Below are 115,343 nucleotides of genomic sequence, written 5' to 3'. Positions count from 1 at the left end.
AGCGAAAGCATGGGTATGGTTGTTCAGCCTAACAAGGCAATTGTGGGCGACAACGCATTCGCTCACTCCAGTGGTATCCACCAGGACGGAGTGATTAAGCGACGCGACACCTACGAGATCATTGATCCGGCGGAAGTTGGTGTAGATGAATCCCGGATTGTACTGACGGCCCGGAGTGGCCGTGCGGCCCTGGCTTATCGGTTCAAGAACCTGGGCCACAATGTCACCAAGGTGCAACTCGACAACCTTTACCAGGAGTTCCTGCAGGTAGCGGATCGGAAAAAGGAAGTAGAGGATGCGGATCTGGAGGAGATGATTTCGGCCAGCGCGGCTTAGACGCTCTCCCGGCAGACGCCAGGCTTTTAATCAGGCAGGCAGACGAATTAATCCGGTTTTGGATTTTTGTCTGCCTGCCTGTTTACGTTTACGGCCTACTTATATACTTCGTTCAGCAATGCGGCGGCCCGGTAACCCGCTGCTGCCAGACGATCTTCCACCACCGGCAAAAAATCATGCTGATAATTCCAGGAGAAATCGGGCAGGCCCGTCTCCCGGTCCGTCCTGTCATAAAGGGTATCATACAGCCGCTCACGGAGTTCAATCGACTCGTTGATCCAGTCATTAAGCGGCGCTTTTTCCCAACGGGCCTTGCGGGCGCGGGTATGGATGGTGGCAAAAGCAGCAAACTCGGTATAGCTTAACTTTTCGTGCTCAATGATGCCCGAATCCCAAATGGAGTGCAGATTCATCCGTTCGCCGAAATAGAGCACCGTAATTTTATTTCCGCCCAAATCACGGTTCTTACCCACGTGCATGGGTTGGTGAACGTCTCCGATAAAGTGAATGAGAAAGGCCAGCGCCGTGGCATCGAGAGAGCCAGCCAGCGGCTCAACCTTATTATCTTTCATGATCGCCATCAGGCGGTCACGGGCATCGGACTCCCCTTGCAGGATGGCAGTCATCAGTTCGATGCCTTCCCGTACATCGTCGATGTCAGCGTGTTCGTGGTTGGCGTTGGCCACCTCCTGAGTGGTCTGATCAGCGTGCACGGTCATATAATGCCAGGGTTTGGCAAAATCCCACCCTTTCTCTGCCTTTATGTAATCGGGCCAATTTGCTACCTGAGCGAGGTAGTTATCGCCCAGCGCTTTATCTACCCGGGCACGGGTGTCCGGGTTCAGATTATCATAGCAGATCTGAGCTACAATGCGGTGACCATTAGCCCCCCAGGCAGCCAGAAGCTGAGGGATAAAAATGAGGATAATGACAAAGAATCGGGTTAGCATGAGCCGGTGGATATTGGTTCGGGAGCAAAGGTAGTTTTTCGGGCGCGGACGCAGGTGCAGACGGAAGCCCGAACAGCAAGCACAGAGGACGGCAGGCAGAACCACTGCCACTTTAACCATCCCCTTGCACCTGCGTCCGCGCCCTCTTTTGCCGGAATATTGGGTGAATATGTGGTCTTGAGGCGAGTAAGCTGTGGTCCTGTGTTTTTTGAACTCAATACAACTTATCAAATCACCAGAGGCCTGTAATCCTCTCACTACACCTGCGCATATTCCTTTGCCATTCTTGTTGTCCGCACCGTAAAAACCTTCAATTCAACCCCGCCTATCCTCTATTCGTTGTCTACTTTTGTCCGAACAATAGATTTAGAGCTCCATCATGGCAAAGACCTTATTTGATAAAGTGTGGGATGCCCACGTCGTTACGGAAGTCGAAGGCGGTAATCAGGTACTATACATAGATCGTCATCTGATCCATGAAGTGACCAGCCCGCAGGCCTTTAACGGTCTGCGCAAACGCGGCATTCCTCTGCTGCGTAAAGACCGCATCGTCGCCACAGCTGACCACAACGTGCCCACCATCAACCAGCACAAGCCCATCAGCGAACCACTAAGCGCCAAGCAGGTTAAAATGCTGACCGACAACTGCGCCGAGTTTGGCGTAGAACTCTATGGTTTGGGCCATCCCTATCAGGGTATTGTCCACGTCATCGGGCCGGAACTGGGGATTACCCGACCGGGCATTACAATGGTGTGTGGCGACAGCCACACCAGTACGCACGGCGCCTTCGGAGCCGTAGCTTTTGGTATCGGCACCAGCCAGGTAGAGCAAGTGATGGCCACCCAGTGCCTGCTGCTCACCAAGCCCAAAAGTATGCGGATTAACGTAGAGGGCGACCTGGCTCCCGGCGTTACCGCTAAAGACATCATTCTCTACGTGATCAGCCAGATTGGTACGGGTGGCGGCACGGGATACTTCGTGGAATATGCTGGCTCTGCCATCCGTAGCCTCAGCATGGAAGGCCGGATGACGGTCTGCAACATGAGCATCGAGATGGGCGCCCGTGGTGGCCTGATTGCGCCAGACCAGACCACCTTCGACTACCTCGAAGGGCGGGAGTTCAGCCCCAAAGGAAAAGACTGGGAGGAAGCCGTTGCCTACTGGAAAACGCTGCCCTCCGAAAGTGATGCCACCTTTGACGCTGAGCTGCACTTCAAAGCGTCAGACATCACTCCCATGGTGACCTACGGCACCAATCCCGGCATGGGGATGGGCGTCAAGGAACATATTCCCGTTCACAGTGACATTCACGGGGATGCAGGACTGGCCAAAGCCATGAATTATATGGGCCTAGAGAAAGGGCAGCAGCTCGATCAGATGCCCATTGACTACGTCTTCATCGGCTCTTGTACCAACAGTCGGATCGAAGACTTGCGCGCCGTTGTTGAATTAGTCGGCGACCGCAAAGTAGCGGATACCGTCACGGCCATCGTCGTGCCTGGCTCCCAGCAAGTTTCCCGGCAGGCAATTGCTGAAGGACTGGACAAGAAGCTCATCGCCGCCGGCTTTGAGTTTCGCGAAGCCGGCTGCTCGGCTTGCCTGGGCATGAACGAAGACAAAGTGCCGGCCGGCAAATACTGTGTCTCCACCTCCAACCGCAACTTCGAAGGTCGGCAAGGACAAGGCGCACGGACGATTCTGGCTTCGCCGCTGACGGCGGCTGCGGCGGCGGTTACCGGGAAAGTGGTAGATGTGAGGGAACTAATTTAACATGTTTGATTTAACATTCAACATTTTAAATTGCCGTCTTACATGCTACCGCACGAGACAGGAAATTGAGCCTGGTTGAATTAACAGTCAACATTTTTGATTGCCGTCTTACATGCTGCCGCACGAGACAGAAAATTGAGCCTGGTTGATTTAACAGTCAACATTTTTTGATTGCCGTCTTACATGCTACCGCACGAGACAGGAAATTGAGCATGGTTGATTTAACAGTCAACATTTTGATTGCCATCTTACATGCTGCCGCACGAGACAGGAAATTGAGCATGGTTGATTTAACAGTCAACATTTTTTGATTGCCGTCTTACATGCTACCGCACGAGACAGGAAATTGAGCCTGGTTGATTTAACAGTCAACATTTTTGATTGCAACAGGACAGCGTGTTCTACAACTCACTAATAGTTGAATTTTACACAAAATTATCCTTAATGAACGCTAATGAACTGGAGGAAAGGCTGCTTGATTTTGGCGTTCGTTGTACACTGCTATGCAGAGAGCTACATAAGCTTGGTTATTTTGATTCCAAGCACGTAGCAGGTCAACTTTTGCGGGCTGGAACACATGCTGGTTTTCATTATCCGGAAGCCAGAGCCGCTGAATCAACTAAAGATTTCGTTCACAAGCTAAAAGTGATGCTCAAAGAGCTTCGTGAATCAAAAGCAGAACTCAAATACATCATCAAAATGAAATACTTCTCCGATGAAAAGGTTATACCCCTCAAAGAGGAAGCTTCCGAACTAGTGGCAATTATCACGGCCACCGTCAAAAGGCTTGACGAGAAAAACAAAAAATAAAAGCACCTCTAAAGTGCGGTAGCCTGTAACATCAGCCATGTTAAATGCTGAATGTTAAATCAAAAATGCTAAATCCTCATGACCCCCTTCAAAAAACTAACCTCCTCCGCCGTCCCACTTCCCATTGAGGACGTTGATACCGACCAGATCATTCCCGCCCGCTTCCTGAAGGCAGTGACCAGGGATGGCTTTGGTGAAAACCTCTTCCGCGACTGGCGCTACGACAAGCTCAATCAGCCAAAGGAAGACTTTGTGCTCAATAACCCGATGTACTCCGGAGACATCCTCGTAGCCGGTGCTAATTTCGGTTGTGGCTCCAGCCGCGAGCATGCGGCCTGGGCACTAGGTGATTACGGTTTTCGGGTAGTGGTTTCCAGCTACTTTGCGGACATCTTCCGGGGCAACGCGCTTAACAACGGTATCCTGCCGCTGGTCGTCTCCCCCGCTCTGCTCGACGAGGTTTTCCAGACCATCGAGAAAGACCCTGCGGCAGCCTTTACGGTAGATCTGGAAGCCCAGACCTTCAAAAATGAAGTAACGGGAACGGTAACTACTTTTGACATCGACGCCTACAAAAAGACCTGCCTGATCAACGGCTATGACGACATCGATTATCTGCTGAGCCAGCGGGAGAAGATTGATGCTTTTGAAGCGAAGCGGGTAGACTTTTCACTACGGTAGGTTTTCGGGGCGCAGCCGCAGGTGCAAGGTTAAGGACGAAGAGCAGGGCCAGACAGGGCTACAGCAGGTTTTCGTTTTCTGCAAAAACGACGTTTTCGTAAAAGACGGATACCGGCAACTCAATTCCCAGCGAGTGGATTTTCACCCGTTGGTCCGGTAAAGTATAGGAGCGAAAGTGCCAGTATTCGGAAGACTCCCGGTAAAAGACGTCAATCAGGTAGCTACGGCTGTCAATAAGGATATACTCCTTGAAAGATTCAAGCTGTCGGTAGGCGCGGAACTTTTCGGTACGGTCGCGGTCGGAAGATGTTTCGGAAACGACTTCTACCAGTAGGCAGGGGTTGAGGAGTTGAGCGATTTTTGTCTCCGGATTGAATTTGCTCTTATCGCCACAAACAACCGATACATCTGGAAAGTAATAACGATTCAGTGAGTTAATCGATACGCCCGCTTCACTAGACCATGCACGACATTCTCCCTGATTTGAGCGCAGCGTGAAGTAAGCGTTGTCCACAATAGCCGTATGGTTTTTACTTCCATCCGTCATCATCACCACCTCTCCGTTCACAAATTCCAGTTTATGGTCAGACTCGGCGAGCATCTTGAAGTACTCCTCCTTCGTAACTTTTTGCTCCGGTGCTAAGGCCATGGAATTTAGAACGTTTTACTGAATTGTTTCGTTACGTACGGATGAATACATACAGGCCGAAAAGCTTACCTTCGCGCCTTCCTTCAACATAGCTAAAGATATGTCAAATTTCAACATCGCCACCCTCGACGGAGACGGCATCGGCCCGGAAGTCATTAAGCAGGGTATCAAAGTATTAAACCAGGTAGGCCTGAAATTCGGGCATACTTTTCGTTTTGACTTCGCGCCGGTAGGCGCGGTAGCCATTGACGAGACCGGCAGCCCGTTACCGGATGACACCCTGGATCTTTGTAAGCGGTCGGACGCCATTTTCTTCGGCTCCATCGGTCATCCCCGCTTCGACAATGACCCTTCGGCGAAGGTCCGGCCCGAGCAAGGGCTCTTGAAACTCCGCAAGGAACTTGGCCTGTATGCTAACCTGCGCCCCGTAGCCGGCTACGATGAACTGACCCACCTGAGCCCCCTGCGCCCCGAGCGGATGAAGGGCGTGGACATGCTCATCGTCCGGGAACTCACCGGTGGTATTTACTTTGGAGAAAAGGGCCGCCGCGACGGTGGAGACACGGCCTACGACACCTGTCTGTACACCCGGCCGGAGATCGAGCGCATCGTGAAGATGGGCTTTGAAGCGGCGGGGAACCGCCGGAGTAAGCTGACGCTGGTGGACAAAGCCAACGTCATGGAAAGTTCCCGCCTCTGGCGGGAAGTTACCCGGGAGATGGCCGGCCAATACCCCGACATTGAGCTCAACTTTATGTTTGTGGACAATGCCGCCATGCAGCTGATCCTGAACCCGGCGCAGTTCGACGTTATCGTCACCAGTAATATGTTCGGCGATATTCTCTCTGATGCGTCCAGCGTGCTGGCCGGATCACTGGGATTGTTACCCTCCAGCAGCATCGGCTCGCAGGTGGGAATGTTTGAGCCTATCCACGGCTCCTGGCCGGAGGGTGCGGGGCAGGATCGGGCCAACCCGATCGCCACCATTCTCTCTGCAGCTATGATGCTTGACCATCTGGGCCTCGTTAAGGAGGGCGACGCCATCCGCGTCGCCGTCAATGCCACCCTCGCCTCCGGCACGGGAACCGAAGACCTGAACCCGAAGAAGAAAGTGGGTACGGAGGAGATGGGAGATTTGATTGCAGCGGCCCTGAAGTAATCTGGCAAAAGAGGGTACTGGCTTTAGCCCCCCACATCAAGGAGGTATTACCGGGTCACAAGTCTCTGACCATGTAAATATCGCAGCCACTGTGCCCGGTGTTTCCCAATGGCCATGCCAGCGGTTCAAACCCGTATTTCTTGTAGACTGCGGCGGCATCCGTCATGGCTGCTACCGTTTCCAGGTACATCCTGCGGTAACCGGCGGCTCGTGCCCCCGCCAGGCAGGCATCCATTAGGAGGCGCCCACCGCCGCTGCCGCGGCCTTCTTTGAGGATGTACATCTTGCGGAGTTCGCATACCGTTCCATCACCACCGGCAAGCGGAGCAAAACCTGCTCCGCCAACAATCACTGCCCCCGAAAAACCTTCCCCTGCACCTGCGGGCCCGCCCACTTCATGTTCAATAACAAAAAAAGCAGCTCCCTCCCCGGCATAAGCTCCAGCCATGTCCTCCACTTCAGGGTCATTGATGGAAAAACCTTCCCCTACGCAACTGAATTCAGGCATTACCGTACGAATCACGTGAGCAACCGCTGCGTTGTCAGCGGGGGTTATATTTCGGATAGTCATGGTCAGAAGTCTTGTGCGAGTTGATAAATAGCCGGTAGCTGACGACCAAGGCCGTTATAATCCAGCCCGTAGCCCACCACAAAGTGCGGCGGAATAACAAAACCCACCAGGTCAATATTGACCGGTACCACCTGTGACTCCGGCTTATGCAGCAGCGTGACCAGGGTAATGGATTTCGGGTTCAGCGCCTCCAGCTCGGGTAAAAACGCCTGCATAGTGTAGCCACTATCGACAATATCCTCGATCAGAACGACGTCTCTCCCGGCCACCAATTCGGGAGAAGGGGCCAGGTGCATCCGGATTTTGCCTTCGGTCTCCGTTCCGTGGTAACTGCTCGTTCTGACGAAGTCCACCTCCCCGTTCAAACGGGAATGACGGATGAGGTCTGCTGCGAAAACGAAAGCTCCCTTCAACATGACCAGGTAAGTAGGCTGGCTACCCGCCAGCCGGTGGTGCAGCTCCTGCCCCAACTGCTTCACCCGTTCGTGGATATCTTCATGGGTCAAAAAGGGGACGAACTCTTTATCGTGCAATTGCACACGTTTCAATGGATCAGCGGAGGCCATATTTATCAATTAGGTATACGAGCGAAGTTATGGAAGCTGCGCCCAATTCCAGTTCTCTTTTGTTGACTACTTCAAAAACATCGGCAGCGGTATGGTGAAAATCGAAGTAGCGCTGGGAGTCTGGGATAAAGCCAAGCAGTAACCCGCCCTGTGATTTCAGGCCGCTTATATCTGCTCCGGAGCCTCCGGTGGTGAACATAAGGCCGTAAGGTTCCAGGATGGGCAACCATTCATTGACCCGACTGAAGTAGTCCGTAAAGACATCTTCTCTCCCCTGCGCGCTGAAGCCTCTGGGCGTAAAGCCGCCGCGGTCACTTTCAATGGCCGCCAGGTGAAACTCTTTGGCGGCATTACTGGCTTCCCAGTAGGCACGGCCACCGGCCAGACCATTTTCTTCGTTCATAAACAGCACACAACGGAAGGTTCGTTGCGGGCGATAGCCCAGCTGTTTCAGCAAAGGGAAAACCTGTAAAGAATGTACGACGCCAGCACCGTCGTCATGGGCGCCTTCCCCGATGTCCCAACTATCCAGATGTCCTCCTACGAGAATGATTTCCTCCGGGTGGCTTGTGCCCCGAATTTCACCGATGACGTTATAGCTCGGTACCGGAGGCAGGATTCGTCCGTTAGACTGCAGATGTACCCGCACTTCTCCGTTACCCAACAGGCTGCTGAGCAAGTTGGCATCGTTAGTGCTTACGGACAGTGCGGGGATTTTCGGCACGGTGTCAATCAGCGCAACACCTCCCGTATGGGGCACATCATCGTTGCCCGTGGTCATGCTTCTGACCAGCACGGCTTTTGCCCCGTAGCGGGCGGCAACGATCAGGCCAAAGCCGCGTTGATCCACCGCTCCTCCGTAGGCAGCAAAGGTGTTGAGCCGGGTGGGGTCCATAGGTCGGTTGAAAAAGACGATTCGCCCGGCTACGCCGGGCCGGCCCAGCTCTTCTACTTCTTCCAGGCTCTGCACCTCCACAATGGGAGCCGTTATCCCCTCGGGGCCCGTCCCGATGGTATTGCCCAATGAAACCACCGCAAGTGGCCGGGTTCCGATCATGGCATTGTTAACAATCCGGCCGGAGGCCGGAGCGCCGCGATCCCAGCGGGGAACGGTGCAGGGCTGTAAATAAACGGTATCAAAACCGAGCGTATCCATAAGCCGCCGCATGCTGTGAACGGCAGCATCTGCACCCGGGCTTCCTGCCAGACGAGGACCAACATCTTTGGTCAAATGGCGAAGCCACTCATAACAATCTCCTTCCGTAAGCGCCTGGTCAAAAATACGTTTTACGAACTTTGCATCCTCCTGCTGGGCCGATAACGATACTAAAAAGCTCAATAGGATTGCTATCAAAAAGATTCTTTTTACGATTCCATAGTCACTATAAAAGGTAGATGTCTTTTCCATAAGCTTATCTTAGTCTAATTTTTAAGCATTCTAAAACAGAATAAAGAACACAACAAAGTTGCCCATAAGAAATAAAATTCCGCCACAAGGACCAGCTGCGCTTTATCCGTTCTGAATAACAAATGGACAATTTTTAAATCGATGTCGAATTCGAATTATAATTGCATTAAAATCCAGCTTGACCATTAAATATTCTACAACTCCGACTTAGGCAAATTTAATGTTCTGCCAAATTTTCCACTTATTCCTTGCGAAATAACTCTCTTTTAGTGCTTATCTTTGAATCAACCGCAGGGTAACAGCCCGTTACACCTGCATTTAATTTGGTTTTATTTGGTTAGGGCTGAGGTGGTGCTGTGGTGGCGCTGCCTCTTTTTTATTTTAAAACCTCCAATCCACCACGATTCGGGCATCCACATCTTCTCCGAAGCGGTTTTTCTGCCTGGTTGTCATCGAATACCCAGTAGCCGGGACGTATTCCAGCCAGTGGTTACCATTAGAAAGTACCGTTCCGGTTTTCCGCTGAATGGTGATACGGGTGACTTCCCCCAGATCTTCCTCCACCAGTAATTGACGAGTGACGAGGTTACTATCCAATGCTTCGTAGGTAGTAATCTGATGGCTGCCGGAGAGCGCCTTGCGCTTCGTTTCATATTTTTCCAGCCAGGCCGGCTTGTTGATATCTGCCTCCCGGAAAACACGAAGGTCATTAGCGAAGTTAAGATCGTCCAGCTCTTTGGTTTCCGTCTTACCGTTTAAAGTAATCGTTTTAGTGACCTTTGTTTTACGGCTCGTCAATCGGTCTACTTCTTCATTCACGTAGCTTCTGAGGTCAAAGAAGGCGGCCTTATCGGAGCTGACTTCGGCAGAATCCGGCGTACAGGCGAAGAATAGTGGCAGCAGGAACAAAAGGATCCAACATTTTCTCATACCGGGTAAAGGTTTTAAGGGGTGGCAGGGTTTAGCAGTGCCTCCCTTTTTGGCGCGTACGCGGGTGCGAGAGGGGTCTAAGAGAGCAAAGTAAGGGCGGGGTTCTTGATTGAAATCGGAAGGGGCATGAACCTTCGGTGAATAGAGTTGCGAATACACAGTTTAAAAAAAACTGCTCCAATGATTTTCATCATCGAAAAATCCTTGCCAGCCCCCTACTTTGGCCATACCGCAAAACAAAGAAGGTCATCGATAGCTCCATTACCCATATTCGTCCCCGCTTTAAATTCGGTGTCAGAAACACACCGGAGGAGGTAATGACTATTGTAAAGGCACTACTCGCAGAAGTCCCCGAAAACGTGCGCGCAGGGGTAACCGGTAACCACATCACTCTTGACATTGTGGGGGAAGACGTGCATTTCTGGTCTCCGCAACTCAACTTTCGGATTGAGCCAAACGAAGAAGTGCCGGAAGAAACCACTATAGCCGGCCTCATCGGCCCCAGGCCGAATGTCTGGACACTATTTATGTTCGTTTACTTCTCCGTTGGCATCGCTGGCTTATTCATCAGTACCTACGGCGCATCCCGGTATCTGATGGGTGAGTTTTCTTACGCCATTTGGGCCCTGCCACTTGCCGGCCTGTTCATGCTTACGGCATATCAAGCGGGAAAATTCGGGGAACGGCTTGGGGCCGATCAGGTAGAGCTCCTCAAGCAATTTGTCAGAGACACTATAAGGGAGGCGGAGAAAGGAAAATAGCCAGGCAGTACGCAACTACCTGGCTATTTGACTCTCTGACGACCTGACTCCTACTCCGAATAAGCCTCCATCGGCGGGCAGGTACAAACGAAGTTACGGTCTCCATAGCCATCATCCACCCGACCAACTGACGGCCAGAACTTAAGCCCCTGCCGCAGGTAAGCGAGTGGGTAAGCAGCTTGCTCCCGGCTGTAAGCGTGTGTCCACTCATCCGCCGTAACCTCAGCGATGGTGTGAGGAGCATTTTTCAGGACATTGTCTTCCGCATCGGCTTCCCCGCGGGCGATAGCATCAGCTTCAGCACGGATGGCAATGAGCGCATCACAAAACCGGTCCAGTTCTTCTTTCCCTTCTGACTCCGTAGGCTCGATCATCACCGTGCCGGCTACCGGCCAGCTTAGCGTAGGTGCATGAAAACCGTAGTCGATCAGGCGCTTAGCCAGGTCGCCGGCGCTCATCACTGATTTGAAGGGGCGGAGGTCGATAATCAATTCATGAGCCGAGCGGCCCTGCTCTCCCTGAAAGAGAACGTCGTAGTGGTTCTCGATGCGTTTGGCGATGTAGTTGGCGTTCAGGATAGCGTATTCGCTGGCTGCTTTGAGCCCTTTAGCGCCCAGCATCTTGATGTAGGCGTAGCTAATCAACAGAATGGAAGCAGAGCCCCAGGGAGCGGCGGATACGGCTTTCGTCGCCTTGAGACCACCGGTTTCCTGCAAAGGGTGCCCCGGCAAGAAGGGAGCAAGTGCTTCGTTACAACAGATTGGCCCCATGCCCGGGCCACCACCGCCGTGTGGGATGGCAAAGGTTTTGTGTAGGTTGAGGTGGCAGACGTCCGCACCAATGCGTCCGGGACTGGTCAAACCAACCTGCGCATTCATATTTGCCCCATCCATGTACACCATCCCGCCGGCGGCATGAACGGTTTCACAAATCTCCACCACACCCGTTTCGAATACACCGTAGGTACTCGGGTAAGTAATCATCAGGGCGGCGAGCTTATCCTTGTGCTCTGCCACCTTTTCTTTGAGGTCTTCGATGTCAATGTTTCCCGCTTCATCAGATTTCACGACAACGACCCGCATACCGGCCATTACTGCGCTGGCGGGGTTCGTTCCGTGAGCAGATTCCGGGATGATAGCCACGTCACGATGCTCATCACCGCGATCGCGGTGGTAAGCCCGGATCACCATCAGGCCGGCATACTCCCCACTGGCTCCGCTATTTGGCTGCAGGCTGCAGGCCGTGAAACCACAGATCTCCGCCAGGTCTTTCTCCAGCTCGCTAAAGATCAGTTTATAGCCCTGAGCCTGCTCAATGGGAGCAAAGGGGTGAATATCCGCAAACTCGGACCAGCTGACGGGTATCAGCTGGGTGGCGGCGTTGAGTTTCATGGTACAGCTCCCCAGCGGAATCATACTGTGCACCAGGCTGAGGTCTTTGTTTTCCAGCCGCTTGAGGTAGCGCATCATCTTGGTTTCCGTCCGGTGATCCTTAAAGTTGGGATGCGTCAGAAAGTCTGAAGTCCGGATCAATGAGGTCGGCAGTTGATCATTTACCCCCTGGATGCCGCCAAGGGAATCCAGCTCTGCCCCCTGGTAGTCGAGCTCAACACCAAAAATGCGGCAAACGGCAAAAAGATCAGAGGTTGCTACGGATTCATCAAAGCTTAATCTGATACCTCCCTCCTCAGGGTAGAAGAAATTGTATCCCTCCGTTTCAGCCCGGCTACGAACCTCAGCGACTTTCTCCGGGCTGGCTTCTACGTGCAGGGTATCGAAGTAGTGATCGGCGCCCAGCGTAAAACCTCCCTGGGTGAGCGCATTGGCCAGCATCACCGTAAAGTGATGGGTTCTTTTGGCAATAGCGATCAGCCCTTCCGCACCGTGGTAGGCGGCATAAAAGCCGGCCATATTCGCCAGCAGTGCCTGGGCAGTACAGATGTTTGAGGTCGCTTTTTCGCGGCGGATGTGCTGTTCTCTGGTCTGTAGCGCCATGCGCAGAGCATAGTCTCCGTGGCGGTCCTGGCTTACGCCAATGATTCGCCCGGGAATCTGTCGTTTGTATTTATCGGTAGTCGCAAAGTAGGCAGCGTGCGGGCCACCGAAGCCCATAGGAACGCCAAAACGCTGGGTATTACCCACTACGGCACTTGCCCCCCATTCTCCGGGAGGGGTCAGCAGGGTCAGAGCCAGCAGATCAGCGGCGACAATGGTAAAGACCTCTGCTTTTTCCGCTTCGGCTACGAGCTCCCGGTAATCTTCTACTTGTCCGTTGGCACCTGGATACTGCAGTAACATGCCGAAGACGCGGCCTCCGGAAAAATCAAATTCACTAACGGGTCCGACTTCTATCTTGATCCCAAGAGGTTCTGCACGGGTCTCCAGAACGGCAATGGTTTGCGGTAATACGAGATCAGAAACCAGGAACACACTAACGGGCTCGCCTTTCACTCTTTTATTACGCACGCTAAAGAACATACTCATCGCTTCAGCAGCGGCGGTTCCTTCGTCCAGCAGGCTGGCGTTAGCAACGGGCATAGCCGTCAGGTCAGACACCATCGTCTGATAGTTCAGCAGGCTTTCCAGGCGTCCCTGGGCAATCTCCGCCTGGTAAGGCGTGTACTGCGTATACCAGCCCGGGTTACAGAAAACGTTACGCAAAATAACGGAGGGCGTCACGGTGTTGTAGTAGCCCATACCGATGAAGGAGCGCATCACTTTGTTGCGCTTCGCAATCCCTTTCAGGTGCTGCAGGTAGTAGTATTCACTAATGGCAGGAGCAACATCGAGATCTTTGTGATCACGAATATTGGCCGGTACCGTTTGGTCCATTAATTCCGCCATAGAGGAGGCATTGATGGTCGCCAACATATCGGCGGTTTCGCCCGCATCCGGGCCAAGGTGGCGATCCTGAAACTGGTCAAAACGAGGGGTAAGCGCGGGCATGGTCAAAGCTGGTTAGGGGAGGAGAATAGTTGTCAGCGCAAAGGTAACCAGCCTTATCGATTTAGGTTGTCGAAAAGAGGAGGGTTTTAGTGGGCGATTACCGCAGGTGCAGGGAAGAACCTTTAAAAGCAGGGTGTTAAAGTCAGGTAGTTCTGCCATAAAAAAGGCCCTCCCACCAAAGGTGAAAGGGCAAATAATGTGGTATGTCAGAAAGCTTTATCATTAGCCCGCTCATGTGTTCCGGGGAACGCATAAGGGGTATATTTTTCAGTAGAGAGAGGGAAGACCGTCCGTTGGCTTAACCGACGACACTATAAAAGTATTCAATTCGGAGGACGCCACCAAAGTATTCGGCTTTTTTTTTGGATTGCACAACCCCATGGATGTGGGGGATAAAGGGTCAGTGCCGGATTAATCATCTCTCCGCCGTCTTGTTATCTTGGGGCCAAACCAACCATCATTGATGAGAACCGTATTCACCCTGCTCTTTTCAGCCCTCCTTTGCACCAGCGTCCGCGCCCAACAGGAGTTGCTACAATCCGGCCCCATGCTGGGCTACTGCGAACAAATGGAAGTACTCATCTGGGTACAGACCAAAGCCCCGGCCAACGTCCGGGTAGAGTATACTGACGACAAGGGCGTCACCTTCACCACCAACGAAGTAGCCACCCGTGCCGGCAATGCCTTCACGGCGGAGCTGATCGCTGACCGCGTACAGCCCGGGGCACACTACAACTATAAGGTGCTGATCAACGACAAAGCCCTCTCTCTGCCCTACCCCACCGAGTTTACCGCCCAGCCGATCTGGCGCTGGCGCACTGATCCGCCGGATTTCCGCGTAGCCCTCGGCAGCTGTACTTACATCAACGAGCCGGCTTACGACCGCCCCGGAGACGGCTACGGCTCTGAATACGAGATCTTCACCAGCATCAATCAGGCTAAGCCCGAACTGATGATCTGGCTCGGCGATAATATGTACCTCCGCGAGCCCGACTGGTACACCAAAACCGGTTATCACCACCGCTTCACCCACACCCGCAGTCTGCCCGAAATGCAGCCCCTGCTGGCCCGCACCCACCATTATGCTACCTGGGACGACCACGACTACGGCCCCAACAACTCCGACCGTACCTGGGTACAGCGCGAGCTCGCCAAAGAAACCTTCGATGCTTTCTGGGGCAACCTCACCAGTGGGCTGCCCGCCAGCAAACAGGCCACCGGCTTTGCGGGTATCACCTCAACTTTCCGCTACAACGACACCGATTTTTTCCTGCTCGACAACCGCAGCTTCCGCACCCCGAACGACCAAAAACGGGCGGACAACAAAACCCTGCTGGGCAAAGCCCAGCTGGAATGGCTCATCGAAAGCCTCATTTTCAGCGACTCGCCCTGGAAGATGGTCTGCGTCGGCGGGCAGGTACTTAGTGACTCCGGCCGCGGCGAAAGCTACCAAAACCTGGCCCCTGACGAACTCGACTACCTTCTCCGCCGCATCACGGAAGAAAACATCAGCGGCGTCGTCTTTCTCACCGGAGACCGACACCACACCGAAATGTCTTCCCTGAAGCTTGACAACGGAAAAATGATCTACGACATTACGATCTCCAGCCTGACGGCCGGTACGGGCTCCTCCCGAAACGAAGTCAACTCCCGCCGGATGGAGGGCACCCTCGCCGTAGAACACAACTTCGGGATACTCTCTTTCTCCGGCCCGCTGAAAGAGCGAAAGCTGGAGATTGAGACTTTCGATACAGAAGGGAAATCAATCTGGAAGCGGACCTTGACGCGAAAGTGATCGCTCAAATAGACGGTCTGTGCACTTTTAGAAACCTCTCCCCCCAAACGCACTTCGCCCCCGGTAATTCAATACCGGAGGCGAAGCCCTAAAAGGCCGAAGGCCGTCTGAAAAGAAAAGACGCGAAGCGCTCTTTTCTGTCTACAAGCGCGAAGCGCGTCTACCAATGATTAAAAAGCCACAGGCTTTTTAATCATTGAACACCTCCACGTCCCGGTTCTTCACCACCAGGTCCGTGAACTTACCCTTAAAGCGGGTAGCCTTCACGATGTGGTTATCGATCCAATGGTAGTTGCCGCCACGGGGCTTACCCATGAGCATGGAGTGCCATTTGAAGTCGTGCTTCCGCAACCAGTACTCGGTGATTTCGCGGTGCTCTTCCGTACGGGAAGTAAAGAAGGTAATGATGTGGCCTTCGTCGTACCACTTATTCACGATGCGCAGGGCATCGGGGTAAGGCAGACAGGTACCCATCCGCTCGGGTTCTTCGTTGGGGATATCGTCACAGATCGTTCCGTCGATATCGATCAGGAAATTTTTTACGCCCTGGGGCAAAACGGGGCTGATAAGCTCACCTTTCTCGTTGAAGGTGGTTTCCAGACTCTTGTCAGAAGGTTCCATTTATCTTAGTTTCTGTAGGAGGTTATTCGGGGAGATAACTTAAATGCTTTACAAAGGTAAGGTTTAGAACTAAGCTTTGCCGCAGCCAGCCGTCGGGAATTCCTTTTCTTTACGGCGTCCAAAGAAGAAAAAACATGCAGGAAGTCGTTTTAGTTACCGGAGCCAGTTCAGGCGTTGGGGAGGCGCTCGCCCCGATGTTAGCCCAGCGAGGCTACCGTGTTTACGGCATGAGCCGCCGGAGTGTGGAGCTGGCGGGCGTTACTGCTCTGCCCGCCGATGTGTCCGATGCCGAAGGGCTCCAGGCAGCCATTGAACAGCTGATACAGGAGGCCGGCCGGCTGGATGCGGTGCTGCACTGCGCCGGCATTGGCGGCGCCGGCCCGGTAGAGCAAATGCCCACTGAGCGTGCCCGCCGTATCATGGACACCAACTTCTGGGGAAGCTGGAACCTGGCGCAGGCTACCCTGCCGTACCTGCGAAAAAGTCCGAGGGGCAGACTCCTCTTCGTCGGGAGCATTGCCGGCTTTATGGGCATTCCCTTCCGGGCGGCTTACTGCGCGAGCAAAGCCGCCGTAAAGACGATGTCGGACAGCCTGCGGATGGAAGTTCAGGGCTCCAACCTGCAGGTCACCACCGTTGCACCAGGAGACATCGCCACCAACTCCATCGCCACCCAGTACCGGCAGCCGACTGAAGAAATCGACCCGCTTTACCGCGACCGCTACCGGAAGTTCGATGATGGTATGGCCAACAACGTTGAACACGGCATGACGGCAGAGTATGTTGCAGAAAGCATCTATACCATCATGAACAAAGACACGCTGAAACCTTATTATGCCATCGGAGAATTCGTACAAAAGGCGAGTGTGAAGGCCAGTCGGATTCTACCGGGCTCGCTTTGGGAGAAGGTGTTGGGGAAGTATTATAGTTAGGGGGGGGGGACTGTAACGCCGACTTCAGTCGGCGGCTAAACCTAACGCCGACTGAAGCCGGCGCTACAAAACCTACTGAAATACGCTATGAGATATAGTTACCTCTACCTTCTTTTCATGCTGGTTGCCTGTGCAGAAGAATCCCCATCGGATGATTTGCCCCTCACCCTGCCCCTCACCACCCAATCCGACTCCACCCGCCACTACTACCATCAGGGCTGGAAAGAGATCATGGACGAGGGCCACTACGGCCCCTCCGAAACGACCTACCGCCAGGCGATGAGCTTCGACCCCGACTTCCTGCTCGGCAAAGCCACCCTCGGCCGGCTGACGCTGGATACGACGGAGCGCCGCCGCATCGAACGCGAACTGGATGGAGCGGGTAAAGAGCTGCCCAAAGACGAGCGCGACCTGCTCGGCCTCTACACCGATTTTGTCCGCTTTACGAATATGCGCGATCACAGCCCCGCCGCGGCCTACGATATGCTGAGTAAGGTGCTGCCCGGCGGGCAGGACCTCCTCGGTCAGCTGGTGCATAAATACCCCGATGAGGTTTACCTGAAGTGCGAATATGTGGAGCTCATCAATTCCAACCACGGCCCCGAGATCGCCCTCGATTCGCTGGCCGTGCTGACGCGGGAGCGGCACGCTGACAATCCCTTCCTGATGGGCTTTAAAGCAAGCCTGCTGGCCGAAACCGGCCAGCATGAAGACGCCCTGGCTACCGCCAACGAACTCGCGACGATGCTGGATCGTGATGATTGGCCCAAACCCCACGCCGTTTACGCCGATGTTTATTTTGCGATGGATAGCCTTCAGCTAGCAAAAACACACGCAGACAAAGCCGTGGAACTGGATTATCGGAATCTGGACGCCTCAAGGCTGCAGACGCGGATAGACAGGGAGATCGAGCGGAGGTTAAAGGAATAAGGCCTCGCGCTCTTTGGGCGGAGGACCTCCAGGTCCGACCGGGCAAGGGAGTACAGCGACTTTGACCATCCAGCACCCGCACTAATACGCTGCCGAAAGTACCCGCTCCGGAAGCTTGCGGCCCCGTTCGCGATTCGACGCAGGAGCGTCTCAACCAGAAACTCTGCCTTTATAATCCCCTCCCCTTGCACCTGCGTATGCGCCCGCAAAACCAACCGACTAAAAAACCAAAGAACCAAAAGACTAATCTTATCTTCGCGCCATGACCACAACAGCCTACCTCAACGACCACCGCGACCGCTTCATGGATGAGCTTTTCACTCTGCTACGCATTCCCAGCGTCAGTACGGACAAGAAGCATAATGATGACACCCACGCCTGCGCCGTACAGGTGCAGGAGTATTTGGTACGCGCCGGTCTTGACAAAGCCACCCTCTACCCCACCGATGGTCATCCCATCGTGTTTGCCGAGAAGATCATCGATCCTTCACTGCCCACTATTTTGGTGTACGGCCACTACGATGTGCAGCCTGCCGCTCCACTGGATGAGTGGAACAGCGAGCCCTTCGAACCGGTAATCAAGAAAACGAAAATTCACCCCGAAGGTGCCATCTTTGGCCGGGGCACGACGGACGATAAAGGACAGATGTTCATCCACGTCAAAGCCGTGGAGACGATGATCAAGACGGACAAGCTGCCCTGCAACGTCAAATTCATGATCGAAGGTGAGGAGGAGATCGGCAGTCCCAACCTATTGCCTTTCATCAAGCAGTATAAAGAGATGCTGAAGTCGGATGTCATCCTGATCTCCGACACCAGCCTGTTGAGCAAGAAGCACCCGAGCATCACCGTTGGTCTGCGTGGGCTGACTTACCTCGACGTGAAGGTAACCAGTGCCCGGGCCGATATGCACTCCGGCCTCTTCGGTGGTGCCGTGGCCAACCCGATCAACACCCTCTGCGAGATGATCGCCTCGCTGAAGGATGAGAAGAAACACATCACCATCCCCGGCTTTTACGACGACGTCGTTTTCCCTTCCGACCGCGATCGGGACATGATGCGCAACGCACCTTTCGACGAGCAGGAATACATGGATAGCCCCGGCGTTTTCGGCCTCGAAGGCGAAGAAGGCTACCACACTTATGAGCGGACGGGCATCCTGCCGACGCTTGACTGCAACGGCATTTGGGGCGGCTTCACGGAGGAAGGCTCCAAGACGATCATCCCCGCCGTAGCGAACGCCAAGATCAGTATGCGACTGGTGAGCCAGCAGGACCACGAGAAGATCACGGAACTGTTCAGTAAGCACTTCAAGTCCATCGCCCCGTCCAGCGTGAAGGTGGAAGTACACCCTCACCACGGTGGCAACCCCTACGTAACGCCCACCGATACGGTGGAATACCGCGCTGCCGCTGCGGCCATGGTCGAGACCTTCGGCGTAGAACCGGTACCGATGTACGAAGGTGGCTCCATCCCCATCGTTGCTGCCTTCAAGGAAGTACTCGAAGTGGAAACCATCCTGATGGGCTTCGGCTTTGACACGGACGGACTGCACAGCCCCAACGAACACTTCGGTGTCTGGAACTTTTATAAGGGTATTGAAACGGTGCCGGTGTTCTTCAAGAAGTATGCGGAAATGAAGACGACGGTGGCATAAGTACCGGGATGCTCGAAGACCCCACAATACTGCGGGATGCTTCGAGCCCCCTCAGATCATTGATACTTGCCCAACAAACGTCAGAGACAAGCTAAATTTCTTAGAAAGACCCGCAAGCTGCACCGCCTGTCGGGCATCAGCCTCTTCGTGTTCTTTTTCATCATGGCCGTAACGGGCATTCTCCTCGGCTGGAAGAAGAATAGCGCGGAGATCATTATGCCAGACACCTACAAGGGGGAGAGCACCGACCAGGCGGATTGGTTAACGATGGACAGCCTCTCTTTCCTGGCTACTCAAGCCTTGTTTGAGGCGGAGGGCCAGCTTTCTGAGATCGACCGCATCGACGTGCGCCCCTCCAAGGGCAGCATGAAGTTCCTCTTCCAGGACCGGCAGCTGGAGGTCCAGCTCGATGCGACTACCGGTGAGCCCCTCTCCGTTGGCCGGCGCCACAACGACTGGATCGAGGCCGTACACGACGGCTCTATCGTTGATGACACGCTGGGAGTTCCACACGGGATCTTTAAGGTATTCTACAACTCAGTAATGGGCATTGCTCTGATCATCTTTACCGTAACGGGCTTTTGGCTTTGGTATGGCCCGCGGAGGATGAGGAGGTAGGTTGGTTCTTTGGGTTGCCGAATTGGGAAGGCTTGGGAGAGCTGCCGCGCGGTATTGGCTGCCGCATTGGGGAGGTGTGGGACCTACCAGACCCAACCGCTGCCAGCTAAAGCCGGTGCTGCGCTACAAAGCTCTCCGAGCTGCCAAATATAAAACGCAAGCTTACCTCTAACGCCTACAATACGCGGTAGCCCAAAAGACTAAAGAACCGCCTTTTTAATCAACTCATCCACCGTTGCTTTGCGGACTTCGAGAATGGCTCCGGAGAAAAAGAGGGTTTTCCCGGCCAGCGCGTGGTTGGCGTCCAGGGTGACGATCTTGTCGTCCCATTTCAGGATTTTAGCGTTAACGGCTTTGCCGTTGCTATCGGTAAGGGCAACGAACTGTCCTTCAATGAGTAGCGCCGGGTCGATCTGCTCCCGCTCATTATAAAAATGATGGATGGGCATTTGCAGAATGTGCTCTTTAGACGGCACACCGTAGGCGTCTTCGGGGGCGAGCTGGAAGCTGAAGCCCATATTGGCCTTCAGGCCGAAGAGGCGACGCTCCCAGGCGGGCAGCATTTTGCCGACGCCGAACATGAATTTAAAGGGGTGGTTTACGTCCATCCGTTCGAGGAGGGGGCCCTGAGGGCCGCCGTCGCGGACTTCGTAGGTGAGGGTTACAATGGTGTGATCGTCGATAGTCATAAGGATGCTTTTGGAGACTGGTTTTGATAGTAGAGGACTAAACTCCATTTAATGGCTGCTGCTCCGAAGGAGGTAACGGACCAAATGCTCCCCATGCCTGTTTTGCCCATTGACCAAGCTACCATAAAGCATATCATGTTTAATGTAGCTAGCCCAAAGAAAACGCGTAGCCATTGAGGTAAAAAGGACATGTTTTTCATAAGCCGTTAGGTACAGGTAAACAGGGGTAAACTTTAGGAATTATGCGATCTGCTTTTGGGCTTGTCGGTGATAATAATAGATAAGGACATTAGTCGCTCCGCTCACTATGTAACTAAGAATCACCCAAGGACTTCCTGTATCAATTTTGTCCATTAAGGTTAGGGTAACAATGAATAGTACATAGATCACCGCACACACTATAAAAACCGTCAGCCATTTAGGATAATGGGTTTTCTCATTCATAACAAAGCAACGAACAAAGACAAGGATAGTTTGGGCGCTCACCGCAGGTACAGAGAGAAGCTACCAAGGCAATTGGATGGTATTATTCTCCCATTTTTTCATTCTCCCATTCAATACTTCCGCTCCAGATAAGGCGCCTCCACCCCTGGGCCTGCATCATTTTTGCGGATGGCATCGAGCCGGTCGCGGCAGGCCTCACAGCGGCCGAGGTGGTCACTGATGCGGCGGAAGGCTTTGCGGTCTTGTTTGGGCAGTTTCCCGCGCCAGAAGGCGAGGAGGTCTTCGTCAGAGACATGGGCGAAGGACGACAGTACCTCCCGGCCGATATAATAAATGATGGCCGCAGCTACGACGGCAACTAAGAGGATCTTCATGAAGGCGAAGGTACGGCCTTCTGCTTTGCTTAATTTTCCGACCGTACATACATCAAATTGTAGGGCAGTGATTGGTTGAGACGCTATGCGTCGATCCGGGCAAGGGAACGAAGTGACTTTGACCGTGTCATCAATACTAACGAGAATTGCCTGTACAGGCTACGGGAGCCTTCGGCACCATCTGCGGTTCGACGCACAGCGTCTCAACCAAAATTTCACCATTCAGCGTTCAGGGTTCGAGCATTACCGTCTGAATGTTTCCCTAGCTAATGGCCCCAAACTGGAGTTGGCGAACCATTGCTTTTTGCAATCCTCCCCTTGCACCCGCGTCCGCGCCTGCTCATCCCCTTAGCCCCGTCATTTGTCGAAAGGCTTTCCACATTCCGTTCTCTCTTCGTACTTTGGCAACATGTCGATACTGGCCAGCGAAAACAAGACGGAAGAAATCGGGGGATTCCTCGATCGCCTGGGAAAAACCCTCACCCAACGGCCGTTCTATCACGCCGGTGGCTGGCTGGCCTTTCTGGCCCTGCTGGTAGCCATGCAGTGGCGAACGGGAGAATTCACCTTCGGGGTCTCCCTGGCCAACGAGCTCATCAATGTCGTTTTTTACATCATCGTTGTTTACATCAACCTGCTGTACATTTTCCCCACCTACCTGAAAAAGGGAAAATTCGGCACCTATATCTTTCTCCTGATTGGTGTAGCCCTGGTGTTTACGCCGCTGAAGCTGGCGCTCAAGTACATCCTTTTCTCCAAAGCCGGCGGCGTACAGCAAGACATTCTGGAAAATCTCTCCGCCTATTTCTTCAGCACCTTCCTGGTCGCCGGCCTGAGCACAGTAGGCAAAATTATGGTCGACTGGATCACCCAGAACCGGATTAAAGACAAAGCGGAAACGGAGACCATGCAGTCGGAGCTGCGCTTCCTGAAAAGTCAGATCAATCCGCACTTCCTCTTTAATACCCTGAACAGCCTCTACGCGCTGACGCTGAAAAAAGATGACAAAGCACCGGACATCGTCATCAAGTTGTCCGAGATGATGCGCTATATGCTCTATGAGTGCAACGAGCCCAAGGTGCCGCTGCGAAAGGAGATAAATTACCTACAGAACTACCTAGACCTGGAGCGCCTGCGCCAACGGAAAGGCATTGATATCCAACTGGAGGTTTCCGGGAATGTGTCCGATCAAATGGTGGCCCCGCTGTTACTCATTCCATTTCTGGAAAACAGTTTTAAACACGGCGTGAATGCCAACATTAAAGACGGTTTTGTGAAGGCGACCCTCCGCGTCGAGCCCCGCTCCATTCACTTTATTCTGGAGAACAGTAAAGGCTCCATTATGCCGACCCAGGTTCACGGCAACCGGCCCAGTGGCGGCATCGGACTGGTGAACGTTCGCCGGCGGCTACAACTCCTATACCCCGACAAATACGAACTAGACGTAAAAGAGACACCGGGCACCTACGCCGTTCACCTCGACTTACAACTCTTGTGAACACTCACCGAGAATTCTCCTTGGTTAGTCGACGAAATTTGCCCTACCTCCATTACATCCCTAATATCGCAGTATGATACACGCCATTATAGTAGACGATGAGCCCCTGGCTCAGGACATCCTCGAGACTTACCTCAAAAAAATTCCCCAGATTGAATTGGTGGCTAAATGCGACAATGCATTTGAAGCCAACGAAGTATTGCAAAAGCACGATATCGACCTGATGTTTCTGGACATCAACATGCCGCAGCTTACCGGCACGGACTTTCTGCGTGGGCTTAAAGACCCTCCGGTAACCATCTTCACGACGGCCTACCCGAACTATGCGCTTGACGGTTTCGAGCTCAACGCCCTCGATTATCTGGTGAAGCCCATTAGCTCCGACCGCTTCCTGACGGCCTGCAACCGGGCTATTGAGCAAGCAGAGCTTAAGCAGAAAGCTAAAGCCGGCAAGGTGGAAGACGGCGGGCCAGATTTCTTCTTCGTGAAGGCGGACAAAAAACTCGTCCGGGTCAATCTGTCTGACATCGTATACATCGAAGGGCTCAAAGATTACGTCATCATCCGAATGCCGGACGATCGCGTCATCACCCTGCAAACGATGAAGTCTTTGGACGAGCGTTTACCAAACGCCAACTTCCAAAGAATTCACCGGAGCTACATCGTCAATCTTGACCGTATTGAAGCCGTTCACGGTAACATGGTGGAAGTCAAAGAGAAAGGTAAAACCACCTCTTTGCCCATTGGTAAGTCTTATCGGGAGATTCTCGCCAAACGAATTGAAGAATATAAGCTCTGATCCATTCAGAACTTCGTCAACGCTTTAAAGCGGTTAAGCACCTTGATTGTTGCTTAACCGCTTTCTTTTTGTCGTCAAAATTTTATACTGAAAAACAACTCAATGTTAAGTTTTTCACCCGCATTTACACTGTGCGCGTATTTATTATTAGGTTTGAGGTAAACTAATTAGCTTGAGTTATGAAAAAATACATTGCAGAATTCATCGGCACCTCCTGGCTCGTGCTGGGTGGTTGTGGTAGCGCCGTATTGGCTGCAGCTTTCCCGGAACTTGGCATTGGCTTCGTTGGTGTTGCCCTTGCTTTTGGTCTTACCGTTATTTCTATGGCTTACGCCATTGGCCATATTTCTGGCTGTCACCTCAATCCGGCTGTCTCCATCGGCTTATGGGCTGGTGGGCGTTTTGATGGTAAAGACCTCCCCGGCTACATCATCGCCCAGGTACTGGGTGGCATCCTGGGCGCCGGTCTGCTTTACCTCATCGCCAGCGGCAAAGCAGGCTTTGAAGTGGGCGGCTTCGCTTCCAACGGATTCGGTGAGCACTCTCCCGGAGGGTACTCCATGACGGCTGCCCTCGTCTGCGAAGCGGTCCTTACCTTCTTCTTCTTGTTCGTCATTCTGGGCTCTACCTACTCCAAGGCACCCCGTGGGCTGGCCGGCTTGGCCATTGGTCTGTGTCTTACGCTGATCCACCTGATCAGTATTCCAGTAACGAACACTTCCGTCAACCCCGCACGTAGTACCAGCCAGGCACTTTTTGCCGGTGGCTGGGCCATTGAGCAACTGTGGTTGTTCTGGGTCGCCCCCATCGTGGGTGCGCTGATTGCTGGCTTTGTCTACAATATGCTTTCTCCGGAGATCGAAGACTAAGCACTCCTCCACAACCGCCGATTCTTTAATCAAAAATGGCGCTTTCCTGGCTTGGGAGGGTGCCGTTTTTGATGTAAAGAGGGCTGTTGTGGAGCTGGCTCACGCAGAGGAAGGGGGCTGATGCGCAGCTTCTTTGAACCACGGATTTTCACAGATTCGCTTCGTGACTGCCGCGGTGAGACACCGATAGAATCTACTACTACGTACCATATATTGGCACAATTGATCAATTCAAGGCCAGCCTTCAGCAACAAGCGCTCTCGCAAGGCATAACTCAATCAGACTACGATGAGCTATTCCGGGCTTATGGACATTAGGGACTCACAGATTTACACGGATTAAAGCACAGATTGATACGACTTCTTCGCACTGGCGTTGCTTGCTTAACATCTCAGAATTAACGATGATTCCTGTAAGGCTAAAAGGAATTACTTCTACAATTCTCACTAAATAATCCGTGCAAATCTGTGGTCCCAAAAAGCTGCGAAGCAGCCCCTACTCCACCAAAATCCGGGCTCCCCCCGTATTCCCCCCAAACTCCGGCGCATACATACACTGTACCCGGCCGAGGCCGTTACTGAAGCTACCTGAGTAAGTCGCGAACAGATCGTACTCCAGCGTAAAGGTGCCACGCGGCAGGTGATCGATGAAGAAGTTCGTCGCCAGATCGCCGGGGGCCTGGTAGTAGCCAAGACCGTTCTGATACTGATACTTTGACAGCTGTTCGATGGGTTCGAAGGTAGCAGCGCGACGATCCTTGAGGTGCACGAAGTCCATCTCCCGGTCACTCTTCAGGATGAGACGGACGGTGACGCGGTCGCCGGCGGCGAGCGGCTTGTCGGCCGTGATGGGCTCCAGGCGCATGCCATCGTCGGTGGGTACGCGGCGGTAGAGCTCGCGGCTCAGGGTCAGCGGGCCATCGTTGCTGGCCGCTACCTTCTCGGCCAGTTCGGTATACTGCCAGTAGACGCCGCCCCAGACGAGGCGATTGTCTTTGTTTTTCACCTTTACACTGGCTAGTCCGTTGTCGATTTCGCCAGCGGCAGCGCTTACGGAGAAGGCTCCGGTGGCAGCTTCCGGGCTGCTTTGTGCGGCGCGGACGCGGGATGCAAGGGAACTCTTGAGAGCAGTGTTCGGCCACTCCACCTGTAAGGGTTTGCCCGGAGCGTCCGTCCAGTTCGTACCGGTGTTCAGCAGGGCAAAGACGGCGGCGGCGGTGCTCTTGGTCGTTGGCCAGCGGTTGGTCCGCTTATTGGTCAGCAGCCAGAGGCGCATCTCATCCAGTTCGTCCGTCGTGCCACCGGCCAGCTGGAAGGCCTCCAGGATGCGACAGTGCGTCTCGATGGGCAGGTTCTGCCAGCGGAAGCCCTGTCCGTACTTCCAGTACATCCCAAACTCGTCCTTGCGGATGGCGCGCTCGCGGAGAGACTCCACGATGAGCTTCGCCGTAGCGTCCTGCTGGGTTTTCACTGAGGTAGAGGCGATCAACGCCTGCTCGTAAAGGCCGTAACTCAGCCATTTAGCTGCAATGCGTTCGCTGTAAAAAGCCAGTGCTTCGCTGACCTGCTCGCTGGGGTCCACCTTCACCCCTTCGCTCATGGCGCGGGCGTAGAGGTAGTGTACCATCGAGCTGGAGGGCATATAATCCTCCCGCTGCTCGGGCTTGTCTTTCGTCTGCTTCAGGTAGCGGTCGTAGTCGCGGCGCATCTCCTGGTCGAGCCAGTTGATGGCGCTCTGGCTGATGCCGTTGACGCGGGCCGTTTGGTCCGGCGTCACCACGCCCAGTTGCTGCATCCGGCCCATCGTTTCCACGACGTACTGCGTCATGTAGCGATTTTCCCGGCCGCCGGGGAACCAGCTGAAGTAGCCAGCCCCATCCTGGCGGTTAGCCAGTTTTTCGAGGGCGGCCACCTGCTCGTCGGCCAGTTTCTTCAGATCGAAGAGGTTGGCGATGCGGGCGCGTTGCTCGGCCTCCGACTGCGCAGCGCGCAGCCAGGGGGTCTCCGTTAGCAGCGCGTTCTTGAGCTGGGGGTTACGCTCCAGCTCACTCTTCAGCGCATTCGGGTCGGCCTGCCACTGGCGGAAGACCTCTTCGAGAATCGGCTTACGGCTCACGGTGGCAAAGGCCAGCTGGTTGGCGAAGTAACGGTTGGCCAGCTGCTCCGTACAGTCGTAGGGGTACTCCATCAGGTAGGGCAGCGACTTCAGCGCGATCCAGGCCGGATTGGTCGTCGCCTCGAAGGTATAGCCTACGTGCTGCAGGCTGGCACTCTTGCTGCTGGCCAGTAGCGGCAGCGTGATGGTCTTCTTCTCCTTGCGCTTGAGGTAGAAGGGCTGGGAGACGGTGATGAGCGTCCGGTCCGTCAGCACGGGGATCACGTTCTCTTCGCCGTCGGAGAAATCTCCGCCGCGGACAATAACGCGATAGCCGATGGGGCCGTCGCTGCTCAGCCCGTCCGGGATATTGAGCGGGAAGCAGAAGCTTGCGCCCGACCCAGCCTCAATCCTTTGCTCGCTTTGGCAATACTTGGCACCTGCGCTGGCGCCCCCAAGAAGCGCTGCTTGCCGCTCAGGCAAATACGCCTCCCCCGTTGCCGGGTCAAAGAGCTCCAGCGTGGCTTTCACCACCATGCCCAGTTCCGTCATGTTGTTGACGCGGGCGGTCAGCTCCATCGCGTCGCCCTCCCGCACGAAACGCGGGACGTTGGGCAAGACCATCAGCTCTTTTTGCGTCACTATTTTTTGCTCAGATACCGCCGAGGCCAAGTCCGGGTCGTGCGCAAAAACGCGCAGCTTCCAGCTCGTCAGCGCTTCCGGGCTATCGAATTCGATGACCAGGTTACCGTCTGCATCCGCTCGCAGGTCAGGGAGCCAGAAGGCCGTCTCCTGCAGGTTCTTGCGGATTTGGACGGGGGCGTCTCCGCCGCCTGCTTCATCGTCTGCCGGGGCGGGTGGTGGTGGTGGTGGTGGTGCGCTCGCCGGAGCGGACATCTTACGCTGAACGCTTCCATCAGCGTCACTCATCGCCATGCCTTCCGCCTCCATCGCCGGCGCAGCCGCCGAGTAAGCAACCGGAGGCCCTGAATCTCGCAGCATCCGGCGGCCTCCACCCGCCATACCATAGCCCCACTGCAGCGGCCCCAGGTCCAGCCCCGGCAAGCCAGGCAGTGAAGGCAAGTCGGAGAGTACCCGGCGGGAGATACCATAGTGCCAGCTTGTGCCACCATTTAGCTGGCTGGCCATTTGCCCGTAGTAGCCGAAGGTTGGCCAGGGATTGAAGGCCCAGCCACTGCCGGCGTAAATCTGATCCAGGCTGGCGTCGTACATCGTCGCCAGGGCGGCAGCCGGCACGGGGCTACCGTCGGCGTTTTTCACCGTCAGCGTCCATCGTTCAGGAGTGCCCGGACGGAGTTTATCGCGGAAGGTAGCGTAGTCAATCTGTAGTTTTTTGTTCTCCCAGCCGGGGCCAAAGCGGACCTGTTCCTGCTTCACCTCTCCGAAGCGGTAAAAAGCCATACCGAAGCCGATGCCGCCCCGGTCGTCTTCCGTTGGCGTGTAGGTGAAGGTCGTCCGGCGGGTTGCGGCCGAGATGCCGTCTTCGCGGAGGTTTCGGCTGCGCCAGCCGAAGTCGATGTGCGGAATGTCCACGGCCGAAATCAGGGTCAGCGTTATGGCTTGCCCGACTTTTCCCACCTGGTCTTTGCCCAGCAGCGCGTAGAGCTGGCCTTCGGGCAGTTCGCCCCGTTCGGCGTTCATAAGGGTGAAGGCGGAAGCCTCTCCTTTGGTACCATCGGGGTAGTTCCACTCCAGGCGGTAGTGACCGGCGGGCCAGCCGGTAGCGTCCAGCGCCAGACGGGCTTTGCCTTCCGTTATTTCCAGCTGACCGTCGTAGACGGGCAGGCTTTTGGCGGGCCAGTCGGCGGGGTCCGCCGGGGTTTCCTCGGCTGGCAGGCCGGGGAAGAGCTTTTGGTAGTCGGCGGGGCTGAGTACCGGCCGGTCGGGGAAGCCCCAGGCGCGGGTGAGCAAGCCCACCCCGGGCTTGGTCACGGGCACGATGCGGGCACTGACCGTCAACGTCTCGTCGGTGCCGGCGGCCACAATGATCAGGCTGTCCGTCACGTCTATATCAGCGTCTTCGACGCTGAGGCCCACGACGGGCTTCTCGCCCCGCAGGGAGACGGACGTGCTGGCTTCGTGGGTTTCTCCGGTGTCATCCGTGACGTCCGTTTCGATGACGTAGCGATAGCGGCGGCGGCCCTGGCTCAGACCTTCTTCGGGCGTAAAGCTCAGGCTGAAGGCACCATAGCCGTCAGTACTCGTCTCCCCGCTGGCCACCAGCTCCCGGTCGTTCGAGCTCCCACCGCCCCGGTAAAACCAGTAGTAGCGGATTTCTTCGACAAAGACGCGGTAATTCACTTTAGCATCGTTGAGCCCCGGACCGGCGTAGAGTTTCGCCGAACCCGTCACTTCTGCTTCCTCGCCAGCAACAACGAAGTCAGGGGCTTCCAGCTCCACCTGGAAGCGGGGGCGTTTGTATTCCTCTACGCGGAAGTTGAGGGAGCCGCCTTCGGTTCTGATGCTGAAATTCCCCGTCAGCCCGCCCGTCGGCAACTTGAAGCTTAGATCGAAACGCCCCAGACGGTCGCTGGTGACCTCTACGGATTCCACTTCCTGGTAGTTAGCGTCCAGCAGGGTTACCTTCCGGTCTGCGCCCGTTAGCTGCCGGGGCATATTGTCCTGGTTCTTCTCCATCGTCAGACCGTAGACCCGGACGGTTTGCCCGGGACGGTAGATGGCCCGATCGGTAAATAAGGTCGTAACGGGATAAACGCGGTTTCGGGGCTCCTGCCGGCTTCCGGAGGAGTAAGTCGTTTCGCTCACGAAGCGGTCTTTGCCCTCGGCATCTTCGAGTTGCAGGCGCAGTTGACCGCGCTCATTACGTGGTACGGCTACACGGCCGTCACTGCCGGTGGTTTTCGTCCGGAGGCGCGACCATTTGGTATCCCGATATCCCTTTTTCTGTTCGATGACGACGCGCACGCCGGCCTTCGGCTCTCCCGTCGTACGATCCACGATCTGGAAGTAGTTATCCTCGGCTGTTTCCAGCCGCACGATAGCCAGATCACTGACCTGAAAGTCGCTGATCACCACGGTACCTTCTTCCAGGCTGAAATCTTTGTTGTCGCTGGCGATGAGGTAATACCGGCCGGAGGGCAGTTCCTCCAGGCTGATTTCCGTCGTATGCGCGCTGTAATCATCGTTGGCGGGTAGCGTAACGCTTTTTTCCTGCAGACGAGGGAGCTTGAGCAGACGAGGGAGTAATTCTTCGGGTTCGCGGTTGTAGCGATTATCTTCGGGCGTTTCCTTTCCAGTCATCGCGACGACCCGGTAGAATACTTTCTCGACGTTGCGGTAGTTCTGCGCTACCAGAAGATTACGGTTGCGGGTGTATACCTCCCGCAGGTTGAGGCTCAGGTCTACCGATAAAACGGACCGGCGAAGGCTTTCTGCCGCCGCCACTACTTCAGGGCTGGTTTCTGTAATCTGATCGAGTAGCTTCAGTGCATGGGCGCGGGGGAGTTCCTGCCAGTCGCTTTCGGCGCGGTCATGAAGTCTTGCCTGTGTCAGCAGGAACAGGTCAAAGCCGGCCGTCCCTTTATATTGCTGGTGCATCCGCTCCAGTACCGAAGCGTAGGTGCTGTCGGCCAGCCCGTAGGAGCTTATGAGTTCGATACGTTGGAGGTCGGCCCGGAGCAGAGCCTCACCGCCTGATTCCAGGTGATAATCGAGCAGGTCCTGATAGAGCGCCAGGCGACGCTGGTTGCCACTACCCTCCTCCAGATCTTCAAGGGAAAGCTTTACGAAATCGCGGGCGCTGACGGCGTATTTTTCGGGATTAGCCGGCACGGGGTTGGTGACGTTGAGCAGGGGGCTGGCCAGTAGCGGCATGCTTTGCAGGATGAGCAGGTCGTAAAGCGTGGGCCGTTCGTTAACCCGTGAATTGAGGTTGCTTACGATGGCGGGGATTTCCGCCAGACGGGTGCGGTTAGCGCGGGCGCCCTCGAGCCCGGCCAGCAGGTGTTCTTCGGCGGTGGAGGCGAGCTGGAGCATCGTCCAGTCGGCCAGCGGAGCATCCGCTGCGGGGGTACCGTCGTCGGTAGCCGCCGTAGCGTTGCGGAGGCGGTAACTGTTTTGCCGGGCGTAATTGTAGTAGCCCTGCCCCAGCATGTAGTGGAGTACGGGGGTAACGACCGGGCGATTTTTATTCGTGGCTAATTCTGCCTGAAGCAGCTTGATGGCGGCGTCCGTACCATCCTCTTCCAGCCGGGCGGTGTAGGCGGCGCGGTGGGCGATGGCCTTGAGCATTTCGTCTTCGTCACCTGCTTCGGCGGCCATGTCATACACTTCGCTGATGGCCTCCAGGGCACTGCGAAATTTACCCTCCTCAGATAGGTTGTCAACTTTTTTATAGGCGGCTTTATAGTCTTGTCCCATCATCGCAGCGGTAACGGCCAGTAATAAGGCCAATAGTAGGTAACGCATAGTATCAGTTTTCCTTCGGTAAGATAACGGTATTGGTACCGATCATCATTGTGTCTTAGGATAGATGCGGCAGATCAGGTGTTTACACATGGCGGAGGTGTTAAGATGGGGTTAAGAAGAGAAAAGGGAGAAGGGGCTAAAGGAGTAAAGGGCGCGGACGCGGGTGCAGGGGAAGGTTTTAGGTGCAGGGTGTTCCGTCTCATCATTACGATTCCGAAGGAATCGGGGCCACAAAACGGTCGAATTGTAGCGACAAGGCCTGCCTTGTCGCTACAATTATCGCCATTTTCAACCTTGATTCCTGCGGAGTCCATGGCGGAACACCCTGGTTTCAGGGGGTAGCAGTGCACTTCGGATCGCTGCGAGCGTTCGGACCGACCTTTTGGCGGCCTCCGCTTTGCTCATTGAAGTTCTCCGCCCTGCACCTGCGGCCGCGCCCAACACTTTCCCCTCCGGAATTGAGGCTACCGCAAGCACACGCTCCGGGAGCCTTCGGCCCCGTTCGCGCCCACTGCTTTTTCTCATCGCAATCGAGGCTGCCGCAAGTACACGCTCCGGGAGCCTTCGGCCCCGTTCGCGTTCGGACCGGAGGTCCTCAACCGGGGACTATCCTTTCTGGCCAAATTCTTCCTCCGCCACCCGGCGTACTTCATCAGCGACCCGCCAGGCGACCTGCTCGTCGAGGGTGGGCGGGATGACGCCGTCAACCGTTGGGTTACGGATGTGCTCGGCGATGGCGCGGGCGGCGGCCAGTTTCATGTTCGGGGTGATGCGGGGTGCGCGCGCATCCAGCGCGCCCCGGAAGATGCCGGGGAAGCCGAGTACGTTATTGATCTGGTTGGGCAGGTCGCTGCGGCCGGTACCGACGATGGCTGCGCCACCGGCTTTGGCCTCGTCGGGCATGATCTCCGGCGTGGGGTTGGCCATGGCGAAGATGATGCTGTCGCGGGCCATCGTCTGGATGTCTTCGCGGGTCAGCAGGTTAGCGATGCTGACACCGATGAACACGTCAGCACCCACCAGTGCGTCCTGCAAACTGCCGGTCTTGTTTTCGGGGTTGGTGAACTCGAGCGCTTCTTTTTTGGCGTAGTTCAGGTTGTCCCGGTCTTTGTGGATGATGCCTTTGGAGTCACAGATGATAATCTCCTTTACGGGGGTGGCCAGCGGGGAGTCCGGATTGTCGACCGCCTTCAGCAGACGGGCGATGGCGATGCCCGCCGCGCCCGCACCGTTGATGACGACGCGCAGGTCTTCCATCTTTTTGCCCACCAGCTTGCTGCCGTTGAGCAGCCCCGCCAGGGTTACGATGGCCGTACCGTGCTGATCGTCGTGAAAGACGGGGATGCCCAGATCCTGCAGTCGCCGCTCAATTTCAAAGCTGCGGGGCGCCGAAATATCTTCCAGGTTGACGCCGCCGAAGACCGGCGCGATGAGGCGGACCGTCTCGATGATCTTGTCCGTGTCCTGGGTGTCCAGGCAAATGGGGAAAGCGTCAATGTTGGCAAATCGCTTGAAGAGCATGGCCTTGCCCTCCATGACGGGGATGGACGCCAGGGCACCGATGTCTCCCAGGCCAAGTACGGCCGATCCGTCGGTCACAATGGCGACGGTATTACTCTTGATGGTGTATTTGTAGACATCCTCCGGGTTGGCATGAATGGCCTTGCAGGGCTCGGCTACGCCGGGGCTGTAGACCAACGACAGGTCGTCTTTTGAGCGAACATCCATTTTAGAGGACACCCGAATCTTCCCCTTGAGGGAGCGGTGGAGATTGAGGCTTTCTTCGAAGTAGTTCATGCTTATGCTTTGATCTTTTTCTTGGTAAGGGGGCGAAAGGTACGAGGATTTTGGGCTTAAGAATCCTCCTCTTCATCATCATCGGTCTCCAGGCTGGCGTCCCGTATCAATTCCAGGCCTTCGATGGCCAGCAGCTTGTCCCGCATCAGCAGGAACTTATCTGCCCGTTCATCTTCCGTACCGGAAAAAAAGTAGGCATAAACAAGGAGCTGATATTCCCGATGATCACTTTCTGCCAACCCGAAGCCAGGCACGAAGTTCTCCCGAACGGAGAATTTATCCGCCAGAGGCCCTTCATAATGGTAATAATCGCCTAAGTACATACTTGAGCGGGGTTCGAAGGTGATGCCTAATTGTGCGCGTAATTCGTCGGACAATGATTCGGCATCCCCGTTTTTTGCTCCGAAAAGGAGTGTGAAGCTTTGGGGCATCTGCGCGATGGATTTGAGGTAAAACGTCTGATGTGCCTTGGGGTTGAAACCATAGGGCAATCGCCAACTCGGAAAAGAGCAAACGCTCGAAGGTCCCGCAATACTGCGGGACGCTTCGAGGTTTGCCAGGTACGATCCATTGAACTTTGAAGCGTCCAGGTGGGAGCTTACCATTGCCCTAGTTGCCACCAAGGCAGGACACACCTAATAGCAATTGTTGTTTATTTTAAATATTTACTCATTTTTTGTTTTACAATATCCTGCTCACTATCTTCACCCCGCAAAACACATCCCGCCATCCGTCGCAACCCACAGCGACATGCGCGAAGACTTTATCCACTTTTTATGGCGGCAGGCACGGTTTGACCTGCGTGACCTGACCACCACCACCGGTCAAACGATCAGTATTCAGAATTTTGGTCGGCATAATGTAGATGCCGGCCCCGATTTCAGTAGCGGGCAGTTACGCATTGACGGCATGCAGTGGGCGGGCAACATTGAGATGCACGTAAAGTCCAGTGAGTGGTACGCCCACCAACACGACAGTGACCCGGCTTACGACAACGTTATCCTGCACGTAGTTCTGGAAGAGGATCGCCCCGTCTACCGGGCCAACGGTGATCGGATTCCTTGTCTGGAGCTACGCAACCGAATCCCGGCGGGCATTCTCAACTCCTACTGGCGGCTTATGCACAATGAGCACTGGATCCCTTGCCAGGGGCAGCTGCAGTTAGTCGCTGACCCCGAGCGGCAGCAGTGGCTCGAACAAGTGTTGACGGAACGGATAGAAGCCCGGGCGCACCGCTTCGCGGAGCGGGTGCAGGCGACGAACTTGGACTGGGAGGAAGCCTTTTACCAATCGCTGGCCCGCGCTCTGGGAGGCCGGGTTAACGGGGAAGCAATGGATATGCTCGCCCGTTCCGTTCCCCTGCGGGTACTCCTCAAGCATAAGCACAGTCTGTTACAGTTAGAGGCGCTGCTTTTCGGGCAGTCCGGTCTCCTACCTGAAGCCAGGGATGAGGAAGAAGCCTACCTGCCGCTCTTGCGAAGAGAATACAAGCTGCTACAGATCAAGCACGGTTTATGCCCCATTCCAGCTACCGCCTGGCGGTACCTTCGGTTGCGGCCCAATAATTTCCCGACCGTCCGAATCGCGCAGCTGGCCGCCATGCTGCACCGTACCGGGCAGCTCTTCGGCAAGTCACTGGCCGCGGCCGATGGCCGCGAGATGAAGAATATGTTCTCCATCAGCCTGAGCAATTACTGGAGAAACCACTACCGCTTCGGTAAAGAAGCCGCCTACGGAGAACGCCGGCTGGGAGCCTCGGCCATTCACTCGCTGCTCATCAACACCATTGCACCTGCGCTGGTCGCCTACGCCCATTACCGCCTGGATGATCGGTTCCGCGACCGGGCATTGGCCTTGCTTCGGGACTTACCCGCCGAAGACAACAAGGTGCTGCGTAAGTGGAACGGGCTGGGCTTTCCGGCAAAAAACGCCGGAGAGAGTCAGGCTTTGCTCCAGCTGAAAACGGAGTTCTGTGATAAAAGTCGTTGCCTGGAGTGTGCCATTGGCCGGGCGCTGCTGAATCAACCCTACGGCCAAAGTGATGGTCCCCTACTGACCATGAACGAGGAAGCCGCTTTGTATGAACTGGCGGGTGGCGGGCTTTGAATCAAAGATACTCCCCCAACAGCTCCACCAGCCGCTCCTCGGTAATTCCCCGCTCGAGGTTCCCTTCTTTTGCGAAGGAGATTTTGCCGTTTTCTTCGGAGACGATGAAGCAGACCGCGTCGATTTTTTCCGTCACCCCCACGGCAGCCCGGTGTCGAAGCCCTACGCTCTTGGGTAAGTCCATGCTTTCGGAAACGGGGAGAATGGCACTTGCCCGGGTGATGCGGCGATTCTGGATCACGACGGCCCCGTCGTGAAGCGGGCTTTCTTTGTGAAAAATACTGACCACCAGGCCGTAGCTGATGTCTGCGTTCAGTGGTGTTCCTCCGGAGATGATGGTTTCCGGGTCGGCATCCTGCGCACAGACGAGCAGGGCCCCGGTTCGGCTACCGGCCATTCTTAGAAAGGCCCGTCGAACGTCCTCCTGTTCGGGTACGCCCCCTTCGGCGTCCGCTACTTCCCGGCCCAAGAGCCGGCTCCAGGCGGAGTCGCGCTGTTTAAGGGTGTTGGTCCCCAACAGCAGCAAAAACCGCCTTACCTCAGGCTGGAAAATAATGATCAGACTTACGAAGCCGATGTTGATAAACTGGAAGAGAATACTGCTGAGCAGGTCCATCCCCAGCGCCTTGAAGGCCTGGTAGCTCAGGAAGAGCAGCATCATTCCCACAAAAATGTTCAGCGCGATACTTCCCCTCAGCAGCCGGTACAACTGATAAAGCAACACCCCCACGATGAAGATGTCGAACAAATCCCAGATGTCTATTTCCAGGAAACCGATGCTGAAGAGGACGGTTGGCATTAGGACAAAGATAGGGCAAACCCAAGCTTGGAGATCACGGACGCTCGAAGGTCCTTTCAGGACGCTTCGAGGACCGCTTAGTCTTGTTAACGGACCTTGTAGCGTCGCGGAGCGACCTGCAAGCGTCCCAGCGGAGAGCTTACGATTACCCCAGGGAAGTATCGGGCATTTACCGTCGCATTAGTCCTTAAAGAGGTCTAAATTGGGATAGGTCCATTGAAGTGAAATGCTACCTGTCTATAGTGTTTCAAATTTAGCAGCTTTTGGACGGTTGTGCATCGGGGGGATTGGCCTGTAGGCCTTGGAAGAAAGCTATTGTGAAACACTTTAACTAATAGTGTTTCACATGAAAATCACGCTTTTTAAAATGCGGCAGTGTAAAAACGTCATATGTTAAAATATCAGAACAATCTCAGCATAAGTTGTAATTCAAAATTATCCAATTTATCTTTGCAGAACCTAAATTGGTAGACGTTTTGTCTACTATCACCTTATTAATAATTTATTATGCAGTTCAACCTTTCGAGGTTTAGCTCGTATGCTGTGTTTACAGTAATACTTGCGTTTTCCTTCTCGTCTTGTAATCAAGATGACCAACTTGAAGTAATTCCAAACTCAGATAATAGTTTAAGCTATACTGGAGTTTCACCTGAAACGACTCTAACGGGACAGTTTGCGGTACAACTCGCTGAAGCTATGAAACTTCCAGAAGTTCGTACTTTTGTAAAGTCAAAAGTCATGCTCCAATTGGTTTGGCCGCTCTGATGATTTGAGAACATGTACCTGGTTTCACTGCGACATTGACCATTTTAACGGAGAATTCAAAGATGTTATCACTTGGCTACCAGAAATTCAAGGCAGTCTAATGAATTATACATGGGAAGAAGTTGATGGTGGCCCTGAAATAACTCTAGGATTTAAGTTTAAGCCTACGATTAAGGTTTTCGGTGTCGAAGTTTCAATCCAAGAAGTTAGCGCATCAATCAAAATTAAAAATAATTCTGATCGGTTAGGAGAAAACTTAGTTGAGTACTGCCATAGAACAATCCCTCCAACTGAGTATAACTCAGACTGGGTTTTCTTTCAAGTTAGACAGACACTCAATTAAAAGAAACGATATGAAATATCCATCCTCAATGTTGATTCTTTTCTGTCTGCTTACTCCTATATGCGTATGGGGTCAGCTTAACGGAGCAAGTCTCTTAGTTGGCGGTGAAATTACCATCCATCGATTAGTCTCTCCTGTAGATGCATCCGATTTAGAGTTTGAGTTTGGGTTTGGCAAAACGAAAGCGGAACCAGAACAGTCATTCTTTATAGGGGCTAAAGCTGACTGGACATTAAAAGATCAATTTGGTATACAAACTCAAATTGATTACGGTCGAACTGCTTACAGCGTTTTCTTTAGGGACCCTACTGAGAATAATGGGATGTTTGGGCCGCAAACAAGAAGTTTGTTTTATGCCCCAGATAGAGTCGATATTTCAGTGTTGCCATCTTACAAGATTGAGTTAGGAAGTCTAGAAGTAATTCCTAAGATTGGCATTACCTACTCATTTCCTGTAAATGAAACTGATTACGTTGATAAAATCGCTAATAGACCTGGACAAGTAAGAGCAATTAACATCCAGAATGCTCTAAATCGTTCTTTCGGCGGCTCTGTTTTAAAAATCAATGCAGGAATTGATTTAGGCTATGGTCGCTTTCTTTTACACCTTAATTTGCGTCAGCAAATAAGTTCTGCATCAGATGGACCAGTTGAAGTTGAGGATGTTCCAACGCCCATTTCTTTTGACAATCGTATAACTGCAATTCAATTTGGATTGGGCTACAGGTTTTTGCAGTTTTAATAAGACTTCTCTAGCTTTACGTAGGCCATCTTTCTAATGAGAGATGGCCTATTTCGTGTTTATAGTGGCCTTGGCCACTATAGCATACTCTTTCACTGAAACAGCTATAAAGGTGAGCCATCTGGCTTCCCCTTCACTTTTCTAAAAGCTTCAGCTAACAGTGCTCCATGCCTCGATGGATCAAGATTTGCTCAATCGAACAAATCCTGACCTTATTATTAACTAATGTTCGGGAACTTTTCATCCAGCAGTTTAACTAGTTCTTCGGGCAAATAATCTCTTGGCTCATCATACCCTAAGTCAAACTCAGAATTTACTCCAGGAAGTAGTTCTTCACCTTCCAATCTTGTAGAACTGATAACCGTATTATGCACACTAGCTATGAGCGGCGAAATTTTGCCTCTTCTGGCCGTATGAAACACACTGATAGCATTCTGTTTCACTAAAAACTTGGAACAGGCGTCCCCATGATGCAAAACCTTCTAATATTACAGGCAAGTCAGAAGGCATCTCTCCCCTAACATGGCTCCTATTTAATAGAACATCATAAAGGCCTATGTTCCTGTAAGCCTTATCTTTGCCTTATGTTACCCACACGGCAAATAATTTGGTATTCTCTCCTGATAATTATCGGGGCGCTAACGCAGGTGCCGTGTTGGGGGCAGGAGCTGAGGACGAACGCCGACGGAGAAAAGATCATCGTTTATGCCGATGGTAGCGCGCGCTACTTCAACGATCTGAGCCTGATTGATGCCCAGCAAAAGGACAGCGCTGGCGCGGCCTACCCCATCGTCTCGGTTAGTATTGAACCCCTCAGTGGTGGGGTGGACCCCACCGTAGCCGACCTGAAGCGTATTGCCGAGCGCAAGCTGCAGATTGCCCGGGAAGCCGAAACCCTGGCCCGTACCCGCGCCACGGCAGCCATTAACAACCGCATCAAACTGGAGCGGGACCTGGCCAACGCCCGGGCCGCTCAACGCACCAACGAGGCCCAAACGCTGCAACGCCGGCTGCAGTTGGCCCGACAGGTAGAGAACAATTCGCTGATTGAACGAACCGCCGCAGAGCAACGCGCGGCAGCCGCCAACATCATCGTCACCGAAGGCCGCTACGTAGACGCTTACAACGAAGCCCGACGGGAGGAACGTCTCGGCCCGGAAATAACGAAGCCCGGTAACCGGACGGAGCGCAGTCTGGGTATTCTACTGCCCGCAGAACCCGTTTTCTCCGGCTACGGCCCGGCGGCAGGTCGCTTGCCGATTGAGGAAGCCCCCCCTTGCGGCCTTCAACCAGCTCCAAGCCCCAATGCCCCAACGCCGGTCAGTTATCCCAGCCTGTTTTTTACCTACACGGACGAAAACCTGCGCCCCTTCCTGGACGGCAAAGAATATCTCCGCTGTACGGCATGGACGAGCCGCGACCAACGAGGCGACCGCTTTCTCGAACTCAAACTGACCTTCGCGAACCCTAATGCCATCACCTCCTACGGCTACCTGGCACAAAACTCCAGTCTGAGCCTCCACCTGCTAAACGGAAGGCATATTTCACTACAGGCCGTCCGTGAAACCGTTGGCATCATTGATCATGCCCGCCGCGAGGTCAATTACACCGTGCGCTACCGCCTGCCCCGTGGCGGCGCTCAGGAGCTTCGGAATCAAGCCATTGACTATGTCCGGATTTTTTGGTCCAGCGGCTATGAAGAATATCAGGTTTTCCAGGTAGACGCTTTACGACAACTTATGCGTTGTTTATAATTGAACTATCCTACGCTATTTACTTTACAATTTTCACGAACAGACTTATCCTTTATATGCCTCGCCTCCCTTTATTGCTTTCTTTCCTGCTGTTATCGATAGTCCTTACCGCGCAGAAGAACAGCCCGCAGTCCCTGCCTACCTCTGACGAGGAAGCCAGAGAGCTGGCGGCAACGATCACCGTTGAGGACCTGACCCGCCACCTCACCATTATCTCGGCTGACGATATGGAAGGCCGGGAGACCGGGCAGGCCGGGCAGAAAAAAGCCATGGCTTACCTGAAGGGGGAGTTCCAGCGGATGGGCCTGCCGGCCATCGGAGACCATGACGATTACTATCAGCGCATCGTCTTCAGTCGCCAGAAGTGGGAAAAGGTAGATCTGAAGTTTGAGGGAGAATCTCTCCGCCATTTGTGGGAATACGCCTCTCCGCCCTCGGGGAATGACAGCCGGGAGGAGATCAGCATCAACGAACTCACTTTCCTGGGCTACGGTATTGATGACCCCGCCTACAGTGACTACAAGGATAACGACGTAAAGGGTAAACACTTACTCATCTTAGCCGGAGAGCCAAAAGCCAAATCCGGTAATTATCTCGTTTCCGGAAGCCCGGAAAAATCCGACTGGAGCAACTCCACCGAACGCAAGCTCGAAGTGGCCAAAGAGAAGGGTGCAGCGACGGTATTTGTGATCGATCCGGAATTCAAGACCAACGTTCGAGACATTCGCAAGGAGACCCTTGACGGGCGGATGAAGATGGCGGAAAGTACGGAAGCCGACCGGACGACGGCCAACGTGGTCTACATCACCCCTCAGCTAGCCAAAAAGATCATGGGAAAGGCAGGCAAAAAGATCATCAAAGCCCGAAAGAAGTTGGAAAAATCCGGCAAGCTACGCCCCGTTACCATTCCGACCGACCTGAAGCTAACGCAGAAAAAAGCCGTCAGGGAATTGATTGGGGAGAACGTACTGGGCTTCGTGGAAGGGTCTGACCCTGTCCTGAAGGACGAGGTACTGGTCGTTAGCGCTCACTATGACCACATCGGCCGCCGTGGAGACGCCATCTTCAACGGTGCGGATGACAACGGCTCCGGAACCAGTACCGTACTGGAAGTAGCCGAAGCCTTCGTCACCGCCCAAAAGCAGGGCAAAGGGCCACGCCGTAGTGTCTTATTCTTATTGGTGAGCGGCGAAGAAAAAGGGCTGTTGGGTTCGGAGTATTACGCCAGCCATCCTGTTTTCCCCATTGCCAATACCATTGCGGACATCAACGTAGACATGGTTGGCCGGGTGGATGACAAGCATCAGGACAATCCGGAGTACATCTACGTCATCGGCAGTGACCGCCTCAGCAGCGAGCTCCACGACATTAACGAGCGGATGAACCAGACCTTCACGAAGCTCGAACTGGACTACACCTACAACGCCGAGGATGACCCCAACCGCTACTACTACCGTTCGGATCATTACAACTTCGCCGAAAAAGGCATTCCCAGTATTTTCTTCTTTAACGGCACCCATGATGATTACCACATGGATACAGATACTATTGAAAAGATCAATTTTGAAAAAATGGCCAAAATTGGCCAATTGGTCTTTCACACTGCCTGGCAGCTGGCTAACCAGGACCGGCGGATAGTGGTGGATGTGAAGTAGCAACAATAGTGCTGCCCCTGCCTGCGGTGAAAGACTAATTGCCAGCACTGCTCTTCAAAAGAACTTTCTCTGCACCTGCGGCAGCGCCCAAATAACGACCACTATTGGTTCAGCATCGGATTCGTAGAGTTATGGTAAACGATGGCCACCAGGAAGGCCACCACGGCCACGATAATTCCGAACAGGAATATGTTGTAGCAGATGCGTAAAAAGGCATACTTTTTGGCCAGTACCACACCAAGGTAGTAGAGGTCTCGCGTCATGGATGAGTAGAGGAAGTCTTCATCGCGGATCATTTCCATCATGCCGTAATGAAAATCATCGATCGGCATGTTATAGAAATTACCGAAAAAGAGCAGGTTACTGCGCCGGGCTTTGATGTCTTCCATACTGCTTTTCCCTTCCGTCACCTTGGGCCGCGTGGCCTGAATGGCGTAAAAAAGAGACCCCAGACATACCGCCACGAGAATGATGGTGGGTATAACCAGATGGGGGTTAGAATCCAGCTTGGTGGCCAGATTAGCCACCACCACACTCAACACGATAGCGTTGACGGACAGCATGATGTTGGCCTTATTATCAGCGATACTACTCAGGTTAACGTGGGTCCGATAGGTGGCGCGGTACATCGTCTCCACCCCTCGACCAGGTTTGAAATCAGGGTCTCCCTTTTTCTCCGACTTCTCAATCAGTTTTTTCAGCTTTTTCAGCTTCTTTTTCTTCTTTTTGGAGTCTTCCAGTTCTTCCAGATTAGTCGGCGTCTGATCCGGGAACAGCGCTTTCTTGCGTTTGTAGAGCTGCTTGACGTGCTTGCTCTTCCGGTCACCAAACATGTCCCTGGCAGCCTCGGTGTGGTATTCATGGTTGAGCATAAAGGCCAGCTCAAAATCGATCCACTCCTGATCGGACATGATCATGTCCCGGGTCAGCGTAAATTCCTGCCGGACGCGGCCACAGCGGTCCCAGTAACTGAGGTCTCCCAGATGGCTGAGGTCAGCGTCCGCCACAATTTCTTCGAGAAAATTTTGTGGCTGCTGCGGCATTTTTGTTGCCCGGATGCCTCCGCTGACATTAGCGATGAGCTCCTCATCATCCACGCCCTGAGCGCGCAGCCAGTTCGTTGCGTTGATGACACTTCGCTCTTCATGATCCTCCCAGCCACCGCTGTATCCGGTATCATGAAACCAGGCAGCCAGGATGATGGCCAGCCGGTCATCTTCGCTCACTTCGTAATGGTCCGCCAGCTCCGTTGCGGCTTCCGCCACCGCACAAGTATGCTGAAAATTGTGAAAGACGAAGGCAGCGTCAATTTCTTCCTGAATGAATTGTTCAACGTGTGCCTCAACGGCAGCTAATAACACTTTAGAATCAATGACTAGGCTCATGGGCAAAATATAAGGGGGCGCATCCGCAGGTGCAGGCAAACGCTTTTAAAAGCAATGAAAAGGGGTATTCTACAGCTTTTTATCTACTTCCAACAGGACTTCCTCCTCTACGTCCGGGAACCAGTTCGTTAGCTTCTCTCTGGCCTGCGTGCGAACGTCGTCATTAACGTAAGCTGCTATCGTAACCAATGCGAAACTGAGTACGCCCAGGTCATCCGTATAACCGATTAAGAACCCCAGATCAGGGATCGCGTCAATCGGCATAATGAGGTAACCCAACACTCCTACAACGAGTCGTTTAGCCCATCCCGGAGTATCCGAACGCTTGTAGGCGAAGAAAAGTAAGAGCGCAGAATAGACCGTTTTCACGCCAGCGGCAGCGGCAAACTTTTTGAGCTTCTCCCAAAAGCGGAAGTCACTGAAATAACGCCGGTATTTATCCATCTTTTTCATGGTGGATGTTTTTGATGACGACAAGATAACGCCCAAAGGGTGCTTTTAGCTTAAATCCCACCGAGGATACTCTACAAAACAAGACAACTCCTGGATGAATCATTACCTTGGGGCCGGAAGTTCAGCTTCCCTACTACCAATTTCACACCATGCGCTTTTTCGTCATTGCTTTGTTCTCCTGCCTGTGTTTCCTGCTTCTTACTCCCTCCTGCGTGCCTCCGGGGGAGGAGCAGCAAACCGGTGTTGTTGTTGATCTCAATGACGCAACGAGTAAGCATATTTACAATTTGCAGAATGAGCGTCAGGCAGATAGCCTGCTGGCCTTTCTTACCAGCCCCACCCCAAGTTACCGGTATTTAGCCGCTCGTTCTTTTGGCAGCTTTCCGGAAGTATCCTCCGTGGTAACGGACAGCCTCGTCGCGCTGCTAAAAGACCCCGACGAGCTGGTACGCGCCGCTGCAGCCTATGCGCTCGGCCAAACCGGCGGAGAGGGTGTTGCTGACAAACTCGCCATGGCCTTTGACACCCTGGGCCAGCTCCGGGAATACAATGCAGCATTACTCGCTGCCGTAGGGAAAACCGGCACGGAGAAGAACCTCGGGCAGATTACCGCTATTTCCACCTACCGGAATACGGACACACTATTGATGAGCGGGCAGGCCTGGAGCATTTTTTACTTCGCCCGCCAGGGCTTACGGTCAGAGGAGGGAGACGCCCGTATGCTTCAGCTCCTGCTCAGTGAAAGTCTGCCCGCCGAAGTTCGCCTGCCCGCAGCAGCCTTCCTGCGGCGCTTCCCGGTTAGCCTGGACAGCAGTAGCGAGAAAGCCGTCCGTCAGTTACTCCGGAACAATCTCGACCCGAATACGACTCTGGCGGCCGCGAAGTTACTTGGCAAGGCCAAGACAGCAGCGGGCAGAGTGGCCCTCCTTCGCTCTTTGCGAGACGCAGAGGACTGGCGCATCAGAGCTGAAATCATCAATGCTTTGGCGGGCTACGCCTACGCCAGTGTCCGGGAGCCCATCATTGAGCGCCTGAAGGACAAGCATCCGCTCGTCCGCCAGACCGCCGCCAACTTTCTCCTCAATCACGGCAGCGCTGCGGATGCCACCTTCTACCGCCAACAGGCACGGGATTCTTCCCGCACGGACATCCGGTACACCCTCTACGCTGCGGCTAACCGATACCTGCCGCTTTACTTTACCGATTACCGTGGCCGCATCAACTATGACCTTCAACAAGCCTACGCTGCTACAAGTGATCCTTACCAGAAAGCTGACATCATGGCCGCGCTGGGGGAATTCCCCTGGAATTACCGGACGATCTATGAGCTTTATCAGCAAAGCAATCAGACTGTTGTACAGACCGCTGCAGCCAATGCGCTGCGCAGCATCAGTCAGCAAGACAATTTCGATACATTCTTTCGCGGTAGCGCCCGGCGGGTACGGCTGGACCTGGCGGCCAGCTTCCGGGAGATGATTCTCTCCGGCCGCATCGGCCCGGCGGCGGCTGCCGGCGAGGCACTGACTAAAAATGCGGACGTTTACCGCCTCTATCTTCCTGACCTGGGGTGGATGGACCTGGCCCTCCGGGCTTTCCGTTTACCGAAGGATATCGAGGCTTACCGCTCCGTAGAAATTGCCCGGGCCGCACTGGCCGGGTACCCTGAGCCGGAGCCCAAAAAACTCACTAATGAAGCACAGGCCATCGATTGGAACATCCTGGGAAGTGACGGAAGCGAAGAAATTGTTTTCCGTACCGATGCCGGCCGCTTTACCGTTCGCCTGCTGCCGGACATTGCGCCGGCCACCTCCTCTAGCTTCCTGCGCTTATTGCGGGACAATTACTACGACGGGAAGGTCTTCCATCGGGTAGTACCCAATTTTGTCGCTCAGGGAGGTGGCCCCCTCGGCGATGGCTATGGCTCCGAAGAGTTCACCCTACGAACAGAAAGCCCCGGCATCCGCTGGGATCGCCCTGGGCTAATGGGTATGGCCAGTGCCGGAAAGGACACCGAGGGCGTTCAGTTCTTCTTCACTCACCTGCCAACACCCCATCTCGATGGCAATTATACCATCTTCGGAGAAGTCGTAAGCGGGCAGGATGTGGTAGACCAAATAACCGTTGGGACTAAGATTGAGAGTGTGCAGCTACGGTAGTGCAAAGTGCCAGCTGAAAGCCAGACAACCAACTTTTCAGTACATGACGCAAACGTACGAGCAAGGTTTCCCGTCTAAAGCAAGTACAACTCCTACCCAATGAAATATCTGATTTACCTCCTGTTATTAATCCCGGCAACTGGTCAGGCCTGTAGCTGTTTTTACATAGAGCACTTCTGCGATTATGCTGCCTCCTACTACGAGTGGTCGGGAGAAGACGTTACCATTGTACGGGCCCAATTTGTAGAATACCGTCTGGCGGGAGGAGGTTATGCTCCATTGTATGACGTTAAGGTCAGAGAAGTAATTTCCGGCACGGCTGAAGTTGGCCGCACTTACAGCTTGCTGGGCCAGGATGGTGGCAACTGCAACGGCCCGATCAACTCACTAAACGAAGGAGCTGAATACATCATCATTTTTGTAAACCGGGATGGCTTTTTTTCCTCCTACTCAAATATTGACCTTAGCGCCAATCCATACCCAGTACGGGACTTCCCCGGTTGCGGCCCCAGCGCCCTTCACGTAACGGGCCGTATCGTAAACGGTAAAATTGCGGAAGGCACCAGTCGGGCACCTTTCTCCGCCTTCAAAAATCAGTTAGCGCAATGTATCGGTCCTGATGTCATTATTTCTGACGCAGAGCCCAATTACCCTAAATTCATTGACGCCACCATCGCCCCCAACCCAACCAGTGAAAGCTTCCGGGTACTTTTTGAGCCGACGCCCATTGGCATCGTCGACTTGTACGACATCAACGGTCGCCTCATCAGTCGGGAGGATCTTGGCAACCGTGAAATCAGCGAGCATACCGTCAACGTCAGCCAGCTGCCCGCCGGCGTTTACCTCCTGGTGATGGAAACGGACGGAATACGGATCAAGAAGCGGGTGGTCGTCCGATAATTACGGGTCAGCTATCTTCGCCGCTGATGGGTCATCAGCGATATTCTAACAGTTTCCTCTTATGCTTCGGGCTGCTCATAGCTATCGGGCTCGGCTGTAACTCAGAACCTTCCTCCCGGGAAGGCATCACCATTGCCGCGGCGGCGAGTATGCAATTTGCGGCGGAAGCCCTTCGGCAGGACTTCACCCAACGAACGGGGAATCCCGTAAGCCTCATCACCGGCTCCAGTGGCAAACTGACCGCTCAGATTCGGGAAGGGGCGCCCTACGATCTGTTTCTCTCCGCAGACCAGAACTACCCAAATGCATTGAGCGAACAACACCTTACGCTTGGTTCCCCAGAAGTTTTTGCTTCCGGAAGCCTGGTTTTCTGGATGGTGAAAGCTGACTCATCAACCTCGTTTCAGGAGCTATCAAAAGCCTCCGTTCGCCACCTGGCCATCGCTAATCCGGAAACGGCTCCCTACGGGCGGGCGGCCTGGGAGCTGCTGCAAAAGATCGATTCTTCGGGCAGCCTGCAGGACAGGCTGGTCTACGGAGAAAGCATTGCTCAGGTCAATCAATTCATCTCTTCGGGTGCCGCAGAGGTTGGGTTCACGGCCCTCTCCGTCGTCACTGCGCCCCAGCTAAAAGACGTTGGCCGATACGAGATTATTCCCGACAGCCTCTACGCGAAAATCTGGCAGGTCGCTGCCGTAATCCGTAGTAAAGACGAAGAAAAGATGGCCGCTGCCACTGCTTTTCAGCAATATCTGCACTCCGCAGCAGCCAGGGATATTCTGCGAAAATTTGGCTACCGTGTGCCTGTGGAGTAGCTTACCCCCATGTCCTGGTCTCCCCTGATCCTCACACTGCAGCTCGCCACCGTCACCACGGCGGTACTTTTTGTGGTCGGCCTGCCGCTGGCCTGGTGGCTGGCGCGCAGTACCTCCCGCTTTAAGTCTGTTGCGGAGACCCTGATCAGTATGCCGCTGGTTCTACCGCCAACGGTGCTGGGCTTCTATTTTTTAATCGCCTTTAGCCCGGGCAATGCCTTTGGCAGCTGGTTGGAAGAGACATTAGGGCTCCGATTGGTGTTTTCCTTCGGGGGGCTGGTGCTGGCCTCCGTGATTTACAGCTTACCGTTTATGGTCCACCCGCTGCAATCCGGGCTTACAGCATTGCCTGATTCTCTCATCGATGCCGCCCGCCTGATGGGAAAGTCCCGGTGGGAGATTCTCCGCCGGGTACAACTTCCCAACATCCGGCCGGCGATGCTGACCGGGCTGGTTTTGTCCTTCGCCCATACCGTAGGAGAGTTCGGGGTGGTACTCATGATTGGTGGCAACATCCCGGGTCAAACGAGGGTTGCTTCCATCGCGATCTACGATGAGGTGGAGGCCATGAACTATGAGGCGGCAAATGCCTATTCCCTTATCCTGTTTGCCGTTAGCTTCTTAGTATTACTGGGGGTGTATTGGGTGAATGGACGCAATGGAAACCCCCTCCCCACAGGGAAGAGGCTATTGAAACGCTGAGCGTTTTGCCTTCCTGAACGCTACTGTCATCTTGCTACACTTACGATTTCCTGATAATGATTTCCCTACAAGTTCGCAAAAGTCTGAACGCCGCCGGAGGAGAGATGCTGCTGCAACTCGACCTAAGGGTTGAACGGGGAGAGTTGGTGACGCTTTACGGGCCCTCCGGTGCGGGAAAAACTTCCACCCTGCGGATGCTGGCGGGCTTGCTTAGTCCGCAGTCGGGCCAGATCAGGGTTAACGGTAAGGCCTGGTTCGATGCTGAAGCAGGGATTAATCTGCCTCCCGGGCAGCGGAACATTGGTTATGTATTTCAGGATTACGCCCTGTTTCCCAACATGACGGTACGGGAAAATCTCCGCTTTGCCTTACGGAAAGGAGAGGCTGACAGCAAGGTCGATGAACAGCTGGACGTAATGGAGCTCGGCGCACTGGCCGGGCAAAAACCGGCGACGCTTTCCGGAGGACAGCAGCAGCGGGTGGCGCTGGCCAGGGCCTTAGTTCAACAACCGGATATTCTTCTGCTGGATGAGCCGCTATCTGCCCTCGACCCATCCTTGCGGCGGCGATTAAGTGACCACCTGCAGCAATGGCACCGGAGCCTGGGGCTAACGACGATCCTGGTTAGCCATGACAGCCGGGAGATCCTCCAACTGGCCGACCGGGTTCTGGAGATGCGGGAAGGGAAGATAGTTCGAACGGGTAGCCCGCAGGAAATTCTTTTCCCTGACCTTAAGGCAGCAACACTACAGATGGTGGCGACACTTTTGTCGGTTATCATCCGGGATGACACGGCGACTCTTGAAGTGGCCGTGAGCTACCCCGTCTGGCCGCAGGCGCAGCTGCGCCTGACGGCAGCAGCGGATACCGTTGCCGGATGGCAGGTGGGGGATGAATTAATCATTGAGCTTACCGACGCGGGATACAAAATAGGCCAGCGCCGGTAAACACGGCTATTTTCAACCATTGTTTGCACCTGCGTCCGCGCCAGATAGTTACCTGATATGAGGCGGCGCGGACGCGGGTGCAAAGGCTGCTTTTGGGAATAGGAGCCTGGTGTTTGCTCCGGGAACCTTCGGCCCCCTTCGCGGTCGGAGCTGGAGCCTCTGCCCACTACTTATCTAGCACTGGCAGTTCCCCACCACGCGAACGATGGTTTTCTCCTCCGTTTCCAGGTTGGTGATCTTTACGCGACCGGACTGCTCCGTTCCTCCTTCATCAGTCAATGAAGTCTGGATCCGGTAACGATCGTTCTGGTGCAGGTAGCTTTCATTACCGCTGCCGGAGCTCAGGCTAGCCCCTCGTTGTACGACCTGCCGCTCTCCGTTGAGGCTGATAATTCCGGGGCCGTCCTTCAGGTTAAAGGCGAAAAAGAGATCATCCTCTCCTTCGGCAGAGTCCAGCCGAAGCCTGCAGCTGCAAGCCTCACTGACCTGAGAAAAATCGGCCAGCTCACCCGGCTGCATTGATTCACTCCCCGTGATGGCAGGAATGGGATTTACTCCCGGAGCCGGAGCAGAAGTTTCGGGCGCCGTCAGCTCACCGTCGGGCGCGTCGCTTTTGCAGGAAAAAAGAATAAACACAAGAGATAAAACGAAGAGGTAACGCATAAAACAAGTAGTTTGAGCGCACAAGATAGGCGCTTTCCAAGCTCAAATTGCCAGAAACAGGATTACGATCAAAAAAGCTACCTTTCGTTCCTCAACACCCATCATGCATGTCTACACCATTTCACTTTACCCTTCTTTTTCTAATCGCCGGGCTATTATCAGCCTGCCAGCCCGAAGTGCCGCCAACGACAGCCAAAAATGCCGATTTGGTCACCCCAAAATGGCAAAACGTCAATATTCAGTTTACGGGCCCGCAAAGCAGTGAAGACGCCGCTGAGAACCCGTTTCGGGATTATCGGCTCGACGTAAATTTTTTCCTCAACGATTCTGTCTTCACCGTCCCCGGTTACTACGCCGCTGACGGCGATGCGGCCAACAGCAGCGCCGAGGGTGGCAATGTCTGGGCCGTAAACTTTCGCCCCGCCCACGAAGGCGCCTGGCGCTGGGAAGCCGTGATGCGAAAGGGAGAAGACATCGTGTACAACGACCAGCAAACCAGCGGTGAACGCATAGAAGTAGGCAACCAAACGGGCACGCTCTTCGTAGGGCCACCCGCCGCTGGGGAAAGAGGGCGTCTCGTTCGTACTCACCCGCGCTATCTACAGTGGGCCGAGACGGGAAAATACTTCCTGAAGGGCGGAGCTGACAGCCCCGAAAACCTGCTCGGCTACGCCGACTTTGATGGCACCTACCGGCACAGCAATACGTTTCGGGACGGCGAAAACAAAACCGAGGGCCTGCATCACTTCACCTCTCACGAAGCAGACTTTACCTCCGGAAGCCCAACCTGGGGCGACGGTAAAGGCAAGGGAATTCTCGGCGCCATCAGCTATCTGGCAGCCAGGGGCATCAACAGCATCTACTTCCTGACGCTAAACATCAATGGCGACGGTAAGGACGTCTGGCCCTTTGTGGACCATAAGACTTTTGACCGCTACGACGTGAGCAAACTCGCCCAATGGGAACGGGTATTTCAGCATGCGGATGACCTGGGCATGAACCTCCACTTCGTGCTGCAGGAGACCGAAAACGAGACCTTGCTCGATAATGGAGACACCGGCCCGATGCGGAAGCTCTACTTCCGCGAGCTCATCGCCCGCTTTGGCCATCACCGCGCAGTGACCTGGAACCTGGGCGAAGAGAATGGCCCCAACGACTGGTCAAAAACCCATCAGAATAACGCCCAGCAGAAAGCTGAGATCGCCTGGCTGGCCAATAATGACCCCTATCAGGGCTATATCGTTTTACATACCCACCCTCATGAGGCCGCTTTTGCGGAAATTTATGAACCTCTGCTGGGGAATAAGCAGCTCAACGGCTTGTCCATCCAAATTGGAAACCCCTACTCTGCCTATGAAGTAACCAAAAAGTGGATCCAACGCAGTGAGGCTGCTCAATCTCCCTGGATTATGAGCCTTGACGAAGTCGGCCCCTGGTGGCGGGGCCTGGACCCCGACGCGGGCTTCAGTCCTAACCCGGCGCTGAACAACCAGGATAGCCTCCGGGCTCTCACGCTCTGGGGCAACCTGATGGCTGGCGGCGCAGGGGTGGAGTGGTACTTCGGTGCCTACAACGAAAATAACGACCTCAACACGGAAGACTGGCGCAGCCGAGACCGCGCCTGGGGCTGGACGAGCCGGACGATCGACTTCTTCACGGAGCATGTACCTTTCCACGAGATGAGCCCGATGGAAGAACTCGTTAGTGCGCCCGTGCGCTGCCTGGCGAAAAGTGGAGAGACTTACCTCGTTCACCTGCCCTACGGCGGAACCGCCAGTCTCGACCTCAGCGCTGTGAGTGGCAATTTCTCTGTCCACTGGTTTGACCCCGCAGCAGCTGACGGTAGCCGGCTCATGGAGCAGGAGCCCCAGGCAGCTGGTGGCCAGCTGAAACTGACCGCTCCGGGCAAAGGAGACTGGGCCTGCTTGTTGCGGAAGATCTAATGAAACAGATTCACAACCTCGTCGTCGCCACTCGTGTTACTTCTCTGATCTAACCGTCCCTCCAATCATGCTCTTAAAAACCCGTGGCCTCATACTACGTGCCATCAAATACGGCGACTCGAGCCTGATTCTGGAAGTATACACCGAGGAGCGGGGAATACGTAAGTATATTGTTGGGGGCGTACGCAAGGCCCGTAGCCAAACACCGGCCAGTCTGGTACAGCCACTGAATCTGGTGGATCTGGTGGCCTACGAACGCGAGGGAAAAGACATGACGCGGCTGAAGGAAGTTCGCCCGGCCTACGTTTACACCCGAATTCCCTTCGACGTGATGCGTGGCACGGTAGGCCTCTTCATGCTGGAGGTCGCCCGGAATACCATCCGGGAACAGGAAGACAATCCGGCCTTGTTTCAATTCCTCTACGACAGCTTCGTCTTTCTGGATACGACCGAAGGGCCGATCGCCACCATCCACCTGCACTTTCTGCTGGAGCTCTCCGCTCACCTGGGTTTTCTGCCTTCGGGGCAATACTCGGCCGAGACACCGCTCTTCGACCTGAAAGAAGGGCAATTCATCGCCGGATTCCCCGGCCACACGGAATACCTCGACAACCAAAAAGCCGAGCTGATGTTCCGGCTTCTCCACGCCCACCGGGAAGAGCTGGCAGCCATTTCCTCCACCCGGGAGAACCGACAGAGCCTGCTAACGGACCTCGTTCGCTTTTACCGTCACCACGTGGAGGGGATGCGGGAGATTAATTCGCTGGAGGTGCTGCGGGCAGTGATGGGGTAAGCTACTTTGATGTTTTGATGGTCGCTACGTTTGGCAAAACGTTCTTCCGTTGATTAAACGCCCTACTTCAGCTCCTTTATTTACACTGACTCCTGCCGTAAGCAGTAGTCCACTTGAGCCGAAAACCAGCGTATACTGATGAAAAGATTAGTGCCCCAACCATCAGATAATCGATTAAAAGTGATTCGTCTGCCGAAATTGCTGCGGGCTCATCCCGGTATGTTTCTTAAAAAACCGGCACAGATAGGAAACGTCGTTAAACGCCAGGCGGGAAGCGATTTGGTTGATGGTATCTTCTGTCTGCACTAACTCTCCCTTGATTTCCTCGATCAATCGGTCGTAGATCAAGGCACTGGCCGGTCGGCCGGTGACACGCTTGACGGTATCGCTGAGGTAGGTAGTGGACAGGTAAAGCTTATCCGCGTAGTCGCTGACCCCACGGAGGGTCAGAAAATTATCGTCTACCAATTGTTTGAACTTGGCCGTGATAGCATGTCTTCGGGAAATCGGTGCCTCGTCCGTGAGCTTATTGGCAGTGTAGATTCTTTCAATTTCGATCAGTAAGATGTTCAGCTGCAATCGGCACAACAGGTCGTCATTTAACGATTTCCGGTTACGATACTCAAAAGCAATTTTCTCCCTGATTGCGCTCAGACTTTTCCATTCTACGGTGGTGAGTTTAAGAACGGGGTAGCTACTGAACTGAAAAAAAGGATAAAAACAGAGTTTAATCTGATTCTTAAGGCAGAGTAAAAAGTAATCGGTATCGAAAGTGAGCACGATGCCATTCGTCCCGTCGGAATAATCGTTGATGGCAAAGTGCTGACCAGGGGCCAGAAACGACAGGGTCCTCCCCTTCAGGAGATACTTTTTTTCACTGAGCGTCAAAGAAACCTTACCAGAGTGTAAGAAAATGAGTTGGTATTCGTCTCTGGGTTGTACTACCCCCTGGCCAGCGGCAATTTCCGCAAGCTCCCGGAGTGTACTAATCTTCAGGTAGTTGCTGGTGGGCATTAGACAAGGGCTTAGTGAGCATTGATAAGTTCGTGGTTCATCATTGCTCCGGCCACTGTTCCCTGAGCAGTGGCGAGGCTCACCGCGCGAAAGGGCGAAGCCATGTCTCCGGCGGCATAGACACCAGGCACAGAGGTTTGTTGAAACTGATTAACTTCGATGTGACCAGTATCCGTGATTACACATCCCATTTCTTCGGGTGCCTTACAGTGCTGTTCTAAGGCTGCGCGGTAATAGAGTGCGTCCAGCTCAAATTTACTTCCGTCAGAGAAGTTCAGATGGTTAATGTAGCCTTCGGCATGGTCTATGTCGGAAATAACTTTCGTTACCACGTCTACTCCGAGAGCTGTCACTTCCTCCACCGGAAAGTCTGCCGGGCCATTCGTAAAGAGGGTAAGTTGATCCGTCCAGTTAAGAATCATCTTTACGAATTCCTTTACCGCCGGACTATTTGCCAGAATGCCTGTCCGTTTTGACCGCACCTCATAACCATGGCAATACGGACAGTGGATGACGCTGATGCCCCAGGATTCAGCCAGACCGGGGATAGCGGGCATAATGTCTTTCACGCCGGTAGCAAAGAGGATTTTTTGCGCCAGATACACATTGCCATCAGTCGTTGTGAGTTCAAATGCCCCGTCACTACCCTTTACCTTTGTTACCAGGCTGTTTACGAAGCTTACAGTAGGATACTTGAGTACATCCCGCTTCGCATCAGCAGCAACGGCGTGGGGTCTGTCACCGTCATGGGTAATGAAGTTGTGTGTATGCGGCGTTTGCCGGTTACAGGGCTTTCCACCATCAATGATCAGTGTTTTCCGTATGGATCGGCCCATGGCCAGTCCGGCCGAAAGCCCGGCATAGCTACCACCGATGATAATGACCTCATAGTTGTGGTCTTCGTTTGTATGCTCTGTAGTCATATTTTCTTCTGTTTGATGTAGCGCCGAGAGGTCGGTTGCCAGTAAAACACCGATGAGTCCTAACCCGTTACGCTTCAGGAAAGTCCTGCGGCAAGTAGGACTATTATCCGCTTGTCTATGTCGTCCGGGTTTGCTCATGAGTGGGTTAAAACCTTTGAGGATAAAACAAAGGTAGTTTCCTTCCGGTCTCGGCCCAGCGTACAAATCACCTGATTTGTGGCACAAATCACGTTTCTTGATCATACGCTGCCAATGAGATAAACTTTTACGCCGGCTATTAGTGAAGTAGATTTGTCAAAATGCCTTAAAAAGCACCGTTACAATCAAAATCAAGCCCAGTCATCTGATCAAAGACTATTGTTCTTTTGTGTGGGGGAATCCAAAATGACAGCTGTCAAACGCGGAGCCCTCAAGACTATCAAACTACAAGCCTACCTTTGCCCCATGTCCCACGCCGCCCGTCGCTACATTGCTTTTGCACTGCTCCTTATTTCCGCGCTCATCGGAGGAAGTATGTACCTGCGGTTTACCGAAGAAAAGCTCTGGGGGTTTGCTCCGCTGTTTTTATTCCTCACCCTTTATGGCGGAGTTACCCTGCTGGCCACCTTCCGTCGGAAGGGTGTTTACCGGCCGAACAATCTGTACAGCACATTGACGGGTTTATTGCTGGGCTTCGGCTTCCCGGGCCTGCTGCCCTTTCCGTTTTTACTACTGATCGGGTTCGTTCCCATGTTTGTGTTGCACGGTAAGCTAACGGAGGAAAAAGCGGGCTACGGCCGGGTATTCTGGCACGGCTTCAGTGCCTTTCTGTTATTTAACATCCTGGCGACTTACTGGGTAACGAATACTGGTCTGGCGGCAGGTTTGTTTGCCATTATCGCCAACAGTTTGCTGATGACGCTGCCCTGGCTGGCGTTTCACTGGACGAGCCGAAAATCACCCCGCATTGCCTTTCTGGCCTTCGCCGTCTGCTGGTTATCCTTTGAATACCTGCACTATAATTGGTCGCTGAACTGGCCCTGGCTGACGCTTGGTAACGGTTTTGCGCAGTTACCCTCGCTCGTGCAGTGGTATGAAGTAACGGGTGCACTGGGCGGTTCCGCCTGGGTCCTGGGCTGCAATTACCTTGCCTTTAAATGGTACACGGCACCGGCGTCAGCGCCCAAAAAAGCCTTGCTCCCACTGGCCATCGCATTGTTCCCCATAGTTGGTTCCCTGCTTCGCTATGCGACCTACTCTGCTCCGGCGGGCGACACGATCAAGGTGGCCTCGATCCAGCCGAATTTTGAGCCGCACTTCGAAAAATTTTCCAACGACGTCAACTCCCAGCTTGACACCTTTCTCCGCCTAAGCCTGGCGGCACTGGAGGAAGGGCCGGTAGATTACCTGGTCTACCCCGAAACCAGTTTTGACAATATTGAGGTGAATGATCTGGCGAGCCAATCCACCCTCCGACGGCTGCAGGCAGGCCTGGACGGCAAGGGGGCGCACTACCTGATGACCGGCATCAGTGGCTATTACATTTTCGCTGAAGGAGAAGCCGTCACTCCGGCCGTTCGCTACATCCCCCGACGTGATGGCAGCCTCGTCGCACTGGAAGCGCTGAACGCTGCCGTACAGCTGGATCTCCAGGGCGACAGCGAACCCCAGCTCTACAAAAAAGGGGTATTCGTGCCTGGAGCGGAGAGCTTCCCCTTCCGCAAAATTTTCTGGTTTCTCGAAGACTGGGTCAACCAGCTGGGGGGTACCGTGGCCGGGCGCGGCACCCAGGACCGACGACTACCGATGACCTCACCGACGGCTAAAATTGCCCCCGTTATCTGCTACGAATCCGTCTTTGGGGAGTACTTTACCGATTACATCCGTGAAGGTGCTCAGGCCATTTTCGTCGTTACGAACGATGGTTGGTGGGACAACACCGCCGGGCACCGGCAGCACCTTTGGTTTAGCAGTTTGCGGGCCATTGAGACGCGCCGGTCGGTGGTCCGCTCCGCCAATACGGGCATCTGCGCGTTTATCGATCAGCGGGGTAAGATCATTAGTAAAACCCGGTATGACGAAGCTGTTTACTTACGTGGAGAGATGCAGCTCAACGATGCCATCACGCCATTTGTGCGCTTTGGAGACCTGGTGGCGCGGGTGGCACTTTTGCTGACAGGGATGATTTTGCTGAGTAATGTGGCGCGGAGTTTGCGGCGGGAGTAGGGGGCGATTTGCGACATTTTTTCGTGCGGACAAGGTCGCTGCGCGACTAGGTTCACGCAGACGTACGCGGAAGGAGGAGAGGGACGCAGAGGGAGTATTCTAAAATCCCAAATATCCAGCTCCCATGGCCGCACCTTGCAACCTGGAACCTTGCAACCTGCAACTTACAACCTGTAACCTGCAACCTAACAACAGCCACCCCTCCCCAACCGTTACCCTACCGATGATCCGATTCCTACTCCTTTTTTGGGCGCTGACGCAGGTGCAGGGGATGGCCAGTGGCCAGAGAAACTCCCCTACCCTTCTGCTGAGCAGGCCTGAAGAAGGTTGGTCGGATGCCCCACGGGAGTTTCCGGACAGCAGTGAAATGGCTGTTTACCTCGCTGAGTGGGTCGCCCGGCAGCGCGCCAAAGCGCACTGGGAAGCCTCCATTGATAGTCTTCACAAGGGTGAAGGGGATACGCTGCTCGCCATCGCCCACCGTGGCCCTGCTTACAGCTGGGCGGAGCTGCGGCCACCGGCCAATGCCCAAAGCCTTGCCTGGGCCAGAAAGGCGGGGTACCGGGAGCGGCGCTTCCGCGCCGGCCGGCCACTTGCCCCCGAGTTGTGGACGGCCCTGCGCGACAGTCTGGTTGTACAAGCCGCTGACGATGGCTACCCCTTCGCCTCGGTGGCACTGGACAGCATTTCCTGGCTTGCCCCCGGGCAGCTATCCGCCAGCATCAACGTGAGCCCGGGCCCGAGGGTCGTCGTCGGGGAAATACGCGTGGCCGAAGGCGCACGCGTTAAGCCTGAGTTTCTGGCCCGCTACCTGGGCTTACGCCCCGGAGACCCCTTCAACCAGAAACGGGTAAAACGTATAGGACGCTCGCTGCAGCAACTGCCCTATGTCAACGTAAAGGGGGCACCAACGATCAGTTTTCTGGACAGCCTGGCCTACTTCGATCTTCAGCTCACGCGCAAACCCGCCAGCCGCTTTGACTTCGTCATTGGTGTACTCCCCGGTAGCGGCGCCGATGATGGCCTGCTCATTACCGGAGAATTGAACGGAGAACTTTACAACGGGCTGGGACAGGGCGAACGCATTGCCGTTCGCTTTGAGCAACTACGACCACAAACACAGGAACTGGCCGTAGCCCTGGAATATCCCTTTCTGCTTAACCTTCCTTTCGGCTTCGAAGGGGAGCTTGACCTTTACCGCCGGGACTCTTCCTTCCTGAACCTCAATTGGCGCCTGGCCGCAAATTATCTGCGGGAGGGCAACGACAAGCTGTCCGCCTTTTGGGAAAACCGGCGGACGATCGTCCCTGGCGAAACGGGAGAAAGCACTCCCATAACAGGCGAGCTGCCGGACACCCTGGGCGTGAGTCGCTCTTTTTTCGGGCTGCAGGCCCGACGTAACCGGACGGACCGGCGCTTCAGCCCCCGCTCCGGCTACGCAGCGGATGTTAGTGTGGCGGCGGGCTTCCGCCGCTTACTGGATGTGGTGGAATCCGACAGCCTCAACGTCCGCAGCACCCAACTTAAAATAGAGGGCAGTCTGGAGGCCTACTTCGATCCGTTGGCGGGAACGGTCATTTATCTGGGCTTAAGGGGAGCGGGGCTTTTTACTGCGGAAGACGTACTGCCCAATGAACAGTTCCGGATCGGTGGTGCCCGACTGCTACGTGGTTTTGACGAACAATCGGTCTTTGCCCGAGACTACCTCCTGGCTACGGCCGAATTCCGCCTGCTGCTTGGCGGGAATGCTTTTCTCTACGGCTTTGTTGATGCCGGCCGGGTAAACTCCAGAGATAAAGCCCGACCGGACCTGAAAATTGATTACCCGCTCGGCTTTGGTGCCGGGGTCAATTTTGAAACCCGTGCAGGCGTATTCGGGCTGAGCCTTGCCCTGGGCAAAAGCAATGGTATTCCGCTCGACCTTGGCGCGCCGAAGGTGCACCTGGGCTATGTGAGTGTGTTCTAGCGTTTGGGCCGCTGGTTGATAACAGGGTCAGCCCCTAGTGTGTGCCGGTTCTCGAAGTATCGGGAGCGAAACTGGCGTGCCCCTGTCCTTCATCCGCTTCATCGGAGTCTTCCTGCGAGGCGGAACGCACGGCAGCAGCAAGTTCTGGAAGCCAGCCACTATCTTTTTCCAGCGCATTACCGACTACGATCATATCAGCGCCTGCATCGAGCGCCTGCACAGCCCGCTCCGGCGTGCGGATACCTCCACCAACAACGATGGGCAGGTCGACCTCTTTGCGGACACCGTGAATAATGGCCTCCGAGACGGGTTTTTGCGCTCCGCTGCCAGCATCCATATAGATAAGCTTCATGCCTAGCTGTTCACCCGCCAGGGCGGTGGCTGCAGCAATAGCGGGTTTATCAGCTGGAATCGGCGTCGTACCACTCATGTAAGAAACAGAGGTAGGACGTCCACCATCAATGAGGATATAGCCTGTTGCGATGGCCTCCAGATTCATTCTTTTGATGCGACCAGCCACAAGAACCTGGCGGCCAATCAACAGATCCGGATTACGGCCAGAGATAAGCGACAGAAGTAATAAAGCGTCCGCCTGTTCATCCAGCTGGTATACCGAACCAGGAAAGAGTACAACGGGAGTCGTGTTTGCGCTTGCCCGCAAAAGCTTCAAATAATATTCTGACTGCGGAGCATTGACCAGACTGCCTCCCCAAAGGAATACATCAATCAGACCATCATTAGCATAATCCGCTAACTGTTGCAGATTATCCCGTCTGGCTTTGTCCGGATCAATCAGGACAGCCAGTAGCTTTTTGCCGGAGGCGCGGGCTTGTTTAAGGATGGGATAAACCATAGGTCGTGGTGGGTGGCAGAAAGTAGGAGTTGCAAGGTACGGACAAAATCGGCTTACGACCGGATGGAACTTACCAAAACAAGAAAGACTCCGCACTGAATGAGTACGGAGTCTTTAAAAAGTGCCCAGAACAGGAGTCGAACCTGCACGTCCGCAATGGACACCAGCCCCTCAAGCTGGCGTGTCTACCAATTCCACCATCTGGGCAGTGGATGAAAGAATATGACTTTTGATGGCCACCATTCTTCCGGAGCGAGCGCAAAAGTAATGCGCGGTACACTTTTGAACAAGCTTCCGGGAGAAAATAGTTTCAATGAGCCAAAAAATCAGGCCGCCGGCCAGGGTAACCGCCCACAAAACGAGCCATTAAGCTCAGAAAATAAAACATCTCCTTTACCATCGCGTAGTAACGAAAACGCTTAGAACTTTATAAACTCTAACGCATTTAATGTACGTACATTAAATTTCATACAAATGAAAACTGTTCTTCATAAAGCGGATAGTCGCGGGCTCGCAGACCATGGATGGTTGAGGTCTTACCATACTTTCAGTTTCGCCAACTATTATAACCCTGAGCGTATGCACTTCGGCACGCTAAGGGTTTTGAATGATGACGAGGTAGCAGCAGGGCGTGGATTCGGACGACATCCGCACGAGAATATGGAGATCATCTCGATTCCGCTTTCCGGTGATTTACAACATGAAGACTCGATGGGTAACGTGGCCGTAATCCGTCAGGGTGACATTCAGGCGATGAGTGCCGGAACCGGGATTACGCACAGTGAAATGAACGCCAGCAAACAGGAATCCGTGAGCTTTCTGCAGATCTGGGTTTTCCCGAAAACGAAAAACATCACCCCGAATTACAGTCAGATTACACTGGAAAAGTCCTCTCTGCAGAACCAGCTTTACCAGATTGTTTCCCCTTTTGCTGAAGACGAGGGCGTACAGATAAATCAAGATGCCTGGTTTCACCTCGGTGAACTAACAACAGGGAAAAAGATCGACTATAATTTAAAAAAGAAAGGAAACGGGGTCTACGTCTTCCTGCTGGAAGGCAGCCTGACAATTGGAGATCAAGAACTCAGCAGACGAGACGGAATGGGTGTCTGGGACACGGATAGTCTGCACATTACTGCCACCAATGACGCGAAGGTCTTACTGATGGAAATCCCCATGGAGCGGACCCAGGCCTAAAACTTCCACTGCTATTAAAAAGGGACTTTCACTGCACCTGCGGCCCCGCGCCGCAAAACGTTAACTCAAAAGAAAAACAATAATTTATGTCTCACCATTTCATTGAATCCCTCAAGTGGCGCTACGCTACTAAAAGCTTTGACACCGACAAAAAAGTCAGCGCAGAGGACATTGCAAGCCTGAAGGAATCCATTAACCTGACGGCTACCTCTTTCGGTTTACAGCCCTTCCGGGTGATGGTAATCGACGACCCGGCGCTAAAAACGAAGCTCCGGGCCGCCAGCTGGGATCAGCCCCAGCTCGAAGAGAGCAGTCATGTTTTTGTCTTCGCCAGCAAACTGGATATGACAGCTGAATACATCGATGACTACGTGCGTCGTACAGCTGCCATCCGTGGCCTCCCCTACGAGGCACTCTCCGGCTACGGTGACTTTATGAAAAACAGCATTGCGGACAAGGATCCCGAATTTATTCAAGGCTGGAACCGCCGACAGGCCTACATTGCCTTGGGCACATTAATGGCGGCTGCTGCCGAACTCCGCATTGACGCCTGCCCGATGGAAGGTTTCGACCCGGCGCAGTACGATGAGTTGCTTGGCCTTAAGGAAAAGGGGCTCACCGCTGCGGTCATCGCGCCCGTTGGTTACCGCTCCGCTGAAGACCCAACCCAGCACGCCGCTAAAGTCCGGCTGCCCCTGGAGGAAATGTTTCTTTAAAAACAAGCGTTAACCGGCTTTGAGGGTCCGGACCGACATTTTGGACGTGGGAATCTTCATTTTTGTCTGATTCTCACGTCCACAATGATCGAATCGACCATCTTCACTGGAGGTTAGTTGGCTATTTCATGTACTCCCAGGCTGTCTGATAGAGGCCATGGTCTTCTACGTACTTCAGAAACCTGGCGAAGAATGGGTCATGCCCAACTGTAGCACTGTCCCCGATAACAACGAGGTATTTCCGGGCACGCGTCAGGGCAACGTTCATGCGGCGATAGTCGGAGAGAAAGCCAATTTCTCCTTTTTCGTTGGAGCGTACCAGGGAGAGGTAGACGACGTCTCTTTCACGCCCCTGAAAGCCGTCAACGGTGTTAATTGTCAGGGGGAAATCCGCCAACCGGCCTTCGGTTTCCAGCCGATCTTCGGCCTGCACTACCTGTTGCCGGTAGGGCGTGATGACGGCAACGGAGGGAAGTTCGTCCTCCGGCGGAACGGCACTCCGCAAATCCAGCATATGCTCGATTAGAATATCCGTCTCTCCGTCATTATACCGGCTTTTAAAACGGGGGTGTAATTTTTCCTCAAAACCGGTTCCTGCAGTATCGATAAACACTACAGATTCCCCAAGCGGGACACTGGGCAGTGTCCGGTTAGCTACCAACTCGGCCGCTACCAGCTGCCCGTCGTAGAAATAGTCATTGCTGAAGCCCATGATGGGCGTATTCATACGGTATTGAGTAGTGAGTAGCGCCCCTTCGTCGGGTCTTTTCTCCAGGCACTTCTCCAACAAGGTCACACTAAAGCCCTTCTTTTCTGCTTCCCGGTTCTTCACCGTAGGAGGCAACTGAAAGGGGTCTCCGGCCAAAACAACCCGGTTCGCCTTAAGGATGGGAATCCAGGTTGCAGGCTCCAGCGCCTGCGCGGCCTCATCGATGATGCAGGTCTTGAAGGTATGCTTGCTAAGCAGGGAAGCTGCTGCGCCAACGAGCGTACAGACAACAACTTGTGCCGTATCGAGTACGTGGTCAAGGGTTCGATCTTCGAGCTGCCGCGCCCAGCCGCTCAGTCGGCCGGCATCCCGGTAAAGGAGACCTTTATCACGGCCTTTCTTTTTACCCGCTTTTTTGCGGAGATCAGCAGCCTCTTTGCGGAGCTTTTTAACCTGAGCGGTATCGGGATGGTCGGCGATCTGCAAATCGAGCGTATGGCGCATGACGTCTTCTTCCACACGGCTGATGTTTCCGGTTCGGACGACCTTCAGGCCCATTTCCGCCAGCCGGAGGGTCACCAGATCGGCGGCGGAGTTGGAAGGCGTGCAGAAGAGGATACGGTCTTCAGTCTTGACCAGTTCGCCGACGGCGGCGACGAGGGTGGTCGTTTTACCCGTTCCCGGCGGGCCGTGAATTAAGGCCAGATGATCAGCTCCGACGACACGGGCAACGGCGCTGCGTTGGCTGTCATTGAGGTGGGCCAGGTGAGCGACGGCCTCGTCTTTTACCGGTCGGTGTTCGGCGGGGCGGACGCCCATGATTACGTCGCGAAGTTCTTTGACCCGGCCCCCTTCCACGGTTTCCAGCGTCTGCAGGGCGCGGTCCATTTCCACGTAGGTCCGCTCGTCAAACATCAGGTCAACCCCTACCCCGCCGGACTGCAGCCAGTCGGGCAGGTCTTCGCCCCCCAGGACGATCTTCATCTTATTCTTCTTCACGTAGTGGATGACCCCGGAACGTTGCGGGCCATTCGCCATCGGTTGGGTGGTGAATAAATTGATCGAGGTTCCGGAACGAAATTGGTGACTCTCCTCTCCTTCCCGGACTACCGTAACCGTAGGCCGTCCGCCAATTCCGTAGCCAGTTTCGGTCACCTGCAGGGGGTACCAGCTGTAGCCCTTCGCCACCCGTTTAACCAGGGGCATAGCCTGAATGACTTCAAGGTGTAGCTTCCGCTCTTCGTCCCGTTCCAGTTGAACGAGGTGACGGAGGTGAGTAAGTTCAGTTTTTTGGGTATCGGTCAAAGCAGGTCAGTTGGTTTGTTGGTAACCAACACTGGCCCCAAAGGGTTGCGTCTGTACCAGTCTCGTTTACCACAAAGCGCTGACCACTACCCTCCTTTGCACCTGCGGTGAGCGCCCGTCATCGAGTATGCGTTTGCCCTGCCCCCGCTTACTCCCTGCTCTCAAAGGGGTCACTCCAGCGTTCATCCGTATATACAGCAGTTCCGCCCAGCGTTTTCAGGAAAGCGACCAGAGCAGCACGCTCATCTGCCGTGATGTTTAGTCGCTGCGGGTTGCCACCGGAAGAAAGCCGACGGTCCAGTCCTCGGTTCACCGCAGGAATACTGTTGTAATGGTCGATAACGTCGTTAATGGTTGCCAAAGAACCGTCATGCATAAAGGGTCCGTTTTCTGCTCCATCAGGCCGGTAAAGGTCCCGCAAGGTCGGAGAACGGGTGATGTCCAACTCCGGTCCTTCCGCCAGAATAGAAGTTATGACCCCATTGTTCCCCGACCCCGGCAGAATGGAAAACTCTGGTGCCTGATGACAATCTCCACAACCTAAGCCTCCTCCGACACGGGTGCCGGTTCGGTCTAGTTGTGCATCTGCTAAGAAGAGCTGTTTACCCCGATTCTCTTCCTCCGTAAAATTGGGAAAATTCGCTCCGTTGTTTCCAACGGCCGCTCGTCCGGCATCGAACTTACTGTCAAAAGACTGGATACTGCGGATAAACTGAGCCAATGCATCCTGCATCCGGTCTTCCGTAATCTCACTACTGCCAAAGGCATTGGCGAATAACTCGTTGTAGTACTCAAGTCCACTCATGCGTTCGATAAGCTCTCCGAAGGTGGGGTCACCGTCTTCACCACTAAAGCCCATTTCGACATGGTCCCGAATGGGCATAGTGGCCTGAGTTTCCAGGCTATTGGCCCGTTCATCCCAAAAAAAGCGCTCCTCATTTCCAAAACGGGCATTAATTAAGCGCATGCTGTGCCGGGCAGTTGTGCCCGAAACACCGACGGAAGCAACAGCGTCATCTCCAAAGGCTAATTCCTGCACATGACAGCTGGCGCAGGAAATCGTGTTGTTGGCCGAGAGGGCCTGGTCATAAAAAAGCACACGACCCAGAGTGGCTCCTTCGTCGGTAATCTCATTACCGTCGGTATTATCCCGATTGATATAGCCGGGTATTGACTGACTGCCATAATTAAATGGGTCGCTCAGGTCCAGTGTACCATCAAAAATGGTTTCCACGCCTTCTTCTCCCGTTACGGGGTTGAGGTCAGTCATGTCCAGCGGATCATCTTCCTGACAACTACAAAAAAGTAGCAGGCACAGCAAGGAGGGCAACACAAACGAAAAAGGAATACGAAACATTCACCAGATATTTACCAATCAGTCCTCGCGATGGTTTTCGAACAATGAGGAACTGACTAAAATGTAGAAAAGGTAAACTTCCGGCTATATGTGATGGTGGTTTTGACGGTTAGACCCCGCTTTGGATTAAATCCTTCGGTAAGGGAGAAAAAATATATTGGGAGAGAGCATACATGATGTAGTTCCCCTCCCAGGGCGAGAGCGTTCCGTGCAAACAGGAAGTACGATCTGGCTCTAAGTAAAGGCATCGTCAAACCGGATCGGAGCACCAGCCCTTCTATCAACGAAAAACGACCGGCCATCAGTCATGAGGCATTGCACCTCATGACTGATGGCCGGTCGTCATCCTTCCGGTAACTGCTTATATTTAAAGTGCAAAAGCTACTCCGGCACCGAAATTCAGCCCTTTAAAGCCCGTTTTAGCGGCAATGACGGGTACATCATAAGGTTCCGTCAGGCTCTGCTCGAAGCGGCCTTCCACGAAGGCGGAGAAATTAGGCGCCAGCTGGGCCCGGGCGCCGAGGCCGCCAACGGCAGCCACGTGGAAGCGTTCGTAATTAATGGCATCGAGGTCAATGGAGGTGGTCATCAGGTTAAACTCGATGATCGCTTTGGCCGTCGTGCGGATGTTACCACCGGTAGCCAGGCCGAAGGAAGCACCACCAAAAACGTAGGGCTTGATGATTCCTTCCGTGGGAAGGTGTACCTGTACCTGTAAGGGCACATCAATGTAAGAGAAACGGGTTTTGGCCGAGGCGCCAAAGGGGAGAGAGGCACCAAACACCTCGAGATCTTCCGAAAGATTGAGGGTAGTTCCCCGCCGGCTAAGTTCCAGGCCGGAGCGCAGGCTAACCACTTCACTAAAGGCATATTCTAAATAAAGACCGGTAGAAAGGGAAGATGCATTCTCAAATTGATCCGCTACAATGTCTAATTCGCTGTCAGCACGCAGGTCAGAAAAGCCATATCCGGCGCGGAAGCCAATCTGAAACTGAGCAAAAGCCGCAGTACTAAAAGCTGCCAGCAGTAAAAAGGTGAAAAGGCTACGCATAGTGTAGTTCATTTTGTTGGTTTGACGGCTATAACGCAATAAACCGTCCGGAATTCGTCATGGAGGTGTTAAGACGGGTTAAGGCTTGTTAAGACACTTACTTTTCCGCCAAAAAGTTCCGGTAAATGAGCCTCCTTGCCTTTCAGGCCTTTTTCGCACCTGCGTCTGCGCCGAACAGGAAAGCAGGGCAAACACAAGCTCGAAGCTGAACGCTTACCGCACAGTAGCCCCGAATAGGAAGGTAGAAGACTCTCAACCAATCCCATTAATCCGTATCTTATCCCCTCAACCCAATTCACGATCTTGCGCGCTCTGTTTATTTTTTTGCTTTGTCATACACTGCTTTACGGGCAATCCGTTGATTCGGTCAACATCCCGGGCAGTGAGGTCACCTTCACGATGGTGCATCTCCCCGGTGGTGATTTTAAGATGGGTCCCCGGGGCCAGCTTGTCACGCTTTCTGCCTTTGCCATCGGCAGCCATGAAGTAACCCATGACGCTTTTCGCCTTTTCCAACGGCGGGACAACGACAACAACGAAGCCACAACAGACGACTACGACGCTGATGCCATCACTCGTCCTTCCCCACCCTATCTGGATTTTACTTACGGGATGGGCACCCGTGGTGGCTACCCTCAGGTGAATACTACCCAACAAGCCGCTCTGCGCTACTGCGAGTGGCTCTACCAAAAAACCGGGCGTTTTTTCCGCCTGCCTACCGAAGCGGAATGGGAGTACGCTTGCCTGGCGGATACCGAAGAGCCCGAACTCGATGAACGCCCCGATTATGGCTGGTTTTTCGAAAACAGTGAAGAAGCCTTCCATAAAACCGGCGAAAAGAAACCCAACGCATGGGGGCTCTACGACATGCTCGGCAACGTAAGTGAATGGACGCTCGATCACTACGCCAGTGATTATTTCGAGCAGATCACTAAGGCCACTGTCGATCCCTGGATCGAACCCACCAGAAAGCACAGCCGCGGCGTTCGTGGCGGTCATTTTGATATGGATATCGCCGACGCCGGTTGCCGCGTGCGGGAAAAGTCCTCCGCCAAATGGCAGGCCCGCGACCCCCAGATACCAAAATCCAAATGGTGGAACGCCGACAGCCCTTTTCTGGGCTTCCGCATCGTTTCCCCCGCCGATCAACCGGGCCCAAAAGAAGTCGAAGACTTCTTTATAAAAGCTATCATCGACTGACTCCGAAGGAGTCAAACCTCCTTAACACCGGATGAAGCTTATCGACATAGTCGATTGCGTAGTCCGGGGATCACAACCACCGGGTGAAGTCCCGGCCTTACCCATAAAAACATCCGATCATGCCAAACTCCCGCCGTTCCTTCCTCAAAAAAACCACCGCCCTCGCCGGCGGTCTGGCCATTTCCTCTTCTCTCGCTGCGGGCGTTCACAACTCCGTAGATGACGTCATTCGTATTGGCCTTATCGGCTGCGGAGGCAGAGGCACCGGCGCTGCCACCCAGGCACTGAGCACGAGCCAGAATGTTCGTCTGGTTGCCATGGCGGACGCCTTCCGCGACCGGCTGGACAGGAGTCACAAAAATATTGCCGGCCAGCTCGAAGACAACGACCTGGCCGCTGACCGGCTCAGCGTCTCCGAAGAGCACAAGTTCGTCGGCTTTGATGGCTATCAGAAAGTTATTGAGCTTTGCGATGTCGTCATCATCGCTACCCCTCCGGGCTTTCGGCCGATCCACTTTGAAGCGGCCGTGAATGCAAATAAGCACGTATTTATGGAAAAGCCACTGGCCGTAGATGGTCCCGGTGTCCGCAAGGTACTTGCAGCGGCCGAAATCGCTAAGCAAAAGAAGCTCAATGTAGTCGTCGGCCTGCAACGTCATTACCAGAAACTCTACACGGAAGGCTGGGTGGATATGCTGCAAAATGGGGTAATTGGAGACATCACCGCGAGCTACGTTTACTGGAACAGTGGCGGTGTTTGGGTTCGCCCACGTGAAGAAGGACAAACCGAAATGGAATATCAGATGCGCAACTGGTATTACTTCAACTGGCTCTGCGGCGATCACATCAACGAACAGCACATTCACAACCTCGATGTAGGCAACTGGGTTAAGCAGGCTTACCCCGTCATGGCCTCGGGCTACGGTGGTCGCCACATGCGCAATGGCAAAGAACATGGCGAAATTTTTGACCATCACTTCGTAGAATACACCTACGAAGACGGCAGCAAGATGATTAGCCAGTGCCGCCACTGGAAGGGCTGTGCCAACAAGGTGACCGAAGCTTTTGTGGGTACCAACGGAAGCGCACCGGCACCCGGGAAGATCATGACAAAAAGTGGCTACGCCCTGCTCAACCACAACGCCCGCCGCGATCCCAACCCTTATCAGACGGAGCACGACGTCCTGTTTGAAGCCGTCGCGAAGGGTGAATACAAGTTCGCGGATGCGGAGAACGGAGCCAAAAGTACCCTGACGGCTATACTGGGCCGTATGGCCACTTATTCCGGACAGGAGGTGAGCTGGAACAAAGCTATGGCCTCTAAACTCGACCTTTCCCCCGGGCAGTTTGACTTTAATGCTCCGCCACCGGTTCAACCATTGGAGTCAGGGTTCTACCCCGTTCCCGTGCCCGGGGAGACGCGGGTTTGGTAGGGAAGATATGCGCTACTTGACCTGGCCCCGGCCTTGGCACTTACTTACTCCTTATTTGGCCCTGGTATTGATCTGGGAGGCCGGCTTATTGTGCGCGCAACCGCAGTACACCTTCACCCATCCCGCCATGGGTACCGAGTTTCGCATCACGATCTCAGCGAAGGACACGAGCGGCTTATCATTCGCAGTGCGTCAATGCTTCGCCAAGGTGGATGCCCTGGAGCAAAGCATGAGTGATTACCGGTCGGGCAGTGAGCTGAATAAACTGACGGGCCAAACGGACTGGCAGAAGGTGTCACCTGATTTATACACCGTACTTTGCTTTAGCAAGCAGCTGGCCCGGCACAGTAAGGGAGCTTATGACCCGACGGCAGGGCCGTTGACGAAGCTCTGGCGGCGGGCGTTCCGGCAGCAGGAACTCCCGGAGGAAGAAGACATTTTTGCGGCGCGCACGCAGGTGCAATGGAAAGACCTGAAAACAGCAAGGAAAGGGTGTCTTCGCCTCCGGCGCAGTGATATAAAACTCGACCTTGGGGGCGTCGCCAAGGGCTACGCACTGGATGTTGTCGGCCAGCTACTTCAGGAAGCGGGCTTCACGGCCTTCCTCCTCGACGGTGGCGGAGACCTCCTCCTCGGTGATTGCCCACCGGATCAACCCGATGGGTGGGTTATTGATTTCCCGGGCAGCCAACAAAAGAGATCGCTGAAAAACATTGCCGTTGCTACTTCCGGAGATACCTACCGTTTTCTGGAGCACGCTGGCAGGCGCTACAGCCACCTCATTGATCCGCGAACGGGCTATGGAGTAACCCACCAGGCCATCATTACCGTCATTGGGCCGAACGCTATGATAGCGGACGGCCTGGCTTCGGCCATGAGCATCTCCGCGGGCAAGTGGGCCAGAAGGTATTCCTCTTACGAGGTACTGGTGACAGCGCAGAAATGAATCTGCGCTGCCACCCTTACTTTGCCTCTGCTCCGATTTTTCATCAGGGAAAAAATCGCTACAGCCGGAACACCATCCCCGCACCAAAGTGCAATATCTGGTATTCGTGCTCCCCGCTTTCGGGTGTTAGCATGGCCTTCTTTTTGGCGCTTCGGTTGTACTCAGCCTCCAGCCGGAACTGAAGCGTCTCCCCCAGGTTAAGGCCGAAGCCCAGTCCGCCCGTATAGCCGAGGTGAAAACGGGGGAAAGCGTAGTTCACCATGTCCAGTTTTGAGGTAGCCAGCTGAAAATTCATAGACGTTGTTGAACGCGAACGAACGCTGCCCGCCAGTGCATAACCGGCCGTAGCTCCACCCCAGCCGAAGAGCTCCACCTGCTGTTGAGCGATGGGAACGCTGAACTTAAGAGCAAGGGGAACCTCTACGTAACTCATACGGATTCGGGCTTCGTAATTGAGCGGAAGGGAGGCTCCCAGCAGTTTAGGTATCGTCCCCTGCTGCAAGGTAGTTCCGCGCTGGGTTTGCTGGACACCAGACCGAAGACTGACATGATAAGTCAGGTCACGCTCCACCACCAGACCGAAGGTAGAACCGGCGACCCGGCTATGCGTCCCCAGATTACTGGGCAATACGTCCTGTGCAGAAGTAAGTGATGAGGTACCACTAAGAACGCGCATTCCAACTGTGGTCTGGGCGGCTAAGGAAGATATGATAAGCGTAAAAAAACAGACTAGGGTAATAGAGATAAAGCGCATGATGAGGGTGTTAAGGGTATTATTTATAATATGGACGGGAGAGCAGGAAAAATTCATAATTCTGGAAGAACTTCCGTACTCCTGTTGTTATGCTATTCTCAGCTTACTAAAACCTTATAAGCGGTTTTAATGGGGATTGTGACAGTCAACACTTGTTTTTTCCGGGAAAAAATCAAAAAAGGCTGCACTGCAATGGGTAATGGGTAAACCGGGGTTTCTTCCTGACAAGGGCGGCGTCGGGAAGTCCTGTTTTGGCTAAGCAAAACCTCAGAACATACTGTCCTGTGGTAAACGGAAAAGGAAGGATGGCCTGCCGAAACAGCAAGCGAATGGTTGCCGGCAATTGCGCGACGAGCATCACATTATTGTGTAAACGCATCAGGTGTTAATAAAAAAGGGTGTAGGAGAATTAATAGGTACCCTGATAACGGCATGACTAAAGGAAACGTTGCCTGAACGAATAATCTTTAAACTCTAGTTAACATTGGCCTTCCGGAGACGGTTACTGGCGGACGAAGTTGCTATTACTCCCAGCAGCGGCCCCATCGCCAACAAGGGGTAAATCCAGATTACCTCCACTTGCTTCAGGAGGTAAGACAGTAGCTGAATACTGACAATCGTAAGCCCAAAGCCGAGGCAGTTAACGATGGTCAGGGCGGTGCCTTTCAGGGATGGATCAGCACTTTGGGCAACAAGGGTGGAAAAGAGGGGAGAATCCATCACCACCACCATCCCCCAAAAGAATAGTAGTGTAAGAAACAGAGGTAAGGGAGCCAGAAGAAAAAAGACGGGGAGTAACAAACAGCAGATTCCGGACAGACTGAGGGCGGAACGCGCTACTGACCGAACGCCAAAGCGTTCGGATAAATAGCCGCCCAAAACGCAAGCCACTCCGCCAACCGCAATGATGCCAAAAGAAAGCAGCGGCACGTTCAGGCTAAGGGATGCCTGCTGCAGAGAGTAGGCCGTGATCAATAGCGGAACAAAAGCCCAGAAAGTGTAGAGTTCCCACATATGCCCGAAGTAGCCAAAGGCGGCCCGGCGAAAATCCTGCTTCTGAAAGACCTGGGTGAAGGCCATCAACTCCGGCCGCTGGCCCGAACGGCGATGTGGCCCGTCCGGAACCAAAACCCCGATCAGCAGTCCGCCAATAGCAGCAATTCCGGAAGTAAGCACAAACACGAACCGCCAGGGAAGTACCCCTTCAAAACTTCGCAGCAGGTGCGGAAAGGCCGTCCCCAACACTAAGGCCCCCACCAGGTAGCCTAATGATCTGCCCAGGCCTTTATCGAAATAATCCGACGCGATCTTCATCCCTACCGGATAAATTCCCGCCAAGCAAAAGCCGGTCACAAACCGGCTGACCAACAAAGTCGCAAGCGTGTTACCCTCCACCGTCGGGCAAACATTCATCCCCGCTGCTACCAAAGCGGACACCATAAAGACCCGACTGGGCGAAAAGCGATCGGCGATGGCCAATATGGCAAAGACCAGTGTACCGCAGATGAAGCCGAATTGTATGGCGGAGGTAAGACTGCCCAGGGCCGCCGGGCCAAGGCTGTAGGCTGCCACCATATCCGTCATCACGGCATTGCCCGCGAACCAGACAGAAGTACAGCAGAATTGAGCCAGGACGATGAGGGGGAGGACGGAGCGGGACATGGGGCAAGATCGATAGTTCTCCGGTGATTTGGGCGCGCAGCCTCACCCCTTTCTAGTTTTTTAATGTGAACTGTCGGATAGAAACACATAATGGCTTGATCCTTATCAGTGTTGTGTTGATCTTATGATCTGTTCGGGCTTCTTAATATTATAGCCACAAGCTTTCCAACGCTCTAGCTCACTTTCCGGAAATCTATCGATAAAATTCATTTCATTTCGAAAAAGACTATCGCTATTGATATAAATCACCGTTGGCTGTATGATCAACTGTATGGGCTCGGCAGGAAGGAGAGTTTCAGGCAACTCAATTATCCGCCCCAATTCGACTACCATATTTCCATTCTCATCGGTAAAGGTACTCGTTAAATACATACTTACAATACCATTCGACTTTGATACCGGGTGAAATGTAAAATAGGTCGCAAAGTTGTCCACCCGGCTTAGGGATGATCGGAAACGCTCAGTTGATCTCAGGCTTTTAAAAGCCTCAAACCAAAATTTTTGATCAAGTTCGGGTTGCCCGAAGAGAGGCAAGCAGGTGAAAATCCCTAGAAACAATACGTTACAGTAAATATTAGTTAGTATTTTCATGTCATCCTAAAAGAAAGCGATTAGTCTTACTTTCCTATTGTTTAACTAATTTTACTATTTCATTGTCTTGGCAAATCCTGAGCTTGATCCTTGTCAGTGTTGCTACCCTTTGGTAATTTTTGTAGGCTGTTGAACACTATAACCACAAGCTCTCCAAGTATTCAGTTCCTCTTTTAAAAATTTAGTGCTAGGCTTCATGTCATTTCGCGAAAATTCATAACAGTTTAAGTAAATAACAACTGGCTGCACAATTAGCTGTAGCGGTTCGTCAGGAAGGAGTACTTCAGACATCTCTATTATCCGCCCCGATTCCACTATCGTTTTTCCGTTTTCATCGGTAAAGGTGCTCGACAGATAAAATCTTACGGCACCATTAGATCTTGACACTGGGTGGAATGTGAAATAGGTGATGAAATCATCCGTGCGAGTTGAATGAAAACGCTCAACCGGACTAAGACTATTGAAAGCATTAAGCAGAAAATTTTGATCAAGTTTGGGTTGCCCCAAAAGGGGAAAGCAGGTAAAAAGTCCCAGTAAAACAACGATGTAGCGAGGTTTAGTATAAGTCATTATTATCATTTCGTTGTAGTTTAAAAACAAGACACTAGCCCCATTGCATTAAGTTCTTGAGGAGAGTGTGGATATCCCTGACAAGATGCTATTCTATTAATGTCCTGAACTCTTTGTTCAAATCCAGGTGGTTTTAATGAAACAAGGGCACTATAAGCAGGAGTATTTTCTAACCCTTGCCATGTCAATGCTTCAATAAATTCATCCGTCAATTTTGGATCTGGAAACATATGACGTAAACTACGAGAGAGTTCCCCGATGTACATATCTGCTATTGTTCTATGGTGGGAATCATTTAAATTAAAGCCAGTTGAGAACAAAGGATACAATCGATTAAAATCTGTCGAGGTTAAAGCCAATCTTTGAGCATCAATGTAGGCGTTCATAGATTCATGCAATAGCGTTGCAGCTAAGTGCACTTGTGTACAATTGAGTTGATAATTACTATTGAATATGATTTCACTATGAGCAATTCCTGCCAAGGGGAAATTTCCTGCAGATATGGGGGTATGTCTTGCTATTTCGTTAGAGCCCAACGTAGTCCCCTCTACCGCAGTTGTCGTAATAGTAATACTCTGAAAATTTGGTATTTCAAATATACTTCGTATCATCTGAGAAACTTCATTACTCAGGTTTTCAAAAAGATTTGGATTTTCAGCATACTTATTGATCACCTCACAAAGACAGGGTTCTTGCTGACAGTCTACATTATTAATAATTTGGTCCGGCGCTTCATTCCTTAAGCTATCAAGATGCCTTCGAACCTGATCGCCAATGTTCGGCCCACCACCACCAGTTCCATTACTGCCACCAATACCACCGCCACCAGTATCACTCCCCCCAGAAACACCGCCGCCACCTTCTCCAGCAATAACTCTACACCCTCTTGTAGTTGTTACGTTAGTCTCACATTTACAACAGAGTTCTCCGACTCCGTCTTGCGAAACAGACAGACAATCTCTTGATATAAATGTCGCTACATAACACTCGTGTGTGGGGTCATTTCCTGGTTGCCCACCTTCTGACACCCCTCCTCCATCTATGATATCTATTCCTAAAATGGTTGTACCTCCCAGTCCATAAAGGTCTTCCCGCGAAGCTTCTGTCAGGATTGGATAGTTGAGAATATTAATTAAATGAACAAAATCGTCTTGTTCCACACCACTAACGTAGGCTATTTTTTGCTCCTCCAGTTCATTCTCGAAGACAACTAAAAATTCATAAGAGAGGTTCAAATTTGGCCTGACGGTGGGTATAATACTAACAGCTTCGTTCCCCATGATGCCACCCCAAACAGGGTAGCCCGTCTTAGCAGGATCTAAACCGTCAATGGACTTAGTATACTGATACTTGATACCTGCCAATCGATCTTGCAACTTAGGGCTTAACGAAGAGATATTGAATAACGAAGTATCGATTACAGCTCTGCCATTCGCAACTACTGATTGATGAAGATTATTCACATTGATGAATTCAACTGTATCGCTAAAGTCTGAGTTTGGAATCAAGCTATCTTTTTCAATACAACTAAACATGAAAAATAAGACAAAGCTTAGAAAGGTAATCGAGAAGTTATGCTTCATGGTTATAAGGTTTAACGGTGTTGATGGATCGCCATCTATTAATGTTTTGCTTCAGATGCGAAAACTCAGATCAAGTACGATAAATTTAGCCAACAATTAAGGCCAAATCAATGAGCAGGCCCGCCATTTTCGACGAAAATGTGATACAACATAAAGCTGACCAATGATAGTGATTAGGTTTAGCCTTAGTTCCAAGAAATTAGAATATCTAACAAGAAGGCATAACAAAATTTTGGTCCTTCTCACACAACGCATCGTTAGTACAAAAGCGAAAGTACAAAAGTATTTACACTTAGACAAGTACATACATTATCACATTATCAATCAATAATATTAACGTATTGAACAACGGAAATGTGGCAAAGCGTCTTTCGTACTGCTGATTGAGGTAAAGGTTATATGTCGCGCATCAACAAATACAGTTTGACTTGGTCTTAGTGATTCATGATAAGCTTTTTCTCAAAACGGCAAGCGAAACCCGCAGTATTGAAGTTCCAACACGCAAACACGGAAAGAGGCACCTATCAGCGAATTTTCGCTAAATTATTCCTCATTCCCTTGATCGGCTAAGCTCTATCCCGTAACTTCGCAGCGAAAATTCGCTAAAACAAAAAACAAAGTCCCATCATGTCCACAGTTCTGGAAGCTAAGAAAGTATTGAAAGGCGGAGAATTTCTCGTTGCCGACGCTAGCCCTGACTCCATCTTCTCTCCCGAGGAATTTAATGAGGAGCAACTCATGGTGAAGCAGATGATGAGAGACTTCGTTGATCAGGAAATCATCCCTAACCTCGACAAGATTGAGAAGCAGGAAGACAATATCGCCGTCAAGCTGCTCAATAAGATGGCCGACCTCGGCCTCCTGGGTAGTCACATGCCCGAGGCCTACGGTGGCATGGAGATGGACACCAACACCAATACGCTGATTTGCGACGTACTGGGTGCCAGCTCCGGTTCCTTTACGGTTTCTTTCGCGGCACATACCGGAATCGGGATGTTGCCCATCCTTTACTACGGTACGGAAGCGCAAAAAGAAGAGTGGCTTCCCCGCCTGATCAGTGGCGAGTTGAAGGCGGCCTACTGCCTTACGGAGCCCAGCTCCGGTTCTGACGCCACCGGCGCGAAGACGACGGCGATGCGCGACGGCGACGAGTGGGTACTGAACGGCCAGAAGATGTGGATCTCGAACGCCGGCTTCGCCGACGTATTCATCGTTTTCGCACAAGCGGATGGTGACAAGTTTACCGGTTTCATTGTGCCCTCCAACTTACCCGGCATTACGCTGGGCGCGGAAGAAGACAAACTGGGCATCAAGGGTAGTTCCACCCGCCAGGTCTTTTTCGAGAACTGCCGGATTCCGGCGGACGCCTTCCTGGGTGAAATCGGAAAGGGTCACCTCATTGCTTTCAACGTACTCAATGTAGGTCGTTTCAAGCTGCACGCACTAAGTGTAGGTGGTGCCCGTGGCGCCCTTAGTGTTGGCATTAAATATGCTAACGAGCGGATTCAGTTTGGCCAGCCGATCGCCAATTTCGGTGCGATCAAACACAAAATTGCGGAAGCAGCTATCCGCATCTTCGTGGGAGAGTCCTCTCTTTACCGCGTAAGCCAGCAGATTCAGGACGCCAACACCAGCCACAAAGCTGACGGCAAATCTTACGCCGAAGCCAAGCGCCTCAGCGCCGAGGAGTACGCCATTGAGTGTGCCCTGCTGAAATTCATCGGTTCTGAACTATTGGATTACACCGTTGACGAAGTCCTCCAGATTCATGGTGGCATGGGCTACAGCGAGGAAACCCTCGCACCGCGGATGTACCGTGATGCGCGTATTAACCGCATCTACGAAGGCACCAACGAAATTAACCGTCTGCTCAGCGTTTCCCAGCTCATGCGCCGGGCAATGAAGGGAGCTATCGACATCGTCTCTCCGGCATGGGCCGTGCAGAAAGAGCTGGCTACGCCAGCTGATACCAGCATTCCCGACGGCCCCTACGGTGCGGAGGTCAAGGCGGTAGGCGACTTCAAAAAAGCCATCCTGATGGTTGTCGGCGCCGCCGCCAAAGCTCAGATGGACGGCAAGCTCGACCTCAAGGAAGAGCAGGAGATCGTGATGAACGTATCTGATATGCTGGCGGACCTGCTCAATGCAGAGTCTACCCTCCTCCGCCTGCAGAAACTCCGGAAAACGGGCAAGGCTACTCAGCCACAGGAATTACTCGACGCGGTACTGAAAGTTTACGTACACGACGCCAACGCGCGCATTGCCAAGAATGGCCTTGACGCCGTGGCTGGTTTCGCCGAAGGAGATCTGCTGACCACCTTCGCCAACGGTATCCGCCGCTTTACCAGCTACCCACCACAGAACGTGAAAGCGCTGCGCCGGATCGTAGCGGATCACTGCATCAAGGCAAACGAATATGCCCTGTAAGAATGTCGTCTATCTAAAAAAGCTCCGGCCACCTGGCTTACCACCAAACCAACAATTGCACGGCCGGAAGTTCTAACCAGATTGAATGTTTTGGCCCCTTCGCTTTGGCGGAGGGGCTTTTTTTAGCTTCAGGTCAGAAAACAAAAAGCCCCTCTCCGGCTAATTGCGGAGAGGAGCTGTGAGTTGTTCAAAATATTTGTTTTCGAATTACTTTCTCTTAGTCACGGTTTAGCCATAGAGCCGAGATACCGGCAAACTCAAGTGAGCTCGTTGGAGCAACATCACCGGTGTCGTTTGCTGAAAACACCAGTAGCAGACCACCGTCGCGCTTACGCTCCGCTACGTAGATGCGGTCGGTGTCTTCGTCATAATCCACGTCTACCGGGTTACCCAGCAGGGTGTTGTTGCCACTGATCTTCGTGTAGTCCGCAGCAGTAGCGGTTGTACCGTTGAAGGAGCTGAAGTTCTTGATGATGAACAGGGCACCGTCACTGTCGCTGTCTGCATCACCTACGTCCGTCAGGATCATAATGTCTTCGTCTTCATCGTACTGAATGCCGTGCGTACGCACCAGCCCGTCAATGCGGATGTAGCTATCAGGTTCTATCATGGCATTGTCGGCATTACCGAAGAAATCATTGAAGATGGCAATGCTGTCTGAGTTATCAACTACGGCATACATATCATCGCCGATGTATTGAAGCCCCCAGGTGTTAATGCTCGTCGTGAAGGTACGCAGGCGGTTAAGGCCGTCGTCATTGGTATCTTCGTAGATCACAAAGCCGTTGGTATTGTTGTTTGCGTCGCTGGCATCCTGAGCAACCACGTATTGACGCCCTACTACTGCCAGCCCGCGACCGTTAGTGAAGTCTGAAGAACTTTCGCTCTCCACCTGAACTCCATCGTCTTCGTCCATATCGTCGAGCACATCTTCATAACTCACCAGGGTGTTGTTACTACGGTTTACCTGATACACAATGTCATCGCTGTCGCGGTAAAAAATGCCGTCAGAATCCATACCTGCAGCGGTAAAAGTTTCAATTTCAAGGGGGCTGTCTTCCACGTCTACCACTCCTACCAGCCCGCTGGTGTTGGAGGAAAGAACGAGGACGCCATCGTCTCCGAGATCAATGCCGAGAATCTCGTCATCATCATCGTCACAGGAAGTAAAAGACACAGCGGTGAGGGCGAGCAGCAGCATCAGCAGCTTGCTCGAAGCAAAAAATTTAGTCATGATTTTGGTTTGGTTTGGTTTAAAGTCGAATCGAAGGAAAGATTAATCCCCTTCCGGTATATGCGCGCATTGGTGTAACGGATCGGGAAATACTCATGTTCGTATTTTCAACAAAAGTCTTCCGGAGAATTGCTGGAACAACCCGCCCGAAGCCCCGGGGATCCGCTTCACTTACAGTACCTACGAAAACTATCCGGCCATCGGTTTTAGTGAGCCCTGATTTTTTTATTCCGTGGCAAATAAGAAGCTCAATACCTTCTTCTTACCCGCTAAACTACTGCTTCCACTAACCGGTAGTGCAGGATCGGCAGCAGGGAGATAAAGAGTATCCGTCAGATAGACTAAGCGGTCAACGGCGAGCTCCTGATAAACCGTATCGTGAACAATCACGGTTTCTATCCGGTCGCGATAGCGAATGACGGTCTGATAAAGCGTGTCGGTGGAATAAATGATTTCTGGTACTTCGGCAAGCTCAGCAGGGGCCGCTGCCGCAGGTGCAGTGGTGGTTTTTTCAACGAGCAATGTTTCGGGCTCGCGGAGCAAGAGCAAGCCACTTGCCCCCAGAAAGAGCAGCCAGCCCGCAGCCGCCAGCCAGGGCAGCCAGCGGACATTGCTCCCTGCAGCCTGCCCTTGCACCTGCGTATGCGCCGTAAAAGCCGCGGCTAGTGCAGGGGGAAGCGCCGTCTCTTCGGGTTCCTGCACGGCCAGCACCATCTGCCGGCGCTCGGCGTAGGCCTCCCGACTGATGGAGGAGCGGACGGACTGTGGCAGCTCGTCGTAAGTATAATCCGCTAAATAGTCCAGATACTCCATCAGTTAATCGTTGTGGCGTTTAAAATTTCGGCGAGCTTCTTGAGCCCGTAGTGCAGTCGGCTTTTCACCGTTCCGGGCGCACAATTGAGGGCTTCTGCAACCTCTTCCGTGGAGAGCCCCTTACGGAAGCGCAGCTCTACGCACAGCCGCTGATGTTCCGGCAGCCGCTCAATGGCCAGCGCTACGCGCCGGCTCTCAATCCTGGGTTCTTCGGTGCTGTCATTAGCCCGGCGAATATCCCGATAGGCCGCCTCCCGCCGTTGCTGCCGCTCCTGGCTCCGGTACACATTCTTCAGCAGGTTGGCCGCAATAGTGAAAAGGAGTGAAGAGATATCCTCCGGCCCAGTTTCCGCCTCCCGGAAAGCACGGCTCTCCAGCAAGCGCAGGAAGACCTGCTGCTTCAGGTCTTCGGCTTGCTCCCGGTCTCCCCCCACCCGGAGAAGGAAGTAGCCATACAGCCGTTTCCCATACCGCAGGTAGAGCGCCCTGAAGGCACTTTGGTCGCCGTTGGCGGCGCGGAGGAGGAGTTGGCGGTCTGTTTTTATAGTAGTGGTAGTTTGGTAGTAGTGAGAATATGATAGTACTAACGGTCAATCAACATACTCCATCACGAGGCGGAAGCCGGTGGAGGGATGAGGCATAGTTTGCTCTTTAATGATCGAAAGTTGCATATAATAATCTTTGTGCAGCCAACTGCCGCCCATTGTTTTCCCTTCATCAGCAATCATTTCTCCGGCATTTCCACTCATGTTATAGAGGCCAAAATCATTCGGAAAATAGGCGTCAACATGAACGGTGAGCAGGCCACCGTCTTCCGTTCCATCTCCACAGGGCTTTTCCTCAGCTAACCGTGCATCAAGTCTGGCTTTACGGGCTTCTTGAGATTCTGAGGATTCCATAACCTGGCCGTTAATATCCACATATTTATTACTCGTTAAATGTTCTGGCAAGAGCGTATTGAAGTTCGCCAGGTAACACCCTTTGGAATTGCGGGTATAGGGCCCACCCCAGGGGTAAGGCGCGTGTAATTTTCCGCCCCGGCCGGCATACTCGAATTCCTCCGCCGTAGGCAGGCGAAATCGTACGTTTTTGCCATCAATGCGTTTCGGGTCCTGGTTATAGACCTGGGCTAGCCAGATTGCGTAGAGCTCCACCGCACGGCGGCTGACGTTAACCACGGGATACTCCTGAAAAGCAGGATCACTACCCGTAAGATGAATACCCGCTTTGCTCAGATCAATTTTTTCAGGAAAGAAGGTCTTAATATCTTCCGGTTTGAACTTAGCGACGGCGGCAGAATCAAGCATAGCAAACTTACGCTGCCGTAGCAAGTCTTCCAGAAAAAGCTGATAGGAGCCGTTGCTCACCTCAGTGGTCTGCATCCAGAAGCCATTGATGGATACTTGTTCTTTCTCTTTCGAAGCACCTTGGAATAGTATTCCGCCAGGTACGTAAACAGCACCCTTGTGGATATTTTTTGCTCGCAAACCGTGCTCTTTACTGGCCAGCTGAGGAGGGTCGTCGGCCCGGAGATATTGGGCCAGTTCTCCGGTTTTGCCCACACGTTCCGCGATTGTTTCCAGCAGTGGAAGTAGCCCTTCAAGGTGGTTTGCCAGATCCTTTTGCTGCAGTGTGTACAGTTCCAGCAGTGCGGGGATATAGTTCTGGTTAAGCTGGTCCGCGACGGCCTGAACGGGGCCGTCAGCAAGAGGCTGGCGCAGTTGTTCAAGGCGCCAGTTGGAGCGGTAATTTTGAGCGAGGAGGCCGATATTATCCACCGGCGTATTACTGTAGCGGAAAGCGAGGCCGGTAAGGTAGAGATCCTTTTGCCGGAGCTCTTTGAGGTAGCTGGCCGTGGCGGCGATGTGGAGGGGCTCCGGGCGGTCAGCGAAGTCATTGATGACCTGAATCAATAATTCATCCTGATCCTCCCAGGTCAGCTCTTTGCCCATAAGCTCCCGGCGATAGTCGTTGAACCCAAGCAACAAAGGCAGGCAGATGATCTGAACATCCGGCCGCACGCCGTAAGCAGATTGTAACAGCCAGCCGGGGTAGGTATCCGTATCACCGTGGGTAATCAGAATTCCGTTGGGCGCAACGGACATCAGTTGGTTGTAGCCATATTCCATGACGCCGGCGGGGATGGGGTCTGCCTGGTGTAGTTTTTCGAGAATGGCTTCCCGTTCTGTTAGCAGACCGTTGACTTCATAGTAGGTCGCCAGAGCGAGGTAAGCCTCGTGGCGGTCGGGAGATTTTTCGTGGGCGGCCAGTAGTTTATCCCAGCGAATTTCGCCATCCCGAAAATTCGTGTGCGTCATGTACAGCATCTCGAAGCCTTCGGGGTCGCAGGCTTTTTCGGCAGCAGTAAAGATGGCGGCGAGGTCATAGTAACCGGAACCAAAGCGGTTGCTGTAGTGGGCCGTTTTGTAGTAGTGGAACCAGGTTTCATCGGTGGCACAGTCGCCATAGGCGAGGGCTTCCCATTCGCGGGCCTGACGATCGTAGAAGTCGCCGTCGTGGCGGGCGTGCAGAAGGTCGACAAAGGGGGCTGGAGAAAGGAGGTGCCCATTGGCAATGTCGGTTCCGGCTTCCGCAGAATATGAGCCGGTCAAAACGACGAAAAGGCAGAAGAATAGGCGCATGAAAAGCGTGTTTGGGTGGGGGTACACCGTCAAAGAGCAAGGGTTCATCAGCAAGAAAAAAGTTTTCAGGGCGGGGTCGTGGTCACAGAGTCTGCCAAATGTGCAGGTACGGGAGAAGCTTAGAGGAACAGCGCCGACGGGAAGGTCCAATCGCCCCCGGACACTACTGCCCAAGCTTAATAAGCCAAAACACTTTCCTTTCTGAAAAATAGTAGCTATTTTCACATTTGAGCCATTTAACCAAATTTAATTTCACCACACAATGTCCATAAGAAATAAAACAGGCCTCCTGTTAACCCTTCTCCTTTCCCCTTTACTGTGTAATGCGTTGCCGGCAATGAACCATAGCCTGACGAATTATCCGGTAACACCTCCTGACCCCATCAAGAAAATCAAACCTGCCAACAGGCAACAACTCCGTGGGCCGGCTTACAAAAGCCATCGGGCCGCGGGCAGAAACCTGAAGCTGAACCGCGCAGCCGGAGTAGGGCGCCGGGTAAGGGCGACTAAGGCCATTGTATCCGGCCCGGCCTATAAGAACCGGAAGCCTGCTGTTGGTGCCGTAGAAGTCCCTCCTCCCACGAAAGAAAGGATTACCGGCCCCAGGTATAAAAACCGGAATGGGCGTGCCGAGCAGAAGGAATAAGCTATTCATAAAATAGCAGACCAGGAGCAAAGCGACGTGGCCCTCTGACCGTCTACGCTTCCGTCGTTCGGCTGCAAGCCTTAACTTACGATCATGCAACGCCGACAATTTCTCGCCACCGCCCAAGCACTGCTTTTCCCTGGACTTCCTTTGCACCTGCGTCCGCGCCAAAAAAAGGTAGCCCTCATCGGTGCAGGCTGGTACGGAAAGATGGACCTGCTGCGCCTGCTTCAGGTCGCTGATGTGGAGGTCGTGGGCCTCTGTGATCCCGACCAGCAACAACTCGATCTTGCCCTGGCTATGTTGCAAAGCAGACACCCCAAACAGAGGCCCCGCCTCTACCAAAAACACGAAGAATTACTGGCCCGGGAACAGCCAGGTTTGGTGCTGATTGAAAGCCCCGACCACTGGCATGCGCTACACGCCATCGACTGCCTCAAGGCAGGCTGCCACCTGTACTTACAGAAACCCGTGAGTCGGGATATTCGGGAAGGGGAAGCCATACTTGCCGCTGCGCGCCAGCACCCCGACCAGGTCATTCAGGTAGCGCTGCAACGCAGGAGTACTCCCCACCTGATTGATATGAAGGAGCGATACATTGACCGTGGCCTGCTGGGGGAGGTACACCACGTTGAGATGAGTTGTTATTACCCGATGCGGGATAAGGCGGTGCGTCAACCGACCAGCGTGCCGGAAGGCTTCGACTACGACCGCTGGAGTGGGCCGGCCCCTCTCCTGCCCTACAAAGGCCGCCCGCACCGCCGCTGGCGAGCCTTTGAGGAATACGGTAATGGCATCGTTGGGGATATGTGCGTCCATTATTATGATGCCGTCCGCTGGCTCCTTGGCCTGGGCTGGCCAGCCCGGGTAAGCAGCCAGGGGGGCGTATACGTGCAAACCGAGGCTGACGCAACCACCACTGACACCCAAACGGCCGTTTTCGAGTATCCCGAACGGAAACTCAATTGCCACTGGACGCACCGCAGCTGGGGCCGTGCGCCAGACAAAGAATGGCCATGGTCCTTTACGCTCTATGGTGAAAAAGGAGTCCTTATTGCTGACACCAAAAAGTATGAATGGCGACCGCTGAAGGGAGCTCCCGTTCGGGTAGACGTCAGCTATGAACGGGAACAATTCCCGGAGGATGTGACGGAGGAAGGCATCGAGCTCCACGTAGCCCCCGCCACGCGAGCCCACCTCCGCAACTGGCTGGAAGCCATTGAGCAAGGGACTAGTCCGGTAGCCAGCTTACAGGAAGGGCATATTTCTACGGCATCCTGTATTTTGGCGAATCTGGCGTGTTCGCTGGAGCGGCCACTTTCTTATGATCCGGAACGAAAAGTCATTGCAGGTGATGAGGAGGCGACGGCACTTTTGGCGCGGGTGTATCGGGCGGGATGGGAGCGGCCCTGAGCATAAGCCAGATCTGATACTGCACAGAGCTTTGAAGCCCTGATCACTGAAGAAGCATTGCCTTCAGCAACAGAGGGGATTAAGCAAGATCGATGAAAAACAACGTTTGGCAACGCATCTCTGAAATATGACGGGAAAGCCCGATAAATGTTGGATCTGCCTTTAGGGAAAGCGTCTTGCCAGAGAACGATTTTCAAAAAAAACCTATTTTACTCTAACGTTTTGTCCTTCGTTCCGGTCTATTCCATAAGTAAACCCCTAAAATATGCGTTCCTCGAATTACCTGTTTGTTCTTCTGGCTTTGTTTTTCGTCATTAGTGGCTGTCGGGAAGAAGGAGAGATCATCACGACCGAGACGGGCGATATCCCTCCGCCCACGGTTATCACGGCGACGGTCACGACGGTTGTAATCACGCAATCCGGCGAAATGCTTTCCGACGTAGACATCACTGGTCTTGGCGCAGCGGGCCGCCTCAACCCTGACGGTTCCTATACTATTGACGCAGGCCAGCTGAGCTCTGATGGCACACTGGTAACCGTTACCAGCCCCGGCCACTGGCCGGAGCGCCGGCTCCTGATGCCCGCCGGAGACGGTGAACTGGTGGAAACGTTTGTTCTCGAGCCTAAGGTAAAGGCTGGTGAGATCGACCTTACTACCGGTGGAATTATTCAGATAGCCGATGGATTCTCCGTTATGCTGGCCCCAAACACCATCGCTACTACTGCCGATGGATCCCCCTATGAAGGGCCCGTTGAAGTATACGTTAACCACGATGCCCCGGAAGATGCTGATGAAATGCTCAATAGCCCCGGAAACGTCCTCGCACAATTAGAAAATGGTGAACTGGCAAATCTGGAGAGCTTTGGTATGATGGATGTTGCGCTGGAGTCTCCCGACGGAGATCCGCTAACCCTTGATGAATCCACCCCCGCCGAAGTCCGCTTCCCACTCAAGTCCGCTACCGTTCCGCTAGGTCCTGATGATATTCCATTCTGGGTTCTTGACCCCGATGGGTTCTGGCTTCCGGATGGCTTTGCTACTCTTGGCCCCGACTGCTACATTGTCTTCATCAACGTTGGTGGCACTTACAACTGTGACGTACCCCGCCCTGCAGCGAGAATTTGTGGCCGTTTTGTGGATGCTGGAGGCTTCCCGCTAACTCACTCGCCCTTCGCGGTGAACCTAGTAGGTGGACTAACCTGCTATACCGCCCGGATCGACTGTAATGGTGAGTTCTGCGCCTGGGTCGCTGCCGATGCTGCTCTGGAGTTCCAGGTTAAGGACTCTTGTACCGGAGAAGTAATTGTGGTTCCTTTTGACCCCGTTCCAGTCAGCACATCAAGAGAGCTCGGCGACATCGTGATTGACTTGTCCAATAGCGCTTTTGCTGGTAGCCTGACCAGCTGTGGCAGTGCAGGCACGCCCGACCTGGAGTTGGCCGAAATCTGGGCCAATGGATATGGCGGTAATGGTGGAAAATATTTCGCCGCTCAAAGTGATGGTTCCACCATCGTCTCCCTCATCAACTGTGATGATGATGAAGTATTGGTACAAGCCTTTACCCGTGACTACCGCGCGGCATCCCCCGTTTACCGTCGTCCCGCCGATGATTTTGCCCCCCAGCAGCTGGTGGTTTGTGGTGAGCTTGACGCTGATGAATTCTTTACCCTCACCATCGACGGGACGGATATTCCCATCACCGAACTAGCCCCCATTTACTGGCCGGAGAACGGTAACTTCAATTGGTTAGTCCGAGCCGCCGGCACGCTAAATGGAGAGGAGTACAGCCTTTTTCTGAACTTCAGCGATCCCGCTACGGGCGCCTTCGCTGCGGCCGATGCCATGGGGGCGGTTTACCGACTTGAGCCAGGCCAGGATTACGGTGAAGGGCGGGTCTACGTTGACCCCGACCAGATGCTGAACCTTATTGGGTCTTCCGTTTCTGCCGATGGTGATGTATTCGAAGGCAGTTTCGACGCCACGATGAATTTACAGAATGACGCCAGCCAGTCGGTTGAAGCTGTAAACCTTAGCGTTACTGCCAGCTTCCGCATAAATTTATGAAACGGCCAATGACCATAGCAACCCTCATTGAGGGTTGTCGTCTTGGTCAACGAAGTTTCCAAAAAGAGCTGGTGGAGCGTTTCAGCCCCCAGCTTTTCACTATTGCCTTACGGTACGTTCCCGATCATGCTCATGCTCAGGACGTACTGCAAGACAGTTTGGTGAAAATTTTAACACGTATTGATCAATATAAAGAAAGCGGCTCCTTTGAAGGATGGATGAGAAGAGTAGTGGTCACTACCGCTCTGAATCGCCTGGATCGTAAATGGATGCGGCGGGAAGTCTGTATGGAGCCCATCTCGATGGACTCCCCCGTCGACCCCGACGTTATTGACCGGTTAGCGGCCGAAGACATTATGCGGTGCGTAGCTACTCTGCCTGAGGGCTTCCGTCATGTCTTCAACTTATATGCCGTGGAGGGTTACCGTCATCGGGAAATTGCGCAGATGCTGGGTATCACTGAAGTGACCAGCAGATCCTATTACGCCCGCAGCCGTAAGCTTCTTCAGGCCATTTTACTCCACCAAAAAACAGGTCTGCGTCATGCTGAATAGACCATTTGAAAATAAGATACGCCAGTCGCTACAGCAGCACACAACCCCCGTGGATACGGATGCTTTGTGGGACAAAGTAGAACCCCGATTAGCCCAACGAAGCGGACCAGGGCTGCCTTTCTGGCTCCTCTGCCTGATCGGTGCGGCAGGTATGGGCTTTTTTCTTTTACTATCAACAAAAACTCCCCCTACGGAGAAAAAAGCCTCGGAACGACTTGGTGTCGCTCCTTTATCATTTATCATCGATACCGCGAGTACAACGACAGGGCCGTCTCCCCTGGCTTCCCTGAATTCACCGGAGCACTTTCCACCGGCAGTTGTAATGCCCAACCTGTTGATGCTGGTGATCAACGATCCCGAGAACAACCCACTGACGGTTTTTTATTCCGGCACTAAGGATACTTCTATTGCGATTACTGAGTCTAAGCCAGCCAGCGGTCTTACCCCACAACAGCTGGCTTTCCTCGAACGGCAACGGGAGGCCGATGCCAGGCTGGAGGCCAAAATGGCCGAACTGGAAGCCACCCGGGCCGAGCGTCGCCGCATTGCCGCAGAAAAACTACAGGTCAATAAAAAATCCACCCTTGCCGTAACTAACGCTGCCGAATCTATTGAAGGCACCCGCACGGGAACAGTTCCTACTTACACTGAGCTTTCTCCCGAAGAGGAAGCCGCCAGGCTGGAAGCCTATCGGCTGGCAGAAGCCGAAAAACAGGAGCGGCTGGAAGCGCTCAGGGCAAAAGCACAGGAAACTACCAACAAACGACTGGCCCTTGAGCAAGCAGCCGCCAGAGAAATGACTGCCCGGCAAGCCCGGGAGGAAGCCGAACAGCGCATGGCTGAAAAAAAGGAAGCAGCACGACTGGCAGCATTAGAGATTGAACGGGAAGAACAAGCTCGCCTGGCGGCCGAGTTGGCCGCTGAAGAAGCAGAAGCAGAACGTCTGGCCATGGAAGCCCGAAAGCTAAAAAAAGAGCAACTCGAGGCAGAGAAGGAGGTACTACTGGAAAGAAAACGTAAAGCTGCGGAGGAACTGGCTGAGCGAAGGAGGAAAAAGAGAGAAGGAATTGAAAGCCGGCTTGAGGCAGACCGGGAAGCCGAACGAATAGCCGCGCGGGAAGAAAAGAGAGCCGAAAAGGAGCGTGAAGAAGCTGAAAGACAAGCCATTGCGGACGCCCGCCAGGAAAGAAAGGCCAGGAAGGCCGCAAAAGAGGCTGCCCTGGCGGCAGCAAAACGAGCCAAAGAAGAACAGAGAGCCGAACAGCAGCGAGTGGCCAGACTAGCCCAGGAAGAGAGGAGACGCGAAGAAGAAGCCGAAAAGGAAGCCGCACGGCTGGCCAGGCTGGAAGCTAAAAGAGCGGAACGTCCGTCTTTACCTCGAACCAATGCGGAGAAAGGAACTCCATCTACCGTTCAGCTTCTTCGGGAGGAAGCGGAAGCTGCAGCAGTAGCCCAGGCAGAAAAAGAGCGTATGAAAAAAGTGGCCGAGAAACAGAAAGCTGCAGAAAAAGCAGCCAGAATAGCACTCGAAGCCAGAGCCGAAGAAGAGCGTCAAAAAGCGGAGCGAGTTCAAAAAGCTGTCCAAACGCAACGGGCCGTTGCGCAAAAGGAACGACAACGGCGCGACGCCATAACCAGAGACAGCCTGCTACGGGTTGCCAAAGTAATGGAAAAGCAAGCGCGGGAAATCAACAAGCGAAACCGGGCCCGGTTTGCAGCCGCCGAACGCGAAGCCCGACGTCAGGCCGCCATTGATCGTAAAATCGCCAGCCGTGAACGTAAACTGGCCATGGCTGAAGATCGTCGACAACTGCAAGCTGACGCCCTGGCCAAACGGGAGCAACGCAGTGCAGATAAAAACGCCCGCAGGCAATTACTCCTCGCCAAACGAAAACAGCGTAGTATAGACAAAGACGCCCGTAAGGCATCACTCCTAGCCAGCCGGGCCGAAAAACAAGCCCGCAAACGCCAGCTATTAGCGGAACGGAGTGCCAGCAAAGCGGCCCAAAAAGCCCGCAGAGAACAACTACTCGCAGAGCGCCGGGCCGACCGTCTTTCCCGGAAAGCCGATCGACTGGCCCTTCAGGAAGCCCGTCGTGCAGACCGACTCGCCAGGAAAAGCGAGCGAATGGCCCTGAGAGAAGCCCGCCGGGCGGAACGTCTCGCCGCCCGACTCGCCCGCCGGGACGCCCGCCGGCTCGCCAGAGCCGAAAGAAGAAGACTACGGAAGCTACGCCCGCAGCCCTACTGGACCGCCGAACCCATGCTGGCCATTAGCCTCCCGCTCCGCTCCGGAGGGGGAAGCGGAGACTCCGGCAGTAATCAGGACGAAAAATCTTTGGAGGGTCTCACCTTTCAGGCGCTAGCCGGTCATCACCGCCCCAATGGCCTCAGTCTGCGGTCCGGTATCAGTTATTCCAGGATCAATAGTAAGATCAGTTCTGAGTCTACTGAACAGACGACGGTCAGCCAAACCGGGGTAGTTACCATTATCGAGAACCCTGACGGCAGCCGCACCGAACAGATAGGAACCGTTCAGGTACCCCAGACCATCACGACGAAAGCCAGGTACTACAACTCTGTGACGAGCCTGGACATCCCCCTCTTACTGGGCTACCGCTTCAAGGGCAGCAAGTACAGCATGATGCTGGAAGCCGGCCCGACCCTCAACCTCAGCAGTGGCGGTAGTGCTCACCTCCGCACGGCAGATGGTTACCGCTCCGTAGGCGGCAACCACTTCTTCTCCAGGCGGATGGGAGTAGGCCTTCTTCTGCAATTCAGCGGGGAATATCAGCTAAGTGAAAAGAACGCACTAACGGCTGGCCTCCGCATACAGGGCTTGGGTAGCTTTGAAGACCCGGCGGTTGCTGGCTATCAGACGAGTTATTCCCTGATTGGGGTGAGTTTGGGGTATCGGGTGCGGTTTTAGGGGCGGTAAAATATGGTTTCCCGGGTCGCTTCGCGACAGACATTTTTCACGCAGAAGAGGACAGAAGCAGCAGAAGGACGCAGCGGCTAAAAGCGGGGAGATATGCAGAGCAAAACCTTGCTCTCCCAGCCTTTCCTTGCACCTGCGTGTGCGCCCGGATTACCCCCTACGGCCGCACCTCATTCCCCAGCCCCACCAAATTAGCAAACAGGCGGTAGGCACCCGGCACACCCGCCGGCAGTTCCCGGAAGAAGCTGTAGCCCGTGTAGACGTAATGACCTTTGCCATATTCCGCCACCAGCAGGCCACCATCGTGGGGATCTTCGCCGGGGTCATTGGAGCTGATGATGGGGGTGTAGCGTTCGTCCCAGTTATTGGGGAAGTAGAGGCCGCGCTCCTGTACCCAGCCGTCGAAGTCTTTGCTGGTAATTTTATTCGGGTAGTTCAGCACGGGGTGATCCGGGGCGAGAATGCGCACGGGCGCTTCCTCCACCGTCGTCCGGTCACGGCTGAGCTGCAGCGGATAAGGGCCGATTTCCGTCATGGGCAGCTTGAGCCCGCGACTGGTGTTGTATTGAACAACCAGCGTACCTCCATTCTCCACGTACTTCAGCAGGCGCGGTTGCATATTCGGCATATCCGCCTCGGTGTTGTAAGCGCGGATGCCGACGACGATAGCGTCATAGCGGCTCAGGTCTCCCGTTGCGATGGTTCCTTTGTTCAGGGTAGTTACGTTGAGGCCGATGTTGGTCAGCGCCTCGGGGATGGCATCTCCGGCACCGGGCAGGTAACCGATGTTGCGGCCGGCAACTTTCAGGTCAAGCTTAGCAACCGGCGCGCTGGCGTCCAGATCAGCAAACTGAGTAGGAATATGGTCATGTTCGATCTTGATGAGCTTACGGGTGTAGCCGCTGTCTTCTTCGCCGTCCAGTTTGATCAGCGGAACGATCATCCCCTCCTCCTGATCGGCGGGCGGGGTGAGCATAAACTCAAAGTACTGCTCCTCCCCTTTCCGCGTCAGGGTGAAGGTTTTGTTTTTCGGGGTAACGCTCCAGTTCTCCGGTGTACACAACTCCACCGTACCACTGATGTTAGCCCGGGCGGAGGTTACTTTGATGCGGATGGTGGTCGGCTCGGAGGTCGTGAACAGGTAGCTGCTTTTGTCCAGCTCGCCGAAGACTGGCGGCATGATTTCCAGCGGCTGCACCTGTTCGCCCATTACCCGGTCAGTGAAGGCATGCCGGACCGGCCGAACGAATTCAAATTGTTCTCCGGCAATGTCCAGGGTAAAGACGGCATTCAGAGGATCATCACTTTCCCCTTTACCGCGCTGGGCCTGATCCTTCACGGTGTACATCCCAAGTTTCCAGGAGTCCTTCAGCCAGTAGGGGCCAGAAGAGGCCTTCCCGGTCAACACCTGAATCGTGTCCGTTTGCCGGAAGGGGCGGTTAGCCGCCAGCTCCTGATCTACGGCAGCCCGGGTCATGTGAGTACCATCGATGAAGTAATCGATCAGTTTCACCGGCTGCTGGCTTCGGTTGGTGGCTTCGATGTCTATCTCCAGCTCCTGTCCGGCCGTGGCGATGGGATCATCCGTTTTAGCGAAAAGGTAAAGGCCGAGGGCATTTGCAATCAGTTCATCCAGCTCTCCCAGCTTTTTAGTTTTCCAGAAACCGTCGGGCAGCGCGCGAATCATACCGCGCACCCGCAGCAATGCTGGTACGGATGCCGAAGGGTCATCGAAGTTGAAGTTCTGTTCAATGGCCTGCAGTGCCTGACCGATCCGACCGGCGCCGATGCGATTCCAGCTCACGTCGATGTTAGCAAACACTTCGCCTTCGGCGTCCTTGTCGTCTCCTTTGAGCAGCTCGAGTTGCTCGATCTGTTCGCCCCGGCTGCCGGCGCTGCCGAAGCCCTGGCTACGGTGCTGACTGCGGCTGCGGGCCGCGATTTCAGCCACGCCTTCGCCCAGTTTGGGTAGATAGGTGCCAACGTCTACTTTGATGATTTTGTCTTGCCGCATATGCTCCGGTACGCCACGCCAGGTGTAGGCGTTCCAGTAAATGCGACGGGGTTGCCAGGGCTTCACATATTTCAGTTGCTCGGGGAAGGCCGTCGGGTCTCCGGCCAGGTCAAAGGCCTCCTGACCAATAATGGCACTGGCAGTGTGATGACCGTGGGTGGTACCGGGCGCGCGGGGGTCGAAGCGGAGCACAATTACATCGGGGCGCCACTTACGGATCACCCAGACGGCGTCAGCAAGTACGTCCTGCTTGTCCCAGATATTGAAGGTTTCGTCGGGGTGCTTCGAGTAGCCGAAGTCGTTGGCCCGGCTGAAGAACTGGGTGCCGCCGTCCGTGCGGCGGGCGGCCAGCAATTCCTGCGTGCGGGTCAGCCCCAGCAGCTCGCGGATGTCGGGTGCGATGAGGTTTTGTCCGCCATCACCACGGGTCAGGCTCAGGTAAGCCGTTTCCACTTTTTCTACGTTGGCGAGGTAGGCGATCAATCGCGTGTTCTCATCATCGGGGTGAGCGGCCATGTACAGCGCTGAACCGAGTACCTGTAGTTTTTGAATTTCTGCGTGCAGCTCTCCCGAAGTAGGTCGGGCGGGGATTTGGGCGCGGACGCTGGTGCAAAGGAAAGTTAGAAGGCAAAGTAGTGCGAAGTTCCTCACGTTGGCGATTTGATTGGCTAAAGTATGGGGTAATCGCACCCGCGGGACGCTCAAAGGAACTCAGCGATTCCGCCTCTGGCTCCATGGCTGAGCACGCTTCGAGGTCCTAAAACGGTAGATTAGAACCTCGAAGCGTACGTTTTCCGGAGCGCAGCGTAGGATAAAACGTTCCTTTGAGCGTTCGGCTTTGAGCTTGCGACTGCCCTGGCTAAAGTATGGAGACGTTTTTCGGGGGTATTTGTTCTATGGGGGCTCGTGCTTCGCAGTCGGGACGACATGGATGGCTCGCGCTTTGTCCGGGGCTAAGGGGGTTTGATTCCCTGCGGGGCTGCTACGCGGTCCTACCGGATCGTCAGAGGGCCATTGCTTATTTACCCTCCCCTGCACCTGCGGCTGCGCCCTCTACACCTCCATCACCAGCCCCCGAAAAGCCGACTTCCCCGCTGAGCAGGTCCAGCAACTGTAATCATCGGGCAGATCGGCAAACTCCGTACCGATCCGGATCCCCTGATCCGGGTCTCCCAAAGCGGGATCGTAGAGGCTCTGGCAGCTGGAACACTGGTAAAAGGGCCGCTCCTTTACGGCCTTTTCAACGGGCCGTTTGGCGCCGATGACCTCGCCCCGGTCTTCGTTGAGTTGCTCGAAATAAAGCTTACTCAGCTCCACCATTAACTCAGCAAGCGCCGTACGGTCTACCCTTCGGGCGTACTCTACATACTCCTGGGAATTAGGGTCGAAATTGCGGGCATACTTCAGGTTGTAGGCGGGAAGGACGGCGAAACCATCGATAAAATCCGGACCACTCTCCCGCTCCACCACGATGCTGGTGAAGGGCCGGGCGTAGGGCGAAGCCACCCCGAAGGTGAGACCATAAGTACTGATGTCCCGCCGGTCAAATTCGCGCACGAGATACTGCTTCAGTTGCAGCGCCTCCTGATTCCCGACCGGCAGGTGCCAGTTAAGCTCCAGGCTGCTGTGCCGGGCGTTGATACCAAACCGGCCCAGTAATTTTTCCCACTCGATCCGCTTCTCTTCGGGAATACCCGTGATGATAAACGATTTCCAGGGAGTGATACAAATCTTGCCGATCCGGTGCTCCATACAGAGTTCGCAGGTGGCGACGAGAAAATCAAGGTCGTACCAGTTATTGCGCCAGTAGAGACCGAGCCAGTATTGCTTATCGTCCAGCCGGTTCATCCCTTCGTAGTAGGGAAAGGGATAAAAAGGTACGGTGAGATCTTTCTGAATATTCTTCGTCTTTAGCTCCTGCTTATCGTTAACCCGGACGACACAGGCCGCCAGATCCGTCAAAGTGTCTCCGTGCGGATCCAGCGCCATTACGACCCGGGCAATGTCCCAACTATGAATGAGCGCCGGGAAGGTTTCCATGTTCTCCCAGGCCGGAAGCTGAATGTAGAGGTACCAGAAGTCTTCTTCCGGCGAGGCGATGAAGTTGAGGTGGCCGGTAAACAGCGGTACCATCCGCTGCTTCGGATCGGTGATATTGACCTCCAGACGGGGCGAAAACTGGAATTGCTCCAGGATGTAGAGGTAGGTCGCACTGGTGAGCCAGGGCGTTTTCGTGAAGATGTCTGCCGTCACGTAGGAGCTGATGATGTTGGCCGACTTGCCCTCCGCAATGGGATCAAGGCCGATGTTCGCATATCGGTCATCAGCAGCAAAGCGTTCGGGAGAGATGGGCAGGACGATATCCTGCCGGGAACCAAAGTGAAGGCCATCCAGCCCCAGCTCGCGGGCCAGGCTAATCACGCGTAGCATCTCGGCGGGCGTGAGCACGCCTCCCTTCACGGGCATCCGGTACAGTTTGGGGTTGGACATTTTCTGGAACTTCGATAATTAAAAATAGACTACGAACGGGATTTTCCTCCTATTTAGCCACCAGTGTTTCTTCTAAGACAGCCTGAACCTCCGCCTTACAGCTGCCGCAGCCAAGCCCCGCTCCGGTGGCCGTACAGAGTGCTTTGAAGTCATCATTCCCCTCCATAATGGCTTTGGTCAGGTTACCCTTTCCTATATTGTTGCAGCTGCAGACTACCCGGCCTACTAATGGTTCACGCGCCTCCCCTGACCGCAGCAGTTCCTGCCGCTTTTCGGATAACTCGATGCCATCTTCGATCAGGGCTCTGAACTCGGCGAATTCGTTTTTGTCGCCCAACAGGATAGCCCCTACAAGGCGGTCATTTCGGACGATGCACTTTTTATAGTAGCCCTGGCTGGTATCGCGAAAGACGATCTCTTCGTAGGAGTTGTCATCGGCCGAGGGGTTTACCTCTCCAATGCTACACAGGTCGAAGGCTTCGAATTTAAGGATATTCATCAGCACGGAGCCGGAATAAATGGCGCTGAGATCTCCGGCCAGGTAGTTGGCCAGCACGTCGGCTTGTTGCTCAGCGGCGGCGGTGATGCCAAAGCGCCGCCCGCCCCACTCGGCCACTTCGCCAATGGCATGGATGGCGGGGTCGTTGCTCCGCAGGCGATCATCAACGATGATGCCCCGGCCACAATCCAGCCCGGCCTCCTGGCCGATCTCCAGGTTCGGCCGCGTACCGATGGCGAAAACGATGGCGGAACAATCAAGTACTTTACCACTTTTGAGGGTTACCCGCATCTGACGGGAGCCCTCTTTACTGAAGACGGTGTCTACTTCGTTGCGGAAGTAAGTCTGAATACCCCGCGCTTCCACTTCACCGGCCAGCAGTCGGGAGGCAGTAGCGTCCAGCTGTCTTTCCATTAAGCGGTTGGAACGCTGCAGAATGGTAATATGGACGTCCATTTCGCGCAGGGCGGCAGCCATCTCAAGCCCCAGCAAGCCGCCACCAACAATCAGGACGTGGTTGGTCCCGACAAGAACATCCTGCGTTTCTCTCAGGTAATTCTTTAATCTGTCCGCATCCTCCCGCCGGCGCATCGTGAATACGCCGGGAAGCTTGACGGGGACCTCACGAGGGACGAAGGGTCGGCTACCGGTAGCGATGATCAGGCGGTCGTAGGCTACCTCTCTTCCCGCATCCGTAATGACTACTCTGCGATCACGGTCAATGCGGTCGACACTCGTCTCCGTCAGCAGCGCGAAATTGAGATCGCGTTCCTGATTGGCGTTCATCTTCTCCAGCTTCCCCCAGGGCAGGTGGTCGCTGATGTATTCCGGTAGCAACACCCGGTTGTAGAAGGCATTGGGTTCCCGGCTGATGACCGTAATTCGGTCGGTTTTATTGCGCTGCCGGTAGCTGGACACGAAGCGGAAGGCCGCCGCTCCGGCCCCCACCACTACGACGTGCTCGGCCGGCTTCTGGTAAGCCTGAACATTGACGTAGGTAAACTTGAAATTCGGCTGTTTACTGTGCGGGTCGATCTGATCGTCGGTCAGGTTATTCGTCCGGCTGCGGTTAGCATTGAGAATTTTCCCCCAGTGCATGGGTAGGAAAACAACGCCTTGACGGATCGCGCGGCTGTGCTTCACCTTAACCCTTACCTCTCCGAAGGAAGAGGTAACGACAGCCAGCTGATCGTCTTGCAAGCGAAGATCAAAAGCATCGAGCGGGTGGATTTCCAACAGGGGCTGATCCTGATGCCGGCGCAGTCGGGCCACCTTTCCCGTTCGCGTCATGGTGTGCCACTGGTCGCGAAGCCGGCCAGTGGTAAGAATGAAGGGCCGGTCCGAAGGTGGCTCCGGAGTAGGTTTGAGGTGGCTGATGGTGGACATAAAGCGCGCGCGACCACTCTGGGTGGCGAACTTATGGTCCGTAAACAATCGGGGCGTCCCCGGGTGATCGGCACTGGGTACCGGCCACTGAAAGCTTCCTTCCTCACGAAGACGCTGGTGACTCAGGCCGCTAACGTCGATGTTGGTGCCAGCAGTCATACGGGCGTATTCGTCATAGATTTCACTTACGTTCTGGAAGTTAAAGCCCGGGTAGTTCATGTGGCGGGCGAAGTCGCAGAGGATGTCGGCGTCCGGCCGGGCTTCGCCCGGCGGCTTGGCGAGTGGCTCCAGGTAGGAGACCCGGCGCTCGGCGTTCGTCATGGTCCCCGGCTTTTCGAGCCAGCCGGCGGCGGGGAGCAGGAGGTCGGCGTACTCCGCCGTCTCGCTGCGGTTACTGATGTCTTGTACGACAACAAATTTTGCCTTCTTCAGCGCCCGCTCCACCTGGTTGGCATTGGGCATACTCACTACGGGGTTAGTACAGATGACCCATACGGCCTTCAGCTTTCCTGATTCCAGCGCTTCAAACATTTGGGTGGCCGATAGTCCGGCCTGAGCGGGGAGTTCCTCTACCCCCCAATAGCTGGCAATTTCGGCCCGATCGGCCGGGTCCGCCAGCACCCGATGAGCGGCCAGCAGGCTGGCCATACCGCCTACTTCCCGTCCGCCCATAGCATTGGGCTGCCCGGTGAGGCTGAAGGGGCCGGCACCGGGTTTGCCGATCTGTCCGGTTAGCAGGTGAAGATTGATAAGCGCGCCGTTCTTTTCGACGCCAACCTTGCTCTGATTGAGGCCCATGGCCCACATGGTCATAAAGCCCTTGGCATTACCGATGTATTTAGCCGCCAGGCGAATTTGCTCCAGGGGCACACCGCAGGCTTTGGCGGCCTTGCGGAGGTTGATGGACTTCAGTATCCGAACGTAGTTCTCTCCGGCTTCCGTATGATCACGAACGAAGTCATGGTCTACCCGGCCATCATTCCATAACTGCCGGGCAATGGCGTGGTAAAGTAGTACATCGGTGCCGGGAATGAGCTGCAGGTGAAGGTCAGCAATAGCACAGGAGTCTGTTTTTCTGGGGTCGACGACAATGATTTTCACCTCCGGGTTCGCTGCCTTATGTGCTTCCACCCGCCGCCAGAGAATGGGGTGGCACCAGGAGGGGTTGGCTCCGGCAACGAAAAGGCAGTCGGATTCCTCCAGGTCTTCGTAAGCGACGGGAACCAGGTCTTCGCCCAGCATTTTGGCATAAGCCACTACCGCCGATGACATACACAGGCGGGAGTTCGTATCGATGTTGTTGGTGCCGATGAAGCCCTTGACGAGCTTATTGACCAGATAGTATTCTTCGGTCAGGCATTGGCCGGAGACGTAGAAGCCAACGCTGTCCGGCCCGTGCTTAGCAATAATGGACTTGAAAACAGCCGCTGCCCGAAGCATAGCCTTTTCCCAGGTTACGCGACTACGCGGGTGGCTGCGGTGCAACCGCATTTCGGGATAGAGGAGGCGGTCGGCGTGGTCCTGCACTACGTAATTAAGGTTTCGGCCCTTGGAGCAGAGCTTTCCCTGATTAACGGGGTGATCCGGGTCTCCGGTCACCGTCAGGCCTCCCCGTTCGTCTTTTCCGGCAATGATGCCGCAGCCGACGCCACAATAGGAACAGGTAGTCTTGACTTGAGTGGTGCGCATGGGGAGTAAGGAGTAAGAGGTAAGGGGGTAAGGAGTAAGGAGTAAGGAGTAAGGAGTAAGGGGACGGATAATGTTTCGCTACGCCAATTACGTATTTATTGCCCATAACAAAGGTAGACAATAAGTACATAAGCAGCAAATTGAAATAAAATACTTAATTTTTATCTCAAAAATACGTAGTTTACAAATGAAATACTTACTTTTGATTTATCATCGGAATTCATACAAGCGATGGAGCGCGATTTAACCACTATTTAATCCTTATCCGCTCACCCTCCTCTTAATGTCCTGCTTTATGAAAGGAACTTCACTCACTACATTATTATTACTGGCCCTGGTACTTGTCTGCCCATTGGCAGTAAGTGCTCAATTTAAGCTGAGCGCAGAGGTCCGCCCCCGCACGGAATTCAGGAACGGTTTCAAGACACCGACCTCTTCCGGCTTCGACCCTGCTTTTTTCACCGAACAGCGTAGTCGGCTTAACGTAGACTTCAAAGACGAAAAGTATGCGATGCGTTTTTCCCTTCAGGACGTAAGAATCTGGGGAGAAGTTCCTCAAATTTTCAAGGAAGACGCGGGCACCAGCTTCCTCAGCGAAGCCTGGGGGCAATACTTCGTCAACGAAACCTTTTCGGTGAAAGCCGGTCGTCAGATCATCTCTTATGACAACCAGCGCTTCCTCGGCGGCTTGGAATGGGCCCAACAGGGCCGGCGCCATGATGCTTTACTCTTTATCAAGGAAGACCCTGAAAAGAAGATGAAGCTACACGTTGGGCTTGCCTTCAACGCAGACAAAGACAGGCTGGAACCCGCCTATCTTCAGGCACCGGGCGCGAGCTTCTATTCCGTTGCCGGCAACTACAAATCATTACAGTATGCCTGGTACAACAAGACCTTTGACGACAAAAAGGGGAGCCTCTCCCTGCTGGCTCTGAATGCTACCCTTCAGAACCCCGACAGTACGGTATCCAACAAACAGACCTTTGGCATTATTCCCCGGATCAAAGCGGGCAAGGTCATGCTGGCCGCTGACCTGTACTACCAGTCAGGAAAAATTGGTGACAATAAGGTCAATGCCTTCCTGGCGGGAGCCAGTGCCACCCTGCCGACCAAAGCCACTCCGATCACCCTGGGTTTTGAGTACATCTCCGGTAAGGACGATGACGACGACAGTAGCGACATCACCAACTTCAGCCCGGATTACGGTACCAACCATGCTTTTAACGGCTTGATGGATTACTTCTTCGTTGGGCCGGCCAACGGTAATGTCGGCGTAATTGACCTCTACCTGAAGACGAAGTTCAAGGTAGGTAAAGGAGCGCTTCTCTTACACGGCCACCAGTTTATGACCGGCTCCCGTCAGCTTGACGGCGAAGGGCAGGAACTGGGCAGCAGCATGGGCTTTGAGCTGGATGCTGTCTTCGTCAAAAAGCTGGCTCCGGCGGTAACGCTTCACGTAGGTGCTTCCGCACTTCTCGGTACGGAAACGCTAACCACGCTGCGCGCCGGCAACGAAAAATTCAACCAGTGGGCCTGGACGATGATCACCTTTAAGCCGACACTCTTTGACTCCGAAGAAGAGAAAAAGAAGAAGAAAAAGAAATAAGAAACCTCTCCCCAACTCCTCTCCGGAGGAGAGGGGCTTAATAAAACGCTTGGCGTTTTAAACCCGGATGAAGCCGCTGGCATAATCCGGGGAAAACCAACCAAAATGAAAAATTTACTCCCACTACTTTTCCTGGCCCTGCTCTTCACTGCCTGTGGCGGTGATTCGGCCTCCACTGCTTCTTCAACGGCCACGGCACCTGCGTCTGGCGCCGCATTGATTGAGAAGCCACAATTAACCTTCGGCTTCATCAAACTGACGGACATGGCCCCGCTGGCCATCGCCAAAGAACTCGGTTACTTCGAAGACGAAGGCCTCTACGTAAGCGTCGAAGCGCAATCGAACTGGAAAAACATTCTTGATCGTGTTATCGACGGACAGCTTGACGGTGCGCACATGCTCGCCGGACAGCCCATCGCCGCCAGTGCCGGTTTCGGTCGTCAGGCAGAACTGATCACCCCATTCAGCATGGACCTCAATGGCAACGGCATCACGGTCTCCAACGATGTGTGGGACAAAATGAAGCCCAACGTGCCTAAAGGCCCGGACGGTAAGCCCGCTCACCCCATCAGCGCCGAAGCGCTCAAACCCGTTATTGAATCTTATGCCGCAGAGGGCAAGCCCTTCAAGATGGGCATGGTATTTCCGGTTTCTACTCACAACTACGAGATTCGTTACTGGCTGGCTGCTGCAGGAGTAAACCCGGGCATGTATACCGCTGACAACATTCAGGGTCAGGTAGACGCCGAAGTTTTACTCTCCGTTACCCCGCCACCTCAAATGCCCGCGACCCTGGAAGCCGGCACCATTTATGGTTACTGTGTGGGAGAGCCCTGGAATCAGCAGGCCGTCTTTAAAGGCATCGGCGTTCCGGTTACGACCAACTCTGACGTATGGAAGAATAACCCGGAAAAAGTATTTGCCATGCGCAAAGACTTTGCCGAGAAGTACCCCAACACGACCAAAGCCATCACCAAGGCCCTCATCCGCGCAGGAAAGTGGCTGGACGAGCCCGGCAACCGCCCCGCTGCCGTTGGTATCCTGGCAAAGTCTGAGTACGTAGGTGCGGACTCCATCGTGCTGGCGAACTCCATGACCGGCACCTTCGAATTCGAAAAAGGAGACAAGCGCGAGATGCCTGACTTCAATGTATTCTACCGCTACAACGCTACTTACCCCTTCTACTCTGACGGTGTATGGTTCCTGACCCAGATGCGTCGTTGGGGCCAGATTTCTGAGCCAAAAGTTGGTGAATGGTACGATGAGAAAATCCGCGAAGTCTACCGCCCCGACCTCTGGAGAGGCGCCGCTGAAGCGCTGGTTGCAGAAGGTAAAATTCCCGCCTCGGACATTCCGGACACCGACGGCTACAAGCCAGCCACGGCCGACTTCATCGATGGTGTTACTTATGACGGCAAAGATCCGATCGGTTACATCAACAGCTTTAGCATCGGTAATAAAGATGCGAAGTAAGTAGTCAAATAGCTGGGGAGTCAAGTAGTCCAATAGCCGCTACCGAACATGACTATTTGACTGCTTGACTCCCTGACTGCTTGACTAGTTGACTCTCTGACTACTTGACTAATAAGGCGCTGACGCAGGTGCAAAGAGATGTCTTTAAAAAAAGCAGGCATCCCTACCCACCCCATAATTTCAAAATACCCTCAAACAAACAATAATGTCACAGACCACTACCGCCCCCACTCCGGCAAAATCGGCCAGTCTTACCCGCTTTCTCCCTTCCCTGTCAGGTATGGGGGCTAAGCTTCCCGGCATGGCGAAGTCTGCTGGCATTACCCTGGCTTCCATGCTGCTTTTCCTGTTGGTCTGGCAGCTCTCCGCCACCTATCTCTATAACGTAGAGGCAAAAAGTCGGATTGACCGGGTGATGACCGAACAAGGAGCCGCAGAGGCTGAAAAAATGAAGGCTTGTATTGCCTCCGGAGACATTAGTTGTAAGCCCAACACCCTCCCCTCCCCTTCGGAAGTGGTGAAAGCCTCCAGCCTGTTGTTGGCTGATCACCGGGTCATTAGTGCTGACAAAGCCGCCTTTAAGGCTAAAACAGCTGCCGTTAACGCCCAGCGCAAAGCGCAGGGTCTTGACCTGATCACTTACACCGGCCGGCCGAGTTTCGTCGACCAGATTTTCACCAGCCTGAAGACGGTCGCCGTAGGCTTTTTGATTGCACTCTTCATTGCCGTCCCCATCGGCATCATTATCGGGCTCAATGAAAATCTGCGCACGGCCTTTAACTGGTTCATTCAGGTGTTTAAGCCGGTGTCTCCCGTTGTTTGGCTGCTGCTTGTTTTCATGATTGTGAAGACGCTTACGCTCGGTTCTGACTCGGACACTTCTTTCCTGATCTCCGCAGTTAGTGTTGGCCTATGCTCCATGTGGGCAACGCTCGTCAACACCAGCGTAGGGGTTTCCTCCGTCAACCAGGACTACCTCAACGTCGCTAAAGTACTCAAACTGGGCATTGGCAAGAAGATCTTCAAAGTCATTCTTCCCTCTGCCATCCCACTGATTTTTACGGGCCTCCGGATTACCGTTTCCGTCGCCTGGATGGTACTGATCGCCATTGAACTGCTGGCACAGAGCCCCGGACTCGGCTCTTTCGTCTGGGAGGAATTCCAGAACGGAGCGAACGACTCCAACGCAAAAATCATCGTCGCCATGTTCGTCATTGGCTTTATCGGCTTCCTGCTGGACCGGGTGATGTACTACATCCAGCAGTCGGTTTCCTTTGAGAAAGCACTGGCTTAATAGTAATGTAGTCATGTAGTCGGTAGTAGTGTAGCGGCTGCCGCACGAGATTGCCCGCCTACATTACTACAGTACTACAAAACTACATTACTACAATACTACAATACTCCTCCCATGTCCACTCCAATCATAGAGTTCCGCAACGTATCCAAGTGGTACGGTGAAGGTGACAATAAGACCGAAGTACTGTCGAATATCAACCTCAAGATTGAAGAGGGAGAGTTTCTCGCAATTGTTGGCTTTACGGGCTCCGGTAAGACGACGCTGGTAAATATGATGACGGGTCTCGTCTCTCCTTCTGAAGGAGAAGTGCTTTACCGCGGCGAGCCGATCACCGGCCCCGCGCCGGAGCGCGGGATCATCTTCCAGAATTACAGCCTCCTGCCCTGGTTTACTGTCTACCAGAACGTAGCCCTGGCGGTTAATGAGATTTACCCCGACTGGCCGAAGGATAAGCGCGACGAACACATCCGCAAGTTCATCGAAATGGTGAACCTGACCCCTGCTTCGGAGAAGCGCCCCAAGGAACTCTCCGGCGGCATGAAGCAACGCACCAGCATCGCCCGCGTACTGGCCACTGACCCCGACCTGCTGCTGATGGACGAACCACTGGGTGCCCTCGATGCACTCACCCGGGGTAACCTGCAGGAAGAAATTCTCAAGATCTGGAGTGCGAACCGACGCACCGCCGTACTGATCACCAACGACGTAGACGAAGGCATCTTTATGGCCGACCGCATCATCCCGCTTGAGCCCGGCGAAAAATCCGGCCTGGGGCCGGAGTATAAGATTGAACTGGCCCGCCCACGCAATAAGAAGGCGCTCAACACCGACCCTCACTTCAAGAAGGTAAGAACCAGCATCCTCAACTACCTCGTCCAGCTCGGTGAAGCCGCCAAGCTCGAACGCAACCAGGACCTGGCCCTGCCCGATCTGGAGCCCATCCAGCCAGGAACACGAAGCTTCGGTTGGCTGCGGCGGGCGTCTTGAACCAGGTTGCAGGTTGCAGGTTGCAAGTTGCAAGTTGCAGGGTTGTAACCTAACCAACCTGTAACCTGAACCTTGCAACCTGCAACCTGCAACTCCCAACCTGTAACCTGACCCCTGCAACCTGCAACTCCCAACCTGCAACCTGTCCTCCCCCCCCCAACTCCCCCCTCCATGTCCCAGAATCCCAACTCCTCCCTTCGCGACGTAGTTCTTAACATGCGCGACCTGACGAAGATCTACCCTACCCCAAAGGGAGACTATGTCGTACTGGAAGACCTCCAGCTACAAATCATGAAAGAAGAGTTTGTCTCCATCATCGGTCATTCGGGCTGTGGGAAGACGACCTTACTGACGATGATTGCGGGCTTAAATGATATTTCCGGCGGAGATATTTTGCTCAACGAATTTCCCGTTTCCGGCCCCGGCCCTGACCGGGGCGTCATCTTCCAGTCTCCCAGCCTGCTACCCTGGATGACGGCGCTGGAAAACGTGCTGCTGGGCGTAAAACAGGTATTCCCCCAGGCTTCTAAAAAAGAGCTGAAAGACATCTGCGCCTACTACCTCGATAAAGTTGGGCTGGGCAACGCCATGGACAAAAGAGCAACGGACCTGTCTCAGGGAATGCAACAACGGGTAGGCATCGCGCGGGCATTCGCACTGCGCCCCAAAATCCTACTGCTGGACGAGCCCTTCGGCATGCTCGACTCGCTGACGAAGGCCGAGCTCCAGGACGTCCTGCTGGAAATATGGGACAAAGAAAAAATCACCGCCATCCAGATTACGCACGACGTTGACGAAGCGATCTTCCTGGCCGACCGGGTCATTATGATGACCTCCGGACCGAGGGCACAGATCGGTGATATTCTGGACATTGGCTTTGAGCGCCCACGTGCCCGAAAGGAGATTCTCAACCATCCGGACTACTACACTTACCGGAAGCACCTGATTGACTTTTTGGAGCATTAATGCTGAGGGCTCACAGGTTCTTTACAGTTGCTTTATGAGAGATTGAAACTTATTCACTTTTTTCAAAATAGTGGAAAAAATTTAATTTTACGAACTCTTCGCCATATATTTGTTTAAATATAACTCTATTAAACTGAGTTTGAGTTTGTTTTTAGTTGAATTTTCATTCAAAATAACACCCATTAATAAGCCTTAAACTCACAACACCCATCACATGCGTATATATATATATATATGTTATTAGCGTCCTTTTCTCTACTAACAGGCTGTCAAGAAAAAGAACTTTTGTCGCCTTCTATAGACAACAAGGAATACGTTTCCTTTCCTACCGATAACGGCGCGTTAGTTATACCACTCGAAAATGGCATTTTACACTTTCCTGATGTATCTACCTACTTGAGAGTAGAAGACGCTGTATCTTCTAATGAAGATAGACAGATTTCCGACGAACAATTAGACGAGATAGAGTTCAACACTTCATTTCACTCTATGCGTCGTCACCTAAACTCGAAGCTCGCTCCTTATCTCTACGGAGACATGCCGTTCGACGAACTTTCGTCAGTCGTGAACGAAAACGAGGGCTTATTGTATATGCACGAGGACTTACCTTTCAATGTATTCGCAGACCGTACACAAAGAGCTCTCTTAAATAAACAAGGTGCCGTTATCATTGAAAATGACATGATCATTTATCGTAAAGACAGAGAAATACACCTACCCTCTACTTTCGAAGTTGATTTTGAGAACCTACCTTTGGAATCCGATCCCGAGAAAGGAATAATCGTCTTAAAGGCAACTTACAACCAAGTTGGTTCTCAGCCAAAGTCCATGATCTGTACTAGACCTAGCGGTCAACCAGATCAAATCCAACGATTCAGTGAAGGTCCGGAGGTAGATCGTAAAAAAGTTACTTCTCTTGGTGGAGTTAGGGTAGGAAAAAAGCTTGTAAGAAACCAAGGAGGGTTTCAGTCAGGAGTCGAATGGCAATTTTGGTATCGTTATTATAGCGAACAGAAATCTTGGGCGAGAGCACGATGGGGGAATAATTGGCGGCAAGGGACTAGCGCAATAACAACTTTAAAGTTCACATTTGGTGTTGGAATCACCTCTAATTCAGGCGGAAGTCGTGGCTCAGGAAGGGGATGGACACAATCGAACGTAAGAACAATTACTACAAACTGGAACCCTTATAACGTTAACTTTTTCACAACTCCTGTAAGTCCTGGGGATGCAAATCTTATTTACGACTACGACCTTAGATATGTTACCAGTGGCGTACGCGATGACAATGACAATAGCGAAAGGTCATTTACTTTTTCATGTTGTCCATGGACCTGTGAAAATTCTGGATACGATGACATCTAAAACCAGGATGTTCCATCAATAATTCCGTAAGAATCGGAGCTGTGGTAAAAATCCAAGGAAGCACCCTATATCTAAGAGTGTATCTAAAACTAAATCCAGGAAACTTTGATTTTTAAATCAAGCAAGATTCGCCAAGGTAAAAGTCACATCCAGTTTAGCATTGCTAAACTGGGTGTGGCTTTTTTACTGCTATGTCCTCTGGTATTAGGAAGCCAGTCTTTATCAAAAAGCACTACTTTGACCGTTCTTGACGCAATATCTCAAGAACCAATCACTAACGTATATTTGCTGGACGACCAAAGACTGACGGTTGGATTAAGTGATGAAGAAGGTATCATCCGATTCTCAACAAAAAACTCGGCTTATTGGATAACGAGTCATTTGTCGTATTTGGCGGATACCATCTATCTACAAAACCTAATCCAGGACGAAACCATTTTACTTCATCCTGCGGAAAATTCCTTAAGCACTATATCCGTGACTGCTCAACCATCTAATGACGGATCAGTAGTATCGCTCAACGAAAAGCAAATCAGATCAGTTCCTGCTTTGCTTGGAGAGGCGGATCCTCTACGAGCCGCGCTACGTATTGCGGGAGTAGAAAGTGGCGGGGAGTTGAATAGCCGCCTACACGTAAGAGGAGGCCTACCGGGAGAAAACTTGACGCTCCTTGACGGAGTACCTATTTACAATGAAACCCACGTAGGTCCTCTTTTTTCTATATTCAACACGGACGTGTTACAAAATTTCACGGTGCATAAAATTGCTGCGCCAGCAGAGAAAGGCAGCGGTATAAGTGCTTTATTAGATGCAAAAACAAAGTTACCCGATTTCAATGTGCCACAACTTTCTTTTGGTATCGGCCCCATAAATAGCAGTGTTTATTATAACGGCCCGTGGATGAACAGCAAACGGACGGCCGTCGCGATCGGCTTACGCGGATCTCCGTTGAGCCTGTTAAGCTTGTTTAGCAAGAAAGAGAATTTAACCAACGCTACCTTAATTGAATTAGGCGACATCAACCTAGCACTGAGGCATGAAATAAATCCTAGATCTACTATTTGGGCTCGTGCCTTTTGGACTCATGACCTGGGCCTGTTTGCCCAACAGAGTAGCTTTTCTAACAATCCAGAAATAGTTGATATTCGTGAACGCAACACAGTGCGCTGGAATAATCGAGGATATTCCATTAAGTGGGACTACACTAAAGGAACAAAGTGGACAAATACAGCTCAGCTTTATGGCGCAATGTATAGTTATCAAATTGCGGAAACTTCGGAAAGTAGAAATTCATCAGGGATAACAATCGATTCTTCACAATTTTCCCTCAAAGGCTTCGTCGAGGATTTCGGGCTTCGTTTGCTCACCAAGCGCTACTACAGTTTTGGCCAGCTTAAATTCGGCACCAACCTCAAACAACTAAAAAGTTTACCTGTCGTACTTGAAGAGGAAGTGTTTAATGAATTCATCTTGTCTTCCACCAGAAAAGCATACATCGCGAATCTTTTTTTCAACTTACTGTATAATTCAAATGGCAAGACCGAACTAACATTTAGCGCGAAGCTAAACAACTTTTGGTCTGAAGGATATAATATTCACCTACCTACGGGATTCTTTAGTATTCAGCAGAATATAAATTCTGGCACTTCCGTAAAATTCACAGCAGAGCGGATAGCACAATTTGCCCATGCACTGCCTTCCTTTGGTGGAGCGTGGGAATTAAACTCATGGCTTTTGGCTTCTGAGGCGGCACCTGCGGCCGTGGCAAACAGAGCAGAAATCAGTTTGCAATATCCGCTTAGTGAACGCATAAGTATAGTCCAGGCGCTATACCTCCGCTATGCCTCAAATTTAGTTCGTGCGTCTACAGCAAATCTAGCGGATCTTTTCACCGGCGCCCAATTCACGCCCGACCGCTGTTGCGCTACCGATGGGAAAGCTAAAAATTACGGTTTAGAAACTTCCCTCAATTACAGCAACAACTCAAACTTAATCATCGGTATAAACTACACTCTTGCCCGATCAGTGAATGAATTCCCCCGCATTAATGCCGGTCAGCCATTCTCTCCCCGATTTGACCGTCGCCACTCTCTGAGTTTTTGGTTAAGCAAATCGTTAAAAAATAATCGATGGACTGTTAATGCTCAATTTATTTACCAATCAGGCCTGGCTTACACAGTACCAATTGCCCGAGTACCCTCGACTACTGGCATTGGATTAATACCCATATACGACCAAGTAAATAATACACGCTTCCCCGCCGCCCACCGTATGGATATGGGGGTTGACTATAAATGGAATGGCAAAAACAGTCACAAAAATACACTCAGCGCAGGTGTCTACAACCTATATAATCAAGTAAACCCGATTAATTTCAGCTTGAGGTCCAGAAGAAATCCGCCGCGAGATGGACTGTTCCCGAATCCCGTATTAGATACCCAAGTTTTTTCTGAAGGCGTTTTTGGATTTTTCCCTTATGTTTCTTTTAAAAAGAATTTTTCACTAAAACGTAAACAATAACTGATGAGTAGAGCGATCATGTTGCTTGCACTTGTGTTCTGTGGTTGCGTTCCACTACCTCAGGAGGTCGATATCGACTTTCCTTTTGAGAAACGAATTACCGTCTATGGGTTTTGGTCTTTAGATCGCCCGTACGAGTTATTCGTCGGCAATAGTATTGGATTCAATGAAGCAGGCACTTTAGATGCATTGCCCGATGCTACCGTGCTCTTAGCTGAAAACGGAGAAATCGTGGACAGCCTCCGTTTCGATCAAAATCGGTACGTAAGCACAAGCGATCATATTTTAAGAGCTGACAATACTTACGAAATCAGGATAAATCATCCTGATTATCCTGCTGTTAGAGCAGAAGTCACACCTCCTTTACGTCCAAACTTACCTGACGAATTTGTTTGCGTCTCCTCCGCCAATGATGAAACTATAGAATTAGTAGTGAAGCCATGGGTCGATAGCTTGTCTTTCAACTTTGGTTACTATCGCATTAGAGCAGACGGTAGCTTTTTCGAAGTAGACGAACCCTTAGACACACTTTTCCCAACATTCAACTTACGAAGACCTTTTTTACCAGAAGAAGAAGTCTCAGGTAATTTCCGGGTTAATAAAGATTTCCTGCTAACCCCTCCCACAGTATCAGAACCGACTTTGATCGAGTTGATGGGCATAGAATGTGTAGCCTACAGAATTAGCCCTCAAGGATCTGCTTATTCTGAATACGTAAGAAGGGTGAATAATTTACCATTAGGTTCCAATGAGCTACCGATAGTCGACCTTTCTCAACCAGGAAACATAGAGGGAGGCTACGGCTTGATTACTTACTATGAGGAAGTACGGCTGCGCATACATTTTTAGTGCTGTAATGCTCATACCCCGCATTAAAACCGGTAGATTTGATTTTTTCGTTAGCAAAGCCACTGGGCGAGTGTTTTGCCTGAAATTCACACCTACCAATCCACTAGTGGTCGGGGATTGAGATTCGACCTAGCTTAAGCGCCGTTAGCGTGGTGCTAGGTGGTGCGGAACGAACTTCAGCATAGCCGTGCTACGGTGGAGTTCGGGCCGTGCCGCATAGCGCCGCGATAACAAGCTTAAGGTGTGTCGAATCTCGGTTCCCGACCACTAAATCAACCCCATCCCCTTCGCCTTACGAATCAGATCCGCTTTATTATTCACGCCGAGTGCATCCATCATTTTATAGCGATGGGTTTCCACCGTCCGGCGGCTGAGGCCAAGTTGATCGGCAATTTCCTGATTCGTGTAGCCAGCAGGAATGAGCTTTAGAATTTCCTGCTGCCGCCGGGTTACGTTTACCTGGGGAGTGGGAGAGGCAGTCGTTTCGGTAGTTCCTCCCCCCTTATTGCCGATGATTTGGCGCAAGAGGATGTGAGACAGGTCCCCACTGAAATAGCGTTCCCCACCGTCAATGGTATGTATTGCTTTGAGGAATTCATCCCGGCTGGCATCTTTCAGCAAATATCCGTGAGCCCCGGCCTTGATGGACTGTAGGACATACTCCTCGCTGTCGTGCATAGAAAGCATCAGGCAGGGTGTGTTATTCCCACGGCTTTTGAGGGCCCGAACGGCCGCGATACCGTCCAATCGCGGCATCCGAATGTCCATAATTATCAGGTCCGGCTTTAGCAGGGCAACTACCTCCAGTGCTTCTTCGCCGTCACTGGCTTCACCAGTGACCAACAGGTCTGTTTCATCTTCGAGCAAAGACTTTATTCCGTCTCTTACCAGGGCATGATCATCTACTAAAACTATCTTGATCGGCATTATTATCGACTTTTCATTTACGGGGTAACATAGCCAAAAAATGGGATTAATTATCTTCTCCGCTGTCCGCCAGAATCTCCGGCAAGGGTACATTTATACTGATACGGGTACCACCTTCGGGGTTACTGCGCAGAAAGATTCTACCATTCAGGTTCCGGACGCGTTCTTCCATAAAGCTCAGCCCCATTCCGGAACCATCCGTTTTTTCGGTCAGATCTTCCCGTTCAAATCCCTCTCCGTCATCATCAATGGTGACACTCAGCAGTTGCGGCCCTGCGGAGAGGCTGATGAGGATGTAATTGGCCTTAGCGTATTTCACGGCATTATTGACCGCTTCCTGAACGGTACGATACAAATTAATTTCCGCAGTAGCCTCCAGACGAAAGTCGACATCTTCATTATGAAAAACGATCCGCTCTCCGGTAAGGCGGCTCAGCTCCCGGGCCATTTTTTCCAGGGCGGGCACCAGGCCGTAGTCCATTAATTCTGGTGGCGTAAGGTTAAAGGTTGCCAGGCGTACGCCCAGGATGATCTCTTTGCTAAGCGCGCGCAGTTGCTCAATCCGATCTTTGATCTGTTGGGGTTTATCGGGCCGCAGGCTTTCGAGGCTGAATTTCAGGGCCGTCAGCTTTTGCCCAATACCATCGTGGAGGTCCCGGGCTACCCGCAGCCGTTCCTTCTCCTGAGTTTCCACGATTTGGCGCGAGCGTTGTTTCCCCCGTTCGATCTCTTCCGACATTTTCTCCTGATTGAGTACATCCAGAGAATGTTGCGCCTCCTTACGGGCGGTGATATCGCTGGCCAGCAGAAATACTTCGGCCTCTCCTTCCTGCCGGGCCGGGAGGAGCGTGACATCGAGCCAGTATTCTTCCCCCCGTTGGTTCCGGATTAGCCATTCTCCCTGCCAGTCGCCAATACGGGCAGCGGTGATCAGCTCCGAAAAGAAGGCCTGCCGGCCTTCCTCCTGATGTAGCAAATGGCTCAGGGATTCCCGCCCGGGCCCCGAGCCTGACCGGGCCAGTAACTCGGCGAACTTCCGGCTGAGGTGGAGAATGCTGCCGTCCGCCCGGAGGGTGGCAAACAGGGCTGCCCGGTCAATGGCCTGGTTTAAGGCGGAGAGCTTCCCCAGACTGGCCGCCTTTTCCCGAACCGCTATTTCCGCTAACTGCCGGGCCTCGGCCTGGGCCACTTTCTCTTGCTCCAGCACCAGAAACTGACGGCGGACAAAGCGGCTGATGGGCTGAAAGATGAACAGTAGCTCCAGCAATAAGACAATGCCTACGGCCAGGGTAATCCACTTCTTGGTATTTCGTAGCCGATTCACCCGGTTAGTGGCCGCTTCGGAGATTTCCCCGACGATCATGTCCATTCTTGACAGGTAGGTTTCCGAGCGGGCGTTGAGCCCGCTGGCGGCCAGCCCCTGCTTCACAACTTCCATCGCATCCTGCGGTCCCACGCCCTTGTCTTGCATACCTGGCCCGGCCGACTGCACCTGCTCGCTCATCTGCGCCATCAGGGTGTCCAGCGCAACGAGCTGCGGCAGCACCCGATCCGTGGCTAATTGATCTTTAAGCCACTCGTGGCGGCTGGTCCACTCCGCAAGCTCAGCGGACATCAGGGAACGGTTGGCCGGGTCATTCTCCAGAAAACTGAGCTTGGCGATCCGCTGACTCAGCATCCGCTGCCGACCGGCAACGTTGATGATATTAGCGTCTTTTGCCTGTTCGGTCAGAAAGCTTTCTACCAGCAAATGCTCCCCCAGCAAGGCCAGTGCAATCAGGCTGAGCGCCAGCAGGTAAGAACTCCTGAGGCGGTTAAAAAGCTTACTGTCTACCGATTCCTGATCCGTTTTATTCATTTCCCAGCGCCTTATTCACCAACTCGCCTACGGCTGCCGGAAGCGCCAGTTTGAGCGCCGCAGACTGCCCGTCAGCTGACATTTTCCGCCAGGTTTTCTGTAAAATGTCGATCACCTTTTCCTCGGGATGGTCAGCGGCAAAGTCCGCCGCGTAATGCTCCAGAAAAACCAGGCAGATCACGTCTTCCAGCGTCTGTGTATCGGGGTCTTTCTTCAGGTTTTTCTTCTCCAGTAAAAACTTCGTTCGTTCCAGCGTTTCGGAAGAAAAACCCAGAGGAAGCAGTAATTCTTCGGCTCGCTTTGCGTGCCGTTTTTTCTGGGCGTTGCGCCAGTTATGATATCCAACTCTGTTCATCGGATAATCCGAACGGGGAATGACCCAGCGCTCCAGATGTTGGGCGCGGGCGGCCAGTTGAAGCGGGGGCGCGGCCGCAGGTGCAAAGTGGGTCAGGGCTGCCGTCATCCGTTGCCCGTACACCATTTCGTAGGGCAATAACTGCCCATCGACCTCAATGCGCCGGGAATCAGCCGCATTAGCGGCATCAATCACGGCATAAGCTTGTTCTATTTTACTTACGTCCACCATAAGCACAAGGTAGTGCTAATCGGCAAAACCTACGTATACGTAGTCGTCCTCCACTTTCACCGGGTATACCGCTACCGGCGGGCATTCACCGTTCAGGTTTTCGCCCGTCGTCAGGCTAAAGGTCTTTTTATGTAGCGGACAGGCCACCTTCGGAATACCATCCTGCTCCCCGATCAGGCCCCGCCCCAGCACGTTTTCCAGCTTATGCGGACAGAGGTTCTGGCAGGCATACCACCGATCTTGCCGGCTGAAGTAAAAGACTGCAATTTGCTTATCCCCGTATTTGATGGTGGCGCCGGCGCCAATGGGAAATTGATTCGTGCGGCCAGCTTTGAACCAGGTGGTCACCTGTTCGGGAGAGACGGTTTGGTATTGAGGGGTAGATTGGGTCATGTTGTAAGAATTTGGCAATTACGGCTTACTAAAACTGAGGGGTTCCGGCCGACGCATCCGATGAACTTTCACCGGCTTCGCCAGGTGAAAGATGCATCGGATGAGCGGCCGGCTACCACGCCTTCGGCATTTTCTGATCTCTCAGCCCGACAAACTCCAGTGTTTCATCCGGCTCATCGGTATTGACGAAGGTCTGGAAGCGAGCCCGTAGCTCAGGAGTTTCCACGGCTTCTTTCCACTCACAGCGATAGGCAGCCACGAGGCCTTTCATTTCTGCTTCGAGTTCAGCGTTGATCCCCAGCACGTCGTCAATGACCACGCTCTTGAGGTAGTCAATTCCACCTTCCATCTGTTCCAGCCAGGCGGCCGTGCGTACGAGCGGAGCAGCTGTACGCAGGTAGAACATCAGCATCCGGTCGAGGTAGAGTACAGCGGTTTCTTTGTCGATCGGGCCAGCCAGCAGGGCCGCGTGTTTGGGCCGGGCCCCACCGTTGCCGCATACGTAGAGGTTGTAGCCACCGTCAACGGCAATCAGGCCGAAGTCTTTGCCCCGCGCTTCAGCACATTCCCGGATACAGCCACTCACCCCACCTTTGAGTTTGTGCGGAGAGCGTAGGCCTTTGTAGCGATTTTCCAGTTCAATGGCGAAGGTCACCGCATCGTCCATTCCGTAGCGGCACCAGGTACTGCCTACGCAGGACTTAACCGTCCGTAGTGCCTTGCCGTAGGCGTGGCCGCTTTCAAAGCCGGCGGCAATGAGTTCTTCCCAGATCAGGGGAAGCTGCTCCAGCCGGGCACCGAAAAGGTCGATACGCTGGCCACCAGTAATCTTCGTGTAGAGATCATATTTTTCTGCAACCTGACCGATGGCGATGAGGTGCTTAGGGCTGATTTCCCCGCCCGCTACCCGAGGTACGACGGAGTAGGTTCCGTTACGTTGGATGTTAGCCAGGAAGCGATCGTTTGTATCCTGAATTACCGCCTGGGGGTTAGCCGTTTCCATATAAATGGTCGCAAAAAGGCTGGCCAGCGGGGGCTTACAGGCTTCACAACCGTTGCCATTACCGATCTGGTCCAGGGCTTCATCGTAAGTCCGGATGTTCTTCATCACGATGAGGTCCCGCAGTTCCTGCCGGGTGTAGGGGAAATGCTCGCAGATGAGGTTACGCACCACTTTACCCTGACTTTTCAGATAGGTATCCACCAGATCACTCAGCATGGGTTTACAGCCACCGCAGCCGGTTCCTGCCTTGCAGCAGACACCGAGGTCCTTGACGGACTGCGCCTCGCCACTGTCCAGTAATTCCGTGATTTGCCCCTTGCTGATGTTCTCGCAGGAACAAATAACCGCTGCGTCGGGCAGGTCCAGCACACCAGCCCCCGCCTCGGCTCCGCCGCGGGCACCCAGGATGAGGTCTTCCGGCTGCGGTGGCAGTGGCATATTGTTCTGAACAATTTGATGCAGCATGTTATAGTCTGAGGCATCCCCCACCAGAATACCTCCCAACAGTCGCTTACCATCTTTGGAAACATTGATCCTTTTGTAGACCCGGGCGACGTCGTCATGGAAGACAATCGAGCGGGCCTCCTCGGGCGACGTGAAGGGATCGCCGAAACTGGCCACGTCGGTGCCAATCAGCTTTAGCTTGGTGGACATATCAATGGCCTCCGGCATAGAGCCGGCCTCTGCATCAGCCATAATTGTCCCCAGGGCAACCCGGGCCATCTCGTAACCGGGGGCCACAAGACCGTAGATCATTTCCTGGTAAAGGGCTGCTTCGCCGATAACGAAGACATCCTCGGCACTGGTGCGCAACTGAGCATCGGCCAGGATGCCCCCTCGCGGGCCAACGGTGATGCCGGCCTGGCGGGCGAGCTCGTCCCGCGGCCGGATACCGGCCGAGATGATGAGCATATCCGTATCCAGCCGGGTCTCGTCTTTAAACTCCAGGTGGGTAATGGCACCATTACCACCAATAAGAGAAGTATTCTTTTCGCAGTGAATGCTGAGCCCAAGGTCTACCAGGGTATCACTCAACACCGCGGCGGCGGGCTCGTCCAGTTGCCGGGGCATCAGGCGGGGCGCGAATTCCACTACGTGGCTTTTGAGGCCCATGTCCATGGCAGCTTTAGCGGCTTCCAGCCCGAGCAAACCACCGCCCATAATGGTAGCGGAAGCGCCCGGCTTGCCCTTTAGCCCCTCGGCATAATCCAGAATTCCGTCCAGGTCTTCGATGGTCCGATAGACGAATACCCCTTTTTTATCCCGACCGGGAATGGGAGGAACAAAGGGGCTGGAGCCAGTGGCCAACACGAGGTAATCATAGTCCCAGGTTCCGCCACTTTCCGCCCTGATTCGTTTGGCATCCGTATCCAGTTCCGTTACCCGTTCTCCGCAGCGCAGCTCGATGCCTTGTTCGGCGTACCATTCTTTGGTAGCCAGACTAAGACGTTCGGCATCGCGGCTTTCAAAGTATTCACTCAGGTGAACGCGGTCATAGGCCGGGCGGCACTCTTCCCCAAATACCAGCAATTCGAAATCTGCGCTGCGCGCATGGCGGCTAAAGAGTTCACAGAATTTGTGCCCAACCATACCATTACCAATCAGGATTATTTTTTTCACGGTGTGCAGATTTAAAGGTGAAGAATACGTAGTTGCAAAACTAAGTATTTATTACGTATTTTTACGCAAAATACGTAAATTCTTTTCCTATGGGCTTTCCTCTTCCTTTCCCCTCCCGCATTACTTTGGTGGGTGCCGGCCCCGGTGACCCCGAACTTTTGACGCTTAAAGGGCTGCGGGCAATCAAAGGCGCTGACGTTATCCTCTATGATGCCCTGGTGAGTGAAGAATTACTCCAGTATGCACCGGTTGGCATTCCACGGATATTCGTAGGTAAACGTTGTGGAGCACACGCCATGGGGCAGGAAGCCATCAACGATCTTTTGGTCAGCAGTGCCCGGCAATACGGTCATGCTGTACGGCTGAAAGGTGGGGACCCTTTCGTCTTCGGACGTGGCGGGGAAGAATGGATGGCGGCCGCTGCGGCAGGGATTCCGTTGGTAGTGGTGCCGGGGGTAAGCAGTGCGCTGGCGGTGCCGGCGCTGGCGGGGATTCCCTTGACGCACCGCGGGGTGAGCCGCGGGTTCTGGGTGCTTACGGCTACCACGAAGGGACACGCACTCCCGGAGGATATGGAGCGGGCGGCGTCCTCCGGAGCAACGGTTGTCATTCTGATGGGCACACGCAAGATCGCTCAGATCGGAGAATTATTTGCTCGTCATCGGGCGAAGGGAACGCCGATGGCACTGCTGCAGTCGGGCAGCCTGCCTGCTTCAGAAACGACCATCGGAACCGTAAACGACACCCTTCCCCTGGAACAAGCTGCCAGCTCAGGTAGTCAGGGCATACTGGTGATTGGGGAGGTAGTGGAGGTTTTGGGCGCTACCGCAGGTGCAATGGAAAGCTTGGAGGCAAGGTGAGTTTTGAAGAAAGGCGCTTCACGCCTATCTACTCATCCATGGCTCGTGCTTTGCACTCGTACTCCCCGGACTACGGCGAGGCTCCGCCTCTGCCTTCGTCCGGGGCTAAGGACGTTTGATTCCCTACGGGATCTCCCTAACACCCGCCCGCTGAATAAATGATC

At 53.6% G+C, this 115,343-nt stretch carries 88 protein-coding genes and 1 tRNA gene (2 of these 89 cut by a window edge); 48 read left to right on the top strand and 41 right to left on the bottom strand.

The window, feature by feature from the left end:
• Positions 1-336: the 3' portion of a 2-isopropylmalate synthase gene (locus BM123_RS13810; protein ID WP_090169522.1), read on the top strand. It extends 819 nt beyond the left edge of the window; only the last 336 of its 1,155 coding nucleotides appear in the window; its start codon lies off the left edge, out of view; it ends in the stop codon at positions 334-336.
• Between the two features lie 95 nt (positions 337-431).
• Here the strand turns inward: BM123_RS13810 and BM123_RS13805 are convergent, their stop codons facing one another.
• On the bottom strand, positions 432-1,286 hold the full coding sequence (locus tag BM123_RS13805) for a S1/P1 nuclease (RefSeq protein ID WP_175489387.1): 855 nt from the start codon (positions 1,284-1,286) through the stop codon (positions 432-434).
• Positions 1,287-1,665: 379 nt separating this feature from the next.
• Here BM123_RS13805 and leuC point away from each other — a divergent pair, with 379 nt between their 5' ends.
• The 3 genes from leuC to leuD all read left to right on the top strand — a co-directional run bounded on the left by leuC (position 1,666) and on the right by leuD (position 4,548).
• Positions 1,666-3,057: a 3-isopropylmalate dehydratase large subunit gene (gene leuC, locus BM123_RS13800; protein ID WP_090169518.1), complete on the top strand. Its 1,392-nt coding sequence runs from the start codon at positions 1,666-1,668 to the stop codon at positions 3,055-3,057.
• 444 nt (positions 3,058-3,501) lie between these two features.
• Positions 3,502-3,867: a four helix bundle protein gene (locus BM123_RS13795; protein ID WP_090169516.1), complete on the top strand. Its 366-nt coding sequence runs from the start codon at positions 3,502-3,504 to the stop codon at positions 3,865-3,867.
• A 78-nt stretch (positions 3,868-3,945) separates the two neighbouring features.
• Positions 3,946-4,548, top strand: a complete 603-nt coding sequence (gene leuD / locus BM123_RS13790; protein WP_090169514.1) for a 3-isopropylmalate dehydratase small subunit — start codon at positions 3,946-3,948, stop codon at positions 4,546-4,548.
• Between the two features lie 58 nt (positions 4,549-4,606).
• Here the strand turns inward: leuD and BM123_RS13785 are convergent, their stop codons facing one another.
• A complete protein-coding gene (locus BM123_RS13785) occupies positions 4,607-5,197 on the bottom strand; it encodes a Uma2 family endonuclease (RefSeq protein ID WP_090169512.1) in 591 nt (196 codons plus the stop codon).
• A 100-nt stretch (positions 5,198-5,297) separates the two neighbouring features.
• On the opposite strand from BM123_RS13785, the gene leuB reads away from it, so the two are divergent.
• Positions 5,298-6,356, top strand: a complete 1,059-nt coding sequence (leuB, locus tag BM123_RS13780) for a 3-isopropylmalate dehydrogenase (RefSeq protein WP_090169510.1) — start codon at positions 5,298-5,300, stop codon at positions 6,354-6,356.
• A gap of 55 nt (positions 6,357-6,411) precedes the next feature.
• Here leuB and BM123_RS13775 read toward each other — a convergent pair whose 3' ends face one another.
• The 4 genes from BM123_RS13775 to BM123_RS13760 form a co-directional block, all read right to left on the bottom strand.
• Positions 6,412-6,927, bottom strand: coding sequence for a GNAT family N-acetyltransferase (locus BM123_RS13775; protein ID WP_090169508.1), 516 nt, complete (start codon positions 6,925-6,927; stop codon positions 6,412-6,414).
• A gap of 2 nt (positions 6,928-6,929) precedes the next feature.
• Positions 6,930-7,493: a hypoxanthine phosphoribosyltransferase gene (gene hpt / locus BM123_RS13770; protein WP_090169506.1), complete on the bottom strand. Its 564-nt coding sequence runs from the start codon at positions 7,491-7,493 to the stop codon at positions 6,930-6,932.
• On the bottom strand, positions 7,480-8,847 hold the full coding sequence (locus BM123_RS13765; RefSeq protein ID WP_245748554.1) for a M28 family peptidase: 1,368 nt from the start codon (positions 8,845-8,847) through the stop codon (positions 7,480-7,482). Before BM123_RS13765 ends, hpt begins: the two co-directional genes overlap by 14 nt.
• Positions 8,848-9,282: 435 nt before the next feature.
• Positions 9,283-9,831, bottom strand: coding sequence for a hypothetical protein (locus BM123_RS13760; RefSeq protein WP_090169502.1), 549 nt, complete (start codon positions 9,829-9,831; stop codon positions 9,283-9,285).
• 317 nt (positions 9,832-10,148) lie between these two features.
• Between BM123_RS13760 and BM123_RS13755 the strand changes: the two genes are divergently transcribed.
• On the top strand, positions 10,149-10,592 hold the full coding sequence (locus BM123_RS13755; protein ID WP_090169499.1) for a hypothetical protein: 444 nt from the start codon (positions 10,149-10,151) through the stop codon (positions 10,590-10,592).
• Between the two features lie 50 nt (positions 10,593-10,642).
• On the opposite strand, the gene gcvP is transcribed toward BM123_RS13755, so the two are convergent.
• The gene (gene gcvP, locus BM123_RS13750; RefSeq protein ID WP_090169497.1) at positions 10,643-13,537 is read right to left on the bottom strand and encodes an aminomethyl-transferring glycine dehydrogenase; all 2,895 of its coding nucleotides are present in this window, start codon (positions 13,535-13,537) and stop codon (positions 10,643-10,645) included.
• Between the two features lie 463 nt (positions 13,538-14,000).
• Between gcvP and BM123_RS13745 the strand changes: the two genes are divergently transcribed.
• A complete protein-coding gene (locus tag BM123_RS13745) occupies positions 14,001-15,332 on the top strand; it encodes an alkaline phosphatase D family protein (RefSeq protein ID WP_090169495.1) in 1,332 nt (443 codons plus the stop codon).
• 189 nt (positions 15,333-15,521) lie between these two features.
• Here BM123_RS13745 and BM123_RS13740 read toward each other — a convergent pair whose 3' ends face one another.
• On the bottom strand, positions 15,522-15,953 hold the full coding sequence (locus BM123_RS13740) for an LNS2 domain-containing protein (protein WP_090169493.1): 432 nt from the start codon (positions 15,951-15,953) through the stop codon (positions 15,522-15,524).
• Positions 15,954-16,087: 134 nt separating this feature from the next.
• On the opposite strand from BM123_RS13740, the gene BM123_RS13735 reads away from it, so the two are divergent.
• The 4 genes from BM123_RS13735 (at position 16,088) to BM123_RS13720 (ending at position 20,090) form a co-directional block, all read left to right on the top strand.
• Positions 16,088-16,885 carry an SDR family oxidoreductase gene (locus BM123_RS13735; protein ID WP_090169491.1) on the top strand — a complete coding sequence of 266 codons (798 nt, stop codon included), beginning with the start codon at positions 16,088-16,090 and terminating at the stop codon, positions 16,883-16,885.
• Positions 16,886-16,972: 87 nt separating this feature from the next.
• The gene (locus tag BM123_RS13730; RefSeq protein WP_090169489.1) at positions 16,973-17,815 is read left to right on the top strand and encodes a tetratricopeptide repeat protein; all 843 of its coding nucleotides are present in this window, start codon (positions 16,973-16,975) and stop codon (positions 17,813-17,815) included.
• A gap of 262 nt (positions 17,816-18,077) precedes the next feature.
• The gene (locus BM123_RS13725) at positions 18,078-19,472 is read left to right on the top strand and encodes a dipeptidase (RefSeq protein ID WP_090169487.1); all 1,395 of its coding nucleotides are present in this window, start codon (positions 18,078-18,080) and stop codon (positions 19,470-19,472) included.
• A 66-nt stretch (positions 19,473-19,538) separates the two neighbouring features.
• A complete protein-coding gene (locus BM123_RS13720) occupies positions 19,539-20,090 on the top strand; it encodes a PepSY-associated TM helix domain-containing protein (RefSeq protein WP_090169485.1) in 552 nt (183 codons plus the stop codon).
• A gap of 200 nt (positions 20,091-20,290) precedes the next feature.
• On the opposite strand, the gene BM123_RS13715 is transcribed toward BM123_RS13720, so the two are convergent.
• Positions 20,291-20,779, bottom strand: a complete 489-nt coding sequence (locus BM123_RS13715; protein WP_175489386.1) for an FKBP-type peptidyl-prolyl cis-trans isomerase — start codon at positions 20,777-20,779, stop codon at positions 20,291-20,293.
• Positions 20,780-21,333: 554 nt separating this feature from the next.
• Positions 21,334-21,597: an anti-sigma factor gene (locus tag BM123_RS13705; protein WP_090169478.1), complete on the bottom strand. Its 264-nt coding sequence runs from the start codon at positions 21,595-21,597 to the stop codon at positions 21,334-21,336.
• A gap of 409 nt (positions 21,598-22,006) precedes the next feature.
• Between BM123_RS13705 and BM123_RS13700 the strand changes: the two genes are divergently transcribed.
• The 3 genes from BM123_RS13700 (at position 22,007) to aqpZ (ending at position 24,763) form a co-directional block, all read left to right on the top strand.
• On the top strand, positions 22,007-23,095 hold the full coding sequence (locus BM123_RS13700) for a sensor histidine kinase (protein ID WP_090169476.1): 1,089 nt from the start codon (positions 22,007-22,009) through the stop codon (positions 23,093-23,095).
• A gap of 73 nt (positions 23,096-23,168) precedes the next feature.
• Positions 23,169-23,894, top strand: a complete 726-nt coding sequence (locus BM123_RS13695) for a LytR/AlgR family response regulator transcription factor (protein WP_090169474.1) — start codon at positions 23,169-23,171, stop codon at positions 23,892-23,894.
• Between the two features lie 179 nt (positions 23,895-24,073).
• Positions 24,074-24,763, top strand: coding sequence for an aquaporin Z (gene aqpZ / locus BM123_RS13690; protein WP_090169472.1), 690 nt, complete (start codon positions 24,074-24,076; stop codon positions 24,761-24,763).
• A 495-nt stretch (positions 24,764-25,258) separates the two neighbouring features.
• Here aqpZ and BM123_RS13685 read toward each other — a convergent pair whose 3' ends face one another.
• The 3 genes from BM123_RS13685 to BM123_RS13675 all read right to left on the bottom strand — a co-directional run bounded on the left by BM123_RS13685 (position 25,259) and on the right by BM123_RS13675 (position 33,534).
• Entirely contained in the window at positions 25,259-31,306 is a 6,048-nt protein-coding gene (locus BM123_RS13685) for an alpha-2-macroglobulin family protein (RefSeq protein WP_090169469.1), read from the bottom strand.
• A gap of 606 nt (positions 31,307-31,912) precedes the next feature.
• Positions 31,913-33,103 carry an NAD(P)-dependent malic enzyme gene (locus BM123_RS13680; RefSeq protein WP_090169467.1) on the bottom strand — a complete coding sequence of 397 codons (1,191 nt, stop codon included), beginning with the start codon at positions 33,101-33,103 and terminating at the stop codon, positions 31,913-31,915.
• 56 nt (positions 33,104-33,159) lie between these two features.
• Complete coding sequence (locus tag BM123_RS13675; protein ID WP_090169465.1) at positions 33,160-33,534, bottom strand: hypothetical protein; 375 nt, start codon at positions 33,532-33,534, stop codon at positions 33,160-33,162.
• Positions 33,535-33,853: 319 nt separating this feature from the next.
• Here BM123_RS13675 and BM123_RS13670 point away from each other — a divergent pair, with 319 nt between their 5' ends.
• Complete coding sequence (locus BM123_RS13670) at positions 33,854-35,209, top strand: DUF2851 family protein (protein WP_090169463.1); 1,356 nt, start codon at positions 33,854-33,856, stop codon at positions 35,207-35,209.
• 1 nt (position 35,210) lies between these two features.
• Here BM123_RS13670 and cdaA read toward each other — a convergent pair whose 3' ends face one another.
• The gene (gene cdaA / locus BM123_RS13665) at positions 35,211-36,008 is read right to left on the bottom strand and encodes a diadenylate cyclase CdaA (RefSeq protein ID WP_090169461.1); all 798 of its coding nucleotides are present in this window, start codon (positions 36,006-36,008) and stop codon (positions 35,211-35,213) included.
• An 865-nt stretch (positions 36,009-36,873) separates the two neighbouring features.
• Between cdaA and BM123_RS13660 the strand changes: the two genes are divergently transcribed.
• From BM123_RS13660 to BM123_RS13645, 4 genes are all read left to right on the top strand, one after another.
• Positions 36,874-37,116, top strand: a complete 243-nt coding sequence (locus BM123_RS13660) for a hypothetical protein (RefSeq protein ID WP_090169459.1) — start codon at positions 36,874-36,876, stop codon at positions 37,114-37,116.
• A gap of 10 nt (positions 37,117-37,126) precedes the next feature.
• Complete coding sequence (locus BM123_RS13655; RefSeq protein ID WP_139211887.1) at positions 37,127-37,858, top strand: hypothetical protein; 732 nt, start codon at positions 37,127-37,129, stop codon at positions 37,856-37,858.
• Positions 37,859-38,442: 584 nt separating this feature from the next.
• Complete coding sequence (locus BM123_RS13650; RefSeq protein WP_090169455.1) at positions 38,443-39,612, top strand: hypothetical protein; 1,170 nt, start codon at positions 38,443-38,445, stop codon at positions 39,610-39,612.
• A gap of 56 nt (positions 39,613-39,668) precedes the next feature.
• Positions 39,669-41,267 carry a M28 family peptidase gene (locus BM123_RS13645; RefSeq protein ID WP_090169452.1) on the top strand — a complete coding sequence of 533 codons (1,599 nt, stop codon included), beginning with the start codon at positions 39,669-39,671 and terminating at the stop codon, positions 41,265-41,267.
• A 101-nt stretch (positions 41,268-41,368) separates the two neighbouring features.
• On the opposite strand, the gene BM123_RS13640 is transcribed toward BM123_RS13645, so the two are convergent.
• Entirely contained in the window at positions 41,369-42,652 is a 1,284-nt protein-coding gene (locus BM123_RS13640; RefSeq protein ID WP_090169450.1) for a Pycsar system effector family protein, read from the bottom strand.
• Between the two features lie 69 nt (positions 42,653-42,721).
• The gene (locus BM123_RS13635) at positions 42,722-43,105 is read right to left on the bottom strand and encodes a YkvA family protein (RefSeq protein ID WP_090169448.1); all 384 of its coding nucleotides are present in this window, start codon (positions 43,103-43,105) and stop codon (positions 42,722-42,724) included.
• A gap of 149 nt (positions 43,106-43,254) precedes the next feature.
• Between BM123_RS13635 and BM123_RS13630 the strand changes: the two genes are divergently transcribed.
• The 5 genes from BM123_RS13630 (at position 43,255) to BM123_RS13610 (ending at position 48,625) form a co-directional block, all read left to right on the top strand.
• Positions 43,255-45,261 carry a peptidylprolyl isomerase gene (locus BM123_RS13630; protein ID WP_139211886.1) on the top strand — a complete coding sequence of 669 codons (2,007 nt, stop codon included), beginning with the start codon at positions 43,255-43,257 and terminating at the stop codon, positions 45,259-45,261.
• A 99-nt stretch (positions 45,262-45,360) separates the two neighbouring features.
• A complete protein-coding gene (locus BM123_RS13625) occupies positions 45,361-46,161 on the top strand; it encodes a T9SS type A sorting domain-containing protein (protein WP_090169445.1) in 801 nt (266 codons plus the stop codon).
• Positions 46,162-46,187: 26 nt separating this feature from the next.
• Positions 46,188-46,976: a molybdate ABC transporter substrate-binding protein gene (gene modA / locus BM123_RS13620; protein WP_090169443.1), complete on the top strand. Its 789-nt coding sequence runs from the start codon at positions 46,188-46,190 to the stop codon at positions 46,974-46,976.
• A 9-nt stretch (positions 46,977-46,985) separates the two neighbouring features.
• On the top strand, positions 46,986-47,678 hold the full coding sequence (gene modB / locus BM123_RS13615) for a molybdate ABC transporter permease subunit (protein WP_090169441.1): 693 nt from the start codon (positions 46,986-46,988) through the stop codon (positions 47,676-47,678).
• A 56-nt stretch (positions 47,679-47,734) separates the two neighbouring features.
• Complete coding sequence (locus tag BM123_RS13610; protein ID WP_090169439.1) at positions 47,735-48,625, top strand: ABC transporter ATP-binding protein; 891 nt, start codon at positions 47,735-47,737, stop codon at positions 48,623-48,625.
• A 174-nt stretch (positions 48,626-48,799) separates the two neighbouring features.
• Here the strand turns inward: BM123_RS13610 and BM123_RS13605 are convergent, their stop codons facing one another.
• Complete coding sequence (locus tag BM123_RS13605; protein WP_090169437.1) at positions 48,800-49,288, bottom strand: hypothetical protein; 489 nt, start codon at positions 49,286-49,288, stop codon at positions 48,800-48,802.
• A gap of 107 nt (positions 49,289-49,395) precedes the next feature.
• On the opposite strand from BM123_RS13605, the gene BM123_RS13600 reads away from it, so the two are divergent.
• Both BM123_RS13600 and recO read left to right on the top strand, forming a co-directional pair.
• Positions 49,396-51,231 carry a DUF5060 domain-containing protein gene (locus BM123_RS13600; RefSeq protein ID WP_090169434.1) on the top strand — a complete coding sequence of 612 codons (1,836 nt, stop codon included), beginning with the start codon at positions 49,396-49,398 and terminating at the stop codon, positions 51,229-51,231.
• A gap of 67 nt (positions 51,232-51,298) precedes the next feature.
• The gene (recO, locus tag BM123_RS13595; protein ID WP_090169433.1) at positions 51,299-52,024 is read left to right on the top strand and encodes a DNA repair protein RecO; all 726 of its coding nucleotides are present in this window, start codon (positions 51,299-51,301) and stop codon (positions 52,022-52,024) included.
• A 174-nt stretch (positions 52,025-52,198) separates the two neighbouring features.
• Here the strand turns inward: recO and BM123_RS13590 are convergent, their stop codons facing one another.
• Together BM123_RS13590 and BM123_RS13585 are read right to left on the bottom strand one after the other, a co-directional pair.
• On the bottom strand, positions 52,199-53,038 hold the full coding sequence (locus BM123_RS13590; protein WP_090169431.1) for a helix-turn-helix domain-containing protein: 840 nt from the start codon (positions 53,036-53,038) through the stop codon (positions 52,199-52,201).
• Positions 53,039-53,049: 11 nt separating this feature from the next.
• Positions 53,050-53,961: an NAD(P)/FAD-dependent oxidoreductase gene (locus tag BM123_RS13585; RefSeq protein WP_090169427.1), complete on the bottom strand. Its 912-nt coding sequence runs from the start codon at positions 53,959-53,961 to the stop codon at positions 53,050-53,052.
• Between the two features lie 444 nt (positions 53,962-54,405).
• On the opposite strand from BM123_RS13585, the gene lnt reads away from it, so the two are divergent.
• Positions 54,406-56,166, top strand: a complete 1,761-nt coding sequence (gene lnt / locus BM123_RS13580) for an apolipoprotein N-acyltransferase (RefSeq protein ID WP_175489385.1) — start codon at positions 54,406-54,408, stop codon at positions 56,164-56,166.
• Positions 56,167-56,290: 124 nt separating this feature from the next.
• Positions 56,291-58,132, top strand: a complete 1,842-nt coding sequence (locus tag BM123_RS13575) for a BamA/TamA family outer membrane protein (protein ID WP_090169395.1) — start codon at positions 56,291-56,293, stop codon at positions 58,130-58,132.
• A gap of 34 nt (positions 58,133-58,166) precedes the next feature.
• Here BM123_RS13575 and BM123_RS13570 read toward each other — a convergent pair whose 3' ends face one another.
• Positions 58,167-58,985, bottom strand: coding sequence for a geranylgeranylglyceryl/heptaprenylglyceryl phosphate synthase (locus tag BM123_RS13570; RefSeq protein WP_090169393.1), 819 nt, complete (start codon positions 58,983-58,985; stop codon positions 58,167-58,169).
• 122 nt (positions 58,986-59,107) lie between these two features.
• Positions 59,108-59,192 (bottom strand) — tRNA-Leu (locus BM123_RS13565).
• A 267-nt stretch (positions 59,193-59,459) separates the two neighbouring features.
• Between BM123_RS13565 and BM123_RS13555 the strand changes: the two genes are divergently transcribed.
• Together BM123_RS13555 and BM123_RS13550 are read left to right on the top strand one after the other, a co-directional pair.
• Positions 59,460-60,182 carry a pirin family protein gene (locus BM123_RS13555; protein WP_090169389.1) on the top strand — a complete coding sequence of 241 codons (723 nt, stop codon included), beginning with the start codon at positions 59,460-59,462 and terminating at the stop codon, positions 60,180-60,182.
• An 86-nt stretch (positions 60,183-60,268) separates the two neighbouring features.
• Entirely contained in the window at positions 60,269-60,898 is a 630-nt protein-coding gene (locus BM123_RS13550; RefSeq protein WP_090169387.1) for an NAD(P)H-dependent oxidoreductase, read from the top strand.
• 121 nt (positions 60,899-61,019) lie between these two features.
• On the opposite strand, the gene BM123_RS13545 is transcribed toward BM123_RS13550, so the two are convergent.
• From BM123_RS13545 to BM123_RS13535, 3 genes are all read right to left on the bottom strand, one after another.
• Positions 61,020-62,912 carry an AAA domain-containing protein gene (locus tag BM123_RS13545; protein WP_090169385.1) on the bottom strand — a complete coding sequence of 631 codons (1,893 nt, stop codon included), beginning with the start codon at positions 62,910-62,912 and terminating at the stop codon, positions 61,020-61,022.
• A 148-nt stretch (positions 62,913-63,060) separates the two neighbouring features.
• Entirely contained in the window at positions 63,061-64,269 is a 1,209-nt protein-coding gene (locus BM123_RS13540; RefSeq protein WP_090169383.1) for a cytochrome-c peroxidase, read from the bottom strand.
• Positions 64,270-64,636: 367 nt separating this feature from the next.
• A complete protein-coding gene (locus BM123_RS13535; protein WP_090169381.1) occupies positions 64,637-65,332 on the bottom strand; it encodes an outer membrane beta-barrel protein in 696 nt (231 codons plus the stop codon).
• A 291-nt stretch (positions 65,333-65,623) separates the two neighbouring features.
• Between BM123_RS13535 and BM123_RS13530 the strand changes: the two genes are divergently transcribed.
• The 3 genes from BM123_RS13530 (at position 65,624) to BM123_RS13520 (ending at position 68,899) form a co-directional block, all read left to right on the top strand.
• Positions 65,624-66,520: a formylglycine-generating enzyme family protein gene (locus BM123_RS13530; protein WP_090169379.1), complete on the top strand. Its 897-nt coding sequence runs from the start codon at positions 65,624-65,626 to the stop codon at positions 66,518-66,520.
• Between the two features lie 119 nt (positions 66,521-66,639).
• The gene (locus BM123_RS13525; protein ID WP_090169377.1) at positions 66,640-67,953 is read left to right on the top strand and encodes a Gfo/Idh/MocA family protein; all 1,314 of its coding nucleotides are present in this window, start codon (positions 66,640-66,642) and stop codon (positions 67,951-67,953) included.
• A gap of 127 nt (positions 67,954-68,080) precedes the next feature.
• Positions 68,081-68,899, top strand: a complete 819-nt coding sequence (locus BM123_RS13520; protein WP_217642166.1) for an FAD:protein FMN transferase — start codon at positions 68,081-68,083, stop codon at positions 68,897-68,899.
• A gap of 58 nt (positions 68,900-68,957) precedes the next feature.
• Here the strand turns inward: BM123_RS13520 and BM123_RS13515 are convergent, their stop codons facing one another.
• From BM123_RS13515 to BM123_RS13495, 4 genes are all read right to left on the bottom strand, one after another.
• Entirely contained in the window at positions 68,958-69,653 is a 696-nt protein-coding gene (locus BM123_RS13515; protein WP_175489382.1) for an outer membrane beta-barrel protein, read from the bottom strand.
• 474 nt (positions 69,654-70,127) lie between these two features.
• Positions 70,128-71,315 (bottom strand): MFS transporter, encoded by a 1,188-nt coding sequence (locus BM123_RS13510; protein WP_090169372.1) that lies wholly within the window; start codon positions 71,313-71,315, stop codon positions 70,128-70,130.
• A gap of 693 nt (positions 71,316-72,008) precedes the next feature.
• Positions 72,009-72,476 (bottom strand): hypothetical protein, encoded by a 468-nt coding sequence (locus BM123_RS13500; protein WP_175489381.1) that lies wholly within the window; start codon positions 72,474-72,476, stop codon positions 72,009-72,011.
• A 20-nt stretch (positions 72,477-72,496) separates the two neighbouring features.
• On the bottom strand, positions 72,497-74,059 hold the full coding sequence (locus BM123_RS13495) for a hypothetical protein (RefSeq protein WP_090169367.1): 1,563 nt from the start codon (positions 74,057-74,059) through the stop codon (positions 72,497-72,499).
• Between the two features lie 627 nt (positions 74,060-74,686).
• Between BM123_RS13495 and BM123_RS13490 the strand changes: the two genes are divergently transcribed.
• Positions 74,687-76,486, top strand: coding sequence for an acyl-CoA dehydrogenase family protein (locus tag BM123_RS13490; protein ID WP_090169365.1), 1,800 nt, complete (start codon positions 74,687-74,689; stop codon positions 76,484-76,486).
• 217 nt (positions 76,487-76,703) lie between these two features.
• On the opposite strand, the gene BM123_RS13485 is transcribed toward BM123_RS13490, so the two are convergent.
• The 4 genes from BM123_RS13485 to BM123_RS24600 form a co-directional block, all read right to left on the bottom strand.
• Entirely contained in the window at positions 76,704-77,720 is a 1,017-nt protein-coding gene (locus BM123_RS13485) for a hypothetical protein (protein ID WP_090169364.1), read from the bottom strand.
• A 225-nt stretch (positions 77,721-77,945) separates the two neighbouring features.
• Complete coding sequence (locus BM123_RS13480) at positions 77,946-78,533, bottom strand: hypothetical protein (RefSeq protein ID WP_090169363.1); 588 nt, start codon at positions 78,531-78,533, stop codon at positions 77,946-77,948.
• Positions 78,533-79,078: an RNA polymerase sigma factor gene (locus BM123_RS13475; RefSeq protein ID WP_090169361.1), complete on the bottom strand. Its 546-nt coding sequence runs from the start codon at positions 79,076-79,078 to the stop codon at positions 78,533-78,535. The genes BM123_RS13480 and BM123_RS13475 overlap by 1 nt, the downstream gene beginning before the upstream one ends.
• A 45-nt stretch (positions 79,079-79,123) precedes the next feature.
• Complete coding sequence (locus tag BM123_RS24600; RefSeq protein WP_175489380.1) at positions 79,124-81,175, bottom strand: SUMF1/EgtB/PvdO family nonheme iron enzyme; 2,052 nt, start codon at positions 81,173-81,175, stop codon at positions 79,124-79,126.
• Positions 81,176-81,437: 262 nt separating this feature from the next.
• On the opposite strand from BM123_RS24600, the gene BM123_RS13465 reads away from it, so the two are divergent.
• The 5 genes from BM123_RS13465 (at position 81,438) to BM123_RS13445 (ending at position 88,782) form a co-directional block, all read left to right on the top strand.
• On the top strand, positions 81,438-81,821 hold the full coding sequence (locus tag BM123_RS13465; RefSeq protein ID WP_139211884.1) for a hypothetical protein: 384 nt from the start codon (positions 81,438-81,440) through the stop codon (positions 81,819-81,821).
• A gap of 93 nt (positions 81,822-81,914) precedes the next feature.
• A complete protein-coding gene (locus BM123_RS13460) occupies positions 81,915-83,234 on the top strand; it encodes a Gfo/Idh/MocA family protein (RefSeq protein ID WP_090169356.1) in 1,320 nt (439 codons plus the stop codon).
• Between the two features lie 265 nt (positions 83,235-83,499).
• Positions 83,500-85,299, top strand: a complete 1,800-nt coding sequence (locus BM123_RS13455; protein WP_090169354.1) for a hypothetical protein — start codon at positions 83,500-83,502, stop codon at positions 85,297-85,299.
• Between the two features lie 8 nt (positions 85,300-85,307).
• Positions 85,308-85,853: an RNA polymerase sigma factor gene (locus BM123_RS13450; protein WP_090169530.1), complete on the top strand. Its 546-nt coding sequence runs from the start codon at positions 85,308-85,310 to the stop codon at positions 85,851-85,853.
• Complete coding sequence (locus BM123_RS13445) at positions 85,843-88,782, top strand: hypothetical protein (RefSeq protein WP_139211883.1); 2,940 nt, start codon at positions 85,843-85,845, stop codon at positions 88,780-88,782. The genes BM123_RS13450 and BM123_RS13445 overlap by 11 nt, the downstream gene beginning before the upstream one ends.
• A gap of 166 nt (positions 88,783-88,948) precedes the next feature.
• On the opposite strand, the gene BM123_RS13440 is transcribed toward BM123_RS13445, so the two are convergent.
• The 3 genes from BM123_RS13440 to BM123_RS13430 form a co-directional block, all read right to left on the bottom strand.
• Positions 88,949-91,456, bottom strand: coding sequence for a PIG-L family deacetylase (locus BM123_RS13440; protein WP_090169348.1), 2,508 nt, complete (start codon positions 91,454-91,456; stop codon positions 88,949-88,951).
• A 402-nt stretch (positions 91,457-91,858) separates the two neighbouring features.
• Positions 91,859-93,295, bottom strand: coding sequence for a rubredoxin (locus tag BM123_RS24805; protein ID WP_090169346.1), 1,437 nt, complete (start codon positions 93,293-93,295; stop codon positions 91,859-91,861).
• Positions 93,296-93,344: 49 nt separating this feature from the next.
• Positions 93,345-96,869: a nitrate reductase gene (locus tag BM123_RS13430; RefSeq protein WP_090169344.1), complete on the bottom strand. Its 3,525-nt coding sequence runs from the start codon at positions 96,867-96,869 to the stop codon at positions 93,345-93,347.
• Between the two features lie 295 nt (positions 96,870-97,164).
• Between BM123_RS13430 and BM123_RS13425 the strand changes: the two genes are divergently transcribed.
• The 8 genes from BM123_RS13425 (at position 97,165) to BM123_RS13390 (ending at position 107,932) form a co-directional block, all read left to right on the top strand.
• Positions 97,165-98,475 carry an alginate export family protein gene (locus BM123_RS13425; protein WP_090169342.1) on the top strand — a complete coding sequence of 437 codons (1,311 nt, stop codon included), beginning with the start codon at positions 97,165-97,167 and terminating at the stop codon, positions 98,473-98,475.
• A 105-nt stretch (positions 98,476-98,580) separates the two neighbouring features.
• Entirely contained in the window at positions 98,581-99,948 is a 1,368-nt protein-coding gene (locus BM123_RS13420; protein WP_090169339.1) for a CmpA/NrtA family ABC transporter substrate-binding protein, read from the top strand.
• A gap of 205 nt (positions 99,949-100,153) precedes the next feature.
• Entirely contained in the window at positions 100,154-101,242 is a 1,089-nt protein-coding gene (locus BM123_RS13415; protein WP_090169337.1) for an ABC transporter permease, read from the top strand.
• Between the two features lie 114 nt (positions 101,243-101,356).
• Complete coding sequence (locus tag BM123_RS13410; RefSeq protein ID WP_090169336.1) at positions 101,357-102,232, top strand: ABC transporter ATP-binding protein; 876 nt, start codon at positions 101,357-101,359, stop codon at positions 102,230-102,232.
• 171 nt (positions 102,233-102,403) lie between these two features.
• Complete coding sequence (locus tag BM123_RS13405) at positions 102,404-103,198, top strand: ABC transporter ATP-binding protein (protein WP_090169333.1); 795 nt, start codon at positions 102,404-102,406, stop codon at positions 103,196-103,198.
• A gap of 234 nt (positions 103,199-103,432) precedes the next feature.
• Positions 103,433-104,563, top strand: a complete 1,131-nt coding sequence (locus tag BM123_RS13400) for a hypothetical protein (RefSeq protein WP_090169331.1) — start codon at positions 103,433-103,435, stop codon at positions 104,561-104,563.
• A 105-nt stretch (positions 104,564-104,668) separates the two neighbouring features.
• Complete coding sequence (locus BM123_RS13395; RefSeq protein WP_175489379.1) at positions 104,669-107,083, top strand: TonB-dependent receptor plug domain-containing protein; 2,415 nt, start codon at positions 104,669-104,671, stop codon at positions 107,081-107,083.
• Positions 107,084-107,086: 3 nt separating this feature from the next.
• Positions 107,087-107,932, top strand: a complete 846-nt coding sequence (locus BM123_RS13390) for a DUF4249 family protein (RefSeq protein WP_090169327.1) — start codon at positions 107,087-107,089, stop codon at positions 107,930-107,932.
• 267 nt (positions 107,933-108,199) lie between these two features.
• On the opposite strand, the gene BM123_RS13385 is transcribed toward BM123_RS13390, so the two are convergent.
• The 5 genes from BM123_RS13385 to nirB form a co-directional block, all read right to left on the bottom strand.
• Entirely contained in the window at positions 108,200-108,859 is a 660-nt protein-coding gene (locus tag BM123_RS13385; protein ID WP_090169326.1) for a response regulator transcription factor, read from the bottom strand.
• Positions 108,860-108,905: 46 nt separating this feature from the next.
• Positions 108,906-110,717 (bottom strand): sensor histidine kinase, encoded by a 1,812-nt coding sequence (locus tag BM123_RS13380; RefSeq protein ID WP_090169324.1) that lies wholly within the window; start codon positions 110,715-110,717, stop codon positions 108,906-108,908.
• Positions 110,710-111,303: a DUF4202 domain-containing protein gene (locus BM123_RS13375; RefSeq protein WP_090169322.1), complete on the bottom strand. Its 594-nt coding sequence runs from the start codon at positions 111,301-111,303 to the stop codon at positions 110,710-110,712. Before BM123_RS13375 ends, BM123_RS13380 begins: the two co-directional genes overlap by 8 nt.
• Positions 111,304-111,318: 15 nt before the next feature.
• Entirely contained in the window at positions 111,319-111,696 is a 378-nt protein-coding gene (gene nirD, locus BM123_RS13370; RefSeq protein ID WP_090169320.1) for a nitrite reductase small subunit NirD, read from the bottom strand.
• 112 nt (positions 111,697-111,808) lie between these two features.
• Positions 111,809-114,319: a nitrite reductase large subunit NirB gene (gene nirB, locus BM123_RS13365; RefSeq protein ID WP_090169319.1), complete on the bottom strand. Its 2,511-nt coding sequence runs from the start codon at positions 114,317-114,319 to the stop codon at positions 111,809-111,811.
• A gap of 89 nt (positions 114,320-114,408) precedes the next feature.
• Here nirB and cobA point away from each other — a divergent pair, with 89 nt between their 5' ends.
• Positions 114,409-115,179, top strand: a complete 771-nt coding sequence (gene cobA, locus BM123_RS13360) for a uroporphyrinogen-III C-methyltransferase (RefSeq protein WP_090169317.1) — start codon at positions 114,409-114,411, stop codon at positions 115,177-115,179.
• A gap of 136 nt (positions 115,180-115,315) precedes the next feature.
• Here the strand turns inward: cobA and BM123_RS13355 are convergent, their stop codons facing one another.
• On the bottom strand, positions 115,316-115,343 hold the 3' portion of the coding sequence (locus tag BM123_RS13355) for an SH3 domain-containing protein (protein WP_090169315.1). Its footprint extends 728 nt past the window's final position; only the last 28 of its 756 coding nucleotides appear in the window; the start codon falls outside the window, past its right edge; its stop codon occupies positions 115,316-115,318.

The sequence above is a fragment of the Neolewinella agarilytica genome (genome assembly GCF_900110645.1).
Taxonomy (GTDB): Bacteria; Bacteroidota; Bacteroidia; order Chitinophagales; family Saprospiraceae; genus Neolewinella; species Neolewinella agarilytica.
The sequence above is the reverse complement of the archived record's forward strand: the minus strand, read 5'-3'. Positions and strand labels throughout refer to the sequence as shown.

What these genes read in the sequence shown, in the direction of transcription:
- BM123_RS13795 (WP_090169516.1), top strand. Translation starts at nt 3,502, where the DNA reads ATGAACGCTAATGAACTGGAGGAAAGGCTGCTTGATTTTGGCGTTCGT.
- BM123_RS24600 (WP_175489380.1), bottom strand. Translation starts at nt 81,175, where the DNA reads ATGCGCCTATTCTTCTGCCTTTTCGTCGTTTTGACCGGCTCATATTCT.
- BM123_RS13575 (WP_090169395.1), top strand. Translation starts at nt 56,291, where the DNA reads ATGGCCGCACCTTGCAACCTGGAACCTTGCAACCTGCAACTTACAACC.
- BM123_RS13680 (WP_090169467.1), bottom strand. Translation starts at nt 33,103, where the DNA reads ATGAACTACTTCGAAGAAAGCCTCAATCTCCACCGCTCCCTCAAGGGG.
- BM123_RS13715 (WP_175489386.1), bottom strand. Translation starts at nt 20,779, where the DNA reads ATGACTATCGACGATCACACCATTGTAACCCTCACCTACGAAGTCCGC.
- gcvP (WP_090169497.1), bottom strand. Translation starts at nt 13,537, where the DNA reads ATGCCCGCGCTTACCCCTCGTTTTGACCAGTTTCAGGATCGCCACCTT.
- BM123_RS13755 (WP_090169499.1), top strand. Translation starts at nt 10,149, where the DNA reads ATGACTATTGTAAAGGCACTACTCGCAGAAGTCCCCGAAAACGTGCGC.
- BM123_RS13585 (WP_090169427.1), bottom strand. Translation starts at nt 53,961, where the DNA reads ATGACTACAGAGCATACAAACGAAGACCACAACTATGAGGTCATTATC.
- BM123_RS24805 (WP_090169346.1), bottom strand. Translation starts at nt 93,295, where the DNA reads ATGTCCAACCCCAAACTGTACCGGATGCCCGTGAAGGGAGGCGTGCTC.
- BM123_RS13450 (WP_090169530.1), top strand. Translation starts at nt 85,308, where the DNA reads ATGACCATAGCAACCCTCATTGAGGGTTGTCGTCTTGGTCAACGAAGT.
- BM123_RS13425 (WP_090169342.1), top strand. Translation starts at nt 97,165, where the DNA reads ATGAAAGGAACTTCACTCACTACATTATTATTACTGGCCCTGGTACTT.
- nirD (WP_090169320.1), bottom strand. Translation starts at nt 111,696, where the DNA reads ATGACCCAATCTACCCCTCAATACCAAACCGTCTCTCCCGAACAGGTG.
- aqpZ (WP_090169472.1), top strand. Translation starts at nt 24,074, where the DNA reads ATGAAAAAATACATTGCAGAATTCATCGGCACCTCCTGGCTCGTGCTG.
- BM123_RS13550 (WP_090169387.1), top strand. Translation starts at nt 60,269, where the DNA reads ATGTCTCACCATTTCATTGAATCCCTCAAGTGGCGCTACGCTACTAAA.
- BM123_RS13760 (WP_090169502.1), bottom strand. Translation starts at nt 9,831, where the DNA reads ATGAGAAAATGTTGGATCCTTTTGTTCCTGCTGCCACTATTCTTCGCC.
- BM123_RS13785 (WP_090169512.1), bottom strand. Translation starts at nt 5,197, where the DNA reads ATGGCCTTAGCACCGGAGCAAAAAGTTACGAAGGAGGAGTACTTCAAG.
- BM123_RS13630 (WP_139211886.1), top strand. Translation starts at nt 43,255, where the DNA reads ATGCGCTTTTTCGTCATTGCTTTGTTCTCCTGCCTGTGTTTCCTGCTT.
- BM123_RS13570 (WP_090169393.1), bottom strand. Translation starts at nt 58,985, where the DNA reads ATGGTTTATCCCATCCTTAAACAAGCCCGCGCCTCCGGCAAAAAGCTA.
- BM123_RS13605 (WP_090169437.1), bottom strand. Translation starts at nt 49,288, where the DNA reads ATGCGTTACCTCTTCGTTTTATCTCTTGTGTTTATTCTTTTTTCCTGC.
- BM123_RS13495 (WP_090169367.1), bottom strand. Translation starts at nt 74,059, where the DNA reads ATGAAGCATAACTTCTCGATTACCTTTCTAAGCTTTGTCTTATTTTTC.
- BM123_RS13675 (WP_090169465.1), bottom strand. Translation starts at nt 33,534, where the DNA reads ATGCCCCAAAGCTTCACACTCCTTTTCGGAGCAAAAAACGGGGATGCC.
- BM123_RS13745 (WP_090169495.1), top strand. Translation starts at nt 14,001, where the DNA reads ATGAGAACCGTATTCACCCTGCTCTTTTCAGCCCTCCTTTGCACCAGC.
- BM123_RS13460 (WP_090169356.1), top strand. Translation starts at nt 81,915, where the DNA reads ATGCAACGCCGACAATTTCTCGCCACCGCCCAAGCACTGCTTTTCCCT.
- BM123_RS13390 (WP_090169327.1), top strand. Translation starts at nt 107,087, where the DNA reads ATGAGTAGAGCGATCATGTTGCTTGCACTTGTGTTCTGTGGTTGCGTT.
- BM123_RS13740 (WP_090169493.1), bottom strand. Translation starts at nt 15,953, where the DNA reads ATGGAACCTTCTGACAAGAGTCTGGAAACCACCTTCAACGAGAAAGGT.
- cdaA (WP_090169461.1), bottom strand. Translation starts at nt 36,008, where the DNA reads ATGCCAACCGTCCTCTTCAGCATCGGTTTCCTGGAAATAGACATCTGG.
- BM123_RS13485 (WP_090169364.1), bottom strand. Translation starts at nt 77,720, where the DNA reads ATGACTAAATTTTTTGCTTCGAGCAAGCTGCTGATGCTGCTGCTCGCC.
- BM123_RS13410 (WP_090169336.1), top strand. Translation starts at nt 101,357, where the DNA reads ATGTCCACTCCAATCATAGAGTTCCGCAACGTATCCAAGTGGTACGGT.
- leuD (WP_090169514.1), top strand. Translation starts at nt 3,946, where the DNA reads ATGACCCCCTTCAAAAAACTAACCTCCTCCGCCGTCCCACTTCCCATT.
- BM123_RS13700 (WP_090169476.1), top strand. Translation starts at nt 22,007, where the DNA reads ATGTCGATACTGGCCAGCGAAAACAAGACGGAAGAAATCGGGGGATTC.
- BM123_RS13430 (WP_090169344.1), bottom strand. Translation starts at nt 96,869, where the DNA reads ATGCGCACCACTCAAGTCAAGACTACCTGTTCCTATTGTGGCGTCGGC.
- BM123_RS13510 (WP_090169372.1), bottom strand. Translation starts at nt 71,315, where the DNA reads ATGTCCCGCTCCGTCCTCCCCCTCATCGTCCTGGCTCAATTCTGCTGT.
- BM123_RS13705 (WP_090169478.1), bottom strand. Translation starts at nt 21,597, where the DNA reads ATGAAGATCCTCTTAGTTGCCGTCGTAGCTGCGGCCATCATTTATTAT.
- leuC (WP_090169518.1), top strand. Translation starts at nt 1,666, where the DNA reads ATGGCAAAGACCTTATTTGATAAAGTGTGGGATGCCCACGTCGTTACG.
- BM123_RS13650 (WP_090169455.1), top strand. Translation starts at nt 38,443, where the DNA reads ATGTTACCCACACGGCAAATAATTTGGTATTCTCTCCTGATAATTATC.
- BM123_RS13625 (WP_090169445.1), top strand. Translation starts at nt 45,361, where the DNA reads ATGAAATATCTGATTTACCTCCTGTTATTAATCCCGGCAACTGGTCAG.
- hpt (WP_090169506.1), bottom strand. Translation starts at nt 7,493, where the DNA reads ATGGCCTCCGCTGATCCATTGAAACGTGTGCAATTGCACGATAAAGAG.
- BM123_RS13385 (WP_090169326.1), bottom strand. Translation starts at nt 108,859, where the DNA reads ATGCCGATCAAGATAGTTTTAGTAGATGATCATGCCCTGGTAAGAGAC.
- lnt (WP_175489385.1), top strand. Translation starts at nt 54,406, where the DNA reads ATGTCCCACGCCGCCCGTCGCTACATTGCTTTTGCACTGCTCCTTATT.
- BM123_RS13730 (WP_090169489.1), top strand. Translation starts at nt 16,973, where the DNA reads ATGAGATATAGTTACCTCTACCTTCTTTTCATGCTGGTTGCCTGTGCA.
- BM123_RS13490 (WP_090169365.1), top strand. Translation starts at nt 74,687, where the DNA reads ATGTCCACAGTTCTGGAAGCTAAGAAAGTATTGAAAGGCGGAGAATTT.
- BM123_RS13685 (WP_090169469.1), bottom strand. Translation starts at nt 31,306, where the DNA reads ATGCGTTACCTACTATTGGCCTTATTACTGGCCGTTACCGCTGCGATG.
- BM123_RS13400 (WP_090169331.1), top strand. Translation starts at nt 103,433, where the DNA reads ATGTTATTAGCGTCCTTTTCTCTACTAACAGGCTGTCAAGAAAAAGAA.
- BM123_RS13445 (WP_139211883.1), top strand. Translation starts at nt 85,843, where the DNA reads ATGCTGAATAGACCATTTGAAAATAAGATACGCCAGTCGCTACAGCAG.
- BM123_RS13695 (WP_090169474.1), top strand. Translation starts at nt 23,169, where the DNA reads ATGATACACGCCATTATAGTAGACGATGAGCCCCTGGCTCAGGACATC.
- cobA (WP_090169317.1), top strand. Translation starts at nt 114,409, where the DNA reads ATGGGCTTTCCTCTTCCTTTCCCCTCCCGCATTACTTTGGTGGGTGCC.
- recO (WP_090169433.1), top strand. Translation starts at nt 51,299, where the DNA reads ATGCTCTTAAAAACCCGTGGCCTCATACTACGTGCCATCAAATACGGC.
- BM123_RS13375 (WP_090169322.1), bottom strand. Translation starts at nt 111,303, where the DNA reads ATGGTGGACGTAAGTAAAATAGAACAAGCTTATGCCGTGATTGATGCC.
- BM123_RS13520 (WP_217642166.1), top strand. Translation starts at nt 68,081, where the DNA reads ATGGGTACCGAGTTTCGCATCACGATCTCAGCGAAGGACACGAGCGGC.
- BM123_RS13405 (WP_090169333.1), top strand. Translation starts at nt 102,404, where the DNA reads ATGTCCCAGAATCCCAACTCCTCCCTTCGCGACGTAGTTCTTAACATG.
- BM123_RS13555 (WP_090169389.1), top strand. Translation starts at nt 59,460, where the DNA reads ATGAAAACTGTTCTTCATAAAGCGGATAGTCGCGGGCTCGCAGACCAT.
- BM123_RS13540 (WP_090169383.1), bottom strand. Translation starts at nt 64,269, where the DNA reads ATGTTTCGTATTCCTTTTTCGTTTGTGTTGCCCTCCTTGCTGTGCCTG.
- BM123_RS13590 (WP_090169431.1), bottom strand. Translation starts at nt 53,038, where the DNA reads ATGCCCACCAGCAACTACCTGAAGATTAGTACACTCCGGGAGCTTGCG.
- BM123_RS13805 (WP_175489387.1), bottom strand. Translation starts at nt 1,286, where the DNA reads ATGCTAACCCGATTCTTTGTCATTATCCTCATTTTTATCCCTCAGCTT.
- BM123_RS13420 (WP_090169339.1), top strand. Translation starts at nt 98,581, where the DNA reads ATGAAAAATTTACTCCCACTACTTTTCCTGGCCCTGCTCTTCACTGCC.
- BM123_RS13640 (WP_090169450.1), bottom strand. Translation starts at nt 42,652, where the DNA reads ATGAGCCTAGTCATTGATTCTAAAGTGTTATTAGCTGCCGTTGAGGCA.
- BM123_RS13655 (WP_139211887.1), top strand. Translation starts at nt 37,127, where the DNA reads ATGAAATATCCATCCTCAATGTTGATTCTTTTCTGTCTGCTTACTCCT.
- BM123_RS13775 (WP_090169508.1), bottom strand. Translation starts at nt 6,927, where the DNA reads ATGACTATCCGAAATATAACCCCCGCTGACAACGCAGCGGTTGCTCAC.
- BM123_RS13635 (WP_090169448.1), bottom strand. Translation starts at nt 43,105, where the DNA reads ATGAAAAAGATGGATAAATACCGGCGTTATTTCAGTGACTTCCGCTTT.
- BM123_RS13380 (WP_090169324.1), bottom strand. Translation starts at nt 110,717, where the DNA reads ATGAATAAAACGGATCAGGAATCGGTAGACAGTAAGCTTTTTAACCGC.
- BM123_RS13480 (WP_090169363.1), bottom strand. Translation starts at nt 78,533, where the DNA reads ATGGAGTATCTGGACTATTTAGCGGATTATACTTACGACGAGCTGCCA.
- BM123_RS13500 (WP_175489381.1), bottom strand. Translation starts at nt 72,476, where the DNA reads ATGACTTATACTAAACCTCGCTACATCGTTGTTTTACTGGGACTTTTT.
- BM123_RS13600 (WP_090169434.1), top strand. Translation starts at nt 49,396, where the DNA reads ATGTCTACACCATTTCACTTTACCCTTCTTTTTCTAATCGCCGGGCTA.
- BM123_RS13725 (WP_090169487.1), top strand. Translation starts at nt 18,078, where the DNA reads ATGACCACAACAGCCTACCTCAACGACCACCGCGACCGCTTCATGGAT.
- BM123_RS13515 (WP_175489382.1), bottom strand. Translation starts at nt 69,653, where the DNA reads ATGCGCTTTATCTCTATTACCCTAGTCTGTTTTTTTACGCTTATCATA.
- modA (WP_090169443.1), top strand. Translation starts at nt 46,188, where the DNA reads ATGGGTCATCAGCGATATTCTAACAGTTTCCTCTTATGCTTCGGGCTG.
- BM123_RS13525 (WP_090169377.1), top strand. Translation starts at nt 66,640, where the DNA reads ATGCCAAACTCCCGCCGTTCCTTCCTCAAAAAAACCACCGCCCTCGCC.
- BM123_RS13465 (WP_139211884.1), top strand. Translation starts at nt 81,438, where the DNA reads ATGTCCATAAGAAATAAAACAGGCCTCCTGTTAACCCTTCTCCTTTCC.
- BM123_RS13670 (WP_090169463.1), top strand. Translation starts at nt 33,854, where the DNA reads ATGCGCGAAGACTTTATCCACTTTTTATGGCGGCAGGCACGGTTTGAC.
- BM123_RS13660 (WP_090169459.1), top strand. Translation starts at nt 36,874, where the DNA reads ATGAATTATACATGGGAAGAAGTTGATGGTGGCCCTGAAATAACTCTA.
- BM123_RS13610 (WP_090169439.1), top strand. Translation starts at nt 47,735, where the DNA reads ATGATTTCCCTACAAGTTCGCAAAAGTCTGAACGCCGCCGGAGGAGAG.
- BM123_RS13735 (WP_090169491.1), top strand. Translation starts at nt 16,088, where the DNA reads ATGCAGGAAGTCGTTTTAGTTACCGGAGCCAGTTCAGGCGTTGGGGAG.
- BM123_RS13455 (WP_090169354.1), top strand. Translation starts at nt 83,500, where the DNA reads ATGCGTTCCTCGAATTACCTGTTTGTTCTTCTGGCTTTGTTTTTCGTC.
- modB (WP_090169441.1), top strand. Translation starts at nt 46,986, where the DNA reads ATGTCCTGGTCTCCCCTGATCCTCACACTGCAGCTCGCCACCGTCACC.
- BM123_RS13535 (WP_090169381.1), bottom strand. Translation starts at nt 65,332, where the DNA reads ATGAACTACACTATGCGTAGCCTTTTCACCTTTTTACTGCTGGCAGCT.
- leuB (WP_090169510.1), top strand. Translation starts at nt 5,298, where the DNA reads ATGTCAAATTTCAACATCGCCACCCTCGACGGAGACGGCATCGGCCCG.
- BM123_RS13415 (WP_090169337.1), top strand. Translation starts at nt 100,154, where the DNA reads ATGTCACAGACCACTACCGCCCCCACTCCGGCAAAATCGGCCAGTCTT.
- BM123_RS13645 (WP_090169452.1), top strand. Translation starts at nt 39,669, where the DNA reads ATGCCTCGCCTCCCTTTATTGCTTTCTTTCCTGCTGTTATCGATAGTC.